Genomic DNA, 113,981 nt, shown 5'->3' on the forward strand with positions numbered 1-113,981 from the left:
CCGCCGCGGCGATCAGGACGCGATATAGTCGCGCATCGCGGCCGCCTCGGCCTCGATCTTGTCGATGCGATATTTGACGAGATCGCCGATCGACACGAATCCCACGAGTCGCCCTTCGTCGACCACTGGCAGGTGCCGAATCCGCTTCTGCGTCATCTGTGACAGCGCGCCGATTACCGCCATGCCCGAATCGCACGTCACCGGCGACTTGGTCATCACATCGTCGATCTTGCGGTCGAGCGCATCGGGGCCGTAGGAGGAAATCAGCCGCACCAGGTCGCGCTCGGAAAAAATGCCGACGATCATGTCGCCGTCGAGCACCGGAACCGCGCCGATGCGATGCTGCGCCAGCAGGTCGATCACCGCGCGCACGCTGTCGTCCTGCCGCGCCGAAATCACCGCGCCCGTACGCCCGTAGAGGATGGCTCCAATCGTCATTCCTGCCGCTCCCACCATATATCGTCGCGGCAAAGCCTATCATGATTCGCGCCAAAGCCGAAACGCCAGAGGCCCGCATGCCGTCATTCGGGCTTGGCCTCGGCGCGCGGTTGGTTCATGGGGGGGCATGGTCAAACATTCGCCCCTCGACGATGGCGACACGTCGAAAGTCGCCTGGGCGCGCTATCGCCGGCTGATGCGCGGCATGGCGATCGTCTCGCTGGTCGCCGTCGTCGGCGCGCTCGGCTGGCTGCGCTATACGATGGGCGACGCGCTGACGATTCACATGATGATCGCGACCGCCGCCGGCGTCGGCCTGTCGGTGATGCTCGGCGCGGCGCTGATGGGGCTGGTCTTTCTGTCGAGCGGCAGCGGGCACGACGAAGCGATCGACGATCCCTTCGCCGACGACCCGGACATGAAGAATGACCGATAGCCCGCGCGACCCGATCCTGCGGGTCGTGCCCCAACCGTCCGACATCAACAGCAACGGCCATATCTTCGGCGGCTGGGTGCTGTCGCAGATGGACATCGCGGGTGGCATCGTCGCGGCGCGCATCGCGCAGGGGCCGACCGCGACCGTCGCGATCGAGGCGATGGAATTCATCGCGCCGATCCTGCTTCGCGACCTCATCTCCGTCTATGCGCACCTCGAGCGGCGCGGCCGCACGTCGATGGGCATCCGGATCGAGGTAATCGCGACCCGCGGCCGCGACCAGCGCGAGGTCAAGGTGACCGAGGGGCTTTTCACTTTCGTCGCACTCGACGCGGATCACCGCCCGCGCCCGCTGCCACCGGTCTAGACCTTATTTAGCGCGATAATCGAGCGTCCGGCTGTCGTTGGCCGGCACGGTGACGATCCAGGTGGGCAGACCATCCTTACGCGGCAGTTTGCGGAGCCGCGAATCGACCACTTTCATGTCGTCGATGGCGAACCCGAGTTCGAGGACGACCGCAAAGGGGTTCGCGTTGGTCACGGTCACGCGATAATCTTCGCCTTGCTTGCCCGGCGCATGATGATTGTCGGCGGTGACGAGGACCTGGCGACTTTCGCCGATGACGAGGTTGACCGTCTCGCCAACCGCATGGTCGCGCATCGCGCCCTCGCCCGCGAGCAGTTCCTCGCCGAGCGCCGATTCGAACACCGCGACCTGTCCGCTCGGCAAGGGCACGCCGAGCTTGCCCGCCTCCTTGTTCTCCATCCGCAGCACGATCTGGGTACCTTCGTTTTTCGGTTCGCAGGTCGGACAGGTCCGCAGGCGATGGATGGTGCGGAACGGCACCTTGTCCTTCACCAGCAGCGCGACCTGCTTTTGCGCATTGGCCGCGACCGTCACCCGCATCGGCACGCGATAAAGCTTGAGATCGCCCATATCCTCGAGCTGCGCGGTGCTGAACGCGGTGATCGCCATCGGCGAATCCATCAGGCTTGCCTCGCGCCGCTGCGCGGTGACGACGATATCGTAACCCGCCATTGCGGCGGGCGCCGGCGGCGGAGAGGGCGGTGGCGGAGGCCGGATGCCGTTGCGCCCGCTGCCGGTCGGGAAGCAGGACAGGCGAAGCTGCGGTTGCGGCGGCGCCTCGACCAGCTCATCGAAATCCTGCTCGACATTCAGCGTCCCCGCAAGCGCCGACAGATCGGCATCGGCAAAGCTCTCGCCATTGCTGTTGGCGACGGTCAACCAGGCGAAGAGATCGAGCGTCTTCCCGTCGCCCGCGACGCGCGCGACATAATTGCTCGCCCAGTCGAAGCCCGTCGACAAATAGGTGAGCGTTACCGTCACGCGCTGCGCGGCCGGACTGCGCGTCGTCACTGACAGCGTCGGCTTTGCGGTCAGCCCCTTCGGCACCCTGTCGTAAAGGAGCATTTCGGGAAGGCCCGAACAGCGCAGCGCCTCATAGCCGGCGGCGGTTCGCAGCACGACGGCGCCGTCGGGACCCGAGCGGATGAAGGCATTCTCTTCGGTGACCTTGCCCGTCGCGCGATCGGTGCGGCGGAGGTGGACGCGATTGCCGAGCGATCCGTCGAGCAGGCTAGCGGGCGACAGCAGCGCCGCGTCGCGATTCTTCTGCACCACCCCGCCGGGCAGGCCTGTGACGATCGCCGATACCGCGACCATCCCTTCGGCCACGCCCTCGAAGCGCAGCAGCGATTCGCCCGCCGGCAGGTCGATCGTGCGCTGTTCGGAGATCAGCGCGAAGCCTGCGAGGCTGTCGAGGTCGATCTCGCCGCCTTCGCCGCGTCCGGGATCGCGGAACGCGCTGATCGAAACCAAATCGGGGGCGGTCGAAGTCACGACGCTCTGCGCCGCCGCGGGCGATGCGGACAGAAGCAGTAGCAAAGCAAGCGACCGGCGCATCGCGGCGCGGATCAATAGCGCGTTTCGAAGGTGGCGGTGATCGTCGTCTCGCCATTGGCAGGAACCGTCACGCGCCATCGCGTCCCGTCGCTGTCGAGTCGTTCGCTCTTCCGGCTTTCGGTGATGATGCGCGTGTCGTCCCAATACCAGTCTAGCCCACGCTGGACGAGGTCGATCGTCACCGGCTGCGGCCGCGCATTGGTGAGCAGATAGGACATCGACGAGCGCCAGATCGACGGCGACCGTCGTTCGCGCGATACGACGGTCGCCTTCACCTTGACGTCGAAGGCGTCGCCGGTCTTGAGGCCGAGTTCGCTGCCCATCGGCGTATGGCCGATCCGGCTTTCGCCGATGAACTGCGGGTCGCCGCGCATGTCGCGCTGGTAGAAACGCACCGTCCCGGCGGGCAGCGCGTCGCCCAACCCGCCTTGCGCGCTCGAACTGAACTTGATCACGCTCGCCGCGCTCTGCGGCTCGGTCATATTGTTGAAGCCAGCCACTGTATATTCGTAGATCTTCTGCGCCGGCACCTTCGCCACGTCGAGGAAGCTGACCTGCTTCGTCTGCGCGTTGGCGATCGTCGTGCGCTCGGCCAGCGGATAGAGATAATAGTCGCCCAGCTGTTCGCGCGGCGCGGTCTCGGTGCCCGCGCGGCGCAATTCGCCCGGCGCCACGGGCCGCGGACGATAGACGCCGCCACTGCTCGCCGCATTACCCGCCGACGGCGTGCCCGCGACGAGCAGGGTGCGCGCCCGGTCGAAGGTGGTGCCGGTGGTGTTGGTCAGCGTGACCCAGCCCTGGACGTCGATCGTCCCCGCCTTCTCGTCGTAGAGCGACACATAGTCGGCCGCCCAGCCGAGCCCGCCGGTCAGATAGGACAGCGTCGCCGGCCGCGTTCCGGTGCTCTTGCTCTCGACCGTGATCGACAGCGTCGGCTTGGCGCGCAGGTTCGGCGGAATCTTATCGAAGATCACCCGCACCGGCAGCCCGTCGTCGCGCAATATCTCGATGCGCGACCCGATCTCGAGCACGACGCCGCCGTTGACCGCGAGCACCTTCGCGCGCTCGCGCGTCTCGGCACCGGTCGCGGGATTGATGCGCAGCAGCGTCACCGTCTCGCCGACCGCCTTCTGCATCAGCGCGTTGGGCGACAGCAGGTCATAATCGAAATTCTGCTCGACGATCGCGGTGCCCGCGGCGCTGAACGACACCGTCTGCGGCCGGATCTGCGCCGACACGTCGGGAAATTCCTGCCGCGTCCGACCGGCGGGAAAGGAGATTTGCCGGATGTCCTGCACCAGCGACTGGCCGCCATTGTAGATGGTGACCGACAGGTCGCCCTGTGCATTGCCGGCGGCGGGGTCCTGCGCCGCGGCGGAAGCGGCGCCCAGCGCCAGGGTCAGACAGCAAAGGCTTGCCAAGGCTCGCATGAAAAACTCCCCCGAACGGTGGTCCGGGGGAGGCTATGGCATGTCGATGGCAAAAACCAGCGTCGAATCGCGGACTTATTCCGCCGCTTCGACCCCGGTGTCGCGCGCGGCGAGTGTCCGGCGCGTGCGCCGCGGCTTGGGCGCCGGCGCCTCTTCGGCGCTGTCCCCGGCGGGGGCATCGGCATTGCGTTCGCTGCGGCCGATCGCGGGTGGCAGTGCGGCGCTGTCGATTCCCGCTGTTTCGCGCGCATCCTCCTCACGCTCGCGCGTGCGGCGCGGGCCGCGGCGCGCGGTGCGCGGTGCGGGGGGCGCATCCTCGGGCGTCTCGCGCTCGGCGCTGCCCCCTTCCTTCGTTTCGGTACCGGCTTCGCTGCGATCCTGATCGCGTTCGCGACGGCCGCGGGCGCGCGGCTGGCGATTGCCGCGCCCATCCTCGTCGTCGCGGCGGTCGCGGTTGCCGCGCGTTTCGCCGTCCTGCTCGGTTTCGGTCCGCTCGCCATCGCTGTCGAGATCGCTCTCGTCATGGCCGTCGAAATCCTCGACCCCGCGTACTTCGCGATGGCGGTCGGGGCTGCGCTCCTGACCGCTCTGCGCCGCCCTTTCCTCCTGGCGGGCGCGGAAATCGCTGTGGACGCGGAAATAATGGTCGGCGAACTGCAGATAATATTCGGTCTGCACCCGGTCGCCCGAAAGCTGCGCGTCGCGCGCGAGATTCTTGTATTTCTCGATCATCTGGACGGCATTGCCGCGCGCCCGGCTGTCGATCCGGTTGGCCTGGTCGACGCCCCCGCGTCCGCCCGACTGCGACCGGTTGTTGCTGTTGTTGTTGCGGCCGCGACGGCGACCGCTCTGCCGGTTGTTCATGTTCAACTGAGACATCCTGTCGAAAGCTAATAAGCTATGCCAACCCCTTTTGGCCGGCGGCACCAAATCGGCGTGCCGCACCCGCGCTCGCTGCGCGGTTCTAGCCCTCTGTCGCCCGCGCCGGACCCATGGTCCCGCACCGGCATCGCAAGTGGGAAGCAGACCAGCCGGCCCGATGAAGGGACCCCGGTCGGGCCTGTGAGCCGCCCCCTACAGCGCTTTGCGGCGGAAACCAAGAAAATTCTTGTATGGGGGCGCTATCCGACGCGGGTCAGCAAAAGCGCCCGGTCGCGACCACCCAAATCCCGGCGGTACCGTACGGCAAATCCCGCCGCTTCGGCCAGTTCTGCCACCAACATATGCTGTGTGGACCCGATTTCAAGCACCGCCGCGCCGCCGGGGGCGAGATAGTCCGGCAGCATCGGAATGATCCGGCGATAATCGTCGAGCCCGTCCACCCCCGCGAACAGCGCGCTCGCCGGTTCGTATCGGACGACGTCGGGCATCAGCGCCTCGCCGTCGGCGATATAGGGCGGGTTGCACAGGATGAGGTCGAACGATCCCGCCATGCCCGCCATCCAGTCGCCGACGCGGAAGGCGGCGCGGGCCGCGAGCCCGAGGGCCTCCGCATTGGCGCGCGCCAAGGTCAGCACGGCCTCGCTCGCGTCGATCCCCAGTCCGGTCGCCGCTGGCCATTCGGCGAGCGCCGCCAGCAGCAGCGTCCCCGGCCCGGTGCCGAGGTCGAGGATATGATGCGGCGACCGTGCACCGAAGTGATCGAGCGCCGCCTCGATCAGCGTCTCGCTGTCCGGACGCGGGATCAGCGCACCGGGACCCACCGCGAGCCGGATCGTCCAGAAATCGCGATAGCCGACGATATAGGCGACGGGTTCGTGCGCCAACCGCCGCTCGACGAGCGTCGCGAACGCCTCCGGCACGGCGTAGCGGGAGGGATCGAGCAGCAGCGCCGCGCGCTCCACCCCCAGCGCATGCGCCATCAGCAGTTCGGCATCGAGGCGCGGGGTTTCGGACACGGCGGCGAGGCGGGTCGCGGCGGCGCGGAGAGCCAGCCCGACCTCACTCACGCCGAATTCCGTTCGTGTCGAGCGAAGTCGGGACACTCATCGAGACGATATCGAGCCGAGGGGTATCGCAACTTCGCTCGATACGAACGGATTCGGATCAGGCGGGGTGCTCCGAGGCTAATCACCCAGCCCCGCCAGCCGCTGCGCCTGATCCTCGGCGATCAGCGCATCGATCAGTTCGTCCATCTGTCCCTCCAGTATCTCGGGCAGGCGGTGGAGCGTCAGGTTGATGCGATGGTCGGTCACGCGCCCCTGCGGGAAATTATAAGTGCGGATGCGTTCGGACCGGTCGCCCGACCCGACCATTGACTTGCGCGCCGACGCCTCGGCGCTGTGCGCACGCGCACGTTCGAGGTCATAGAGCCGCGCGCGCAGCACCTGCATCGCCTTCGCGCGATTCTTGTGCTGGCTGCGCTGGTCCTGCTGGATCACGACGAGGCCGGTCGGGATATGGGTGATGCGGATCGCCGAATCGGTCGTGTTGACGTGCTGCCCGCCCGCGCCGGACGAGCGATAGATATCGACCTTCAGGTCCTTTTCGTCGATCGCGACGTCGACCTCTTCGGCCTCCGGCAGCACCGCGACGGTCGCGGCGCTGGTATGGATGCGCCCGCCGCTTTCGGTGACGGGAACGCGCTGGACGCGGTGAACGCCGCTCTCGAACTTGAGCTTCGCGAACACCCCCTGCCCCGTCACCGACGCGACGACTTCCTTGTAGCCGCCGACCTCGGCCTCGTTCGCCGAGATGATCTCGACCTTCCAGCCCTGCGCGTCGGCGTAGCGGCCGTACATGCGGAGCAGGTCCCCCGCGAACAGCGCCGCCTCGTCGCCGCCTGTCCCCGCGCGGATTTCGAGCATCGCCGCGCGCTCGTCGGCGACGTCCTTCGGCAGCAGCCTGACCGCAAGGTCGTGCTCGGCGGCCGGCAGCGCCTCCTTGACCGCGGCGATCTCCTCCTCGGCCATCGCCTTCATCTCGGCGTCGGACAGCATTTCATCAAGCGCCGCCAGCTCGCCGCGCAGCCGCACCACCTCGCGCGCCGCCGCCGCGACGGGCTCCAGCTCCGCGAACTCCTTCGAGGCCGCGACGAAATCGGCGGGCGTCATGTCGCCCGTCGCCATGCGCGCCTGGAGCGCGGCATGGCGCTCGATGATCGCGTCGATCTGCCTGGCCGAAACGTTCGCCATCACCCGATCGAACGAAACAGCGCTTCGGCGCGGGCGGCGGCCTCGCTGCCATCGGTCTTGGCGTTGGTGAAGGGAACGCCGTCGCGCAGGCTGATCGAAATCAGCGCGCGGGCGCCGACCTTCGCGGCCTTGTCGAAACGCTTGCGCGGCGAACCCGTCGCGACGATGTCCGCCGACACCCGATTGTCGCGCAGAAGGCGAAGTCCGCGCATCGCGAGATCGAACATCGCATCGTCCTCGACCGCGATCACCGCGTCGAGCCGCGTGTCGACGGCATTATCCGCGAGCAGCATCGCCAGTCGCTCAATACCCGCCGCCCAGCCGACCGCCGCGGTCGGCGGCCCGCCGAGCGCCTCGATCAATCCGTCATAGCGTCCGCCGCCCAGCACCGTGCCCTGCGCACCAAGCCGGTCGGTGACGAATTCGAACGCGGTGTGGCGATAATAGTCGAGCCCGCGCACCAGCCGCGCGTTGCGCTCCCACGCCACCCCGGCGGCGTCGAGCCCCGCGGTCACCGCGCCGAAGAAATCCTGCGCCGCCCCGGTCAGAAAGGCGTCGATGTCGGGCGCGCTGTCGGCAATGGGCCGGTCGCGCGGGTCCTTGCTGTCGAGGATGCGCAGCGGATTCTTGTCGAGCCGCGCGAGGCTGTCCTCGGACAGCTCGCCGCGATGGACGGTGAAATGCTCGACCAGCGCCGCACGCCACGCCTCGCGGCTTTCCGCGTCGCCGAGCGTGTTGAGCGTCAGCGTCACCCCCTCGGCGATCCCCAGTTCCTTCAGCAGCTGGTCGGCGAGGACGAGCAGTTCGGCGTCGGCAAGCGGGCTGTCGCTGCCGAGCACTTCGGCATCGAGCTGATGGAACTGCCGATAGCGGCCCTTCTGCGGCCGCTCGTAGCGGAACAGCGGACCGTGCGTTGCGACCTTCAGCGGCGCGAACTGCTGCCAGCCATTGGAGATATAGGCGCGCGCGATTCCGGCGGTGAATTCGGGGCGCAGCGTGATCGATTCGCCGCCGCGATCCTCGAAAGAATACATTTCCTTCGACACGACGTCGGTCGTTTCACCCAGGCTGCGCGCGAACACCGCGGTCGGTTCGATCACCGGCACCTCGACGCGCTTGAAGCCATAGAGGCGGCGCACGCGGTCGAAGGTATCGACGACATGCTGGAAACGGTCGGCGAAATCGCCGAGCATGTCCTGGGTGCCGCGCACCGGCTGCGGCGTCGGGATTTTCTTCGCGCGGTCCTTGCTCATGGCCGCGGCGTCTAATGGCTTTTCGTCGAAACGCAAAGGGTCCTCGCAGACCCCGCGCTGGACCTTCGCCGCTTTTCCCGGCAACAGGCTGACCATGAAAATGGCACCGTTCGTCGCAGCGGCCCTGCTGGCCGCTCCCTTCGCCCTCGCCTCCTCCTCCGCCGCCGAGGAGGCCAACAGCCGCCCGCAGCCGGTCGTCCAGCCGCATGTCGTGCCGCTGCCCGCCGACAAGGCCTATCCGGGGACGCTGCAGCTTCGCGTCGATGCGACCGACGTCGCGCGCGGAATCTTCCGCGTCCGCCAGACGATTCCGGTCGCGAAGAGCGGCAAGCTGACCCTCCTCTATCCGCAATGGCTGCCCGGCAAGCATGCGCCGCGCGGCGCGATCGCGGAGATCGCGGGGTTCCGGCCCAGCGCCGGCGGGACGCCGCTGACCTGGGTGCGCCAGCCGACCGACGTCTATGCCTTCGACATCGACATACCGGCGGGCACCAAGAGCATCGACGTTGCCTTCGACTTCCTGTCGCCGACGCGGCCGAGCGAGGGCCGCATCGTCGTCACGCCCGCGATGATGAACCTCCAGTGGGAACAGGTCAGCCTCTACCCGGCCGGCTATTTCACGCGCAACATCCCGGTGCAGCTCGAGGTGACGCTGCCCGAGGGCTGGACCGGTGCCGCGGCGCTCGACGGGCTGAAGGTTTCGGGCAACCGCTACAGCTATGCCCCCACCAGCTACGAGACACTGGTCGACAGCCCGATGTTCGCCGGCAAGTTCTTCCGCAAATGGGACCTCGGGCAGAATGTCACGCTGAACGTCGTCGCCGACGAGGCCAAATATCTGGAGGCGACCCCCGACCAGATCGCGCGCCACGCGGCGCTGGTCGCCGAGACGGTGGCGCTGTTCGGGACGAAGCATTTCGACCGCTACGAATTCCTTCTCGCGCTCACCGACGAGCTCGGCGGCATCGGCCTCGAACATCATCGCAGCAGCGAGAACAGCCGCGCCACCGACTATTTCACGCGCTGGGACGACAATGATTCGGAGCGCGGGCTGTTGCCGCACGAATTCACCCACAGCTGGAACGGCAAATACCGCCGCCCCGCCAAGCTGTGGACGCCCGATTTCCGGACCCCGATGCAGGGCAATCTGCTGTGGGTCTATGAGGGCCAGACGAGCTTCTGGGACCTCGTCCTTGCCGGCCGTTCAGGCATGCAAAGCAAGGATACGGTGCTTGGCGAATGGGCGACCAACGCCGCCTTCTTTGCCGCGCAGGCCGGCCGGGCGTGGCGATCGGTCGAGGACACGACGCTCGACCCGGTGATCGCCGGCCGCAAGCCGCGCCCCTTCCCCAGCGCGACGCGGACCGAGGATTATTACAACGAAGGCTCGCTCGTCTGGCTGGAAGCCGACATGATCATCCGGCAGGCGACGAACGATATGAAGAGCCTCGACGATTTCGCCAAAGCCTTCTTCGGCGGCCGGGGCGGAGACTGGGGCGAGGTCACCTATGATTTCGGCGACGTCGTCGCAGTGCTGAACACCATCCACCCCTATGACTGGAGCGAGTTCCTGCGCACCCGTCTCCAGACTCCAGGCCAGCCTGCGCCGACCGGCGGCATCGAAAGGGCGGGATACCGGCTCGTCTGGCGCGACGCCCCCAACGCCTATGACCGGGCGCGGATGGCGCGCGCCAAGACCGCCGACCTCACCCACTCGCTCGGCCTGGTGATCGACAAGGACGGCGTTGCCACCGGCATCCTGTGGGACGGCCCGGCCTTCCGTGCCGACATCGTCAACGGCACGAAGATTCTCGCGGTCGACGGCCTCGGCTACAGCCGCGAGCGGATAGAGGCCGCGATCCGCGCCGCCGCCGACGGCAGGACTCCGGTGCGTCTGCTGGTCGAGCGCGGCGGCCGCTATCGCACGATCGAGATCGCCTATCATGGCGGCCTGCGCTGGCCACACCTCGAAAAGACCGGCAGCGGGCCGGACTGGTTCGACCGGCTGCTCGCGGCGAAACGCGCGCTCTGATTTCCCTCCCGCTTGCGGGAGGAGTAAGCTCCCCCTCGACTTTGCGCGCCGTCAGGCGCTAAAGGCGCGCGCCATTTCAAAAAAGACCGAAGGATATTCTCTCCCATGCGTATCGACCTGATCCCGGCCGGCGACAATCCGCCCGACAGCCTGAATGTGCTGATCGAGGTGCCGATCGGCGGCGAGCCGGTGAAATATGAATTCGACAAGGCGTCGGGCGCGCTGTTCGTCGACCGCTTCCTGCACACACCGATGCGCTATCCCGCCAACTACGGTTTCATCCCGCACACGCTGGGCGAGGACGGCGATCCGCTCGACGCGCTCGTCGTCGCGCGCACCTCGGTCATCGCCGGCGCGGTGGTCAAGTGCCGCCCGATCGGCGTGCTTTTGATGGAAGACGACAAGGGCGGCGACGAAAAGCTGCTGTGCGTCCCGATCAACGCGACCTTTCCCTATTATGCCGAAGTGGCGAGCTATCGCTCGATGCCGCCGATCGTCATGCAGCAGATCGAGCATTTCTTCACCCACTACAAGGATCTCGAACCCGGCAAATGGGCCAAGCTCAACGGCTGGGGCGACGTCGACGAAGCCAAGCGGATCATCGTCGAGGGGATCGAGCGCGCCAGGCAGGCCGGCGTCTGAGCCGCAGCGGGCTACGCGCCCTATTCCGGCGCGTCGCCATCCGAAACGAAGCGTATGTCCTGGCGCGGATAGGGGATGCGGATTCCCGCTTCGCCGAACCGGTCCCATATGTCGAGGAACACGCTGCCCTGGATATTGCCCAGCCCCGCCTCGGGGTCCGATATCCAATAGCGCAACTCGTGCTCGACCGCGCGCTCGCCAAAGCCGATGATCCACACCACCGGTTCGGGATCGGACAGGATGCGCGGATTGGTCCGCGCCGCTTCGACCATCAACCGCTGCGCCAGCCGCAGGTCGCAGTCATAGGGAACCGGAACCCGCATCCGCACGCGCACGTCGCGGCTCGAATAGCTCCAATTCTCGACCGCCTGCGTCATCAGCAGCTCGTTCGGGATCAGGTGCTTCTTGCCGTCGCGGGTCACGACGCTGACCGCGCGCACCCCGATCTTCGCGACATAGCCGACATTGGGCACGCCGCCGAGCGTCGCGACGCCCATCGAGGCGGCATCCCCCACCACGATCACGTCGCCCGGCTTGATCGAACGGTCCATCAGCAGGATGATCCCGGCGATCAGGTTGCCGACGGTCTTCTGCAGGCCGAAGCCGATCGCCAGCCCCGCCGCACCCGAAAAGACCGCCAGCGCGGTCAGGTCGATGCCGAGCAGGTCGACCCCGAACAGCAGCGCCAGCGTGAACAGCGCGATCGCGATCAGCTTTTCGGCCAAGATTCGCTGCGTGTCGTCGATCTGCCGGTTGCGGCGCAGGACCCACTTGATCGCGCGCAGCACGACGCGCACCGCGACATAGAGCAGCACCGCGACGACCAGCGCCGCGAACAGCGAATAGAGCGACAGGCGATAGTCGCCGATGTCGAGCCCGATCGCCTTCATCGCCGCGATCACCTCCGCGACGCCGTGCCGGGCGCTCGCCGCGACGCTCATGCCGCGAGCGCCGCAAGGCCGCGTTCGAGGTCGGCGATCAGGTCGGCCGGGTCCTCGAGTCCGATCGACAGGCGCACCAGCGCATCGCGGTCGGTCCACGTCGTCGCGGTGCGAATGCCCGCCGGATCGCTCGGCACGATCAGGCTTTCGTAGCCGCCCCAGCTGAAGCCGATCCCGAAGCACGCCAGCGCATCGACGAAGCGCGCGCGCGCCGCGTCATCGGCATCCGCCAGCGTGAAGCCGAACAGCCCGCTCGTCCCCGAAAAGTCGCGCGCCCACAGCGCATGGCCCGGATCGCCGGGCAGCGCGGGGTGGAGCACTCGCCCGACTTCCGGCCGCTCGGCCAGCCAGCGCGCGACGGCGAGGCCGTTCTCCGCATGCCGCGCCAGCCGCACGTCGAGCGTCCGCAGGCCACGCAGCATCAGGGCGCAATCGTCGGGCGAAACCGAATGGCCGAGCTGATAGGTCGCCTTGCGCAGCCGCGGCCACAGCGTGGGCGTCGCGGTAAGCGAGCCCATCATCGCATCCGAATGGCCGCCGACATATTTGGTGAGGCTCATCATCGTCACGTCGACGCCGTGCGCCAGCGCCGGGAACAGCAGCGGCGTCGCCCAAGTGTTGTCGAGCATCGTCACGACGCCGCGCTCGCGCGCGACGGCCGTGATCGCGGGCACGTCCTGCACCTCGAAGGTCAGGCTGCCGGGCGATTCGAGGAAGATCAGCTTCGTCGCGGGCTCGATCAGCGCGGCGATGTCCTTGCCGATCAGCGGATCATAATAGGTCGTGCGCACGCCATAGCGCTTCAGCATATCGTCGCAGAACAGCCGCGTCGGTTCATAGGCGCTGTCGACCATCAGCAGGTGATCGCCGGGCGCGAGCAGCGCGAGCAGCCCGGCGGTGATCGCCGCGACGCCCGACGGGTAGAGCAAGGTTCCCTCGGCCCCCGGCTCGAAGTCGGTCAGCGCGTCGGCGAGCGCCCAGACGGTCGGCGTCCCCCGCCGGCCGTAATAGAGCTTGTCGTGCGTCGCATGGCCCCGCGCGCGGAGATCGGCAACCGAATCGTAGAGGATCGTCGAGGCGCGCCAGACCGGCGGATTGACGACCCCGCCGCCGAGCCGCGGGTCGCCGGTCCATTCGGGCCGCCGCCCGCCCTGCGCCAGTTTCGTCGCGGGGCGGAGATTGCTGTCGTCGCTCTTGCTCATCCGCGCCTTGTTAACCGAGCGGGGCGCAAAATCCAGTAGTCGGCACCTTCCGACCCGCGCGGCGGGCTTTCAAATTCTCAAACGAAGACACGAAGAGGGCAGCCCACGCGCGAACCATGCGCGCATGAACTGCCCTCTTCGTGTCTTCGTGTGAGTCAAAATGGCGCGGCCTCAGGCCGCGCCGGTCGCCTTCGGGGTTGCCGGGTCGGCGCCCCATTCGGTCCAGCTTCCGTCATAGACCGCGACATCCTCCTTGCCGAGCAGGTGCGCGCCGAAGGCGACGACGGTCGCGGTCATGCCGCTGCCGCAGGTCGTGACGAGCGGCTTGTCGAGATCGATTCCCGCGGCGTCGAAGGCCGCCTTCAGTTCGTCGCCCTGCTTCCAGGTGCCGTCGGCGTTGAAAAGCTGGCTGTGCGGCAGGCTGCGCGAGCCCGGGATGTGGCCCGGCGCCATGCCGGGGCGCGGATCGCGCTCTTCGCCGGTGAAGCGCGCCGCGGGGCGCGCGTCGACGACCTGTTCGGCGCCGCTGTCGACGTTCGCGAGCATCTGGTCCTTGCTGCGCACCGCCTTCGCATCGCGCCACACCGTGAAGTGGCGGTGGCGCAGCGTCTGCTTGCCCATTTCGAGCGGGCGCCCTTCGGCCTTCCACTTGGCGAGCCCGCCGTCGAGGAGCGCGACGTCGTGCGCGCCGAACAGCTTGAGCAGCCACCAGGCGCGCGCCGCGCTTTTCAGCGGGCTGTCGTCATAAAGCACGATGCGGCTGCCGTCGCCGAGGCCGAGCGACTGCATCCGGCTCGCGAACTTCTCGGGCGGCGGCGCCATATTCTCGACATCGCTGTGCGAATCGGCCAACTCTGTCAGGTCCATGAAGACCGCGCCGGGGATGTGACCCGCCTCATATTCCGCGCGCGCGTCGCGGTCGGTCCCCACCATGAATTTCGTCGCATCGACGACCCGCAGGTCCGATGCCCCCAGTTCGCGTTCCAGCCAGTCGGTTGACACCAAGGCGTCCATGTCATGCTCCTGTTACGACCCGACGGTGGAACCTGCGTTGTCCTGCCCCGCCCGCCGGCCATCCTGCTATGGCTCTTGTCTTTCCGGGGAAGTCGCCAGCCTATGCCCCCGCTTGCCCTTTTTCAAGCGCGCTGCCGCTCTGCCCCAGACGATGCTGCGCCGCAACAAAAATGATATCTACAGGCTCCGCCGCATCGCCGTCGCGCGGGCACCCGGCTGGCTGACGACATAGGTCGCGCGGTCGAGCGGAAGCGGCGCCAGACGGTCGCTTTCCTTCGGCCCCGTCTCGCGGCCGATCACGAAGCTGCCCGCGACCTGGCCGAACCCGTCGCCCGCCCCGTCCCAATGATAGGTGACGTCGAAGGCGGCCACCGGGACGAGCATCGGCTTGCCCGCCATCGGCAGCGGCTCGATCGTCGCGCGCGGCAGCACGACCTCGCCGTCGAGCCGCTCGCCCGCACCCGGCGCCAGCGCCATGTCGTCGCGCAGCACGCTGCCGCCGGCGCCGTCGAAGAAGCGCGCGAGCACCGGCTCGGTCATCGCCGATCCCTGGTTGAGCGCGATGCGAACCATCAGCCCGACGGCATCGACCGATCCCTGGTTCGTCAGGTTCAGCGAAAAGCCGAACAGGATCTGGTCGGGCGCGGCACGAATCGAGTGGATTTCCAGCGTCATGCCGATCACCGGCCGTCGTTCGGCCGCGGGCCGGGTGACGAGCGGCGACGGCGGGCGCGGGGCGCCCGGCTGGAAAGGCGCGGGCGGCGCGGCGGGGGCCGGAGGCGCCACGTCGGGCGTCGCCGGAACGGGCGGCGAAGGCGCGGGTGCCGGCGGCGGTGTCGGCAAGGACGCCAGAGTCTGCGGAGCGGCCGGCGGCGGCGCCGGGGTTTCCGGCGCCTCGAAAGGCGCGGCGCCCTCGGGAAGCGGACGGCGGCGCCAATACCAGATACCGGCGACCAGCGCGGCCAGTGCCGCCAGCAGCCACGCCCAGAGCGGCGTGTCCGGCGCGGAACCGGAAGGGAGCGCAGGCGGCGCCGCATCATCGGCCGCCGGACTGGGCATCTCCGCGGCGGGCGTGGATGCCGTCGGTTCCGGCCCGACGGGCAATGGCGATGCGTCGCCGGTCGGCGCGACGGGCACCGGTACGGGAGCTTGGCCGCCGGTCGGTGCAGACGACGCGGCGCGCGGCGCTACCTCGGCCGCGCGCGGCTCGGCGGGCGTGGTGCGGCGCGGGGTTTCGGGCGCGGCCGCGCCGCCGGTCGCTGGCAGCGTCGGCGCCACCCGCGGCGGCGCGGGACGCGGCGTCGGCGTCGGCGTCGGCGCAGGCGTGACGCGCTCGCCGGGGGCGATCGGCGGCAGGCCGTTGTTCGACGGCCCCTGCACCCCGGCCGCGCGGCCATCGTCGGCAGGCGGCAGACGGAAATCGACCGACGGCCCCGACGGAGCGGGTGACGACGGAGTCAGCGACGGCGCGGGATCGGGCGTCTCGGCCTGCTGCGCCGCGGTCGGGGCGGGCCCGCCCAGCCCCAGGGCGAGCGCCATCAACGGCAGCGCTGCTGCCTTGCGTCGCCGATCCAACCTGCTGCCCGTCATCGCCAAACCGTCCGTGACACCCGAATATCGTTCCCTGCCCCTCGATGCGGCGCGGTCGATCGCGAGCCATGGGGCCGGCGGTCCGCAAAGCGCTTCCGCGCGGGGCGTTGAGGCTCTAGACGAAAGCCATGACCGATTCCAGCCATCCCCCGCTCGCCCCCAAACATCTCGGCCAGCCCAGCCAACTGCCCGCCGCGCCGGAGGCGGCGGTACTCGACTACGTCCCTAATCCGCGCAGCGGCGAACTCTATCTGGTGCGCTTCGCGGCGCCCGAATTCACCTCGCTCTGCCCGGTCACCGGCCAGCCCGATTTCGCGCACCTGGTCATCGACTATGCGCCGGGCGAGACGATCGTCGAATCGAAGAGCCTCAAGCTGTTTCTCGCCAGCTTCCGCAACCATGCCGGCTTCCACGAGGATTGCACCGTCGGCATCGGGCGTCGCCTGTTCGACGAGATGCGCCCGCGCTGGCTGCGCATCGGCGGCTATTGGTATCCGCGCGGCGGCATCCCGATCGACGTCTTCTGGCAATCCGGCCCGCCGCCCGAGGGGCTGTGGCTCCCCGATCAAGGCGTCGCCCCCTATCGCGGGCGCGGCTGATCCGATATTTCAACAAAAAAGGTGGGATTTCATCTTCCCGTCGCACGACCCTTACATTATTGTCAGCGCATGACCGCTACCGCCCGCCCCCACGACCACGACATCACCGTCGGCCCCGACGCCATCGACTTCATGGGACACGTCAACAATGCCCATTATCTGAGCTGGGTGCAGGAAGCGGTGCTTGCCCACTGGCGCAAGATCGCACCGCCCGAGGCGGTGTCGCAGCATCTGTGGGTCGCGCTGAAGCACGAGATCACCTACCGCCGCCCCGCCTTCCTCGACGACCAGGTGATCGCGACGGTGATCCTCGAAAAGGTTCAGGGCGCGCGCGCCTTTTACGAAACGGTCATCCGGCGCGGCGAGGAAGTGCTGGCCGAAGTCAAGTCGAGCTGGTGCTGCATCGACGCCGAAACACTCCGTCCGGCGCGGCTGGCGAGCGAGGTGGTGGCGCGCTTCTTCCCGGGCGAAAAAAGCTAAGCTGCCCTTCCAACCTCCGTCATGCTGAACTCGTTTCAGCATCCATGGCCCAAGCCTCTCCTTCGACGCATCATCACCGGACGGGTCCGAGCATGGACCCTGAAACAAGTTGGCAATTATCCCCTTCCGACAGGTGAGCGTTCCCCGGCGAAAGCCGGGGTCCAGCTACGTGCGCCTGCCTCGCATGGACCCCGGCTTTCGCCGGGGATCACCAGCGTCCCTGTCTCAAGGGTATAAACGCCAAACAAGTTCAGGGTGACGAGCCATGGAGCTTGATCTGGCAGCCGAACCGGCCGCCCTTACCGTTCACGCCGCCTCGAACCGGATCGGCAGCCGCTTGAGCCCGCCGACGAACACCGACTCGACCCGCGCGGGTTCACCCGCGAGTTCGATTTTCTTCAGCCGCGGCAACAGTTCCTCCATCAGGATGCGCATCTCCATCCGCGCGAGATATTGGCCCAGGCAGACATGTGCGCCGAAGCCGAAGGCGATCTGCTGGTTCTTGCGGCGGTCGGGATCGAAAGTGAACGGGTCGTCGAACACCGCCTCGTCGCGGTTGGCGGAGACATAGTTGAGCATCAGCCAGTCGCCTTCGCGGATCGTCTGCCCGCCGACCTCGACATCCGCTTTCGCGCTGCGCATAAAATGCTGAACCGGGGTCGACCAGCGGATCGCCTCCTCGATCAGCCCGGCTTTCTCCGTTTCCGCGTCGCGAAAGCGTTCGAACAGCGCCGGATTCTTCGCCAATTCCATCATCGCCCCGGCTGTCGAGGCGCTGGTGGTGTCGTGTCCCGCGGTCGCGACGATCATATAATAGCCTGCCAGTTCGCGGTCGGGGATCGGCCCGCCGTCGATCGTCGCATTGGCGATCACCGTCGCGATGTCCTCGCGCGGGCTGGCGCGGCGGTCGGCGGTCAGTTCGCGGAAATAGGTCTCGAAATCGGCGATCACATAATGGAGCATCGCGATCGCCTGTTCGGCGCTGGTGATCGCCTCGCGGCTGCGATTGAGGTCGGGGTCGGTCGATCCGAACAATTGCTGCGTCAGCATCAGCATCCGCGGCTCGTCCTCGGGCGGCACGCCCAATATGTCCATGATGACGCGCAGCGGATAATGCGCGGCGACGTCGCGTGCGAAATCGCATTCCCCGTCGAAGGACAGCATATGATCGACCGCCTCGCGCGCCAGCTTGCGGACGCGGTCCTCGACGATGCGCAGATTCTTGGGCGCGAACCAGGCCTGCGTCAGCAGGCGGTATTTCATATGGTCGGGGGCGTCCATCTGAACCAGCGAGCGGATGAGATGGCCGTCATTGCCGGGCGTCGCCGCGCGCGCCAGCGCCTCGCCCTCGCGGTTGGTCAGCACCGTCTGGCGGACGCCGTTTGCAAAACGCTGCGGATCGCGGCTGATCGCCATGATGTCGGCGTGGCGCGTCACCAGCCAGAAGGGATCGTGATCGGGATTTTCCGCGACCGCGAGCGGCGCATGGGCCCGCGCCCACGCCAGTTGCTGATGCAGCCCGTCCCATTCGCCATAAGCGACGGGATCGACGACGGCGGCGGCTACCTCTCCAGGCAATATGGGTTTTGTCATGAAACCCAAGCTGCCTCATGTCGCGGGCGGTGTCGAGAGGGATGGAAACGACGGGTCTGCTTCTCTACTTGAACAGCCCGCCCAAAATCCCGCGCATCAGTTGCCCGCCGAACTTGCCCGCGACCTGGCGGCCAAGGCTGGTCGCGGCGGAGCGGGCGGCCGATTGCACCATCTTTTCCGTGAAGCTGGGTTTCGCCGCCTCGCGCGCCGCCGCCTTCTCCAGCCGCAGCCGTTCGCGCTCCTCGGCCGCCTTGCGCTTCGCCTCCTCCTTGGCGGCGAGCGCCGCCTGCTTGTCGGCCTCGGCCTGCGCCTTCGCCTCGATCGCGGCGGCCTGCGCCTGCTCGGCCTTGGCGGCGAGCAGTTCCTCGGCGCTCTCGCGGTTGACGACCGTGTCATATTTGCCCGCGACCGGAGAGATCGACTGAATGATCGCGCGCTCCTTGACCTCGAGCGGGCCAGCGCGCGAGCAGGGCGGCTTGATCAGCGTGCGCTCGACCGGCGATGGCGCGCCGTCGGCCATCAGCAACGACACCAGCGCCTCGCCGACTTTCAACTCGGTGATCTCGCGCGCAACGTCGACCTTGGGGTTGAGGCGGAAGGTGTCGGCGGCCGCCTTCACCGCTTTCTGATCGCGCGGGGTGAAGGCGCGCAGCGCGTGCTGGACGCGGTTGCCGAGTTGCCCCGCGACCGCTTCGGGCACGTCGATCGGGTTCTGGGTGACGAAATAGACGCCGATGCCCTTCGAGCGGATCAGGCGCACGACCTGCTCGATCTTGTCGACGAGCGCCTTGGGCGCGTCGTCGAACAGCAGGTGGGCTTCGTCGAAGAAGAAGACGAGCTTCGGCTTGTCGGGGTCGCCGACCTCGGGCAGCGTCTCGAACATCTCCGACAGCAGCCAGAGCAGGAAGGTCGCATAGAGCTTCGGGCTCGCCATCAGCTTGTCGGCGGCGAGAATGCTGACATAGCCGCGTCCCTGATCGTCGGTGCGAATCATGTCCTGAATGTCGAGCGCGGGCTCGCCGAAGAAATGACTGCCGCCCTGGCTTTCGAGCGTCAGCAGCTGGCGCTGGATCGTCCCGACCGTTGCCTTCGACACATTGCCGTATTTCGTCGTCAGTTCGTCGGCATTCTGCGCGCACCAGGCGAGCATCGCCTGCAGGTCGCCCATGTCGAGCAGCAGCAGATTCTGTTCGTCGGCGACGCGGAAGGCGATCGTCAGCACCCCCTCCTGCACCTCGTTGAGCCCCATCAGCCGTGCAAGCAGCAGCGGCCCCATTTCGGACACGGTGGTGCGCACCGGATGCCCCTGCTCGCCGAACAGGTCCCAGAAGATCACCGGATTGTCGCGATAGGCCCAGCCGCTGTCGCCGATCTCCGCCGCGCGCTTGGCGAAGGGTTCGTGCGTCTTTGCGGTCGGGCTGCCCGCCATCGCCATGCCCGACAGATCGCCCTTCACGTCGGCGACGAAGACGGGCACGCCGACGGCGGAGAAGCTCTCAGCGAGGCCTTGCAGCGTCACCGTCTTGCCGGTGCCGGTTGCGCCGGCGATCAGCCCGTGACGGTTGGCGCGCTTGAGCACGAGCGACTGGCGCGGCCCGTCGGGCGCTCCGCCGCCGCCGAGGCCGATATAGATTTCGGTCGCTTCGCTGCCGTCGCTCACTGTCTCTTCCTTCCCGTTGGACACCCTGCCGGGTCTAGAGCGGAGGCGGAAATCAGGCAATCGGCAAACCCGTTGGCGGTTCGGGCGACGATGACGAAGAAGGGGCAGGGGCGACCAGGACAGGAAATGTCCGGAATCCCCCCGCCTGAGGTTCCTCACCCCATGATGAAAGCGTTGAGCTTGTTACCGTCGGGGTCGCGGAAATAGCCGGCGTAGAAGCCTTCGCCGCGCGGTCCCGGCGGGCCTTCGCAGGTGCCGCCGTTGGCAAGCGCGATGGCGTGGAGACGCTGGACCTGCTCCGCGTCGCGTGCCTCCAGCGCGACCATCACGCCGTTGCCGACGGTCGCGGGGTTGCCGTCGAAAGGCCGGGTCAGGCCGATCCCGGCGGCGCCGCCTTCCTTGCCCCACGCGATGAAATTATCGAACTCCATCATCCGCGACACACCGAGTTCGGCCGCGATCGCATCATAAAAGGTCGCGGCCCTCGCCAAGTCGTTCGTGCCCAGCGTCACATATCCGATCATTCTGTCATCTCCCGATTCGCGATTATGAGAACATGATAGGAACATCGCGCGGCGAGCGCAAAGAAAAAGGGCGCCGGACCCGAGGATCGCGGCGCCCCTTTCGATGGCCGGACGAGCCGGTCAATTGCCCTTGAGGCGGATCGCGATGAAGGCGGAGGGACCGCCGCGACGCAGGACTTCGAGCAGCACCGCGTCGCGGCCTGCCTTCTTCGCATCGCTCAGCACCTTTGCCAGCGCCTCGCTCGACGTCACCGGCGTGCGGTTGGCGCTGACGATCACGTCGCCGCGGCGCAGCCCCTTGCGGCCGGCATCGCTGCTGCCCGCGGCGGCGACAATCACCAGCCCCTTGGTGCCGGCATCGACGCCGACCGCGCGCGCGATGTCGGAGGTCAGCGTCTGCACCGCGAGGCCGAGCGTATCCTGCACCGTCTGGTCGGCGGTCCCCTTGGGATCGTCGGGCAGCGCCTGATCGTCCTCGGGATCGAAATTGGCGCCGGCAAGCTCCGATTCGGGCGGGCGGGTGCCGACGACGGCGGTCAGGGTCATCGTCTTGCCCTCGCGCACCACCTCGATCGGGATACGCGTCCCCGGCTTGGTGTTGGCGACGATGTAGGACAGCGTCTGCTGCGGGGTCACATCCTTGCCGTTGACCTTGGTCACGACGTCGCCGCGCTTGAGCCCGGCCTTCGCCGCCGCACCGTCTTCCTCGACGCGCTGGACGAACTCGCCGCGATCCTTGGGCAGGCCGAGCGCCGAAGCGAGGTCCTCGTCGACCGGCGCGATGCCGATGCCGAGGTAGCCGCGCTCGATCTTCTCGCCCGAGCGCAGCGCGTTGATCACCGGGATCGCCGCTTCGGCGGGGATCGCGAAGTTGACGCCGATGTTCGCGCCCACCGGCGAGATCAGCATGTTGTTGATGCCGACGACATTGCCGTTGAGGTCGAACAGCGGGCCGCCCGAATTGCCGCGGTTGATCGCGGTGTCGGTCTGGATATAGCGGTCGTAGGCCCCGCCCTGACCCAGGTTGCGCTGGACCGCCGAGATGATGCCGGCGGTGACCGTCGAGCCGAGGCCGAGCGGATTGCCGATCGCGATCACCCAGTCGCCGACGCGCGCCGAACTGCCGTCTGCGAACTTGACGAAGGGCAGACCCGTCGCGTCGATCTTGAGCAAGGCGAGGTCGGATGCGACGTCGCGGCCGACGATCCGCGCCTTATATTCCTTCTGGTTGGTCAGCGTCACCGTGACCTGGTTGACTTCCTCGCCGCGCGGACCGCCGGAAATGACGTGGTTGTTGGTGACGATATAGCCATCGGTCGAGATCAGGAAGCCCGAGCCGCCCCCCTGCTGTTCCTGCGTGATCGGCTCGCGCGTGCCCGCGAAGGGATTGAGCCGGACGCCGAGCGTCACCTCCTGCTTGGTCGAGATGTTGACCACCGCGGGCTGCAACTGCTCGACGAGGTCGGCGAAGCTTTCGGGCGCGCCGGCGCGCGGAACGGCCTTGGCGATTTCGCTGCGCTCGTTCTGCGCAACCTGCGCGCCGACGGGCGACTGGGTGACCAGCGCCAGCGCCGTGCCGCCCACCAGCAAGGCCGAAGTGATGCCATAAACATATCGCACGATCGCAAATCCTCTTCTCTCACGAAAAACCCGTGGCCCCGGCGGCGGTTGTCTGCGACCGCGTGGCTGAACGGCAATTGAACATGAACGGCGGTTGCACATCCCGTTCATCGACCGTCCCGCCGCCGGGCAGCGAGTGTCAGCCCCCTCGGAACCGCTTCAGATATTCATTGTCGGGCGACAGGATCAAGGACGATCCGCCCTGGTTGTTCTCGCCCAGGAAGGTCTGCCGATAGCTTTGCATCGCCCGGTAGAAATCATAGAATTCGGGGTCCTTGCCGAAGCTGGCGGCATAGATGCGCGCCGCCTCGCCGTCGGCGTTGCCGCGGATGATCTGCGCTTCCTTCTCGCCCTCGGCGCGGATCGCGATCGCTTCCTGCTGCCGGGCCGACCGCATGCGGTTGTAGGCCGCGACCAGCGTCGCCCCTTCAGGCAGGTCGGCGCGCTTGATGCGGACGTCGATGATCTCGGCGCCGTACTTCTGCGCCTCGCGGTTGAGCGCGATCTGGATATTGTCCATCACTGCGCCACGCTCGGGCGACAGCAGCGTCGCGAAGGTCCGCTTGCCCAGTTCGTTGCGCAGCGACGAGCCGAGGATCGTCGCGAGCTGCTGCTGCAACCGTTCCTCGGAGCGGATCGCGGTGTACATGCGCACCGGGTTGGTGATGCGGAAGCGCGCGAAGGCATCGACCTGCAGCCGCTGCTGGTCGGTCGAGAGCACCTGCTGGCGCTCCATGTTCACGCCCAGTACGCGCTTGTCGATATACTGGATGCCGTCGATGAAGGGCACGCGCACGACGAGCCCGGCACCCGACCGGCCGAACTGCTCGCCGGACTTGTAGCGGTTCACGGTGCGCTCGATCTCGCCGAAGCGCAGGATCAGCGCCTGCTTGTCCTCGGGCACGATCGCGAGCGTCTGCGACAGCAGGACGAGGAAGGCGAGCAGCCCGACGAGCAGGCGGAGCGGGTTGCGCATCAGCGATTCGAACATCACTGGCCTCCCTTCGCGGGCGCCGCGGCCGCGTCGGCCTCGCTGCTGTTCAGGCGGCGCTGCACTTCGTTAAGCGGCAGATAGGGTGTCACCCCGCGCGCCTCGACGATCGTCTTGTCGACGTTCGACAAAATGCTCTCCATAGTTTCGTAATAGAGCCGCTTGCGGGTCACGCCCGGCGCGAGCCTGTACTGTTCGTAGATCTGGTCGAACGCCGCGGTGTCGCCGCGCGCGCGTTCGAGCACCTGCTGCTGATAGGCGCGCGAGCGGTTGATCGCCGATTCGCGCTCCTGCCGTGCCGCGGTGACCTCCTTGAACGCTTCGTCGACCTGGCTCGGCGGATCGGCCTGCCGGATTGCGATGCCCTGGATCGTCACCCCGGCGCGATACTGGTCGAGCAGGTCCTGCATCCGCCGCTGCACCTGCGCCTCGATCTCGACGCGGCCCGGGCCGATTGCCTGGACGAGGTCGAAATTGGCGACCGTCGCGCGCATCGAGCTTTCGGCCACCTCGCGGATCGTCCCGTCGGGGTCGGCGAGCTGGAAGAAATAGAGTTCGGGATCGCGCACCGACCAGCGGACCTCATAGGCGAGGTCGACAAGGCTCTGGTCGCGGGTCAGCACGAAATTCTCGTCGGTCGCGTTGGGCGAACCGATCGGCATGGTGCGGATCGCGCGCACGTCCTCCAGCCGAATCCGCTCGAGCGGCGGCGGCAGCGTCCATTTGACGCCCGGGCCGACCGTCCGCGAATAGCTGCCGAGCCGCGTGACGACGCCTTCCTTTTCGGGCGGCACGATATGCACCATCGACAGCAGCACCATGACCAGCACGACCGCGACGATCGCCCATTTCCAGCGCCGCGCCGCCATCGCGACGTCGAAGCCGCCGCCATCGCCGCCGCCGCCCGAGCCGCCACCGCCACCGAAGCCGCGTCCCTTGCGCAGCAGCTCGTCGAGCGCCGAGGGACCGCGCGGCTTGCGTCCGCGCAGCGGGTCGGTCGGGTCGGGCGTCACCCACGGATTGCGCGGGCCGGGCCGCTTGCCGTCGCCGCCGTCATCCTTGCCCCCCTTGGGGCCATTGCCCCAGGGACTGTTTGCCATCTGACTGATCTGATGGAAAAATTGCCGCACTCCCCCGGGGGCGCGGCCTTCCATGTTGCCATCGCTGCCATTGCTCATGCCTGCATTTATAGGGGCGGCGGGCGCGATTAACAGGGGGTGTCTGGATAAAATGGCTGGCAATCCGGCCCATCATGCCTATCTGCGCTGGACATGACCGACCCAGCCCCCGACATCGCCCGCCTGACCGCCACCGCCGCGGAGGCGTCGGCGGGGCGCACATCGGGCTTGCGGCTGCTCGACGACACGGGTCTGCTCGCGGTCGTCCTCGACGTCACCGGCCTTGCCACCGACGAGCGCCAGCCGCTCGAGGACAGGGTGCGCGCCGCGTTGCTGAACGAAGCGGGAGTGCGAGAGGTCCGCGTCGCGATGACCGCCGAAAAGAAGACGCTCACCATCATCGCGGTCGGCAGCGGCAAGGGCGGCGTCGGCAAGTCGACCCTCGCGGCCAATCTGGCGGTCGCACTGCGGCGGCTGGGGGTCAGGGTCGGGCTGGTCGATGCCGACATCCACGGCCCGTCGCTGCCCCGGCTGATGGACAGCGAGGATGCCAAGCCCGCGTCGCGCGGGTCGAAGCTGGTGCCGGTCGACAATGCCTATGGCGTGCCGATGCTGTCGACCGGGCAGATCGCCGCGCCGGGGCAGGCGATCGCGTGGCGCGGGCCGATGGCCGGGCGCGCGCTCGAACAGCTCATCGACGCGAGCTGGGGTGCGGTCGACACGCTGGTCGTCGACCTGCCCCCCGGCACCGGCGACGTTCAGCTGACCATGATCCAGAAGCACAAGCCGGCGGGCGCGGTGATCGTTTCGACCCCGCAGGACCTGGCGCTGATGGACGCGGCGCGCGCCGTGTCACTGTTCGAGCAGGTCGAGGTGCCGATCATCGGCCTCGTCGAGAATATGGCGGGCTATGTCTGCCCGCATTGCGGCGGGGTGAGCGACCCGTTCGGCAGCGGCGGCGCCGAGACGGCGGCGAAGGAGATGGGGCTCGACTTTCTGGGCCGGGTGCCGCTGGCGATGGGCATCCGCCTCGCGAGCGACGGCGGCGTTCCGCCCGCCGCCGGAACCGACCCGCAAGGCGAGCCGTTCCACGCGATAGCGGCGCGCGTCGCCGCATGGCTCGAAGCACGGAAAGGCCGCTAGATGGCGATCAACGACGAAGGCGAAATCCGCGAGTTGCTGAGCCGGCCGCGCCGTATCGCGGTGGTCGGCGCCTCCCCCAACCCGGCGCGCGCCTCGAACGAGGTGCTCGGCTTCCTCGTCCGCCAGGGGCATGACGTGATCGCGGTCAACCCCGGCCACGCGGGCGCGACGATCCACGGCGCGCCGGTCGTCGCGACGCTCGCCAATGTCGAACCGCCGGCCGAGATCGTCGACATCTTCCGCAACAGCGCCGAAGCCGGCGCCGCGGTCGACGAGGCGATCGTCCACGGCGCGAAGGCGGTGTGGATGCAGATCGGCGTGATCGACCATGACGCCGCGCGCCGCGCCGAGGCGGCGGGGCTGACCGTGGTCATGGATCGCTGCCCGAAGGTCGAGATTCCGCGGCTGGGACTGTTGAAATAGGAAGCCTGACAGGGGACTAGCCGACATGAAGCCGTTCTTTGCCGCCACGGCCGCCGCCGCGCTTGCGGCCTGCGCTACCTCGCCCGCGCAGGCGGACCCGCAGGATGCCTTCTTCGCCGCGCTCGCCGACCATTGCGGCAAGGCTTATGCCGGGCGCCTCGTCAGCGACCAGCAGGCCGACGCCGCGATGCGCGACAAGGCAATGATCGTTCATTTCCGCCGCTGCACCCCCGACCGGATCGAAATTCCGTTCCATATCGAGGGATTGGCCGAGGATGGCGGCTGGGACCGTTCGCGCACCTGGATCATCACCCGCACCGACGTCGGCCTGCGGCTGAAGCACGACCATCGCCACGCCGACGGATCGAAGGACGAGACGACGATGTACGGCGGCGATACCGCGACCCCCGGCACCGCGACGCGGCAGGAATTTCCCGTCGACGCCGAATCGATCGCGCTGTTCGGACGCACTGGAAGCCACGCGTCGACGACCAACGTCTGGGCCGTCGAGACCAGCGATTCGGGCTATGTCTATGAACTGCGGCGCGAGGGCCGCCTGTTCCGCGTCGCCTTCGACTATGACCGGCCGGTGCCCCCGCCCCCCGCGCCGTGGGGATGGCCGGAATAAAAGCCGCCCCGAAAGCCTTTGCCTCCCCGCCGCGCCCCGCTTATCAGCAGCGGCGATGGCGGGCATTCGCGACACGATCGACACGAAGGGGCGGCGCCTGCCGCCGGTCAGCCGCCGTTCGCTGCTGGTCGGCGCCACCGCGGCGGGCGGGCTGGCGCTCGCCTGGTCGGTGTGGCCGCGCGATTATCGCCCCAACCTGACCGCCGCGCCCGACGAGCATGTCTTCAACGCCTTCCTGAAGATCGGCGACGACGGGCATATCAGCGCGATCGTCCCGCAATGCGAGATGGGCCAGGGCGTCACCACGCTGCTGCCGCAGATCATGGCCGACGAACTGGGCGCCGACTGGCGCACGGTCGCAGTCGAGACCGCGCCGATCAACGCGCTCTACACCAACACGCTGGTCGTCGACGAGGATAGCGCCGCCTTCATGCCGCGCACCGGCGTCCCCGATTTCGTCGCCGACGTGCGCAGCTGGGCGCGGCGCGAATGGGCGGTGCGCCACGCGGTGATGCTGACCGCCAACAGCTCGTCGGTGCGCATGTTCGAAGCGCCGTGTCGCGACGCCGCGGCGCAGGCGCGCGCGCTGCTGATGATGGCCGCAGCGCGGCGCTGGGATGCCGACTGGCAGCAATGCGACACGCAGGACGGCTTCGTCACCCTCGGCGCCCGGAAACTGTCCTTTGGAGAGCTGGCCGCTGCCGCCGCCTTGCTCGAACTGCCTGCCGAGCCCGTTTATCGCGCGTCGAGCGCCGACCCGCTCTATGGCAAGGATCTCACCCGGCTCGACCTGCCGGCGAAGGTCGATGGGTCGGCCAATTACGCCGGCGACATCCGCCTGCCCGACATGGTCTATGCCGCGATCCGCCAGGGACCGTTCGGCGCGACGCGGCTGAAGCGCATCGACCGCAAGGCGGGGCTCGCCTCGCCCGGCGTGCTGTCGGTCGTCGAGCACGAGCGCTGGGTCGCCGCGGTCGCGCGCAACTGGTGGGCCGCGAACCGCGCGCTCGACCGCTTCGCCCCCGAGTTCGAAACCGGCGGAACCCCGATTTCCAGCGACGGCATCGACCGCGCGCTCGCCGCCGCGCTGAAGGGCGACGGCTCTCGCATCGCGCGCAAGGGCGACGTCGAGGACGCGATGGCGGGCCGCGAGCGGATCGCCGCCGACTATCTCGTCGCTCCGGCGCTCCACGCCCCGATCGAGACGCGCACCGCGACCGCCGCGCCTTCGGGCGACCGACTGCGCGTCTGGGTTGCGACGCAGGCGCCCGCGCAGTGCCGCGACGCGATCGCGCGCGCCACGGGTCTGTCCCCCGCCGCCGTGACATTGTTCCCGATGATGGCGGGCGGATCGTTCGACGCCTGCCTCGACCACAGCGTCGCGGTGCAGGCGGCGATCATCGCGCGGCAGGTGAAGCGTCCCGTCCAGCTCTGCTGGTCACGCGCCGAAGAGATCATGCGCGACATGCCGCGTGCGCCCGCGCGCGCGAAGATGACCGCGACGCTCAACGCGGCGGGCGGCATCGACGCGCTCGTCGCGCGGATCGCCGTGCCCTCCACGAATCACGAGGTCCGCGCCCGCCTGTTCGACGGCACGCCCGCCGACGTCGCGCAGCGCGACGCCGCGGGACGGGTCGACGCGGCGGCGGTCGAGGGTGCGGGCGGCGTCTATGCCATTCCGCATCGCGCAGTCGATCATTGCCCCGCCGACATCGGCCTGCCGACCGCACGCTGGCGCGGCAACGCCGACAGCTACACCGCCTTCTTCACCGAATGTTTCGTCGACGAGATGGCGGCGCGCGCCGGGGCCGACGCGTTGTCCTATCGCATGGCGATGCTGGGGCAGGCGCCGCTGCTCGCACGCTGCCTGCTCACCGCGACCAGCCTCGGCGGCTGGGAGGGCGGCCTCGCCGGCACCGCGCAGGGACTGGCCTGCCATTCGATGCGCGGCAGTCATATCGCGCTGATGGCGACCGCGCGCGCCAGCGACAAGGGCTTGCAGGTCGAACAACTCGTCGCGGTGGTCGATGCCGGGCGGTTGGTGAACCCCGCGATCGCGCGGCAGCAGGTGGAGGGCGGGCTGATCTTCGGCCTCGCCGCCGCGGTCGGCGCGACGACCGATTACGAAGGCGGCCTCGCCACAGCGCGCAAGCTGCACCAGATCGGCCTGCCGCGCCTGTCGCAGACGCCGCAGATCCTGATCGAGTTCATCGACAGCGACCGCGACCCCGGCGGGATCGGCGAGATCGGGGTGCCGGTCGTCGCCCCCGCAGTCGCCAACGCGATGTTCGCCGCGACGGGCCGCCGCATCCGTCGCCTGCCGCTGTCGGCGCATCCGCTGTGACGCCGCCGGCCGGCCATAGCGGCGCGCGCATCGGCGTGCTGCTCGTCAATCTCGGCACCCCCGACGCGCCCGAGCCGGGGGCGGTGCGCCGCTATCTGGCCGAATTCCTGTCCGACCGGCGCGTCGTCGAAATCCCGCCCATCCTGTGGCAGCCGATCCTGCGCGGCGCGGTGTTGACCACGCGGCCCGCGAAATCGGCGCGCGCCTATCGGCTGATATGGAGCGATGCGGGCTCGCCGCTCGCCGCGATCACGCGGGCACAGGCCGACGCGCTGCAGGCCGACCTCGGCCCGGCGGCGCGGGTCACTTACGCGATGCGCTATGGCGAGCCGGCGATCGGCCCGGCGATCGACGCGCTGATCGCCGCAGGGTGCGATCGCATCCTCGTCGCGCCGCTCTATCCCCAATATTGCGGCGCGACGACCGCGACCGCGGTCGATGCCGTCGGCGCGCATTTGGCGACGCTGCGCGCGCAGCCGAGCCTGCGTTTCCTGCCGCCCTACCCCGACGACCCCGCCTATATCGGCGCGCTGAAGGCATCGGTCGAAGCGGGGCTGGCGGCGCTCGACTTCGCGCCCGACGTGCTGCTCGCGAGCTTCCACGGCATGCCCGAGCGGACGCGCGCGCTCGGCGATCCCTATCACGACCAGTGCCAGACGACGGCGCGACTTCTGTCCGACGCGCTCGGCCGCCCGGTCGAGGTCGCCTTCCAGTCGCGCTTCGGCCGCGCCCGCTGGCTCGAACCCGCAACCGAGGCGACGCTCGCACGGCTGGGCGGCGAAGGCCGCAGCGTCGCGGTCTTCGCCCCCGGCTTCGCCGCCGACTGCCTCGAAACGCTGGAGGAACTGGCGATTCGCGGCAAGCAGACCTTCGAGCGCGCGGGCGGGCGCAATTTCGCCTATCTGCCCTGCCTCAACGCCGACGTGGCGGGCCTCGAAATGCTGACCGCGCTCGTCCGGCGCGAACTGGCCGGCTGGCTGCCAGGGTAAATGGCCGGTCGGGGAAAGCGCTTACCTCCTGTTTAACTCCTTCGCCTAAGCTGTCGCGGCCCCGCGGCCGGCCGGGCGTTTGATGTGGAGATGGGCCATGAGCGACCTGCAATCGGCGGCGCTGACGCTGGCCGGCGTCACGCTGGTCTTCCTGCTGATCCTGTTCCTGGTCCTGCGCGCGCGACGGCCGCAGACCGAGCCCGCGCCGCGTGCGCCGGCACCGCGCGAGCCGCGCGAGCGGCCGTTCGCGAAGCGGGGCCGGACCCGCGAGGACGAGCCGGCGATCGCGATGGCGCCGTCGCGCCTCGCGCGAATCAAATCGACGCACGCGACCGAAGCCGGCGAAGAAAGCGCGCCGCCCGATCATTTCGACGCGGCCGCGCTCGAAGCGCAGATCGCCGCGGTCGAGCAGCGCGCCGCCGACGCCTCAGCCGTCCCGCCGGAGACACCGATAGCCGACACGTCGGACGAGGCCGCGCTGGCAGCCGCCGGCGTCGTCGTGCGCCTCGTCCCGCAGGTCCCGCTGCGCGACGCGATCTCGACGAGCAGCCGCATCGGCGGCCGCCCGCGCCTGCCCGCGTCGCTCGACTGGCCGCGGATCGATAGCGTCGACGCCGTCTTCGTCGCGCAGATCGCCTGCGACGCGCTGCCCGCCGCGCTGTGGGGTGGGCTCGGACCGCGGCACGGCTCGCTCGCTTTCTTCCGCCATCCGGCCACGAGCGCGCCGCTCGTGCTGCACCTTGCCGAGGGCGGGCCGCCGCGCGATCCGCCGCACGGCGAGCCCTTTCCCGAATGGCCGGTCGACGTGATCGAGGCCGCACCGGGCGAATCGGAAAGCGAAGCAGCGGATACGCCGAAGGATTGGGTCGCCGCGCTGGGCGCGGAGGGCTATGACATCGCCGACCCGGCCTTCCACCCCTTCGATTGGCAGAGCATGTTGGCGATGGCCGACCTGCTCGAAGCGCGGCTCGGCGGGCTGGCAACCGACGCTGCCCTGCCCGCCGGCGCCAGCGACGAACTGGCCGAGGCGGCGCACACCAACCACGACGCCCGCGCGCGCGCCGAGGAGATCATCGCGATTATCCGCGACACGGCAGGCCGGCAGGATTTTTCCGCCGCCGATGCCAGCGCGGTGATGGCGGCGCTGCACGCGATCCGCTGGACGCACGTAACGCACGCGACCGATCCGGAGACGGGCGAGGCACGTGCCGACATCCTCACGCTGCCGCTGACCCGCCACAACGCGCGGGCCGATCTGTGGATCGGCGCCTATCTGCGGCAGGCGTTCGAACAGGCGCAGCGCGGCTGGTGCCGCGACCCCGGCCTTATGTCCGCCCCCGCGCGCGCCTTCTTCGAGCCGCTGTGGCGCGACCTGGCAGAGCGCGCCGCGCCGACGATGGGCGGTGGCGATCCGGGGCGGGAGCCGGGCATGCTGCGGCTGCTGACTTTGCCGGCGAACGGGCTGCTGCCGGGGCTTGCGGGCGGCGGCGCGGACCTTGTGCTGACCGTCGCCGGCGCCGAGTTTGCGGTCGGCGACGTCTCGCGCGTCCGCGCCGGCCGGCGCGTGCCCGAAACGATGCGCGATTGACGTTCCGGTCAACTTGCGACGCTCCCCGCCCCGTCCTAATCAAGGGGTAGAACATCTGTGGGAGAGCAACAGACATGACACGCGTCGCAATCGTCACCGGCGGCACCCGCGGCATCGGCGAAGCCATTTCGCTGAAGCTGCAGGGCATGGGCATCACCGTCGTCGCCAACTATGCCGGCAATGACGAAAAGGCGCGCGCCTTTACCGAGCGCACCGGGATAGCGGCCTATAAATGGGACGTCGGCGACCATCAGGCGTGCCTCGACGGCTGCGTGCGGGTCGCGGACGAGGTCGGGCCGATCGACATCGTCGTCAATAATGCCGGCATCACCCGCGACGGCACGCTCGCCCGCATGAGCTACGACGACTGGCACGACGTGATGCGCATCAACCTCGGCGGCTGCTTCAACATGGCGAAGGCGACCTTTCCCGGCATGGTCGAGCGCGGCTGGGGCCGCATCGTCAACATCGGGTCGATCAACGGCCAGGCGGGGCAATATGGCCAGGTCAACTATGCCGCCGCCAAATCGGGCATCCACGGCTTCACCAAGGCGCTGGCGCAGGAAGGCGCGAAGAAGGGCGTGACGGTCAACGCGATCGCGCCCGGCTACATCGACACCGACATGGTCGCCGCGGTGCCCGCGCCGGTGCTTGAGAAGATCGTCGCCAAGATCCCCGTCGGCCGCCTCGGCCAGGCCGACGAGATCGCGCGCGGCGTCGCCTTCCTGTGCAGCGAAGACGCCGGCTTCGTGACCGGATCGACGATGAGCATCAACGGCGGGCAGCACATGTATTGACGGCGGCAGGCGTGTAACGAAGGCGGTCGCGAAGCGAACGACGAGTTAGGCGCCGGTGCCGCAAAGCGGCAGCCGCCGGCTCGGCCAGCGGGGCGGTCGGCCCGAAGGCTGGCCGAACCCGTCTGACGTCACGGCGGCGGCTTTGCCGTCGCCGCGAGTGCCCGCCTTTCCGTCGGGCATCTCGACTTCGCCGGATGCGGACGGCAGATAGGTTGAATGGCCGACACCCCACCTTTCCACCCCCCCGTCAAGCGATCGGTGACCATCGCCGGTCATCCGACCTCGATCAGCCTCGAACCGATGTTCTGGGATGCGCTCGAGGCAGAGGCCCGGCGGCGGGCTCTGCCCGTCAACGCCCTCGTCGCGCGGATCGACGTCGAGCGGATGGAAGCGGACGACCCGCCGAACCTGACCTCGGCGATCCGTCAGTGGCTGTGGCGGGAAAGAGGCTGGTGAATTGGCCGCTCATGATTGGCCGGTGAGCAGCGCCCCCGCCACCGCAGCCCCGAATGCCGCACCGCTGTCGGGCGCGAAATTCAGGAAGAGTTGCGGTTCGATCAGTTCAAGTTCCATGATCGCGAGGCCGCCGCGGCCGTCGCCGATCATGTCGACGCGGGCATAGATGGTCGCAGCCGGCGCCGCCGCCAGCGCGCTTTCAGCCAGCGAACGCGCCGCCGCGCTCGCCGTCCATATCTCTTCGCGCCCGCCGAATTGCGGCTGGACGCGGAAATCGCCCGCCGCCGGGCGCTTGACGATCGCGTGGCTGTAGCGGCCGCCGAACAGGAAAAGCGAATATTCCCCCTCGGCAAGCACGCCGGGCATGAAGGGCTGAATCAGCCGCCGCTGCCCGCGCGCATCGGGCGGGACGGTGGCGTCCGCCGCCAGCCGGTGCGTGCCGTCTGACCCCGCCGACACCGGCGGCTTCACGACCAGCTCTTCGGCGCCGAGCGCCGCGCGCGCGGCGGCCAATGCGTCGTCGTCGAGCGCCGTGACCTCGATCGTCGGCACCACGGCGACACCCTTCGCGCCCAGTTCGGCGAGATAGGCCTTGTCGCTGTTCCAGCGCAGCACCAGCACCGGATTGACGACCCGCAGCCCCTCGGCTTCGAGCCGGTCGAGCAGCGCATACCAGCGGGCGGATGCGCGCGGATAGCCCCAGGCGAGCAGCGGCAGGATCAGGCCGAATCCCGAAAGATCGCCCGGATCGGTCCACACCCGCGGCTCGACCGCCAGCCCGGCGGCGGTCAGCGCCGCGGTCTTGCGCGCGAGCGCCGGATGCCAATGTTCGCCATAGTCGGCGGCCGGGACGAGGATCGCGACGCGCGGCTGATAGGGCATGACGACGTCCGCCGCTCCGTCATTGCGAGGAGCGAAGCGACGCGGCAATCCCGAGCGGGCCATAACCGCTCCGGATTGCTTCGCTCCGCTCGCAATGACGACGCGGGCCTGTCATCGACCTATCGCCCCAACAATCCGCGCGCCTGCCCGGCGATGTGCGAGAGCATGGCGCCGTTCGGGCTGGGAATCGTCCGCGCACGGTCGACGACGCTGCGGAACTGCGCGACGCGCGCCGCATGCTCGGCGAGCCATTTCGTCACCGCCGCGTCGAGATCGCCCTTCGGCAGCCCGGCGAGGAAGCCGAGGCGCATCTGCTGGAAATCGCGCGCGAGGCTGTTGACAAGCAGCCGCTCCCACGGATCGGCGGGGCTCATGTGCGCGGCGAGCGTCTGCGCCCAGTCGAGCCCCAGCGCCTCGCCCAGATGGGTAAAGGCGGTCGTCACCCCGACCTCGTCGTCGCCGCGCCGTTCGGCGAGGTCGACGATGCCGATCGCGCCGTCGGTCTTGAACAGGCGCACCACCGCGGCAGTCAGCGCCTCGGGCGCGCCGGCATCAAGCAACTGCTTGCTGAGCATGTCCCACTGGCGCCGGACCGATTCGCTGAGCAGCGTGTCGACCGTCATCGTCAGCCGGTCGACGCCGGGCTCCAGGCGCGCGACCACCGGTCCCGGCTGGGTGAGCGTCGGGCTGATCCGCAGCAGGTCCGCCATCTGCGAGGTCATCGCCGACGCAGCTTGGCTGAACAGCGACAGGCGGATCGATTCGTCGATCTTCGCAGTGTCGAGCGACGCCCAGATCTCGCGCACGTCGAGCAGACGCTCGACCGCGACGAAGGCCGCCGCGATGTCGCCGAGCGAGCGTCCCTCCTCCTCGACCAGTTCGAAGGGATGAACGACGCCCATGCGGTTGACGATGCGGTTGGCGAGCTTGGTCGCGATGATCTCACGCCGCAGCTGGTGCTCGGCGATCGCCTTGCCGAAATCGCGCTGCATCTCGGCCGGGAAGGCCGCCGCGAGATCGCCCGCTAGCGCCGGATCGTCGGGCAGGTCGCTCGCCTCAATCGCGTCCTGAAGCGCGAGCTTCGCGGTCGAGATCAGGATCGCGAGTTCGGGCCGGGTCAGCCCGCGCCCTTCCTGCGCGCGGCGAAGCAGTTCGTCGTTCGCGGCGAGCCCTTCGACCTTGCGGTCGAGCCGCCCCGACGCCTCGAACGTCTCCATGATTCGCACCAGCGACGGCACCGCGCCGGCACCGCCCTTTTCGGCGATCGACAGCGCAAGCGCCTGGAGCCGGTTGTCCTCGAGCACCAGCGCTGCGACATCGTCGGTCATGCGGACGAGCAGCGCGTCGCGATCGGCCTGCGCCAGCCGGCCCTCGGCCATCTCGCGGTTGAGCGCGATCTTGATGTTGACCTCGTTGTCCGAGCAGTCGACGCCGGCGCTGTTGTCCACGAAGTCGGCGTTGATCCGCCCGCCCCGCATCGCGAAGGCGATGCGCGCCGCCTGTGTCACGCCTAGGTTGGCGCCCTCGCCGACGACGCGGACGCGCAGGTCCTCCGCATCGACGCGCAGCGCATCGTTGGCGGGGTCGCCGACCTCGGCATTGTTCTGGCTCGCCGCCTTCAGATAGGTGCCGATGCCGCCGAACCACAGCAGGTCGACCGGCGCCTTGAGGATCGCGGAGATCAGCGCCGTCGGTTCGATCTCCGACACCGACAGGCCGAGCGCCGCCTGCACCTCGGGGGTCAGCGCGATGCTCTTCTGGCTGCGCGGGAAGACGCCGCCGCCCTTCGAGATCAGCTTGCGGTCATAATCGTCCCAACTCGACCGCGGCAGCCTGAACAGCCGCTCGCGCTCCTTCCAGCTTTTGGTCGGATCGGGATCGGGGTCGAGGAAGATGTGGCGATGGTCGAAGGCGGCGACCAGCTTGATCGCCTTCGACAGCAGCATGCCGTTGCCGAACACGTCGCCCGACATGTCGCCGCAGCCGACGACGCGCACCGTGTCGGTCTGCACATCAACGCCCATCTCGGCGAAATGGCGCTGGACCGAGACCCAGGCGCCGCGCGCGGTGATGCCCATGCCCTTGTGGTCATAGCCATGCGACCCGCCGCTCGCGAACGCGTCGCCCAACCAGAAGTCGCGCTCCATCGCCAGCGCATTGGCGACGTCGGAGAAGGTCGCGGTGCCCTTGTCGGCGGCGACGACGAAATAAGGGTCCTCGCCGTCGCGGATCACCACGTCCTTCGGATGCACGACCTTGCCGCCCACGAGATTGTCGGTGATCGACAGCAGCGAACGGATGAAGATGCGATAGCATTCCTTGCCTTCGGCGAACCAGGCATCGCGGTCCTCCGCCGGGTTGGGCAGCGCCTTCGGATAGAAGCCGCCCTTCGCGCCGGTCGGCACGATCACGGCGTTCTTGACGCGCTGCGCCTTCATCAGGCCGAGAATCTCGGTGCGGAAGTCGTCGCGCCGGTCGGACCAGCGCAGCCCGCCGCGCGCGACCGGGCCGGCGCGCAGATGGACGCCCTCGACGCGGGGGCTGTATACCCACACCTCGCGCCACGGCAGCGGCTTGGGCAGGCCGGGAACCTGCGCGCTGTCGATCTTGAACGCCAGCGCCTCGGCCGCCGCGGGGGCGAAGGCGTTGGTGCGCAGCGTCGCGCCGATCACCGCGTGGAACAGCCGCAGGATGCGGTCGTCGTCAATCGACTTGATGCCCGCGAAGCCCGCCCTGATCTGCGCATCGAGCGCCTCGGCGCGCGCCGCGTCGCGGCTCTTCGGATCGTGGAGCGCGCAGAACCGTTCGATCAGCGCCGCGGTCAGCGCGGGCGCGTGGCGCAGCGCCGCGACGACGGTGTCCATGCCATAGCTCGACCCGCCCTGGCGCAGATAGCGGAACCAGGCGCGCAGCCAGACGATCGCCTGCGGTTCGGTCTGCGTGACCAGCACCAGTTCGTTGAACGCGTCATTCTCCGCCCGGCCGTCGAGCACCGCGGCGATCGCGCCCTCGATCGTCTCGACATGCGGCAGCAACGCCAGTTCGTCGACATTGGCGGGAAGGCGCAGCGTGAAATCGTGGATGAAGGTCGGCTCGCCTTCCCCCTCCTCGTCGCCGCCCGAGCGGACGTGCAGTTCGGTCGGCAGTTCCTCGAGCACCTCGAAGCCGAAATGCTCGAGCGCCGGCACGACGTCGGACAGCGCCAGCGGGCCGGCGGCGCTATAGACCTTGAGCCGCAGGCGGTCGTCGCCGTCGAGGCTCTTCCTCGCGAGGCGGACGCTGCGCGGCCGGTCGGCATCGAGGTCGCGCAGGCGCAGGATATCGCGCGCCGCCTCTTCGGGGTCATAGAGGTTGCGGTAATTGGGCGGGAACAGCGGGGCGAAGCGCGCCGCGAGCGCCGCCGCGCGCCCGGCGTCGCCGTGCCGCGCGAGCGCCGCCTCGACCTCCGGCTGCCAGCCGCGCACCATCTGTTCGAGCTGGGCGTTGAGCGCCGCCGCATCGGGCACGACGCCGTCGCCGCGCAGGTCGAGCGTGTAGCGGAGCAGCGCCGCGCCGCCGTCTTCGAGCACCATCGTCCAGCCGATCACGCCGGCCTTCGCTTCGCGCGCGAGCAGCGATTCGACCGCGAGACGGCGGCCCGTCGACACCTCGTCGCGGGGCAGCCAGACGAAAGCGAACAGGTGGCGGCCGAGCGCGCTCTGCACCATCACGATCTTCGGGCGCGGCCGATCGGTGATCGACATCGAAGTGAGCACCAGTTCCTCGAGCGCGGAGCCGTCGAACGCGATCAGCAGGTCGTGCGGCAACGCGGTCAGCGCATGCGCGAGCGCCTTGCCGGCGTGCCCTGCGGGATCGAAGCCGAATTTCGTCATCAGCGCGTCGAGTTGCGCGCGCAGCATCGGCACCTTGGCGGGCGGGGTCGACAGCGCCTGGCTGGTCCACAGGCCGGCGTGGATCGACAGCCGCTCCGCCTTCTTGCCCTTATATTCGGGGACGATGACCAGATCGAGCAGCACGCGGCGATGCACTGACGACAGCCGGTTCGACTTGATCAGCAGCGGCGCATGGCCGGTGCCCGCCTTCGCCTTCGCATCGAACCACTGGAAGGCCGCGGCGAGCGCGTTGGCCGACACGAGCTGCGAACTGCCGCTTGCCGAAATGCCGAGCGGATCGTGGACCGCGCCGTCGCGCGTGCGCCATTCGTGGCCGAGCTGCGTCATCGCGCCGCCCTCGAACCAGCGCAGCAGTTCGGCGCCCTCGCCGTCGGCGCGCATCGCGGCATCGGCGAGCATCGCGGCGCGCATCGCCTTCCAGTCGGCGACTGCGGCACGCACGTCGGCGAGCGCCGCTTCGAGCCCGTCGATCAGGCGCCGGCGCGCGCGTGCGTCGCCGCGCTCCAGCTCCATGTAGATGACCGATTCGCGCGTCGCGCCCGCCTTGCCCGAATCGACCCCGGTCAGCTTGCCTTTCGCATCGCGGTCGACCGAGACGACGGGGTGGAGGATACGGTGGATGACCAGCCCCTGCGCCCCAACGATCTGCGAGGTCGAATCGACGAGGAAGGGCATGTCGTCGTTGACGACCGCGAGGCGCATCCGCCGGTCGATTCCGTCGGTCGCGATCGGTTCGATCAGCAGCGACGGCTTGCCGGGCGCGCGTTCGAGCGAGGCCCGCGCGACGAACTCGCCCGCCGCGGCAAGCGCCTTGGCGTCAAGGTCGTCCCCTTCGCCGGGGAGGGCGCTGCCGTGCAGCGCGGCTTGATAGGCTTTGGAAATTTTTGCAGGCGCCTGCGCCGCCGGCGCAATAGAGGCTTCCGGCGCTTCGGTATCGGTAAGAGGCATGATGGTGTCGTATCCCCGAGCCAAGGTTGGCAGGCCTCGCCGGGAACCGGCCGGTCCGCTCGATCCGATCCCTATGCGCCTCCGGCGCGCGCGGCTCAAGCCCTCCCCCGCCCTAGCGTAAAATAATTTCAAGCTTCGGTTTGTCTGTTACGCGAGGCGCGGTCGGCCAGCCTCCCGCACCCCCGTCAAATCCCAGCTTTCATCGAAGTTTCGCCGGCGGACGGAGCGGGCGTCAGGCGGCCGGAGCGATGGCGATCGCCTTCTTCGCAAGCCGCGCAACCAACGCCGGATCGTCGGCCGCCTTGGCGACGACGCCGATATGGCCGCCGGGCATCGTCCGCGCGATCAGCACGACGAACTCGGCATCGCCCGCATCATGCTCTAGCAGCACCGCGGGCGGCGCGGCGCGCAGCGCTTCGAGCCGCGCACCGCCGGCATCCGCCGTCTCGCGGCGCGGGCGGCGGCTGGCGCGCGCATCCTTGACCAGTCCCTTGAGCCCGCCCGGATAGCGGTCGAGATAGGCGGCAAGCGCGCCCCGCCCGACGCCCTCCTCGCGCGCATGTCCCAGCACACAGGCATATTCAGCGAGCCGCGTCTTGTCGTAGCCGGCGCCGAAGACGAGCTTGACCACCGGCGTCATCGGCGCGCGCAGCTGGGCCCGGATTCCGGCATCCTCGATCAGCGCGGCAAAAGCCTGCGGCTGCGTCTCGGCGGCCAGCGCGAAATCCCAGGCGCGCTCGACCGCCGCATAGAGCGCGTGGCGGCTGCGGCTGTCGGCGCTCTGCGCGCGCTCCGCGGTTTCGCGGGCAAGCGCCAGCCAATCGGCGAGTTCCGCCGTCTCGTCGAGCGCGGCGGGCGCGCTTTCGTCCGCGTCCCCAGCGCCGTCGAGCGTCAGCGGGCGGCGCGCACGAACGCTGGCGGCGGCATCGGGCGCCAGCGCCGCGAAGCCCGGCTCGGCCGCGTCGTCCATATGGCCCGAATCGGGACCGTCGGCCCAGACCGGCACCGGCGCGGTGAGCGGCGGCGCGCTGCGCAGCGCCTGTTCGACCGACAATTGCAGTTCCTCCGCCTGGTCGGCGGGCGCCGCTTCCTTCCAGTTGATCACGCCGAGGATGAAATCGATCGTGTCGTCGTCGGACGAGAAAGGCAGCAGGATGCCGCGATACATGATGGTGATGCCGCGGTCGTTGATGAACTCGGCCTCAAAGCCGATCGGGGCGCGGTTGGCGATGATCTGGAGATAATGGTCGGTCAGCCGCGACAGCAGCGACCGGCCGGGGATCTGGCTGATATACTGGACGTCCTCGTCGATTTCGGATTCGGCGCGCAGCCGCTCGCCCAGAAAGGCGACCGCCGGATTCTCGATTCCGGCAGTGAAATCGAGCAGCACCGCATGCGGCCCGAAATCGCCGACATTGTCGAGGTCGAGGTCCTCGGCCGACGGATAGGAACGGTCGCCGAGCAGCGAGGCCCAGTGGTTATAGGCCCGGACCTGCATCCGCCGCTCGTCGACCCCGACGGCCGGCGGCGCGTCGATGGCGCCGTCGTCCTGGTCATGGCTGCCCGAAAGCAGGCCGCGCATGCTGTCCATCATCTGTCCCCAGTCGCAATCATCGGCGGATTCATGCACCGGGACTGGTAAAAGCGGCGTAAACGATGCGCCGACGCCGTCAGGCGAGGCTGGTGTCGATCGGCAGGCCGGCCTTCAGCGTCAGCGTCACCGGCGTGCGCTCGGCAATGTCGGCGAGCCGCGCCTGCTGGTCGGCATCGAGGCCGACGATCGCCAGCCGGCGGTCGATGCGCCGTTCCTCCTGGCCGTGGAGGCGCAGCGAAACCTCGACCGATTCGAGCGGCCAGCCCTTACGGTCGGCGTACATGCGCAGCGTGATCGCGGTGCAGGCGCCGAGGCTGGCGAGCAACAGGTCATAGGGCGCGAAGCCCGCCCCCTGCCCGCCCAGCGCCGGCGGCTCGTCGGCGACAAGCGCGCGGCCGCCCACCTCTATCGCGGTGCGATAGCGGTCTCTGCCGATGCGTGCGATGCCCTGCGCCATGCGAGTCTCCCTGTCCGGTGAGCCCTCATGCTATCAGCCGGGTGTGGCCCCGATCAATGCGCAGCGTCCGGCCGAATACCGCCTTTCGCCGCCCGATCTCCCCCTCCCGCAAGCGGGAGGGGTCGGGGGTGGGCGACAACGCCGCAACGGCTCACCCCGCTGCGACAGAGCGGCGCACGCCAATCAATCACTTCCCTTTCCGTTCGTGTCGAGCAAAGTCGAGACACGAACGGAAGGATGCGGGAATATGGAGCGCCCACCGCTTCAGCGGCCGCGACGCCCGATGATTCCCCGAAAAGCCCCTATCCGACGAAAGCGCGCTCGATCACGAAATCGCCCGGCGCCGCGTTCGACCCTTCCCGGAATCCCAGCGCCTCGAAGCGCGCCTGGAGGTCGCGGATCATCGCCATGCTGCCGCACATCATGATGCGGTCGGTCGCCGGATCGAAATGCGGCGCGCCAGTCAGCGGATGGCCAAACAGGCGGCCGCTGTCGATCAGCGCGCCGATCCGCCCGGTCGACCGGAACGCCTCGCGCGTCACGGTGGGCAGATAGTGGAACTGCAGCAGCGCCTGGTCCTGCACCAGCGGGTCGCCGGCAAGCTGGCTCTCCAGTTCCTCGCGGAAGGCGAGGTCGCTGACCTGCCGCGCGCAATGGACGAGCAGTATTTCGTTGAAGCGTTCGTAGATGTCGGGGTCGCGCGCGAGGCTGAGGAAAGGCGCGAGGCCGGTGCCCGTCGACAGCAGGAACAGCCGCCGCCCCGGCAGCAGCGCGTCGGCGACCAGCGTCCCCGTCGGCTTGCGGCCGAGATAGAGCGGATCGCCCGGCGCGATCGCCTGAAGGCGCGAGGTGAGTGGCCCGTCGGGTACCTTGATCGACAGGAACTCGAGCTCGTCGGCATAGGCGGGGCTGGCGATCGAATAGGCGCGCAGCAGCGGCCGCCCCTCGCCCGGCAGGCCGAGCAGCACGAATTCGCCCGACCGGAAGCGGAAGCTCGGCGGGCGGGTGATCGAGAAGCTGAACAGATGATCGTTCCAGTGCCGCACGCGCAGCACCTCCTCCACGGTCAGCGAGGCGGAAGGCGCGAGTTTCGCGGCGGCGGCGATGCGATCGCTCATGTCGATGGTCCTGACAGGCTGGGAGAGGGCGTGGTGAGGTGCGAAAGGTCGAATCCGGCTGCTGCGAGTTGCGAGGCGGCGGCGTCGATCGCCGCGAGCGCGGGCGCAACGCTCGCCTCGTCGACCAGCAGGCCGAGCGTCGCGCGCGCCGTGTCCGTCCCGCCTGACGCCGCGTCGCTCCACAGGCGGAGCAGGATCGCCTCGACCTCGCCAATGCGCGCGCAGCCCATCGGCGCGAACGCCAGCCGGGTGCGCGAGCCGCTGACGAGCAGCGCGAAGGCGACGTGGACATCGGGCAGCGCGGCGAGCGCGCCGACGCCCGCGAAGCCGCGGTGCAGCGCGCGCGCCGGGCAGCATCCGCGCTCGATCGCCAGCGCCCACCCGCGCATCGCCCACAGCAGAAGGCGCCCGCCGTTGCAGAGGCTCTCCACGGGACGATCGACAAGCGCGTACATCTGTTCCTCCTGCGGCCGGGCGCAGGCCGGCGGTCGCGGATCGCCATACATACTATTGAGAGTCATTTGCAATTACAGATTGACCCGTCGCGCGATAATTGCGGCCGAACCGCCCATTGAAGCGCGATGCCATCGGTTGGACTCATTGCGAGCCCGGATCAGGTCTGGGTTTGCAATGACGAAGCGGGTCAATCCAAAGCCATCAGGCCTAGCATTCAGGTTCGCGTTCCGCGCTGCCTCTGGCCCGCGTCGAAAGGCTTTCCTGCATTATCGCGGCGCGCCAGCCTCCGCGCATGTATTTTTATCTATTTCGTGAAGGCAGGCGACTCCCCTCCCGCCTGCGGGAGGGGCAGTGAGGCTTGCGAACTTGTTCGCTAGCCGCAGCGGGGTGGGTCTCCGCACCACCACTGCTCTCCTTGGACCTCTCCCACATGCAGGAGGAGTGGTCGGAAGGACGCAGCGTGACCTTCATATACTTTGGAATAATATTGCGCGCTTCCCGAAGTCCCTGTCCCGCGAAGGCGGGAACCCGGAGCGTCGGGACGCCAACGCCGGCCCTTCATCATCCACCCGCCTCAATGGGAATCCTAATAGGCAGGCTCACCACCGCCCAGCACCGTTTCCGCCTGCGCGGTCAGCCAGGCCATCGCCGCGGCCCAGGGTTGATGACCGTGGCTGATCCGCGCCACGCCGAGCGCCGCCAGTTCGGCATGCGTCGGCCCGACGGACGAGCGGAGGATGTTGACCGGCAGCGGCGAGGCTTCGCAGATTGCACCGATGCACCCCGCGTCGGCGAGGAAGGGCACGAACAGCGACCCGGCGCCCGCGTCGGAATAGGCGCGCGCGCGTTCTAGCGTTGCGGCGACGAGCGCAGCGCCGTCCTTCCCGGCATCCCACCCGCGAAACACATCGCAGCGCGCGTTGACGAAAAGGCCGGTATCGGCGGCGGCGCGATAGCGTGCCTGCGCCGCTGCGATCGGCAGCAGTTCCGACGCGCCGGGCAGTCGATCCTCGATATTGACCCCTGCGGCGCCCGCCTCCCGCGCCCGGCTTATCGAGGCGCCGACCGCCGCCGGGTCGGCGCCGTAGCCCGATTCCATGTCGATCGTCACCGGGAGGTCGGTGACGTCGAGGATGCGGCGCAGATTTTCGAGGGCGTCATCGAGCGGAAAATCCTCTCCGTCGGCGCGGCCCTGCGCGCCCGCGACGCCATAGCTGCCCGTCGCGATCGCACGGGCGCCCGCCGCCGCGACCGCCTTCGCGCTGCCCGCATCCCAGATGTTGACGAGGATCAGCGGGTCGCCGGGAACGTGCAGCGCCCGGAATGCGGCGATCGCGCTCGATGATGTTGGAGTCATGGGATTTCCCTTTTCAGAAGTTCGCGCTTGATCGGCAGGCCATAGGCATAGCCGCCGAGCGAGCCGTCGCTGCGCACCACCCGGTGGCACGGGATCAGCACCGCAACATTGTTGGCGCCGTTGGCGCTTCCCGCCGCGCGCACCGCCTTCGGCTTGCCGACTGCGGCGGCGATGTCGGCATAGCTGCGCGTCTCGCCTGCCGGAATCTTTCGAAGCTCGCGCCACACCGCTTCCTGAAAGGCAGTGCCCTTCACGTCGATCGGGATATGGTCGAAGCCGGCCGCCGGCGTCTCGACCGCTTCGATCACCTGCGTCAGCAGCGCCGCGAAGGCCGCGTCGCCCTCGACGAGCGTCGCGGCGGGGAAGCGCTCCTCCAGCGCCTCACGTCCCTCGGCGAAGGACAGGCGGCACACGCCCTTCCCGGTCGCCGCGACGAGCATGTCGCCGAGACTGGTCGGCACCACCGCCCAGTGAATCGTCACGCCCTTGCCGCCGTTTACCCACGCCGAAGCCGTCATTCCCATGCGTCCCTCCATATTGTCATAGAATCGCGATGGCCCCGAAAAGCCGGCGTCGTAGATTGCGTCGGTCACCCGCGCGCCCTCGCTCAGCGCCGTCCGCGCGCGCTCCTCGCGCAGCGCGCGGGCATAGGCGGCGGGCGACAGGCCGGTGTGGCGGGTGAAGACGCGCTGGAAATGCGTCGGCGAATAGCCGGTGCGCGCGGCGAGATCGGCGAGCGCAAGCGGCTCCTCGCTGCCCTTGATCGCCGCGATCGCGGCAATCACCGCGCCCTCGTCGCGCGCAACGTCGTCGGGCAGGCAGCGCTTGCAGGGACGCAGCCCCGCCGCGCGCGCCGCCGCGCCATCGGCGAAGAAGCGGACGTTGGCGCGTGCCGGGTGCCGCGCTGCGCAACTCGGCCGGCAATAGATGCCCGTCGTCAGTACCCCGGTGACAAAGCGCCCGTCGAGTGCCCGGTCGCGGCGCTGCACCGCGGCCCAGCATTCGTCGTCGGTCATGGTCCCGGCGCTCATGTCGCGTCCCTTTCGATCCGCGCGGCGAAACAGCCGTATGCGGCATTATGCGCGTCGATATAGGCGGTCGCGTCGTCGGCGAACAGGGCGCGCAGTTCGTCGCACACCGGCAGCGGCGCATCGCGACAGGGAACCGCCAGCATCCCGGCGCGAGAAGAAATGGCATAGGTTATGAGGGTCATGGACCGTCCTCTCTTCGTGTCGCACCCGTCTGCCATGTGCCGCCGCGGCGCGCGTCCCGATGCTTGCGTTCAAAGCGCGTCTCACTAATCTGCCGCGCCATGACCCGCCTTCTCCCCCTGCTGCTCGCCTTTTTCGCCATCGTCCTGCCCGCGCGGGCCGCCGACGATATCAGCGCCGCCTCGCGCAGCGTCGTGCGCGTCGTCACCGTCGCGATGATGGAGGGCGAGGTGGTCGGCTTCGGCCACGGCAGCGGCATCGCGATCACCCCGACGCGCATCCTGACCAACGCGCATGTCGTCGAATCGGCGGTCCGCTATCCGAACAATGTCGCGCTCGGCGTCGTCCCGTCGGAGGGGCAGAAAAGCTATCCCGCCAGGCTGATCGCGATCGACACCGCGCGCGACCTCGCGCTGATCGAGATGGGCGAGGGCCGGCTGCCCGCCGCCGCCATCTATACCAGGCCGCTCGAATCGGGGACCGACGTCGTCGCGCTCGGCTATCCGGGCAACGTCGACCTCGCGACCGCGCGCAGCGCCGCCGACTATATTACCCCGCGCACGCCCGTACGCAGCGAAGGCAACATGTCGAACGTTCAGGCGGTCGACGGCATCGCGACGCTCGTCCACACCGCCAAGATCTCGCGCGGCAATTCGGGCGGCCCGCTCGTCGACGCCTGCGGGCGCGTCGTCGGGATCAACACCTTCATCACCCGCGCCGACGACGGCGATTCGCCCTTCGCCTTCGCCATCTCGGTGCGCGAGATCGCGCGCTTCCTCGCCGACGCCGGACAGCAATATACGAGCGTCGGCACCGCCTGCCTGTCGATGGCGGAGGCGACCGCGCGCGACCGGGCGGCGCTCGACGCCGAAACCCGCGCGGCGGCCGAGGCCGAGGCCGCGAAGACGGCGGCGGCGCGGCTCGACCGCGAACTGAAACAGGCGCGCGCCGAAGAAGCGGCGCTGGCGTCGCGCGAGAACCGCATCGCGCTGGCCGGGGTCCTGTTCGTCATCGGCGCGCTCGCCGCCGGAGCCGGGCTGCTCTTCTACAGCCAGAAGGCGATGCGCAACGCGAAGATCGCCGGCGGCGCGGGCGCGGTGCTGATGATCGGCGCCGCGATCCTGTTCGTGACGCGCCCCGACGCGCATGCCGAAATTGCTGGAGAAACGGAACAGGCGCCGGCGCCCGATGTCGCGCCGAAGCTGGCGCAGGGGAACTTCCTCTGCACGATCCAGCCCGACCGCAGCCGCATCACCGTATCGTCGACCATCGACGTGCCGGTCGAGATCGGCGGGGACGGCTGCATCAACCGGCGGACCCAATATGCGCAGGGCACCGACGGCCGCTGGCAGCGCATCCTCGTCCCGAACGAGGAGGCGACGGTGACGATCGCCTCGATCGACGACGGCGCCCACGAATATCGCGTCGAACGCTATCTGCTCGACGCCGAGACGATGGCGAAGGCGCGCGCGCTCCGCGCCGCGGCGGAGATCAAGGGCTGCGCCGCCGACCCGCAGGCGCTCGCCGCCTTCGCGACCCAGCAGGACGCGATCAAGGGCGCGCTGCCGCCGACGCCGAACGAGCGGCTCGTCTATCGCTGCCAGAAGGTCGCCGGTTCGGCGGCGGCCACACCTTGACGTGACCTGTTAAAAGACCTATTAACAGGTCATGGGAAAGCCGCTTCTCGCCGACTTCGGCATCAGCATCTCGGAACTCAAGAAGAATCCGTCCGCCGCCATCCGCGCCGCCGATGGCGCCCCCGTCGCGATCCTCAACCGCAACACGCCCGAAGCCTATCTGGTCCCCGCCGACGCGTGGGAAGCGATCCTCGATGCGCTCGACGACATCGAACTGGCGCGGATCGTCAGGGAGCGTCAGGGGCAGGAACGGATAAGGGTCAGCATTGACGACCTATAATCTCGATTTCTTCAAAGACGCCAAGAAGGAATGGGATCGGCTGGACAAGAGTGTCCGCGCCCAGTTTCGCAAAAAGCTGACCCAGCGGCTGGCAAATCCGCACATCCCATCCGCTCGCCTGTCCGGCATGGCCAATTGTTACAAGATCAAGCTGCGTTCGGCTGGATACCGGCTGATCTATCAAGTCGAGGATGAAACGATCACGGTGGTTGTCGTCGCCATCGGTAAGCGCGAACGGAACGAGGCCTATGAGGAGGCGAAGCGGCGGCTTTAGCCCCCGCACGCCCTGAACAGCATCAGCGTCCGCTCGCGCGCAAGCTCCGCGCTCGGTTCGTGATAATCCTTGCGGCGGTCGCTGTTGAAACCGTGTCCGGCCTCATAGACGAAGATCTGCGCAGTCGGATGCTCGCGAGTGATCAGCGCCTCCACGCCCTCCATCGGAATCCCCGCATCAAAGCGGCCGAAATGGGCGATGGCCGCGCATTGCGGCGCCTGGTCGGCGAACTGCGTCGGGACGAGGCTGCCGTAATAGCAGGAAGCCGCGGCGAGGTCGGGGCTGGTCTGCGCCATCCGCCACGCGACCGAGCCGCCATAACAATAGCCGGTTATGAAGACCGGACCCCCGGAACCATTGGCGCCCTTCAGCGCGTCGATGCAGGTCTGCGCGTCCTTCAGGCTCTGCTCGAACGGGTGGAGCTGTCGCGCCAGTTCGACCGCGCGTTCGAACTGCGGTCCAGAATAGTCGCTCTCGAACCCCGGATGCTCGCGGTCGAACAGCGCGGGCGCCAGCACCTCATAGCCGTCGGCGGCATATTCGTCACACAGCTCGCGGATATGGTCGGTGACGCCGAATATCTCCTGGATCAGGACGAGCCCGCCCCGGCGCTCGCCTTCGGGCTGCGCGTGATAGACGGCGATCTCGGCGCCATCGTCCATCGTCATGCGGATCATCTCGCCCATACACTTCCCTCTCTTCCGTTCGTCCCCGGACCTGATCCGGGGTTGTCGAAGGGCCGTTCTTCCTTGACCGGTGTTTGAAGAAAGAACGGCACTTCGACAAGCTCGGTGCGAACGGACGTAGCAGGGTGCTCGATTCCCCCCACCCTCGCCTTGCATTGCAGCAAAATCGTTGCTACGCGCGCCGCGACTTTGCAGCGGGGGCATTTTCGGATGCCGGAAACCCGCGCAGCCATCCCCCTCGGGATCGTTAAAGAAGGACTTTCGCGCGTGGAGAATTCCGGCGGCATTCAGGGCAACATCACGGCGGGCCTCGCGGGCCGCTATGCCAGCGCGCTGTTCGATCTGGCGCGCGAATCGGACGCCATCGACAGCGTCCGTCAGAGCCTGGCGACCCTCAAGGCCGGGCTCGCCGAATCGGCGGACCTCGCCGCGCTGACCCAGAGCCCGGTCGTCGGCCGCGCCGACGCCGCGAAGGCGGTCGCGGCGGTCGCGAAATCGCTGGGGCTGGATTCGCTGACCACCAAATTCCTGGGCGTGCTCGCCGAGAATCGTCGCCTCGCTGATCTGGGCGGGATGATCGACGCGTTCGACGCCATCGTCTCCGCGCATCGCGGCGAAGTGACCGCGAAGGTGACGAGCGCGCATCCGCTCAGCGCCGAGCAACTCAAGGCGCTCGCCGCCAACCTCAAGACCCGTGTCGGCCGCGACGTTCAGATCGCGACGACCGTCGACCCCGCCATCCTCGGCGGCCTCGTCGTCCAGCTGGGCAGCCAGCTGATCGACGGCAGCATCCGTACCCGTCTCAACAGTTTCGCCCAGGCGATGAAGGGCTGAAAGCCCGTACGCCAAATGCCCCGATGAAAGGCTGAATAATGGAAATCCGCGCCGCTGAAATCAGCAAGGTCATCAAGGACCAGATCGCCAATTTCGGGACCGACGCCACGGTCAGCGAAATCGGCCAGGTGCTCTCCGTCGGCGACGGCATCGCCCGCGTCCACGGCCTCGACAATGTCCAGGCCGGCGAGATGGTCGAATTCGCCAACGGCGTGAAGGGCATGGCGCTCAACCTCGAAGCCGATAACGTCGGCATCGTGATCTTCGGCTCGGACGCCGAGATCAAGGAAGGCGACACCGTCAAGCGCACCGGCACGATCGTCGACGTCCCCGTCGGCAAGGGCCTGCTCGGCCGCGTCGTCGACGGTCTCGGCAACCCGATCGACGGCAAGGGGCCGATCAAGGCCGACAAGCGCATGCGCGTCGAGGTCAAGGCGCCCGGCATCATCCCGCGCCAGTCGGTACACGAGCCGGTGCAGACCGGCCTCAAGGCGCTCGACGCGCTCGTTCCCGTCGGCCGCGGCCAGCGCGAACTGATCATCGGCGACCGTCAGACCGGCAAGACCGCCGTCGCCATCGACACCTTCATCAACCAGCGCGAAGTCAACAAGGGCGATGACGAGAGCAAGAAGCTCTATTGCATCTATGTCGCCGTCGGCCAGAAGCGCTCGACCGTCGCGCAGATCGTCCGCCAGCTCGAAGAGAATGGCGCGATGGAATATTCGATCGTTGTCGCCGCGACCGCGTCGGAGCCTGCGCCGCTGCAGTATCTCGCGCCCTACACCGGCGTGACGATGGGCGAATTCTTCCGCGACAACGGCATGCACGCCGTGATCGTCTATGACGACCTGTCCAAGCAGGCCGTCGCCTATCGCCAGATGTCGCTGCTGCTGCGCCGCCCGCCGGGCCGCGAAGCCTATCCCGGCGACGTCTTCTACCTGCACAGCCGCCTGCTCGAGCGCGCGGCGAAGATGAACGCCGACAACGGCTCGGGCTCGCTCACCGCGCTGCCGATCATCGAGACGCAGGCGGGCGACGTGTCGGCCTATATTCCGACCAACGTGATTTCGATCACCGACGGCCAGATCTTCCTCGAAACCAACCTCTTCTACCAGGGCATCCGCCCCGCCATCAACGTGGGTCTTTCGGTGAGCCGCGTCGGCTCGGCCGCACAGACCAAGGCGATGAAGAAGGTGTCGGGCTCGATCAAGCTCGAGCTCGCGCAGTATCGCGAGATGGAAGCCTTCGCGCAGTTCGGCTCGGACCTCGACGCCGCGACGCAGAAGCTGCTCAACCGCGGCGCGCGCCTGACGCAGCTGCTCAAGCAGCCGCAGTTCCACCCGATGCCGTTCGAGGAGCAGACCGCGTCGATCTTCGCCGGCACCAACGGCTATCTCGACACCGTCGCGGTGAACGACGTCACCCGTTACGAAGCGGCGATGCTCGCCTATCTGCGCAGCGACCATGCGGATGTCCTCAAGATGATCCGCGACACCAAGGACCTGGGCGACGACGCCAAGAAGGGCCTGGTCGCCGCGCTCGACGCCTTCGCCAAGATATTCGCTTAACCCTTAATCGTGCACCTCCGCGAAGGCGGAGGTCCATGGGTCCCCGCCTTCGCGGGGACACACAGAGAGAGGCTTGATGGCCAGTCTTAAGGAACTCAAAGGGCGGATCAACTCGGTCAAATCGACCCAGAAGATCACCAAGGCCAAGAAGATGGTCGCCGCCGCCAAGCTGCGCAAGGCGCAGGCCGCGGCCGAGGCCGCGCGTCCCTATGCCGAGCGGCTCGAAGGCGTCGTCGCGAGCCTCGCGTCGAAGGTCGGCGCCGCCGACGGCGCGCCGAAGCTGCTGTCGGGCACCGGCAAGAGCGACACCCACCTGCTGCTGGTGCTGAACAGCGACCGCGGCCTCGCGGGCGCGTTCAACAGCAACATCGTCAAGGCGGCGCGCGACAAGGCGCACGAGTTGCAGGCCGCGGGCAAGACGGTTCGCTTCTTCCTCGTCGGCCGCAAGGGCCGCCCGGTGATCAACCGCCTGTTCCCCGGCCAGATCATCGAGAATTACGAGACGACCGGCATCCGCGAGATCGGCTTCGAGCAGGCACGCGAGGTCGCGGAGAAGATCAGCGAATTGTTCGAGGCGGGCGCATTCGACGTCGCGCACCTCTTCTATTCGAAGTTCCGCTCGGCGCTGGTGCAGGAGGCGACCGGCCAGCAGCTCATCCCCGTCCCCGCCCCCGACGAAGCCCCGGCTTCGAGCGGCGCGGCGGTCGAATATGAGCCCGACGAGGAGGCGATCCTCGCCGACCTGCTGCCGCGCAACGTGACGATCCAGATCTTCAAGGGTCTGCTCGAAAACGCCGCGTCGGAACAGGGCGCGTCGATGACCGCGATGGACAATGCGACGCGCAACGCGGGCGACCTGATCAACAAGCTGACCATCCAGTATAACCGCAGCCGCCAGGCCGCGATCACCACCGAACTCGTCGAAATCATCTCCGGCGCCGAAGCGCTGTAAGCAGGAAGAAGCACATGGCCACCGCACCCGCCCCTGAAAAGAAGGCTCCCGCCAAGAAGGCCGCCGCGCCCAAGAAGCCGGCCGCGAGCAAGGCCGCCGCGCCGAAGAAGGCCGCGGCCGGCGCCGCGACCGGCCGCGTCGCGCAGGTGATCGGCGCCGTCGTCGACGTCCAGTTCGACGGCGCGCTGCCCGCGATTCTGAACGCGCTCGAAACCGACAACGGCGGCAATCGCCTGGTCCTCGAAGTCGCGCAGCACCTCGGCGAGAACACCGTCCGCACCATCGCGATGGACGCGACCGACGGCCTGACCCGCGGCCAGCCCGTCACCGACACCGGAGCGCAGATTTCGGTGCCCGTCGGCCCGCAGACGCTCGGCCGCATCCTCAACGTCATCGGCGATCCGATCGACGAACGCGGCCCCATCAACAGCGACATGACCGCGCCGATCCACGCCAAGGCCCCCGAATTCGTCGACCAGTCGACCGAGGCGGCGATCCTCGTCACCGGCATCAAGGTCATCGACCTGCTCGCGCCCTACGCGCGCGGCGGCAAGATCGGCCTGTTCGGCGGCGCCGGCGTCGGCAAGACCGTGCTCATTCAGGAACTGATCAACAACATCGCCAAGGGCCATGGCGGCGTGTCGGTGTTCGCGGGCGTCGGCGAACGCACCCGCGAAGGCAACGACCTTTACCATGAATTCCTCGACGCGGGCGTCATCGCCAAGGACGCCGACGGCAACCCGACCCCCGAGGGGTCGAAGGTGGCGCTGGTGTTCGGCCAGATGAACGAACCGCCGGGGGCGCGTGCCCGCGTTGCGCTGTCGGGTCTGACCATGGCCGAATATTTCCGCGACCAGGAAGGCCAGGACGTGCTCTTCTTCGTCGACAACATCTTCCGCTTCACGCAGGCGGGTTCGGAAGTGTCGGCGCTGCTCGGCCGTATTCCTTCGGCCGTGGGCTATCAGCCGACGCTGTCGACCGACATGGGCGCGCTGCAGGAACGCATCACCTCGACCACCAAGGGCTCGATCACCTCGGTACAGGCCATTTACGTTCCCGCGGACGACTTGACCGACCCCGCGCCGGCGACGTCGTTCGCCCACCTCGACGCGACGACCGTGCTGTCGCGCGCGATCTCGGAACTCGGCATCTATCCGGCGGTGGACCCGCTCGATTCGACCAGCCGCGTCCTCGAACCGCGCGTCGTCGGGCAGGAGCATTACGAGACCGCCCGCCGCGTTCAGGAAACGCTGCAGAAGTACAAGTCGCTGCAGGACATCATCGCGATCCTCGGCATGGACGAACTCAGCGAGGAAGATAAGCTGACCGTCGCCCGCGCCCGCAAGATCCAGCGCTTCCTGTCGCAGCCCTTCCACGTCGCCGAGGTGTTCACCAACATCCCCGGCAAGTTCGTGCAGATCGAGGACACGATCAAGTCGTTCAAGGCGGTCGTCGACGGCGAGTACGACCATCTGCCCGAAGCCGCCTTCTACATGGTCGGCGGCATCGAGGAAGCGGTCGCCAAGGCCGCCAAGCTGGCGGCGGAAGCAGCGTAATAGAAGCTCCCCTCCCGCAAGCGGGAGGGGGTAGGGGCGGGCCAGCGGCCTGCCCGGAACGAGCCCACCCCCGACCCCTCCCGCAAGCGGGAGGGGGGAGATTAGAGAATGGCCCTGAAGTTCGAACTCGTCACCCCCGCCCGCCTCGAACGGTCGAGCGACGTCCATATGGTCACCGTGCCGGGCAGCGAAGGCGACTTCTCGGTGCTCGAAGGCCATGCGCCCTTCATGACGACGCTGCGCAACGGTCCGCTGACCATCTATGCCAGCGCCGGTGCCGCGCCCGAGACGATCGAAGTCGAAGGCGGCTTCGCCGAAGTGAACGAGGCCGGTTTGACCGTGCTTGCCGAACGCATCGCGGGCTGACGCCGCGATATCGCGGATCAAAGGGGCCTTCGGGCCCCTTTTTATTGGCCGCTTCGGGGTGGAAAGCCGTCGCTTCCTGAAATAAGTCGGCAATGATCCCTTTTCGACAGCTAGAGCATCGAGCCTTAAATCTGACCCATCGTCCCGTTCGTGTCGAGCGAAGTCGAGACACTCATCAGCGTGGCGCAAGGCCGATGGGTGTCTCGACTGCGCTCGACACGAACGGATAAGGGGCCGTGCGGGTTTATGGTACGCCGCTCTAGCCGTTCCCCGGCGAAAGCCGGGGTCCACGAGGGGTAGCGCTGTATCATCTGGACCCCGGCTTTCGCCGGGGAACAGCGCCTTACTTGCCTGAAGGACATATGTGCCGAACAAGTTCGGGGTGACGAAAGATCGGATGGCGCCTCCGGGTCGAAAGCTCCCTTGGCTGCCGCCTGTCGGCACATAGGTCCACTCTCGCGCTTTTCTGCCATCCATCAGCGAGATGCGCGCCCTCAATCGTCCGGCCTCGCGCCAGTAGCGGATACGCTGCGGATAGCATCGCAAAGCGCATCGTCACCCTCCACCTACCTGTCGGGCTATTAGGAGATTATCAAAGTTTCCCTTTTATTCACCCTGCTTGATGGGGGGTCTGCTGGCGAAAGCCGCACTCACCCCGAACGAGAAGCAGGATGAAGTGATGAGTGCATTCGGACGTCGTCCCGGAACCGCTGGCCGCCCCGCCTTTGGCGTGGCGAAGCCGATGCAGACTGGGCCCGGCGTGCCCGGTGGAAGCCAGTTCCCGCCCATCGAGCCCGCGCCCGCCGCGCACGATCCGGCGCCCTCGCCCCTCAGCCCCGAGCTGGAGGCGATGGAGCGGCTGAACCAGCGCTCGTCGGCCGAGAATATGGAGCCCGAACGGGCGCAGGGGTTCGAGGCGAGCGTCCACAAGATCAAGGAACAGGTGCTGCCGCGCCTGCTCGAACGCGTCGATCCGGAGGCCGCGGCGACGCTGAGCAAGGACGAGCTGACCGAGGAATTCCGGCCGATCATCCTGGAAGTGCTGGCCGAGCTGCGCATCACGCTCAACCGCCGCGAACAATTCGCGCTCGAAAAGGTGCTCGTCGACGAACTGCTGGGCTTCGGCCCGCTCGAGGAATTGCTCGCCGACCCCGATATTTCCGACATCATGGTCAATGGGCCCTACCAGACCTATGTCGAACGCAAGGGCCAGCTCGTCATCGCGCCGATCCAGTTCCGCGACGAACAGCATCTGTTCCAGATCGCGCAGCGCATCTGCAACCAGGTCGGCCGTCGCGTCGACCAGACCACGCCGCTTGCCGACGCCCGCCTGAAGGACGGCAGCCGCGTCAACGTCATCGTCCCGCCGCTCAGCTTGCGCGGCACGGCCATTTCGATTCGTAAATTCTCGGCCAAGCCGATCACGCTCGACATGCTGTGCCAATGGGGCGCGATGAGCCAGAAGATGTGCACCGCGCTGAAGATCGCGGGCGCGAGCCGCTTCAACATCGTCATCTCGGGCGGCACCGGCTCGGGCAAGACGACGATGCTCAACGCGCTGTCGAAGATGATCGACCCCGGCGAGCGCGTGTTGACGATCGAGGACGCCGCCGAACTCCGGCTGCAGCAGCCGCACTGGCTGCCGCTCGAAACGCGCCCCGCGAACCTGGAAGGGAACGGCGCGATCCACATGGGCGACCTCGTCAAGAACGCCCTGCGTATGCGTCCCGACCGCATCATCATGGGTGAGGTTCGCGGCGCCGAATGTTTCGACCTGCTCGCCGCGATGAACACCGGCCACGACGGCTCGATGTGCACGCTCCACTCGAACAGCCCGCGCGAATGCCTCGGCCGTATGGAGAATATGGTGCTGATGGGCGACATCAAGATTCCGAAGGAGGCGATTTCCAAGCAGATCGCCGATTCGGTCGACCTGATTGTCCAGATCAAGCGCCTGCGCGACGGCTCGCGCCGTGTCACCAACGTCACCGAGGTGATCGGCATGGAGGGCGACGTCATCGTCACCCAGGAACTGTTCAAGTTCGAATATCTGGACGAGGACAAGGACGGCAAGATCGTCGGCGAATATCGCTCGATGGGCCTGCGCCCCTATACGCTGGAAAAGGCGCGCCAGTTCGGTTTCGACCAGCCCTATCTGGAAGCGTGCCTCTAGGGTTGCGCAGACTTGGCGGCTTGCCGCCTAGACCCCGATGACTTTGGATTGACCCACTTCGTCATTGCGAGCGGAGCGAAGCAATCCAGGGCGGTTTTCGCGACTCTGGATTGCCGCGCGGCTTCGCCGCTCGCAATGACGAGTCCGTCTCATGTCATCATGGCCTAGTCGAAGCTGGGGAGGGTATCGACGGCGCGCAAACACGCCACGCAGACACCCTCATCCAACTACGCCTAGCCGCTTTGCGGCAAGGGGAATCAGCCCTTGAGCGCGAACGCCGCTGCGAACAGCGCCACCGCGATGCTGGCGAGCGCGATGCCGCGCCACGGCATGAAGCCGACCCGGTCAACGTCATGCCGGTGCTTGCGGCGCCATTCGGCAATTTCGGCAATGCCGAACAGTACCACCGCCCCGATGCTGACCGACAGCATGGACACTTGCATCGACGCGCTTCCCTTCGCACTATGGACCTTCCCCAGCAGGATCGGCCCCACCGGCCCCTGCCAGCCGAAAGGTGCCGATATGCGTCATTTTCGTCCCGTTGCAATAGCCGCCCTGCTCGCCGCCTCGGCTGCTTGCAGCGCCCCATCGTCCAACGCGGCCGCGGGCGAGGCGGCAGCGCAGCCGTCGGATGCGATCGCGGCGGCGGTCGCGGCACCGACACGCACTGCGGCGAACCTGCCGCGCGACGCCTATCGCCACCCCGCCGAGACGCTGGCCTTCTTCGGCGTCACCGGCCGCGACACCGTCGTCGAGCTGTGGCCGGGCGGCGGCTGGTACACCGAAATCCTCGCGCCGCTCGCCAGGGCAGGCGGCGGCACGCTCTATGCCGCTGCGCCGTGGGAACGCGGCCTCAACAAGATCAAGGAGTGGCAGGGCGCACACCCCGACGTCTATGGCGCGGTCAGGCTCGCCGAATTTCCGGCGACCGGCGCGGGTCCGAAGGTACCCGACGGCAGCGCCGACGTCGTGCTGACCTTCCGCAACGTCCACAACTGGCGCTTCGGCGGCGCCGACAAGACCGCCGACGCGTTCAAGCAGATTTATGCGATGCTGAAACCCGGCGGCGTGCTGGGCGTCGTCGAGCATCGCCTGCCCGAGGAGATGGATTCGGCACGCGAGGAAAAGAGCGGCTACATGAAGCGCTCGTCGATCGTCGCCTTTGCCGAAGCCGCGGGCTTCCGCCTCGCCGGTGAGAGCGACATCAACGCCAACCCCAAGGACACGCACGATTATGAAAAGGGCGTGTGGACGCTGCCGCCGACGCTGACCGAGGGCGAGAAGGACAAGGACAAATATCTGGCGATCGGCGAATCGGACCGCATGACGCTGAAATTCGTGAAGCCCGCAAGCTGACCAAGCCGCTCGAAACCATCGACCCCGCGCTGCTGCTCAGCGCCTATGCGCAGGGCCTGTTCCCGATGGCCGACGGGGCGGACGATCCGTCAGTGCATTGGGTCGAGCCGCGGCTGCGCGCGATCCTGCCGCTCGACGGCTTCCATCTGTCGCACAGCTTGCGGAAGGTGATCGTCGCCGACCGCTTTCGAGTGACGACCGATACCGCCTTTCCAGCGATGATGGCGCTGTGCGCCGAGCCGGCACCCGACCGGCCGACGACGTGGATCAACCCGATCATCAAGGCGAGCTACGAACGGCTGTTCCGCCTTGGCCACGCGCACAGCGTCGAATGCTGGCTGGGCGACGCGCTGGTCGGCGGCCTCTATGGCGTGTCGCTGGGGCGCGCCTTCTTCGGCGAATCGATGGTCAGCCGCGTGCGCGACGCATCGAAGGTCGCGCTGGCGCATCTCGTCGCGCGGCTGAAGGCGGGCGGCTGGCAATTGCTCGACTGCCAGTTCATCACCCCGCACCTGGCGAGCCTCGGCGCGATCGAAATCCCGCAGGCCGCCTATCTCGCGCGGCTCTATTCGGTGTTGTCAGGGGTCGAGGGCGGAGCGGCGGGCGGGGTCGCCGGTGCAGGTGGCGGCGACGGCGGGGCGGGTGCAGCGGTCGTCCCTTCGCCGCCGTTCGTGGCGGGCGACTGGGGCGCGCTCGACGCCTTGGGCGCCGCATCCGACTTGGGAGCCGCCCGCGCGACCGGCTCGCCGCCGGGATATGTCATCGCGCAGCTTTTGACGTAGACGTCGAAGATCGGGTGCTGGATCACGTTGCGTTCGGGCCGCTCGCGGAAAATCCAGCCTGAAAAGACGCGATACCATTTGTCGTCGCGCTGATCCTGCACCGACAGCTGGACGAAGGCGCCGGTTTCGGGCGGGTCTTCCCACGGCGCGGTCTGCTCGCAGGCGCGCAGGCGGACGATCGCACGGCCCACGCGCGCCGAATCGCCCGGCTTCATCTCCAGCTCGCGGACCAGCCCGTTGCGCTTGTTGAGCAGGCCGAGCACCGCGACGCGTTCGGCCATCGGGGTCGCCCCCTCGATCCCGCCGACTTCCTGCGGCACGCTTTCGGAGCGCACCGCCTCGGCCTTGTCGACCTTTTTCGCCGGGCCGCGGTCGCAGGCGGCGAGCCCCGTCGCCGCGAGCAGCGCCGCAAGCGCGATCGGAAGCGGGCGCACCACCGCGCGGGTCACTCGGCGCCGGGGCGCCAGGCCTCATAGTCGCCGGTCGCGGCGGCGCGGCGCCCGCCGCGCTCGAGCGCGCCCGCTGGGCGATAGGCGCCGAGGCTGCCGGTCAGGTTCGGCGTCGGCTCGGCCTGCCACGGGCGCGGCGCGGGCAGCGCCTCCGACGGCAGTTCGTCGAGCGTGCCGTGCAGCCAGCCGTGCCATTCGGGGGGCACGCGGCTCGCGTCGTTCGATCCGTTGTAGATCACCCAGCGGCGATTCCCCTTGCGCGCGCGGTAATAGCGGTTGCCGAGGCTGTCCTCGCCGACCTTCTCGCCATTTTTCCAGCTGTTCAGCAGCGTGCCGACGGTCGCGCCGTCCCACCAGGTGAAAATCTTGCCGAGGATGCTCATGGCCGTGGCGTTTACAGGCAAGCCGCCGCGCTTCGCAAGCGCGAAAGGTCGGGAAGACCGAGAATCCGGTCCCCAATGAGGGTCAGAGCGTCAATTCTTCCACGTCACCGTGGCGGTCTCGTCGATCCCGAGCCGGGCGGCCGTTCCGCCCGCGAGTTCGAGTACCGCCGCGACGTCGCCGCCGCTGACCACCGGTTCGAGCGATTCGGGGATCGTGTTCTCGGCAATGCGGTCGATGCTGCCGTCGGCGCGGATGAAGATCATGTCGAGCGGGATCAGCGTGTTCTTCATCCAGAAGCTCGCCGGGCGCGGGGGAGTGAAGGGAAAGATCATGCCGCCGTCGGCGGGCAGGCTGGTACGGAACATCAGGCCGCGCGCCTGCTCCTCGGCGGTGCGCGCGACCTCGACCTGGAACTTGTGCTGCACGCCCATCATCGCGACGGTCAGCGGGACCGTCGCGCTCTGCGACTGGGCGTCCGAATCCTTGGCACAGGCCGTCACCGGCAGCGCCAGCACCAGGGCAAAAGCGGTCATCATCGCACGCATTCGGCAGTTCCTTTCGCCGGCCAATCGGGCTTTTCCTAATCGAGCGCCGCCTCGCCGTCCAGCGCCGCGAGTGCCGCATCGTCGCCGGGCGCAATCGCAAGGATGCGCCGCGCCAGCGCCGGCGCATGCCCCGCGCGGACGAAAGCCGCGACCTGCCGCTCGCGCTGCGCCGGATCGTCGGCCGCGCGCGTCGCAAAAGGGCCGAAGCGCCGCCGCCGCGCGAAACCGACCGCCGCCGCCATCGCGCGCTCCTCGGCCTCGGCGATCGCCTCGCCGCTGTCCTCGTCCGCGATGCCGTCGACGAAAAGCTGCGCCTTCACCCGCCGCACGCCCAACCCGCGGCGCGTCATCGCCCCCGCGCGCATCGCGGCATATTGGCGGTCATCGAGGAAGCGCAGCCGCTCCATCCGGTCGGCGACCGCATCGCACGCCGCCATGGCGTCGGCATCGCCCTGCCATTCGGATTCGCGGACCTTGCGGGCCAGATAGCGCGTCAATTTGGCGCGGCTCGTCGCGAATCGCGCGACATAGGCGAGCGCCAGTTCGTCGAGCCGGGCTGCGTCCAACGGCTTTTTCCGACGGTCGGATGGAACGCGGCTGTGCGACATATGCCATGTTTATGCCACAGTCGGGCCCGATTGAGAACGACCAGCGCCGCCATATCGGGCCGATAAGGCCCGAAAATGGGCGATTTGTTCGAACTGCAAGGGATCGCGCAGCCCCGTCATGGCCGAAAAAGATGACATGCTTGTTGCCGCGCGTCCCGCATCCCGGGACCTCGCACCCCCTATGACCCAAAAAAACAACGTCGCACCGAATGATACCGTCGCGCCGACCCCGACGCCCACCGAATGCGCGCAGCCGCGCCGTTTTTCGGATTTCGCCACCGTCGGCGAAGCGCTCGCCTATGCCGCCGCGGGCACGCGCGGGCTCAATTTCCACGATCCGCGCGGGCGCCTCGTGCGCGCCTACAGCTATCGCGAGCTGCGCGACGACGCGATCGCCACCGCCTATCGGCTGATCGCGGCGGGCGTCCAGCCCGGCGACCGCATCGCGCTGATCGCCGAGACCGGCGCCGAATTCGCCGCGCTGTTCTTCGGCACCATCCACGCCGGCGCCTGGCCGGTGCCGCTGCCGCTGCCCACCAGTTTCGGCGGCCGCGATTCCTATGTCGGCCAGCTCGTCGTCCAGCTCGAAAGCTGCGACCCCGCGCTGCTCTTCTTCCCGCCCGACATCGCCGCGATGGCGATCGAGGCGGCCAAGGCGAAGGGCGTGACGCCCGTCGACTGGGACGAATTCGCCGCGCGCCCGGCGCCGGTCGCCCCGCTGCCCGAACAGAAGAGCGACGAAACCTGCTACCTTCAATACAGCAGCGGCTCGACGCGATTCCCGCATGGCGTGGCGGTCACCCATGCCGCGCTGCTCAACAATCTCGCCGCGCATGCGCACGGCATGAAATTGCAGGACAGCGACCGCTGCGTGTCGTGGCTGCCCTGGTATCACGACATGGGGCTCGTCGGCTGCTTCCTGTCGCCGGTCGCCAACCAGGTGTCGGTCGATTATCTCAAGACCGAGGATTTCGCGCGCCGGCCGCTCGCCTGGCTCGACCTCATCAGCCGCAACGAGGGTACGACGCTCAGCTATTCGCCGACCTTCGGCTACGACATCTGCGCCCGCCGCATCTCCAGCCAGACCAATGTCGCCGACCGCTTCGACCTGTCGCGCTGGCGCGTCGCGGGCAACGGCGCCGACATGATCCGCCCCGACGTGATGCAGGCCTTCGTCGACGCCTTTGCCGAAGCGGGTTTCCAGGCCGGCGCCTTCCTGCCGAGCTATGGCCTCGCCGAGGCGACGCTCGCGGTCAGCATCATGCCGCCGGGCGAAGGGATCGTCGTCGAGTTGGTCGAGGAGACCGAACTGTCGGGCGCCGCGGGCAACGGCGACCGCCCGACCCGCTATCGCGCGATCGTCAATTGCGGCCGCGCGGTGCGCGACATGACGATCGAGGTGCGCGACGAGGAAGGCCATGTCCTGCCCGACCAGACGGTCGGCAAGGTGTGGTGCACCGGTCCGTCGCTGATGACCGGCTATTACCGCGATCCCGATGCGACCGCCGCCTGCATGCAGGACGGCTGGCTCGACACCGGCGACATGGGTTATCTGTCCGACGGCTACATCTATATCGTCGGCCGGGCCAAGGACATGATCATCATCAACGGCAAGAATCACTGGCCGCAGGATATCGAATGGGCGGTCGAGCAGCTGCCCGGCTTCAAGTCCGGCGACATCGCCGCCTTCGCGATCACCGCCCCCGGAGGCGAGGAAACGCCCGCCGTGCTCGTCCAGTGCCGCACCAGCGACGAGGCCGAGCGTGTCGCGCTGCGCGAGGCGATCCGCGACCGCGTCCGCGCGATCACCGGCATGAACTGCCTCGTCGAGCTGATCCCGCCGCGCACCCTGCCGCGCACCAGCTCGGGCAAGCTCAGCCGGTCGAAGGCGCGCGCGCAATATCTGGCGGGCGAGATTCAGCCCTTTGCCATCGCCGCCTGACGGCGGGCCCGTTCGGCGCCCGATTCGCTCCATCCCGACACGAAAGCGCCGGGACGGAGCGGGCGCAGTTACCTTCGGGTAACCCCGCCCCGCTACACAGGCGGCGTGAAAAGCCTGTTGACCGACCAGAATCCGGCCGATGACGTTTCCGTGCGCACCCTGTTGGGGCTGGGGGCGTCGCACCGGGACATCGCGCACCTTCGCCAGCTCCAGCTTGCGCCGCTTCGCGGCCGGGGCTCGCTGCGGCTGTGGATGGGCGTCGCGATGGCGCTGATCGCCGCCTTCACCATGGTGCCCCACGTCCGCTCGGTGATCGTCGCCGGCTGGCTCACCTGCGCGCTGAGCTTCAGCCTGTGGTCCTATCGTTCGTTCGCCACCCGGCCGCTGGGGGAAGCGCGGATCGCGGGGCCCGCCGAATTCGCGCTGTGCAACCGGCACGCCTTCTATTCGGCGCTGCTCTGGACAGTGCCTTTCTGGCTGCAGGGGCTGTCGCCCGGCACCGACCATGCGCTTGCGATGTGGGCCACCACCCTGCTGATGATGCTGACGCTGGCAATGATCGCGCACAGCCTTCCAACCGTGTGCATCCTCTATATCGCGCCGGTCAGCCTGTCGGCGGCCGTTGCGCTCGTCCGCGCCGGCGCGCCCCAGCTCGCCGTCGTCGCGGTCGCCGCGGGCCTGCTCCTAAGCTTCTTCTGCATTCGGTTCGCGCAGAACCATATCCGTTTCCGCCGCGCCGAAGAGGTGCTGCATGAAAAGAGCGAGACGGTCAGCCTGCTGCTGCGCGAATTCGAGGAAACCTCGGCCGACTGGCTGTGGCAGACCGACAGCAACCGCCGCCTCGTCCACGTCTCGCCGCGCCTCGCCTATGCGCTCGGCGCGGCGGCCGACGCGCTCGAGGGACAGCCGCTGGTCCAGGCGCTGTCGGGGGACGCGTGGGAGACGGGGAATTTCCCCCGCAGTCTGCACGATATGGCCGAGCGGATGAAACGGCGCGAAAGCTTTTCCAACCTGATCGTCCCGGTGACGATCGGCGGCAAGCCGCGCTGGTGGGAATTGTCGGCCTCTCCGCGCCTCGACGAGGCGGGCAAATTCCTCGGCTTTCGCGGCGTCGGATCGGACGTGACCGAACAGCGGGTTTCGGCCGAGCAGATCGCCAAGATGGCGCGCTTCGACAATCTGACAGGCCTGCCCAATCGCCTCAGCCTCAACGAGGCGCTGGCCCGCGCGCTCGACCAGGCGCAGAGCGCCCGGTCGCGCTGCGCGCTGCTGATGATCGACCTCGACCGCTTCAAGGCGGTGAACGATACGCTGGGACACCCCATCGGCGACAAGCTGCTCGCGCAGGTCGCGGCGCGGCTCAAGGGGATGATGGACCGCAGCATGACCTGCGGCCGCCTCGGCGGCGACGAATTCGCGGTGGTGCTTCACCAGGCCCCGTCCGCCGACGAGGCCGAGGAGATGGCGCGGCGGATCATCGCGACGCTCAGCCGCCCCTATGTCGTGGACAACCACCAGCTCTTCGTCGGTGCCAGCGTCGGCTATGCGATCGGCCCGCAGGACGGCGCGACGGTCGAGACGCTGACGCGCAACGCCGACCTCGCGCTCTACAAGTCGAAGGACAAGGGCGGCAACGTCGTCGCCGCCTATGTCGCCTCGCTCCACGCGCAGGCCGAAGAGCGGCGCGTGATGGAGCAGGAACTGCGCGGCGCACTCGATCGCGGGGAATTCGAACTCTATTACCAGCCCGTCGTCACCGCAGAGGACGGGACGCTGAACGGCTTCGAGGCGCTGATCCGCTGGACCAACCAGAAACTCGGCTCCGTCCCGCCCGGCCGTTTCATCCCGCTGGCCGAGGATTCGCGGCTGATCGCGCCGATCGGCGAATGGGTGCTGCGTACCGCGTGCCACGAGGCGATGCGCTGGCCCGCGAACCTGAAGGTCGCGATCAACGTGTCGGCTGAACAGCTCACCGACCCCAATTTCGCCTCGGTCGTCGTCTCGGCGCTCGCGCAGTCGGGACTGCCGCCGCACCGGCTAGAGATCGAGGTGACCGAAAGCGTCTTCCTGCGCGATGGCGGCGGCGCGGCGCAGCTTCTCGACCAGCTCATCGGGCTCGGCATCCGCCTCAGCCTCGACGATTTCGGCACCGGCTATTCGTCGCTCGGCTATCTTCGCAAGACGCAATTCTCGACGATCAAGGTCGATCGCAGCTTCGTCGTCGGCGCCGCAAAGGGCAGCATCGAATCGATCGCGATCATCCGTGCCGTCGTCGCGCTCGCCGACAGCCTGGGCATGTCGACCACCGCCGAGGGGGCGGAGACCGAGATCGAAGTCGACACGTTGCGCGCACTCGGCTGCAGCAACATCCAGGGCTATTATTACGGGCGCCCGATGCCCGCCGCCGACGTACTGACGCTGTTCCGCCCGCCCGAGAATCTGGCCACAGCCGCGGCGTGACGGGCCGTTCCGGCCGGGCTGGATCGGCGACGATCCGATGGCGTGCCGCGACGAATCGAAAGCCTTAACAAAAGGTTCCCCCACCCACCGCAGCAGTAGCGCGATTCGTCGCTAGGCGGTTGGTGGCGCCCGAAAGCTGCGGCAGGGACGCTGCAACGCTTGAAGACAAGCCAAATGGGGGTCGCCTTTCATGCTCCATCGCCGCTTTCTGGGTGCCGTCGCGCTGTGCACCTCGCTGATCGCCAGCGTCCCCGCGATCGCCGCCGACTATCTTCAGTGCGTCCCCTTCGCCCGCGCCGAATCGGGCGTCGAGATCCGCGGCAACGCCAAGACCTGGTGGTCGCAAGCGGCGGGCAGCTACGATCGCGGCCACGAACCCCGCAAGGGCGCGGTGATGGCCTTTGCCGGCACACGCGGCATGCCGTCGGGCCACGTCGCGGTGGTCAAGAAGGTCGTCAGCGACCGCGAAATCCTGATCGATCATGCCAACTGGTCGCCGATCAACGGCCGCCGCGGCCAGATCGAGCGCAACGTCCGTGTCATCGACGTCAGCGACGCCGGCGACTGGAGCATGGTCCGCGTCTGGTATGCGCCGATCGGCGACCTCGGGCTGCGCGCCAATCCGGTGCAGGGCTTCATCTATGCGGACGGCGCCGCCCAGCCCGAGCGCAAGGCGTTCGATACCCCGGTGTGGACGCAGAACGACTGGAAGCCCGGCAACGGCCTCGACATCGTCGCCGCCTCGCTCGGCGGCTGAGCCGGCCCTCCCCTGCGGGGAGGGGCTCGACTTATTCCTCGCCGCTCTCGTCGGCGTCATCCTCGAACCACGCTTCGACCTCGCCCGACAGCTTGATCGTCATCGGCTGGCCGAAACGGTCCTTCGATTTGCCCGCCGCGACGCGGATCCAGCTTTCGGAGATCGAATATTCCTCGACGTCGGTGCGTTCCTTGCCCTTGAAGCGGATGCCGATGCCGCGCTGCAGCACCTCCATGTCGAAATGCGGCGAGCGCGGGTTGGTCGACAGGCGGTCGGGGGGCGTATCGGTCATCGTCAATCTCCAGAAACTGCCGCGCGGCTAGGCGAGGATGGCCGGCAAATCAAGCATTGTCGCCAGAAATTGCCCCTATTCTGCGACGGGATAAAGCTCCCGTTCCTCGCGCGCCATGCGCCGCCGCAGCGCGGCGAGGATCGCCCGCGTCTCGCGGCGAAACCGCGGCCATTCGGCCGCGATTCGCCCGGTGGGCCACAGGCCGTCATAGCGCGCATATTCGTCGGCGAGGGTGCCGATCTCCGCCACGAAAAGCTGCGCCAGATCGGCAAGCGCGGGATCGCCGCTGTCGCGCAGGCGCGGATAGAGCGCCCAATCCTCGCATTTCAGGTGGCGGACCAGCGTATCGTGGAACAGGCCGCGCACCGCCTCGATCTCGGTCGGCCGCGGCGGTTCGGGCGCGGCTACCAGATCGAGCAGATAGTGCGACAAAGTGGCCAGCGCGGTATGCTCGTCCCGCAGGCGGCGCGTCTCCCCGGCGATATGCATGGGCCCCTCTTTTACCGAGCGGTCCCTCGCATTCGGCCCTAGACCGCCGCCGTGAAAAGACGGTTAACGCAAGCCTCGCCGGCCTGTCCTGCCGCCTATGCCGCTTCCTTCTTGCGCGCCGCCTTCTTGCGCTCGTGCGGGTCGAGGATCGCCTTGCGCAGGCGGATGTTCTTCGGCGTCACCTCGACCATCTCGTCGTCGTCGATATAAGCGATCGCCTGTTCGAGCGTCATCCGGCGCGGCGGTGTCAGGCGGATCGCGTCGTCCTTGCCCGTCGAGCGGAAGTTGGTGAGCTGCTTCGACTTCATCGGGTTGACCTCGAGGTCGTCGGGCTTCGCATTCTCGCCGATGATCATCCCCTCATAGAGCGCCTCGCCGGGCGAGACGAAGAGGATGCCGCGTTCTTCGAGCGGGCCGAGCGCATAGGCCACCGCCTCGCCCGCGCCGTTCGAGATCAGGACGCCGTTCTTGCGGCCCTCGATCGCGCCCTTGTAGGGGCCGTATCGGTCGAACAGGCGGTTCATGATGCCGGTGCCGCGCGTGTCGGACAGGAATTCGCCGTGATAGCCGATCAGGCCGCGCGACGGGCCGCTGAAGGTGATGCGCGTCTTGCCGCCGCCCGACGGACGCATGTCGGTCAGCTCGGCCTTGCGCACCTGCATCTTCTCGACCACCGTGCCGCTGTGCTCGTCGTCGACGTCGATGACCACGGTTTCATAGGGCTCGGTGCGCTGGCCGTTCTCGTCGGTCTGATACAGCACCCTCGGACGGCTGATGCCCAGTTCGAAACCCTCGCGGCGCATCGTCTCGATCAGGACGCCGAGCTGCAACTCGCCGCGCCCCGCGACCTCGAAGCTGTCCTTGTCGGCGCTTTCGGTGATGCGGATCGCGACGTTGGTCTCGGCCTCGCGCATCAGGCGATCGCGGATCATCCGGCTCGTCACCTTGCTGCCCTCGCGCCCCGCCATCGGCGAATCATTGACCGCGAAACGCATCGACAGCGTCGGCGGGTCGATCGGCTGCGCGGCGATCGGCTCGCTGACGCTCGGGTCGGCGATGGTGTTCGCGACGGTGGCGTTGGTGAGGCCCGCGATGGCGACGATGTCGCCCGCGCGGGCTTCCTCGACCGGCACGCGGTCGAGCCCGCGAAAGGCGAGCAGCTTCGACGCGCGGCCCGTCTCGATCACCTTGCCGTCGGCGTCGAGCGCATGGATCGGCTGGTTGACCTTGACCGTCCCCGACTGGACGCGCCCGGTGAGCACGCGGCCGATGAAATTGTCGCGATCGAGCAGCGTCGCGAGGAAACTGAACGGTCCGTCGGGGTCGAGGCCCGGCGCGGGAACATGGCCGACGATCGTTTCGAACAGCGGCTTGAAGTCGCCGTCGCGCGCATCGGGGTCCGGCGAGGCGAAGCCAGAGCGGCCCGAGGCATAGAGAATCGGGAAATCGAGCTGCTCGTCGCTCGCGTCGAGCGTCAGGAACAGCTCGAACACCTCGTCGAGCACTTCGGCGGGACGCGCGTCGCTGCGGTCGATCTTGTTGACGACGACGATTGGACGCAGGCCGAGCGCCAGCGCCTTGCCGGTGACGAACTTGGTCTGCGGCATCGGCCCTTCGGCCGCGTCGACGAGCAGGATGACACCATCGACCATCGACAGGATGCGCTCGACCTCGCCGCCGAAGTCGGCGTGGCCCGGCGTGTCGACGATGTTGATCCGCGTCGTGCCCGCACCCCCATTTTCTTCGCCCTCACCCCATTCGACCGAGGTGCATTTGGCGAGGATGGTGATCCCGCGTTCCTTTTCGAGATCGCCCGAATCCATCGCGCGCTCATCGACGCGCTGATTGTCGCGGAAGGTGCCCGACTGGCGGAAAAGCTGGTCGACAAGGGTTGTCTTGCCATGATCGACGTGCGCGATAATGGCGATATTACGCAATGACATCAGAAAATACCTTAACGGGGGCATGGCGGCGCTGCGCCGCACTTCGGCGGCGCGCCTAGCGAATTTGCTGCTGCGGCGCAACAAAATTGCCGATGTCACAGCATCGCGATCAGCCGCTCGACCTCCATCGCCGCCGCGCGGGCGGCGCGGACGAGGTTCGCGTGAAAGTCGCGGCTGCTTCCCTCGTCCGCCGTATCGGTGACAGCCTTGACCGCCGCCCACGGCTTGCCGAGCCGCGCGGCGACCTGCGCGACGGCGCCCACCTCCATATCGACGAGCGTCGCGCCAAGGCCGCGCACGAGCCCGGCCGCCACGTCGGGGCAGGCGATGAAGCTGTCGCCGCTCGCGATTCGCGCATGCGGCAGGCCCAGCCCGGGATCGGGCATGGCAGCGAAATGCGCCTCGCCCACCTCTCCCGCCGGCCATTCGCCCGCGCGATAGCGGTCGAAGCGGTCGGGACGCACCGTGCCGTAATCATGCTGCACCGCCTCGGCGAGCCAATAGGCGCGCCCCGCCTCGGCATCGAGCGCGCCGCAGGTCCCGCTCATCAGCAACAGGTCGGCGTCGCCGCCGAACAGGCCGGCGGCAAGCGCCGCATGGACCTTGCCGAGCCCACAGGTCGCAACGGCGAGGGCATGCCCCCGCACCGCAAGGCGGCGGATGGCGAAGCCATCGGCGGTGCGCACGCCCTCCCCGGGGAAAAGGGCGTCCGCCTCTTCGGGGAGCGCGGCGAGGATGAGGATGCGGGACATGGACGCCCTGTAGCGACGGCATCGTCGGATGGAAAAGGATTCGCGCAGGCGCGCGCAGGAAATCTCTGTCCTGCAAAACCGCGCGGCGCCAGCCTCTCCACTCGATGCCGAAAATCCCGCTCTCGCCGCGCCGCCTGTCCCCTCGCGCGCCCACGAGGCTGCGCTCGCCCGGCAACGGCCAAAGCTACAAAGGGCACCCGCGGCGCCGTCCCGGCGCGGAGCGCTGGGTCCTGTACCCGATTCATCTTCCAGCGGGGGGAGCGCCTGTTGACGAGTCTTGCCAATCCCCGCGCATCCCGCCATCGCCCCGATCATGCTCGCACGCATCTTCCCCGACCGCTTCGTCCCCGTCCTGCTCGCGACGATCCTGATCGCCAGCCTGCTGCCGGTGCGCGGCGAGGCGGTGCCCGTAGCGCAGGGCGTGTCGACCGCGGCGATCGTCCTGCTCTTCTTCCTCAACGGTGTGCGGCTGCCGCGCGACGAGGTGCTGCACGGCGTCCGCAACTGGAAGCTGCAGGGCGCTGGCCTCGCCTTCTGCTTCGGCGGCATGGCGCTGCTCGGCGTTGTCGCGCAGGCAGCGACCGCGCCCTTCCTGCCCGCGACCCTGGCGCTTGGCTTCCTCTTCCTAGGCATCCTGCCTTCGACCGTCCAGTCGGCAACCGCATCGAGCAGCATGGCGGGCGGCAATGTCGCGGCGAGCGTCGTCGCCGCCGCGCTGCTCAACCTGACCGGGGTCATCGCCTCCCCGCTCCTCTTCGCCGCGCTCGCGGGGAACGCGGGCGCGATCAGCGGCGCGGCGGCGCTGCGCATCGCCCTGATCCTGCTGCTGCCCTTCGTCGCGGGGCAGGCGGCGCAGCGCTGGCTGCGTCCCTGGGTGCTGCGGCATCGCGAACTGGCGACCTTCATGGATCGCACCTCGATCGCCATCGCGGTCTATGTCGCCTTTTCCGCGGCGGTGGTCGGCGGCATCTGGACCCGGCTCGACGGCCGCGAGATCGGCATCACCTTCGCCGCGGTTGCGGCGCTGCTCGCGCTGGCCTTTGCGGCCGCCTGGGCCCTGGGCGGGCTGCTGCGCCTGCGCCGGCCCGACCGCGTCACCCTGCTCTTCGCGGGCGCGCAGAAAAGCATCGCGGTGGGCGCGCCGCTCGCCGCGACGCTCTTTCCCCCGGCCATCGCGGGCGTGGTGCTGGTGCCGATCCTCGTCTATCATATGGCGCAGCTCATCCTCTCCGCGTGGATCGCGCCGTTCCTGAATCGGCCGCAAGAGGTGTGATGCTTGAACAACACAGTGCCGCGTGCCATATAGGCTTCGGCCCAGAGCCGACTTGAGGGCTGGAAGGAAGTGGAATGAGCGAAGACACCGCGACGGCGACCGCCACCGATGAACTGAAGCTGACGCCGCCCGAACCTGTCCCGGCCGTGTCGCCCGAAAAGGCCGCCGGGCTGGTGCCGCTGTCGACCGAGCAGAAATCGAAGCTGGAGGAACGCGTCGACAGCTTCATCGACGATCTCGTCGCGCAGGACGAGAATTCGCCCGAGTTCGGCAAGCGCATCGACCAGATCACCAACATGGGCCGCAAGGAGATGCTGGAGGCGGCGAGCCACAGCAACCGCTTCCTCGACCGCCCGGTCCGGGCGATGGACCGCGACACCGACATCGGCCAGAATCTGATCGAACTGCGCACCACCGTCGAACGGCTCGACCCGTCGGCGAACGGCAAGCTGCTGACCAAGCGCGGTTTCCTCGACAAGATCTTTGGCAGCAAGGTCAGCAATTATTTCGCGCAGTATCGCAGCGCCCAGACTCACATCAGCGGCATCCTGACCGCGCTCGCCAACGGCAAGGACGAGCTGCTGATGGACAATGCCGCCATCGACGTCGAACGCCGCAAGATGTGGGAATCGATGGGCAAGCTGGAGCAGATGGTCCACATCGCGAACACGCTCGACCAGCGGCTGGAGGCGAAGGCGAACGAACTCGACGGCAGCGACCCGGCCAAGGCGAAGATCCTGCGCGAAAATGCGCTCTTCTATGCCCGTCAGCGCACGCAGGACCTGCTGACCCAGATGGCGGTGACGGTGCAGGGCTATCTCGCGCTCGATCTCGTCAAGAAGAACAATGTCGAACTGGTGAAGGGGGTCGACCGCGCCAGCACGACCACCGTCGGGGCGCTCAAGACCGCGATCACCGTGGCGCAGGCGATGACCAACCAGAAGCTGGTGCTCGAACAGATCACCGCGCTCAACACGACGACCGCGAACATCATCGACGGCACGTCGAAGATGCTCAAGGACAACACCGCGCGCATCCACGAACAGGCGGCATCGAGCACGATCCCGATGGAGACGCTGAGCCGCGCCTTTCAGAACATCTACGACACGATGGACGCAATCGACACCTTCAAGCTGAAGGCGCTCGACACGATGAAGACGACGGTGACGGCGCTGGAAGGCGAGGTCGCCAAGTCGAAGGGCTATATCGCGCGCGCCGAGGGCGCGAGCCAGGCGCAGGCGAGCGTCGGCGGCGCCGACAGTCCGCTCGCGGCGCTCGAGGGCTGACGAGGCGGCGATGGCGATGAATGAGACCGATCAGACGATCATGCTCGGCAATGCCGCGATCGAGCGGTCGCGCGAACGCCGGCGGCCGATCGGCACCAAGAGCATGGCGCTGCGTCGCCAGCATCTGTTCCGGAAGATCGGCCGCATCTGCATGGCAGGCGGCGCGGTGCTGATCGCGGCGGCGCTGTTCGGCATGCTGATCCAGCCGCTCGGCTTTGCCGGGGTGATGGCGGTCACGCTGCTGCTGATCGGCGTCGCGATCCTGTTCGGCAAATGGCCGCCCTTCCCCGAACCGCGCCAGGCCGACCTGCCCAAGGCCGACCTCAAGCAGCTCGCGGGGCGTACCGAGATATGGCTGGAGGCGCAGCGCCCCGCGCTCCCCGCGCCGGCGCGCCAACTCGTCGACGGCATCGGCGTCCAGCTCGACCTGCTCGCGCCGCAGCTCCAGACGCTCGACCCCGCGACCCCGGCGGCCGGCAACATCCGCAAGCTCGTCGGCGAGGATCTGCCCGAGTTGGTCGCGGGCTATCAGCGCATCCCCGCCGGGCTGCGCGGCGAGGCGCACGCCGGCCGTACCCCCGACGAAACGCTGGTCGGCGGCCTCAGGATGCTCGAACGCGAGATCGGCGAGGCCGCGCGCAGTCTGGCCGCGGGCGAACTCGACAAGCTCGCGACGCGCGAGCGCTATCTCCAGCTCAAATATCATGGGCTGGAGGCGGAAGACGGGGGCGACGCGCCGACGTCCTGACCGGACCCCGGCGCCTTACAGGCGCTGCGAATGGTGTTCGCTGGGCTGCGCGATATCGCCGAGCGCCGCGCCGGCCGCAGGCGCCGCGCCGTTCGTCGCGAGGTCGCTGAGCGACACCACGCCGACCAGCCGCTTGTCGCGGTCGAGAACGGGCAGCCGGCGCACCTGCAGCGTGCCCATCGTGTGGAGCACCTTCTCGACCTCATCATCGGCGAAGCAATAGCGCACCTCGTCGCTCATCACTTCCTCGACGCCCGCGGAGGGGGCAAGCCCCATGCCAACGCCGCGAATGGCGATGTCGCGGTCGGTGACGATGCCGATCAGCTCATCCTTGTCGGCGACGGGAAGGAATCCCGAATCCATTTCCGCCATCAGTTGCGCCGCGGACTGGAGCGAATTGTCGAGCGACAGGACGCATATGTCCCGGCTCATGCAATCGGCGACCTTCATGTCTCTCTCCTTCGTGCCGCCCCCGGAACCAAAAATCACATCCTGCGCGCCGGCACGGACGCCGGCAGGATAGGAGCCGCCAGCGGCAAGCGGCCCAGCGGCGCCATCGTCTCGACAGGCTCGAACAGCGGCGCGACGCGCTCGACGGCGGAGGGGGCTTCGTTGAAATGGAGGTAGTTTGCGTTGAATGACGCGAGCGCCGCCAGCCCCTCGAAGTCGGAAAGCTCCAGCCGCAGCTGGCGAATCTCGACCCCGCAGCACCGGCGCAGTTCCTGAATCGTGCGGTTGACATGAACCTGGGTCAGGCCGGTCGCCTCCGCGATCTGCCACTGGGTGAGCAGGAAATCGCACGCGCCGGCATTCGGCGGCGCCTTGCCGCGCTGGCGGACATACAGCTCGCACAGCAGGTGCGCGACGCGCTCCTGCGCGTTGCGCTGCCCGATGCTGATCATCCATTCGCGCTGGATCGCGCCGGCGACAAGCTCGCTCCAGCAGAATATCTGCGAAAGGCTGGGGCAGCGGTGCAGCAGGTCGCACGCCTCAGCGCGCCCGATCTCCGCCACACACAGGCGGCGGACCGCGGCGAGCGAATGATCGCTGCGGCTGACGGTGAACAGGTCGAGGTCGCAAAGCTGGCCGGGCAGATAGAGCGCCAGTATCTGGCGCCGGCCATCGGGAAGCTGCTTGTATTTCTGCGCCCACCCGTCGAGCACGACATGCAGCGCCCGCGGCCGTTCGCCCTCGCGGATCAGATCGGCGCCCTTGCCATGGTCGCGGGCGTTGCGCGCCAGGCAGGCCTCCCACGCGATGCGTTCGCGCGGCGTCAGCAGACTGTCGAGAATTTCGCGGAAAGGCATGGAATGGTACCTCGGAACCGGTCCGGATGATGAACCCCCGATGTACGGGGGTCCCTCACCCATGTTAGCCGGGCGCTCGCTTCGTCGCGATTCGCGCCCGGCCCGTTCGACGATTCCGTCCCCGCTCGCCGCGAAGGACAAGATCGCGGCGCTACTGCGCGGGTGTCTTGTCCACAGGCGCGGCCGGCGGCGGTGCTGCGGGGGTCGACGGGGCGGTGCCCGTCGCCGCGGCGTTGCGGGCCGGAACGTCGATGCCGCGCAGCATCGAGAGATGCCCGTCGACCACCGTCGCGGTCGCCTGCGCGAAATCGCGCAGCGCATCCTGCGTTCCGCTGTCGGCATAGCCGTTGAGTTCGGCAAGCGCCGCCTCGTGCGCCCGCATCTGCTGTTCCTTGTAGAGGCTGTCGAAATCGTCGGCGGTTGCCGCCCGCAGCGCGGCAAGGTCGGTGCGATGCTGGGCGTTGGGCGACGCGTCCACCGTCAGCCCCTGTGTCGTCGCGGCGGCCTTCAGCTTGGCGCTCGATGCGGTGTGGTCGGTGACCATCTTCGCCGCGAAATCGCGAAGCGCCTTCGACTTCGCCTTGCTCTGCGCGATCTTGGCGGATTCGATTTCGAACTGGTCGCTGGCGGCGATGCGGTTGGCGAAGGTCTGAGGATCGACCGCCGCGATGCTTCCTTCGGTCGGGGTCATCTCTCCGTCGGGCATGGCGCCGCTGTCGTCCTGCCGCGCCTTGTCCGGGCTACCGCAGGCAGCAAGAAGCGCAAGGGGCGCGAGGGCCGCAAGCCCGGTCATGCGTGAATAGGCCATGTTGAGTCTCCCATGTCTGATGCAGGCTCGACGCGGCGCGGCCCGGCAGAGTTCCTGTCGAAGATTATTTTTATTTTTCATAAACTTGATTCAAATTATAAGAATGGGGGCGGCTTTTTTTGGCGCCGCCGGCAACCCTCTGGATCGTCCCGCTTTTTGCATGGAGCGCCCGCGCCCCACCCGTTCGGCGGACAGCGAAACGCGCCGCGTCGCGCGCGGAACCTCGTCCTGGTCGAGCGGTTGTCGGGGAAGAGAGGAAGGAGAGCGATCATGCCCCGCGGCGACAAATCGAGCTATACCGGCAAGCAGAAACGCAAGGCCGAGCATATCGAGGAAGGTTATGAGAAGCGCGGCGTCGGCCATGCCGAGGCCGAGCGCCGCGCCTGGGCGACGGTGAACAAGGAATCGGGCGGCGGCAAGAAATCGGGGTCGGGCCGCGGCAAGAAGGAAAGCCACGCTTCATCGCGCAAGGGCGGCCACAAGGGCGGGTCGAGCCAGAGCGCGGAGAAGCGATCGGCGGCCGCGAAAAAGGGTTGGGAAACGCGCCGCCGCCGCGCCGGAGGCTAACCTCCGCGATGGCGACCGCAAGGACTGGCCCGATACCTATCCCTTCGGGCTGTGATCTTTCGGGTCCGGCTGCAAGCGGGGCGCGCCCGAACGGACAAGTGGCTCAGATTTCTTCGTCATGCTGAACTCGTTTGGCGTTTATACCCCTGAGACAGGGACGCTGGTGATCCCCGGCGAAAGCCGGGGTCCATGCGAGGCAGCGCTGTGCCATCTGGACCCCGGCTTTCGCCGGGGAACAGCTACCTGTCCGAAAAGGATAATTGCCAAACAAGTTCAGGGTGACGAAAGGGGAGGAATCAGGGTGGCGGAAGGGAGAAACCGCGCCGAAACCCGAATCCCCACAGGCCCTAGGTTTCGTTTACATTCAGGATTTCCATTGGCGCAGGATTGTGATTCAAGCTGCTGGCTGTTTGGAGGTCGGCATGGATGGATCGACAGGAAGTAAGCGACGCGCTTTGGGAGCGGATTGAACCTCATTTGCCGGGCAAGGCAGGCGATCCTGGCCGGACGGGCCGAGACAATCGGCTGTTTGTCGAGGCGGTCTTGTGGCTGGCGCGGTCGGGAGCGCATTGGCGCGTTCTGCCGAAGGAGTTCGGGCGCTGGCACACGGTGTATCAGCGGTTCAACCGCTGGTGCCGCAATGGGGTCTGGGAACGGCTTTTTGCGGCGCTGAGCGATGATGCCGACTTCGAGTACATCCTCGTCGACAGCACCATCGTGCGGGCGCATCAGCATAGTGCCGGTGCCCCAAAAAAGCGATCGATCCGAAGATCGGTTTGAAGCTCACGCGCTGGGCCGATCAAAAGGCGGCCTGAGCACCAAAATCCATGCTGCTACCGACGCTTTGGGTAACCCGATCCGCTTCCTCCTGACAGGCGGAGAGCGCAACGACATCACCCAGATCGAAGGCCTGCTCGACGGATTGCAGGCCAGACATGTTCTCGCGGACAAGGGATATGACGGGCAGCGCGCCATGGACGCCATCGCCGCCAGCGGCGCAAAACCAGTCGTCCCGCGGCGCCGAACAACCGCGCAATGGCGCAGCTTCGACTCCCATCTCTACAAAGAACGTAATCTCATCGAACGCTTCTTCAACAAGATCAAACACTTCCGACGCATCGCAACCCGATACGACAAGCTCGCCAGAAACTACGCTGGCTTCCTCAATCTCGTCGCAGCCATCAAATGTGCCGCGTGAATGTAAACGTCGCCTAGACTCTGATGACTTTGGATTGTCCCCCTTCGTCATTGCGACCCCGGACCTGATCCGGGGGAAGCAATCCAGAGCGGTTACCGCACACTCTGGATTGCCGCGCGGCTTCGCCGCTCGCAATGACGATCCCATTCGATGGCATCAGTCTAAAGCAGCAGGTCGAGCAGGTCGTCGAGCGAGGCGGTGGCGAAGCCGATGGCGCTGTCCGAAATCCCGTAGGGGATGAACAGTTCGTCGCCGACGCGCATCGCGCCGCAGGTGTAGACGACATTCGGGACATAGCCCTCGCGGTCGCTTTCCGCCGCGGTCAGGATCGGACAGGCGGTGCGGCCGATCACCCGCGACGGATCGTCGCGGTCGAGCAGCGCGGCGCCCAGGCTGTATTTGCGCATCGCGCCGACGCCGTGGGTCAGCAGAAGCCACCCCTCGTCGCACTCGATCGGACTGCCGCAATTGCCCATCTGGACGAATTCCCACGGGAATTCGGGGCTGAGCAGCAGTTCGCCCTCGTCGTCCCAGTGCGTCAGGCTGTCGGACGACAGCAGGGTGACATTCTTGCCGTCCTGCCGCCCGACCATCAGGTAGCGGCCGCCGATCTTGCGCGGGAAGAGCGCCATGCCCTTGTTGCGCGCGGCGCGGCCGGTGAAGGGTTCGAGGCAGAAGCTCGCGAAATCGGTCGTGCGCAGCATTTCCGACCGGATCGCCCGACCCGAATAGGCGGTGTAGGTGCCGATATATTCGCGTCGGCCGTCGTCGTGGGTGAAGGAAACGAGGCGCAGATCCTCCAGCCCGTTGCGCTGCGCCTCGGTCACGGGAAACAGCACGCTGTTCGATATGGCGCTGTCGGGCTGGCGGTGCACGGTCACCGCCCCGTCCGCCTCCATCCGGTGGCGGTCGTCGACCACCGCGGCCATCGCCGGCCCCGATTGCGGCCACAGCCGGAAATCGCCGCCCGGCCCGATCATGCCCTCGCGAAAGGCGATCGAGCTGATATGCCCCTCGCCCACCGCGCGCAGCGACATCAGGAAGCGCTGCTGGCCGCCGCTCAGCCCGCTCTGGTCGGGATGGGGCACGACGCTGGGGTTCATCAGCGCCGCGGCGGCATAGCTGTATTCGTGGCAGAAATAGGCGCCGATCAGCCGCTGCTTGACCGGCGACACCGACGCCCGGGCCAGCCGCACGTCCTCCGCGATCTCGGCAAAACGCTGGTCGAAGATGCGCCCGATCTGCCAGTGGCGTTCCGAAAAATCCTGCCAGACGATATCCAGCTCGGCCTCCGCCTGATCGTCGTCGAGCGTCAATATGTCGCTGACGAGCTGCGCGGCGCGCGAGGGTTCGGACACGCTTGCCTGCCAGGCGAGGTGAAAGGGCCGAAGCACGACCCGCGAAGGGTCCGCGTTCAGCTTTTCATCGAGGATATGTAACGGCGATTGATCAGGTCTGCATATCAGCATGCGTGAAGCCGGCGTCCTTCCTGGCACCCCCCGGCCAGACTAGGGCGTCCATCGCATGATAGGCAAGGTGAAAAGCCAGCGTCGATTCGGCCCCGGCATTCGTGTTGACGCCGCGCGGGGTCAGTCCGTCGCAGCAGCGGCCGGTCTCGATGCTCGCCAGCGCTTCGCCGCGGTCGTTGGCGCCGAAGAACCAGCGCCACGCGGCGTCGGCATGGCGGCGCCAGCGCGTGTCGCGGCTGATCGCCAGCGCCGCGCCGCAGGCTTCGATCGACGCCCAGGCTTCGAGCGGCTGCTGGTCGAAGGGCAGCGCCTGGTAGAGGCGGCCGAAGCCGTCGGAGCCGACCGGGCGGAAATGGCCGGCGGTCGCCGTCTGCCGGTCGCAGAGCCACGCCAGCGTGGCCAGCCCCGCCTGCTGCCACGCCGCGACGCCGAGCGTGCGCCCGGCGCGCAGCAGCGCCTCGCACAGGCGGGCGTTGTCATAGGTCAGCGTCGGCTCGAACCAGTTCCATCCCTCGGTGCCCCAGCGGGACCGCAATTGCTCGAGGAAGGCGGCGCCGCACCCCAGTATCTCCCCCGCCAGCGCATCGGAGGGGAAGCGCGCGAGCAGTTCGTCGGCGCCGAGCATCGCGAAGGCGACCGCGCGCGGGCTTTCGACGCTGGCCGCGCTCTGCGCGGCGCGGTCGAACCATTCGCGCGCCCAGCGCGCAAGGTCGTTCGAGGGCGAATGCGCGGCGCAATGGCCGAGCGCCCAGATCGCGCGGCCGTTGCTGTCCGCCGACCCGCGATCCTCCAGCCAGCGCCGGTCGTATCCCATGAAGTTGCGGAAGGCCCGCAGCTCCGGGTTCCAGCCATGCTGGATGAAGGAGGCGAAGCGGAAGGCCCGCTCCTCATAGGCCTGCACCGTGTCGAAGCGCACGCGGTCGGCGAGCATCAGCGCGCGCGCATTGTCGTCGATGCAATAGCCGTGGTCGCGGTCGGCGACCGGGCCGTGGCCGTGCTGGAGGATGCCGACGTCGTCGCACATCGACCACACGCCCGACAGCGACGGGGCCGTCCGCGGCGTCGAAAGCAGGCGCGGCGGCATGGCGATCACCTGGTCGAGCAGCGCGGCGCTCTGGCGGACGATCTGCGGCCAGGCGGTGCGCCGGCCGCGCTCATAGGCCCGCATCTGGAGCGCGTGCCGCTCTTCGGGCGAGGCGAGCAGCGCGAGGACGGCATCGGCGATCGCGGTGCTGTCGCCCTGCGCGACGAGCACGCCGACGTCGTTCGCCAGCAGTTCGCGCGCGTGGATGAAGGGCGTCGACACCACCGCGCGGCCCAGCGCCACCGCATAGGAAAGCGTCCCCGACGTGACCTGCGCAAGGTTGGGATAGGGGGCGAGATAGATGTCGCACAGCTCGATCTGGTCGAGCAGGTCCTCGGCATCGAGGAAGCGATTGTCCCAGGCGATATGGTCGCCGACGCCCAGCGTCGCGGCAAGATGTTCGAGGCTTTCGCGATAGGCCTCACCCTCGGCGGCGATCAGGTTGGGATGGGTCGCGCCGACGATGCGATAGAGGATGTCGGGGTGCCGTTCGGCGATGGCCGGCAGCGCGCGGATCGCGGTTTCGAGCCCCTTGCCCGGCCCAAGCAGCCCGAAGGTCGAAAGGATCGGGCGATCGCCGATGCCGAGCCGGTCGCGCAGCGGCGACCGCGCGGAGAAGGGGCGCACCGGCGTGCCATGTTCGATCAGCGCGACCTTGCCGGGCGGCGCGCCATAGACGTCGATCAGCGTCTGGCGACCGTGCTCGCTCATCACCATCAGCCGCGAGCCCCTTGCGACGAGCGCGTCCATCACCCGGCGCTGATCGGCATCGGGCGCGGCAAGCACCGTATGCAGCGTGACGACGAGGGGCGCCGCGAGCCGCTCGACCAGTTCGAGCACCATCGCGCCGGCCCGGCCGCCGAAGATGCCGAATTCATGCTGCAGCCAGACGGCGTCGGCGCCGCTGCGGTTGATGGCGGCGGCGGCGGCGGCATAGGATTCGGGATCGTCGGCGTCGATCGCCGCCACGACGTCGGCATCGTCCGGCTGTTCGGGATCGGCGCGCATCGCATAGACGTCGATGCCGATTTCGGGATGCTCGCGCCGCAGATGATCGTGAACGTCGGCGGTATAGGTCGCGATCCCGCAACGCCGCGGCCGGAAACAGCCGATCAGCGCGATGCGGCGGGTGCGGGGATGCGTCCACGAGGCAGGCGTTTCGGCGATGGCGTGATCGTCGTCGAGCAAGCGAGCGAAGAAGCTGTCCTCGGCATCATATTTCATGGCAGGCCTTCCGTCCGTTCCCCCGATTGAAACCGTCTCCCCCCGCAAGCAACAAAGAGCCGCCGTCCTTCCGCATTCGTCGGACGGCGGTCCCGTCATGGCAACGCCCGGCCGGTCGACAGGTTGCGCGCCGCCAGCCGCGGACGCGTCCGGTTTCCTGATCCAGGTTATGAAAGCGGCGGCGCGGGCCGCCGGATCAGCGCCGGGCGCCCGGGGGCGGGCGCACCGCCATCGGCACATAGGCGAGGACGAACAGCAGGAAGGCCGCGCTCCACAACCCGCCCGCGATGCGGATCGCGAGCATGTAATCGATCGGCAGCAACGGCGCCGCCACGCGCAGCAGCGCCCCCAGATGAACGAGAATATAGATGCCGACGGTGAGCCGGTCGGCCTCCAGCGGCCGGCCGGTGTGGCCGCGCGTCGCGCGCGTCATCACCGCCAGCGTCATCGCCGCCATCGCGCCGGCGCCGAGCGCGTGGATCGCGCTGGATACCGGGATGAACGGGTGGATGATCGCGCAGCCGAGCAGCACCAGCCCGAGCGGCAGCCAAGCGTAGGACAGGTGAAGGACGAAGACCAGCGCGTCGTCCCGCGCCTTCAGGCCGGCCCAGCGGGAGAGCCGGGCGGCCTGAAGGGCTCCTGCGACCAGCAGAAGGGCTGCGGAAACGATGCTGTCGGGTCGGGTGCTCCACAGCGCGAGCGCAAGCGCCGTTGCCCCGATCACCGCCGTGTCGAAGCGGTTGGCCATTGTCGGCAGCCGATCGGTCCGGCCCTGCCGCATCAGCCAGTTGCGGGTGAAGGCCGGGGTGATCCGGCCGCCGATGATCGAGATCAGCAGCAGGATCAGCGCGAAGCCGGTCCGCATCCCCAGCGCCGGATCGGCGAGCATCCCCATCGCCCCGGCATGATCGAGCGCGGAAGCGGCGGCGAACAGGAGCAGGATGAGCAGGATCGGCTTGTTGCGGTTGCCCGACGCGACGATTTCCCGCGTCGCATAGGCGAGCAGAACGGCCAGGAAGCCGACGTCGAGCGCGACGCCGACCAGTGGCGGCACCGTCGCGGAAAAGAGGATCGCGAGCCGCGCCGCGAGCCACAGGCCGACGACCGCGGCGACGCGCCATCCGGTCACCGTCGGCCGCCCGGTCCAGTTGGGGATGGCGGCGCTGAGGAAACCGGCGATGATCGCGCTCAGATAGCCGAACAGCATTTCATGCTGATGCCAGGCGAGCGGTTCCATCGCGGTGGGCAAGACCCAGCGGCCGCCCAGCGCGCCGACCCACAGGGTGACGACGATGACCGCCCACAGCGCGCCCGCCCCGAAGAACAGGCGGTAGGCGCCACGCAGCCAGAGCGGCGAGCCTGCGCCGCTCCGCGCCCCGCCAGTGGCCGCCGCGATCGTCATGCCCGCGCGCCCCGGCGCGCCAGGCCGAGGATCACGACCTGCCACGCGACGGCGATCGCGCCGACGATGAACACCACGTCGCCGAAGGTGCGGATCCAGCGCAGCGTTTCGAGGAAGCCCTGCTGCAGGAATTCATCGCTGCGCGCGTACCACATGCCGGTGGTCACGCTCGCCTCGAACTGGAACAGGCCGACCGGCAGCAGGCTGGTGAAGATCATCAGCACCAGCCCTGCGTTGAGCCCCCAGAAACCGACGCGCATCAGCCGCTCGTTGAACGCGATCTCCGGCCGGATGTAGCGCAGCACCAGCAGCGTGAAGCCGAGGGCGAGGAAGCCGTAGACCCCGAACAGCGCCGCATGGGCGTGAACCGCGGTGGTGTTGAGCCCCTGGAGATAGAAGAGCGCGACCGGCGTGTTGATCATGAAGCCGAACACCCCGGCGCCGAGCATGTTCCAGAAGGCGACCGCGACGAAGCACATCAGCGGCCAGCGCAGCGCGCGCATCCACGGCGCGCGGTCGCGCAGGCTCCAATGTTCCCACGCCTCGTAACCGAGCACGATCAGCGGCACGACCTCGAGCGCGCTGAACGCCGCGCCGACCGCCATGACGGGAGTCGTCGTTCCCGAGAAATAGAGGTGGTGGAAGGTGCCCGGCACGCCGCCGACCATGAACAGCGAGGCGGAGGCGAGGCTGGCGGCGGTCGCGATCCGTTTCGACACCAGTCCCATCGACGCGAAGATGAAAGCGATGGCGGCGGTGGCGAACACTTCGAAAATGCCCTCCACCCACAGGTGAACGACCCACCAGCGCCAATATTCCATGATCGTGATGTGGGTGCGCTCGCCATAGAAGAGGCCGGTCCCATAGAAGAGGCCGATCGCGATCGTCGAAACGGTGAGCAGCGCGAGCAGGCTCTTGTCGCCTTCGTGGCGGCGCAGCGCCGGCAGCATGCAGCGCAGCATCAGCACCAGCCAGAAGAGCAGGCCCGCGAACAGCGCGAGTTGCCAGACGCGGCCGAGGTCGAGGAATTCATAGCCCTGATGCCCGAGCCAGAAACCGAGCCCGTCGGGCATCGTCTGGGCGATCGACAGGTAATTGCCGACGAACGACCCGACGACGACGAGGATCAGCGCCCAGAACAGCAGGTCGACCCCCAGCTTCTGATATTTGGGATCGCTGCCGTGGATGACCGGCGCGAGGAACAGCCCGGCGGCGAGGAAGGCCGTCGCGATCCACAGCACCGCGCTTTGCACGTGCCAGGTCCGGGTCAGCGCATAGGGGAACCACTGCGACACATCCACGCCGTAGAAGCTCTGCCCCTCGATCGTGTAGTGCGCGGTGAAGCCGCCGATGAACACCTGGAAGATGAACAGCGCCAGCACCACGAATAGATATTTGCCGAGCGCGCGCTGCGACGGGGTAAGCGCCGCGAGCGTCAGCGGGTCTTTGTCCGCGGCGACGAGCGGCGTGTCGTCGTGGCGGCGCAGGAAGGCCCAGCCCCAGATCAGCGCGCCCACGCCCGCGATCAGGATCACGACGCAGGCGAGCGACCAGAGGATATTCTCCGGCGTCGGCTGGTTGCCGATCAGCGGTTCGGGCGGCCAGTTGTTGGTATAGGTGGCGACCGTCCCCGGCCGCTCGGTCGATGCGGCCCAGGCGGTCCAGAAGAAGAAGTCGGTCAGCGCCGCACGCTTCGCCGCGTCGGGCAGCGTCGCTTCCTTCATCGCGTAATTGTCGCGCATCTCGCGCAGCGCCGGGTCGTTTCCGTACAGCCGGTCATAATGGTCGGCGGTCTGGTCGATCGCGCGGGCGCGCAGGTCCGACACGGTGACGACGCCCGTCGCCGGATCGAGCGTGTTGCGGCGATATTCCTCCTTCAGCCAATGGGTCAGCGCCGCCTTCTGCGCGATGTCGAGCGCGTCGAACGCCTTGCCATAGCTTTCCTGCGCCGCGAGGCTCAGCCACGCGGTCAGTTCGCGGTGCAACCAGTCGGCCGACCAGTCGGGCGCCTGATAGGCGCCATGCCCCCAGATCGAGCCGAGCTGCATTCCGCCGGTGCTCTGCCACGCGGCCTGCCCCGCCATGATGTCGTCGCGGGTCATCAGCACCTCGCCCGAGGCGGTCGTCACCCGTTCGGGAATCGGCGGTGCCTTGCGATAGACCTCTACCCCGGAAATCCCCAGGATCGCGAACGTCACCGTCAGGACCGCGATCAACGTCCACCAAAGCTTGCGATATTCGCCCACGAGAGCCCCCGTCTATATGAAAAGCATGTGCGTCAGGCGGCCCCGTCGGGCGCCTGACGTTTGTCGGATTCGTCGAACAGGATCGTCAGCAGCAGCGAGCTGTCCGCCACCGCCTCGACCGCGTGCCGCGCGCCGGGTTCGAGGAACAGCCAGTCGCCGGTACGCAGTTCGGCCGGCGAGCCGCCCTCGAAGCGCACATGCCCCGCGATGCAGTAAAGCGTCATCGACCCGGCGACCTGATGCGGGGCGATCGACTCGCCGGCCCGCACGACCAGATGGACCGCCTCGAACGACGCATTCCTGGCGAGCGCCGCGGTCCGTGTCGCCGGATCGTCGAGCGTGCCCAGGCGCGCCACTTCGCCCGATCGGCAATGATGGAGCGCCATGTCAGGCCTCCCCCGCGGACGGCGAATCGCCGCGCCGCGCAAGGCAGAGGCCGCGTCCGACGCCCCGCAGCGCCGCGACGCACCAGCGCCGCACCGCTCCTGCCCCGCGCGCGCCTTCGCGTGCGCCGCGCCGGGCATCGAGCGGCCCGGGGCCGGTTACTTCACCACATTCGGGACAGAGCATCGCCCATCCTCCATCCGCGCGACCCGGACCGCCGGACGCGCATTCGACTATGAGAGACGATAGCAGAGTTCGGGGCAATGGGTTTGCGCTGGATCAAACTGTCCGGCGGTTTGCGGGATCGAGCCGGAACGGGCGCCGGAGCGCGGCGTCGTCTGGACGGGACGCCTTAATCCTCGTCGCCCTCGGCCAAGCGGCGGATCGCTTCGAGGTCGTGGATGGTCAGGCGCTGGCCGCGGCTTTCCAGAAGCCCCGCCTTTTCCCAGGCCGCGACGGTCCGGCTGGCGGTATGCAGCGTGGTCCCCGCGAATTCGGCAAGGTCCTTGCGGCGCAGCGGTATCTCGATCGTCGTGCCGCGCGACCCGTCGCGCCCCGACTGGGCGGCGAGCCGCAGGACGGCCTGGGCGATGCGCTGTTCTGCGCGCCAGGTGGTCAGTTCGCGGACGCGTTCCTGAAGCTGCGCCATGCGTTCGCCGAGCGCCCGGATCAGGTTGATCGCGATCGCCGGATAGCGGGTCATCAGATCGAGGAGTTGCGGTTCGGACCATGTCAGCACCGTCGATGGCTCGACGGCGACGGCATCGGCGGGGAAGCGGTGATCGGTGAACAGCGGCACCGTGCCGAACATCTCGCCGGGCGCGATGAAGCGGACGATCGCCTGTCCGCCGTCGGCGCCGCCCTGCACGATGCGGACGCTGCCCGACGCCAGCGCATAGGCGCGCGACACCGGGTCGCCCTGCCGGAAGATGACCGCGTCCTTCTCCACCCGCGCCGTGCGCATCGCGGCGCGGACCGGCTCGAGCGCCTCGGCCGGCAGCGAGGCGAACAGCTCGAGCGCGCCGATCCGGTCGAGCGACACTGCGGGCTCCATGTCCATCCCCTGCCTTACTCTCTCACGCATCACGTCACCGCAGCGGCCGGCCCGATGCGCCCGCGATTTGCGCTGGCACAAAGCCGACGCCGCCGACACCGCTTATATGCAATCCATTCGCAACAGCAATCATATGCTCTGCGCCGACGCATGGCGCCGGCCGATCGTTCGACACCGGAAAGGATCCGCCAATGCTCCGCCGCCTTCCGCTTCTCGCCGCCGCCGCGTCGCTCGCGATACCGGGGTCCGCGTCGGCGCAATCGACGCGACTCGATCTCGACCGATTGACCTATGCCGTCGTTCACGGCGCCGCGCAGCAGGCGGTGCTCGCGACCGACGCCGACGGCCGGCCGCTCAGCTTCCTGCTGCGGATCGACAAGGGGAAGATGCTGCCGCCGCACGGCGCGACCGGACCGGTGCGCCTGCTGACGGTGCTGTCGGGCACGCTGTCCTGGGGCGACGGAGCCAGTCTCGACAAGGCAACCGAGCGCCGCTTCGGCCCGGGCAGCGTGATCGTCATCCCCGCGGAGGGCGGCGAGCATTGGGCCGCGGCCCGCGACGGCGACGTGCTGCTTCAGGTCGTGCTGGTGCGGGACGGGGCGCTGTCGCCCGCGGCGGCGGCGCAGGTGGCGCGATGACCGGCATCGACGATCTCGCGCTCGCCCGCGCGCTCCATGTCCTGGGCGTCGTCGTCTGGATCGGCGGCGTGTCGATGGCGACCACCGTCGCGCTGCCCGCGGTGCGGCGCGGCACGTTCGGCGAAGACCGCGTCGCGGCGTTCCACGCCTTCGAGGGCCGCTTCGTATGGCAGGCGCGCGCGGCGGTGCTGCTGGTCGGGCTCACCGGCTTCTACATGATCGAACGCCTCGACCTGTGGGACCGCTTCGCCGAAGCCCGCTTCTGGTGGATGCACGCGATGGTGATCGTCTGGTCGCTGTTCGCGCTGCTGCTGTTCGTCGGCGAGCCGTTCGTGCTGCACCGCTATTTCCCGGCATGGGCACGGCGCGACCCGCAGCGCGCCTTCACCGCGCTGCACCGCGTGCACGTGGTGCTGCTGGTGCTCGCGATGGCGACGATCCTGGGGGCCGTGGCGGGAAGCCACGGATGGCTTCCCTTCTGATCCGGCGTCAGGCGGCGACGGCGGCCTGCGGGGCGGCCCGGCGGACGCCTTCGTCGACATGGTCCGCGAACTGCGCGAAATTGTCGATGAACTGCTGCACCAGCAACTGCGCCGTGCGGTCATAGGCGGCCTTGTCGACCCAGGCTTCGCGCGGGTCGAGGATCGCGCTGTCGACGCCCGCCACCGCGACCGGATATTCGAAACCGAAGTTCGGGTCCCGGCGGAATTCGGCGTCGTTCAGGCTGCCGTCGAGCGCGGCGTTGAGCAGCGCGCGCGTCGCCTTGATCGGCATGCGCTTGATGCCGTCCATCGTCGCCATGCCGCCGGTCCAGCCGGTGTTGACGAGCCAGCATCTGACGCCGCCCTTCGCGATGCGGTCCTTGAGTAGATTGCCGTAGACGCTCGGGTGGCGCGGCATGAAGGGGGCGCCGAAGCAGGTCGAGAAGGTTGCCTCGGGCTCGGTCACGCCGATCTCCGTGCCGGCGACCTTGGCGGTGTAACCCGACAGGAAATGATACATCGCCTGGTCGGGGGTCAGCCGCGCGATCGGCGGCAGCACGCCGAAGGCATCGGCGGTGAGGAAGATCACCGTCTTCGGCACCGGCCCCATGTTCGCGTCCGACGCGTTCGGGATGAAGTCGATCGGATAGGCGCCGCGGGTGTTTTCCGCGAGGCTGTTGTCGTCAAGGTCGAGCGCGCGCGTTTCGGGGTCGATCACGACATTTTCGAGCACGGTGCCGAAGCGCCGCGTCGTCGCATAGATTTCGGGTTCGGCCTCTTCGGACAGGCGGATCATCTTGGCATAGCAGCCGCCCTCGAAATTGAAGACCGCGGTGTCGGACCAGCCATGCTCGTCATCGCCGATCAGCGTGCGCGACGCATCGGCCGACAGCGTCGTCTTGCCGGTACCCGACAGGCCGAAGAAGACCGCGGTGTCGCCGTCGGGGCCGATGTTCGCCGAACAATGCATCGGCATCACGCCCTGCGCGGGGAGCAGATAGTTGAGGATGCCGAACACCGACTTCTTCATCTCGCCGGCGTAGGCGGTGCCGCCGATCAGCACGAGCTTCTCCGCGAAATTGACCGCGACCACCGTCTCGCTCCGCGTCCCGTGCTTCGCCGGGTCGGCGCGGAAGCTGGGCAGGTCGATGACGGTATAGTCGGTCTGGAACGCCGCCAGCTCGTCGGCGGTCGGGCGGCAAAGCAGGGTGCGGATGAACTGGCTGTGCCACGCATATTCGGTGAGCACCTGCACGCCGACGCGATATTCGGGCTGCGAGCCGCCGAACAGCTGCTGGCGATAGAGGCGGCCGGACGCGGCGAGATGCGCGAGGAAATCGGCCTTCAGCGCCGCGAAATGATCGGGCGTCATCGCGACGTTGGTCTTGCCCCACCAGATGGTGTCGCGGGTTTCGTCGTCCTGGACGATGAACTTGTCCTTGGCGCTGCGCCCGGTGTGCTTGCCGGTGGCGACGACGAGCGGGCCGTCCTTGGCCAGCAGGCCTTCGCCATGGCGGACGGCATCCTCGACGAGCCGGGCCGTGCCCCAATTGTCGGCGACGTCCGCTTTCGTTTCGACGGTCGCATCGCCGATCGCAATCCTGGTCATCTATCTTCGCCTTTCCCTGGCGCTGCGGCCCGCCTGGTTCGCGATGCGCGGCCTGCCGAGCAGAAGGGCTGGCCCGCATGCGTCATGGGTGCCGACGTGACGCCGATTCCGTAGATATCCAGTCGCGTTAGCGAGGATGACGGGGCAGGTCAAAAGATTAAAGGGTGAATCGCGGCCGGGCCGTGCGCGGTTGTCGATGGCCGCCGGATCGGCTAGTTCGCCTGCGGGGCGCCCAGCCATTGGAAAGAGCATGACGGCAACCATCGCGCTGGTCGACGACGACCGCAACATCCTGCAATCCCTGTCGATCGCGCTCCAGGCCGAAGGCTTTGCGACGCGCGTCTATTCGGACGGCGAGGCGGCGCTGAAGCCGCTGATCGACAATCCCCCCGACCTCGCCGTCTTCGACGTCAAGATGCCGCGCATGGACGGGCTCGAACTGCTGCGCCGGCTGCGCGAGAAAAGCCAGCTTCCGGTCATCTTCCTGACCAGCAAGGACGACGAGATCGACGAGGCGCTGGGTCTGGCGATGGGCGCCGACGATTATATCGCCAAGCCCTTTTCGCAGCGGCTGGTGATCGCGCGCATCCGCGCGATCCTGCGCCGCGTCGAACTCAACCGGAGCAGCGCCGGCGCCGACGACGAGCCGGTCGCCGAACCCATTTCGCGCGGGCGGCTGACGATGGACCCGGCGCGTCACAAGGTGAGCTGGGACGGGCGCGACGTGACGCTGACCGTCACCGAATTCCTGATCCTGGAAACGCTCGCCAGCCGCCCCGGGATCGTCCGCAGCCGCAACCAGCTGATGGACGCGGCCTATCAGGACGATGTCTATATCGACGACCGCACGATCGACAGTCACATCAAGCGCCTGCGCCGCAAGTTCCGCGAGGTCGATTCCGAATTCGACGCGATCGAAACCCTCTATGGCGCGGGTTACCGCTTCTCCGACGATGCTTAGGGCGATGCGCAGGTCGGAGGAGGCATCCGCAGCCGAGCAGGAAGAGGCGCCGCTCGTCTGGTCGGCGCGCTGGTCGCTGACGACGCGCATCCTGGCGGTCAACATCCTGGCGGTCGCGCTGCTTGCCGGCGGCTTCTTCTATCTCGACACCTATCGCACCCGGCTGGTCGACACGCGCATCGCGGTGATGGAGGACCAGCTCGCGATGCTCGACAGCGCGCTCGAGGCGGCGCGCCCCGACCAGCGCCAGCGGCTGATCGGCGAATTCACCCGTGCGACCGAATCGCGGCTGCGCTTCTACGATGCCGCGGGGCGCAAGGTCGACGACAGCTTCGCGCACGCCCCGCCGACCTATACGCTGCGCGACCCCGAACTGCAGCCGTGGAAACGCGACGCCGCGCGCGCGATGGACCGCGGCATCGACTGGATCGTCGGCGCGCCGACCTATCCCGATTTCGAGGAGCCGCTGGACGATCGCGCCGCTGCGTGGCCCGAGGTGGTGGAAGCGCTGCGCAGCGGAGTGGAAGCGACGCGGTTCCGCTATGCGCCCGAACGCACGCCGCTGCTCAGCGCGACGCGCGTCGTCGACCTCGAAACGCCCGAGGTGATGCTGATGACGCTCAACGCGCGCGACATCACGCGCACCGTGCGCGCCGAACGCTTCCGCCTCGCGGTGGTGATGGCGATGGTGCTGGTCGCATCGGTGCTGCTGTCGCTGTTCCTGGCGCGCACGATCGTCCGCCCGCTGCGCAGGCTGGCGCGCGCGGCGGTGCGCGTCCGCCTCGGCCGCGCGCGCGAGGTCGTCGTCCCCCGCCTGCCGAGCCGCCGCGACGAGATCGGCACCCTTGCCCGCGCGCTGAGCGACATGACGCAGGCGCTGCGCGAACGCATCGACGCGGGCGAGCATTTCGCCGCCGACGTAACGCACGAGCTCAAGAATCCGATCGCCTCGGTCCGCTCGGCGATCGAGGGGCTGGGCCGCGTCCGGACCGACGAACAGCGCGCGCAGCTGCTCGCCATCGCCGACGAGGATGTGCGCCGACTCGACCGGCTCGTCACCGACATCAGCGACGCGAGCCGCATCGACGCGCAGCTTTCGCGCACCCATTTCGAGCCGATCGACATCGGGCTGATGATCGAATCGATGCTCGCGGGCCGCGCCGCGCGCGCCGAGCAGGGGGCGGACGGACAGAAGGCGAACGGGCCGCGCATCGCCTTCGCGCGCCCACGCCGCGGCACGACGATGGTGATGGGCGACGGACACCGGATCGAACGCGCGATCGACAATGTCATCGACAATGCGATCAGCTTCTCGCCGCCGGACGGTCTCGTCTGCATCGCCGCGACGCGGCTGGGCGACGAGGTGCATGTGCGCGTCGACGACGACGGTCCCGGCATCGATCCGGCGCAGCGCGAGGCGATCTTCCGCCGCTTTCACAGCGAGCGCCCCGATGGCGAGGCCTTCGGCCGCCACAGCGGGCTGGGTCTCGCCATCGCGCGCACGATCATCGAGGGTCACAGCGGCACCATCGCCGCGCGAGACCGCGAGGACGGCCGGCGCGGCGCGAGCCTGCTGATCACCCTGCCGGCCGGCGACGGAAACGAAACGGTCGCCTGAGTCCGGCGGCATTCACCAATCTTCCCTCCCGCAAGCGGGAGGGGCAGCGAGGCCTGCGAACTTGTTCGTTATAATCTGTGGGGATTCGGGTTTCGGCACGGTTTTTCCCTTCCGTCACGCTGAACTTGTCTGGCAATGATCCCTTTTCGACAAGTCACTGTTCCCCGGCGAAAGCCGGGGTCCATGCGAGGCAGCGCTGTGCCATCTGGACCCCGGCTTTCGCCGGGGAACGGCGCCTGACTTGCCTGAAGGACATATGTGCCAACTTGTTTCAGAGCCTGCCCCGGACCCGATCCGGTGGTCCATGGTCTGCCCTCGCCTGAAAGGCGGCGCAAAGGGCAACGTCCGGTCATGGATGCTGAAACGAGTTCAGCATGACGAACGGATGAGGCGGTGCGCCGAACGCCGAATCCCCAAGGACCATAAAGCCTGATGCCATGCGTTGGAATCGTCATTGCGGGGAGCGAAGCGACGCGGCAATCCAGAGTTGGCGCAAACCCGCTACCCGCCGGTTTGCCGCCCTTGCTACCCTACCCCGCCGCAGCTAAGCCTAGGCGATGCTTTCGAGCCGGACCGTGCCAGAGATCGTCAACATCCATGCGAGCTGCGTCGCCGCCGGGCGCCGCGGCATCCTGCTGCTCGGCCCGTCCGGGCTGGGCAAGTCCGACCTCGCGCTACGGCTGATCGACCGGGGCGCGCGGCTGGTCGCCGACGATCGCTGCGACGTCTGGCGCCAGGACGGCGCGCTGTGGTGCCGGCCGCCCGAGGCGCTGGAGGGCAAGCTGGAGGTGCGCGGGATCGGCATCGTCGAACAGCCCTTCGCCGCGCCGGTGCCGCTCGCGCTCGCGGTACGGCTGGCCGACCGCTACGACCGCATGCCCAACCCGGGCGAGGTCGAGACGGTCGCGGGCCATCCGCTGCCCGCCCTGCGGCTTTCGGCCTTCGAGGCGTCGGCACCGATCAAGGTCATGCTCGCGCTCGACCGCCTGGCGACCCCGGCATGACCGCCCCGGCCGAACCGCGCCTGCTGCTCGTCACCGGCCTCGCGGGCGCCGGCAAGTCGACCGCGCTCAAGGTGCTCGAGGACCTCGGTTGGGAGGTGGTCGACAATCTGCCGCTGTCGCTGCTCGAACCGCTGATCGATGCGCCGGTCAAGCGCAGCGAGGCGCACCGGCCGCTCGCGGTCGGCATCGACAGCCGCAGCCGCGGCTTCCGCCCCTCGCTGCTCGTCCGTCATATCAAGGACCTGCGCGCCGCGGGCGGGCGCGACATCCAGACGCTGTTCCTCGACTGCGCGGGCGCCGAACTTGAACGCCGCTTTTCCGAGACGCGCCGCCGCCATCCGCTCGCCGAGGATCGCCCCGCCGCCGACGGCATCGCGCGCGAGCGCGAGATGATGGAATCGCTGCGTCGCTGGGCCGAGCATGTCGTCGACACGACCAATTATTCGAGCAACGACCTGCAGGAAGAGATCCGCCACCGGTTCGGTGACGACGGCGACAACGAACCGGCGCTCAACATATTGAGCTTCGGCTTCGCGCGCGGCCTGCCGCGCAACGCCGATCTCGTCTTCGATATGCGCTATCTGCGCAATCCGCACTGGGACCCGGCGCTGCGCCCCGGCACCGGGCTCGACCCCGCGGTCGCCGCCTATGTCGCCGCCGACCCCGCCTATGAGGCGACGGTGTCGCAGATCGAGACGCTGCTGCTGACGCTGCTGCCGCGCTACCGCGCCGAGGGGAAGAGCTATGTCACCATCGCCTTCGGCTGCACCGGCGGGCGCCACCGGTCGGTCCATGTCGCCGAACGCGTCGCCGGGACGCTGCAGGCCGCGGGCCACCTTCCGACCGTCACCCACCGCAACCTTGACTCCGCCCCGCAAGATGGGCTTGAGGGCAAGCCCCCGCCCGCATCTCCCGCATCCGGCGGACAAGCATAAGGGTCGTCGATTTCATGCCCACCGATAAAGCGCTGCCGCTGCTTGGTATGGTCCTCGTCACGCATGGCCGGCTCGCCGAGGAAATGGTGACGGCGATGGAGCATGTCGTCGGCCCGCAGCGCGCGATCGCGACCGTGTGCATCGGCCCCAACGACAATATGGAAATGCGGCGCAAGGAAATCGCCGAGGCGATCCGCAAGGTCGACGAGGGACGCGGCGTCATCATGCTGACCGACCTGTTCGGGGGCACGCCGTCGAACCTCGCGATCAGCCTGCTCGAACAGGGGCGGACCGAGGTGATCGCGGGGGTCAACCTGCCGATGCTGATCCGGCTCGAAAGCGCGCGCAAGGCGATGGACCTGCGCGCCGCGGTGATCGCGGCGAAGGAAGCCGGCCAGAAATATATCTCCGTCGCGTCGGAAATGCTGGGAGTGGGGCCATGAGCGAAGCGTCGGAGACCGTCGAGATCACCAACCAGCGCGGGCTCCACGCGCGCGCCAGCGCCAAGTTCGTCACCTTCGTCAGCCGCCTGCCCGAAACCGTGACGGTCGAGGTCGAAAAAGGCGGATCGCGCGTCAACGGCACATCGATCATGGGGCTGATGATGCTCGGCGCGGCGAAAGGCGACAGCATCACCATCCACACTAGCGGCGATGGCGCCGACACCGCGCTGCTCAAGCTGGTCGGCCTCGTCAAGGACAGCTTCGGCGAGGATTGACGGGCGCCATTCCGCATTCCCGTTCGTGTCGAGCGAATATAAAAGTTTGCGTGCCCTGAGGCATGATTATCTTAGCTTGCAAAGCCGAGTGCTCCCGCGCAGGCGGGAGTCCAGAAGCGGGGAGAGTCAAGGTCGGTGCCACATCACTCTGGGTCCCCGCCTACGCGGGGACACGACATGGTTTATCCAAACATTATCACGCTCTAAGGGACGTCCATCGTTGACCACTCGCCGTTCCCGCATCGAAAGTCTCTCCAACCCGCTGGTCAAGCGGATGCGGCTGCTGCGCGAGAAACGGCACCGCCGCGCCGAAGGCCTCTTCCTCGCCGAAGGGCTGCGGATCGCGACCGAGGCGCGCGAGGCGGGGGTGCTGCCGCAGTGGCTGTTCCTCGCCGACGAAGGCGCCGCCGGGCATCCGCTGGCGAAGGCGCTGGTCGAGGCGACGCTGGCGGCGGGCGGCGAGGTGATCGACACGACGCCCGCGATCCTTTCCAAACTCTCCGGCAAGGACAATCCGCAGACCGTCGTCGGCATCTATGCCGAGCCGCAGACCGCACTGGCCGACATCGACCGCGACGCCGCGCCGATCTGGCTGGTCGCCGAGCGGCTGCGCGACCCCGGCAACCTCGGCACGATGCTGCGCACCGGCGATGCGGTCGGGGCGGGCGGGCTGATCCTGCTCGACGACAGCACCGATCCCTGGTCGGTGGAAGCGGTGCGCGCGAGCATGGGGGCGATCTTCACCCAGCGGCTGGTGCAGGCGCGCTGGGACGAATTCCTGCCCTGGCTGCGCGCCGGCCGCGGCGAGCTGGTCGCGACCTGGCTGGGCGACGACAGCAAGGATTATCAGGCGGTGCGCTATGCCGCGCCGACCTTCCTGCTGATCGGCAACGAATCGCAGGGGCTACCGCCCGCCTATGCCGCCGCCGCCGACGTGCGCGTGAAGATGCCGATGCTGGGCAAGGCCGACAGCCTGAACGCCGCGGTCGCCGCGGCGGTGATGGCCTATGAGGTGCTGAACCAGCGGCGAAGATGAACGGCGCTTGGCCGGATCGTTCAGAAAAGCGCCAGTCCCATGCAACTAGACGCCCGCCTTTCCGTTCGAGTCGAGCGGAACCGGGGCGCGTGCCGAACAGGACGCGGACTATCCCGGCTCCACCCGACACGAACGCGTTCCTGGAGACGACCATGACGAAAACGCTGCCCCTGCTCGCCCTTTCCCTCGCCCTCTCCGCCTGCGCGTCCACCGGGACGCCGCAGGCGCCCGGCGATGCGCCGCCGCCCGCCGGCGCCTATATGGCGGTCGGCACCGAGCCCGGCTGGACGCTGGAGATCACCCCCGAAAGGCTGAACTATGCCGGCGATTACGGCGATACGAATATCGTCGTGCCGAACCCCGGCGCGCGCGCGTCGTCGGGCGGCGAACGCTATGTCACGCCACGCCTGACGGTCGACGTCGCCCACGCCGCGTGCAGCGACGGGATGAGCGACCGGCGCTATCGCGACACGGTGACGGTGACCGCCGACGGCAAGACGGTGAAGGGCTGCGGCGGCGCGATCCTGCCGCCGGGCGAACTGGCCGGCACCCACTGGACCTTCGTGTCGATCGGCGGCGTCGCGATCGCCGGCGACCGGCCGGCCGAGCTGCAATTCGACGGTGACCGGATGAGCGGCAGCGCCGGCTGCAACCGCTTCGGCGGCAGCTATTCGGTCAAGGACGGAATGCTGACCGCGGGGCGACTCGCGGCAACGCTGATGGCCTGCCCCGGCCCCGCGATGGAACAGGAACGCGGCTTCTTCGCCCTGATGGAGGCGCCGGTGCGCGTCGATTTCCCGGCGGACGGCACGATGGTGCTGACCGGCAGGGACGGCAAGACGGCCGTGCTCAAGCGGGCGATATAGAACCGCGGGCGTAAAATCCGAACCATCGCCCCGTTGGCGAGCGGGGATCGGGGATCGGGGGAGCGATGCCGGTCGGGCATGCGCCTCCAAGCCGACATGCCGCCTACGCAGCAATGGCGACTCATTCGCCCGCGTCGTTCACCGCGTTCGGCGCTGCCGCCAGCTTGGCGAGCGGGCGCGCGGCCTGTTCGGCGACCGGCAGCGTCGGGATTTCCTTGCCGCCGGTCTCGATATCGAGCGCCTCGAAACGCTTCGCCTGCGTCAGCACCTGCGATTCGAAGCTGCCGACGAAGGCGTTGTAGGCGCCCGTCGCCTGGTCGAGATTCTTGCCGACCCGCGCGATATGCCCGCCCATCGTCGCCATGCGCGCGTACAGTTCCTTGCCGAGCGCCGCGATCTCGCGCGCCTGTCCCGCGAGCTTTTCCTGCCGCCACACCGCGGCGACGGTGCGCGCGATCGCGATCAGGTTGGTCGGGGTCGCGAGCAGCACCTTGCGCTCGAACGCATAGTCCCACAGCCCCGTATCCTGGTCGAGCGCGGCGGCGAGGAAATGCTCGCCGGGGACGAACATCACGACATAGTCGGGCGTGTCGTCGAACTGGTTCCAATAGGCCTTGGCGCCGAGCGCGTTGACATGCGCCTTCATCGCCGCGGCGTGCGCCGCCAGATGCGCCGTCTTTTCCCCCTCATCGACCGCGCCGAACGCGTCCTGATAGGCGTTGAGCGACACCTTGGCGTCGATGACCAGATTCTGCCCGCCCGGCACCCGCACCACCACGTCGGGGCGCAGCCGCCCGCCCTCGCCGTCGGCGACGCTGACCTCGGTCTGGAAATCGGCATGTTCGGAAAGACCGCAGCTTTCGAGGACATTGCGAAGCTGCTGCTCGCCCCAGCGGCCGCGCGCCTTGGGCGCGTTGCGCAGCGCGTTGACCAGCTTCGCCGCCTCGCTCGACACGCGCTCGTTCTGCGCGCGCATCGATTCGATCTGCCCCTGCAGGATGCCGAAGGCGCTCTGCCGGTCGGCCTCGACCTTCGTCACCGCCCGCTCATATTTTTCGAGCCGCTCGTGGACGGGCGACAGCAGCGCCTTCAGATTCTGCCCCGCGCTTTCCTCGCTCTGCCGGAAGCGCGCCTCGGCGCGTTCGAGGAACGCCTTCTGCGCCTCGCCGAGCATCGCCTGCCCAACCTCGCGGAACTGCGCGGTAAGTGCCGCCTGCGCCTCGCGAAGCTGGGCGATCTGCGCGTCATGCGCGGCATCGCGCGCCTTCTGCTCGGCGAGCAGCGCCGACAATTGCAGGTCGGCGGCCTTGCGCGCGTCGGCCTCTGCGGCAAGGTCGGTCACGGCGATCTTGAACCGCTCGGCCAACCCGTCACGCTCGGCCCGCAGCGCCCCCGCCTGCCGCCCGGCAAACAACCAGCCGATCAGAGCGCCTAGGACGAGCGCGACAAGAGCGGCGATCAGCGAGAGCATATCCATGCACGGAACATAGAATGAACGCTGCGCCTTTGGCCAGAGGTTTCGGCGGCAGCCGGCTCCGATCAACGCATCGGCCCGAACGGCAGCACCGCCCGACAGGCCTCCACCCGCGCCGCACCGCCGATCGGCACGCTCGGCGGGCGCGAGAGCCCATATCCCGTCGGCCCTCCCAAAAAAGCTGGGCCGATGCTTGCCCGGGAGCAAGGAGGCATCGACCCAAGGTTTCCCCCAGTGGTGGGTGGAGAGGACGTCAGAATTTCTTTGCGATGCTGAACCCGATGACGCGCGGATCGAGCGTGAAGACGTTGGTCGTCAGGCCCGTATCGTCCGAGTTCAGGAAGGCGTCGGTGATCGGCGACTTGTTGAAGACATTCTTCACATAAGCTTCGAACGTCAGATCCTCGGGCCCATCGACGCGCAGCGAAATGTTGACGTTAGACCAACTTTTCAGGCGATCATAAGGGTCGAGATTATAGACGCGGTGCCAGCTTTTGGCCTGCCAATAAGCGTCGCCCCGAAGGGTCGCACTCCAGTCGGCATCGAAGTCGATCGTATATTGAGCGCCGATGTTGGCCGTCCAGCGGGGTGCGTTGGGCAATTCGTTGCCGCTCAAGTCGGCCCGGAGACCAGCGCCGCCATTCAGTTCGGGATAGTTGGCGGGATCATATTCGGTGCCGCCAAAGGCAGGGTCCGTGATGACCGGAGGAAAGAATCCGGCGATCAGGCCCCTGACGCCGCCGCACAGGCCATAATATTGCATAAGACCGGAACGCGCGCGCGCCCATTCCGCTGCGACATGAGTCGGAACGACACAGTTGGACGGCAATTGCATCCACGGCTTGACCAAAGTGTAATCGGGATTGCCTTGCGTGCGGTTCATGATGTCGATCGAGCTCTCACCTTTGCCGATCTTTGTGCGGAGATAGCCAAGATTGGCATTGATCCGCAGATTCCGCGTCGGCGCGAACACCGTCTCGAATTCCAGACCCCATACCTTGGCGTCGAAATTCTCGTTTACAGCCGTACGGTCCCGAATTTGCGAAACCTGATAATCTTTATAGTCGTATAGGAATGCCGTAGCGTTGAATGTCAGCGCGCCATTTAGCAACGTATTCTTGGCACCTATTTCAAAAGAGTTCACGAATTCTGGATTAAATGTCGAATCATATTCTACGGAATTAAGAGTCAATACAGGATACATACCCGTATAAAAATCGAGAACTAGTGGATTAACGCCGTCAGCCAAAGCGTTAGCTAGAAACTCTTCCCCAGTTGCGAAGCCGGGGCTCGGCGGGTTTGCTCCGCCCCCTTTGTAACCACGGGAATAAAAGGCGTAGAGCATGGTATCGTCAGTGAAACCTAGTTCCGGTTTCCAGTCGAGGCCTATCCTGCCCGTCCACTCGCGCCAAGTCTGTTTGATGGGTGCGAGTTCCGGATAGCCAGAGGAGACCGTTCCACCTGCCCACATCGACCTTGCCAGCAAGGCCTGCGAAGGAACCGGCGTGAATGTTTTGCGGTCATCCGTGTAGCGAAAACCGGCTGTCAGCTTCAGATCGTCGCGGATATTCCAATAGGCCTCGCCAAAAATCGCTGAAGATGCAAGCCTATAGGGATTCTTGGATCGAAAGTAATTGTGGCCATTCCCATCAATGCTATCAACAGGATTTGGATCAACATAAGGACAAGTCGCTAGCGGATCGGATGGTGAAACCGCGGGGCCGCCTATCGTATTGGATCCGGGGCACACGGCTGGATCCCACGGAGTTGCAAGGTCCGGGATCGAGAAAAACCCTGGCCCCCAAGCCAATGCCGTCAACACATTGTACATGACATAATAGTCATCTACAGTCTTAAAATGGGTATAGTTGACGCCTGCGCTAAAGTTAAAAGGCCCATTAAATGATGACTGTAGGCGAAGTTCCTGACTGAACTGCTTTGATTTTGCTTGGCTTATATCAAAACCGGCCACCTTGTCAGTACATCCCACCTGCGGATCGCAGAATATTCCTCCCGGAGCCAAGTCACGATATTGACTTGGCTCCCCAGTATGCTGAATTAAATTTGACGTATTTGTGAAGACGGGAAAACTATTAAATCTATTGTAATCCTGAAATGAATAAGTTTTATCTTCATTGTACGCCGTCTGGGAAGTGAAGGTCAGAGCGGGCGTGAAGTCAATGTCAAAGTTGAACTGGAGAAGATCGGCCTTTGCACGGTAGCGAGGATCACGGATCGAGTTGATCACGCGCAGGTCACGATTCTGCATAAGCCCACCGTACGGATCAACCGGTTGGATGATGGCCTGTAATCCTCCGCTCTGTTCGGCATTCAAAAATCCAAGGCCGGTTCCAGCATCCTTCAGGCCCACCGCACCTAGAATGAAGCCGTACGATAAACCATTGGGCGTCCCAAAGGCGGCGTCATCAAAGAGGCTGCCGGGCTTACATCCCTGACCGAACAAGGCACGACGGATTTCCACGCCCGTATACACATTCACATTGTCGGCCAGATCGACGCCGCCGACATGCGTCGGTCCATCGTCGCGATGGCAAAGCTGCTTGCCGGTGCGGGACCGATTGTCATCCTCGTTGAAGCGTTCCCAGATCAGATTGGCCCGGAACCAGGGCTCCGGTTCAAATGCGAGCGATGCGCGGCCTGTCCACAAATCGCGGCCGTTTATGCGGTTCTTCGTGGTGTCGTTATAGTCGAAGCCGTCGCGCGTCGTCATCGACCCGGCAAGGCGCAGCGCGAGCACGTCGCCGACCAGCGGGACGTTCAGGGTCGCATTCAGGCGCTTGGTATCGTAGTTGCCGACCTCGCCCTTGATCGACCCTTCGAACACACCCATTTTCGGACGGCGCGGGATCAGGTTGATGACGCCGCTGGTCGCATTGCGACCGTAGAGCGTACCTTGCGGTCCGCGCAGCACCTCGACCCGCTCGACGTCCAGATATTCCTGCTCGAACAGGCGATTGTGGATCAGCGTCGTATTGTTGAACGCCACGGCAACGCCGGGGTCAGTCGTCGCCGACACCGCCTTGGTCCCGACGCCGCGGATCGAGAAATTATAGCCCGTGAAATTATTCTTCGAGAAGGTGACGTTGGGGATCGCTTTCAGCAGGTCGAAGCCGCCTTCGATCTTCTGTTCCTCGAGTGCCTTTTCGCTGAACGCGGAAATGGCGATCGGAACGTCCTGAACCGCCTCCTTGCGCTTTTGCGCGGTGACGACGATTTCCTCGGGCCGGAAGCCTTCGGCGCTGTTGTTTTCCGCCGCGGCCCGAGCGATCACATACACACCCTCGGCATTGCGATGCGCGCTCATCCCGCTGCCGCGCAACAACGCCGTCAGGGCGGCATCGACCGAATAGCTACCCTTCAAGGCTGGGCTGCGCTTGCCGCGCAGCGCGGCGCCATCGAAGACAACCTGAATGCCGCTGGCCTGCGCCAAGGCGCGCAATGCGCCGCCAAGGTCCTGCGCCGGGATGTCGAACGCGACGGCCTGTTGCGCAAAGGCGGGCGCCGGAAGGGCGGAAACGACGATAGCGGCGGTGGCAAGCCCGGACAGCAGGTGCGGCCTGAAAGACATGAGATACTCCCCCAAGTTACGAGGGGTCGATTCACGCCCCCCTGTAAAATGAGACGCACGGCCGCCGGATTTGCGCCCCTCTATTTTTCCGGTGCGGCCCTTGCCGCGCTATCGAGCCGGATACTGCCGCCCTCGGCGCGGGCCGAAACCGGGAAGATCGCGGTCACGCCGCTGATGAAGCCGCGGGTGTCGCCTGCGTCGAACACGCCGTTGACCGGATAGCCGCCCGCCGTCGCGTCGCCGACGACGATCGGCGTGTCGGCGTAGCGATTCACGCGCTCGACCGCGCGCGCCAGCGGTTCGTCGATGAAGGTCAGCCGTCCGCCCTCCCACGACAGCGACCGAACGGCGTCGGCGGGAGCGATGCTCGCCGCGCCCGACGACAGAATCAGGGTCAGTTCCTGCCCCGGCCTGAGCCGCGATCCCGCGTCGGTACGTCCGCCGATGCGCTCTGGCGCCCGCGCCTGACCCGCGGGATGCGCCAGCACCGCGACATGGCCCTCGTAGAGCAGGACGCGCATCTGGTCTCGCAGCAGTTCGACGCTGAATGCCGTGCCGGTCGCGACCACCGTCTTTTGCCCGGCGGTGACGGTGAAGGGACGCAGCGGGTCTTTCGCCACGTCGAATTTCGCGCGCCCGCGTTCGAGGACGAGCGTGCGCCTGTCGCCCGAATAGGCGACCGTGACCCGGCTCGACGCGTCGAGCGACACGCGCGACCCGTCGTCGAGCCGAACGACGCGCCGCTCGCCGATGCCGGTGGCATAGACGTCGGGGCCGCTCGCCAGATACCATGCGCCGCTGATCACCATCAGCACCAGAACCGCCGCAAGGGCGAGAACGCGCTGTCGGCTTCTGCGCCAGCCAGATCGCGGATCGCCCGCGCCGCGCGCGGCTTCCATCGTCGTCAGCGCCTTGGCGCGGAGCGAGAGGAAGCCCGGCATCTCGGCGATGGCGTCGGTGCCTTTCCAGACCGTTACCATCTCGTCGAACGCCTCGCGGTGACGCGGATCCGCGCGGAGCCATGCATCGAACTCGTCGCGCTCGCTTTCGCTCAGGGCGCGATCGGCGATGCGCCAGCACCATTCGGCAGCCTGCTCCTCATGGGCGAGCGGCATGTCGTCGTCTGCCGAATGGATCATGGCCTTCCCCCTACCCGGCGAGCGAGAAAGACCAGCGCGCGAGAAATATGCTTTTCGACTGTCCGCACATTATAGGCGAAATTGTCGGCAATCGTCTGCTTGTCCATATTCTCGACGCGGTAGAGGATGAAAATCTGCTGGGTCGGCTCGGGCAGCGCCTGGATCGCCGCCCACAGCTTGCCGATGGTTTCGCGCGCGGCGGCGATGCGGTGCGGGTCGAGGGGATCGACCTCGCCCGCATCATCCTGCTCGACGGACTGGCGGTAGGCATTGCGCACGCGGTCGCGGCGCGAGCGGTCGCGCAGCAGGTTCGTCGCGATGCGAAAGATGAACGCCTCGGTGGAATCGAAATGGTCTGTCTGCGTCTGGGCCAGGCGGATGAACACTTCCTGCGTCATGTCTTCGGCCTCGGCATGGCTCGATATTCTCCGCGAGAAAAACGCGACAAGGGCCGGCCGGAACTTCCGGCTCAAGCGTTCCAGATCAGAGGCAGCTTCCGCAGCCATCCGCTAATTCTTCCTCCCCTGTCTATATGACGCATGGGTGGGAAGTTGGCGCCCCGAAAAATCGGGACGCGGCGCACACCGTCTTTCCTCCCGTCCATTTGCCTCTATGGTGGCGCCATGCTGGACGAGGGACGACCGCTGACCGACGCAGAACGCACGATGGCGCAGGGCATGTTCGGCGATGCGCTCGATCTCGACGCCGTTCGCATCGTCCATCGGAAATGGTGGCCGTTCCAGCCGCGCCGGATCACGATGGCCCCGCGCGGCCGCATCCATTTCCACCCGAAGGGACCGGGCTATTGCGACTGTTTCGCCCATGCCACGCTCGGCTGGCAGGGGCATCTGATCCACGAACTGGTTCACGTCTGGCAGTTCCAGCACGGCATGAACCTCGTCCTGCGCCGACACCCATTCTGCCGGTACAGCTACACCATCAAGCCCGGCTGGAAACTGGAGCGCTACGGGATCGAGCAGCAGGCGGAAATCGTCCGCCACACCTTCCTGCTTCGCCACAAGCTCGTCGTTCCCGGCGCACCGCCGCTCGCAACGCTCGAAAGCATCCTGCCGTTCGGCACCGCCTGATCCGGGCCGGCCCTTCGGCGAAACGGAAGGCGGCCGGGACTACTTCTTCGCGGCGCCTTCGCCCGCATCATGGTCCATGCCGTCATGGTTCGCCGCGCCGGCATCGGGTGCCGGCTTGATCGGCATGTCGAACAGGATGCGGTCGTTGTTGTTGTTGGTGAAGACGAAGGCCATCGGCAGCTTGCCCGCGCGCACCGCGGCGCCGTTGATGTGCCAGATCATCAGATGCTTGCCGCCGGGCTTGAATTCGAGCTTGCCCTTGGCGGGCACCGCGGCGCTCGCGAGCGGCTTCATCGTCACCACGCCGTTCTCGCGCACGCTTTCGTGCATCTCGACGCGCTGCGCGAGGTCGGCGGTCACCGCGACCAGTTCGACCGGCTGCGGCCCGCCCTCGACGGTGAAATAGCCGACCGCGGGCCGATCGGGGGTCGCGCCCATCTGGATATAGCCGGAGACGACATTGAGCTGCGGACCGGCGCCAAGATTTTCCTGGCACCCCCCGATGGCGAAGGTGGCGGCGGCAAGCGCGGCGATGGCAAGGGCTTTCATGATGTGCGGACTCCCGAAAAGCTGCAATTTCCTGTCCCAGATACGCTCTGGAAACCCTTGTGCCAAGGATCAGCGCACCTATATCGCGCCCATCAGACGAACATCAGGCGTGCCGCATCAGGGCGCCGAAGAAGCAACAAGGACGTTGAGATTATGGCCAAAGTGATCGGGATCGACCTCGGCACCACGAACAGCTGTGTCGCGGTCATGGAGGGCGGCAAGCCCAAGGTTATCGAAAATGTCGAAGGCACGCGCACGACGCCGTCGATCGTCGCCTTCGCCAAGGACGGCGAGCGGCTGATCGGCCAGCCGGCGAAGCGCCAGGCCGTCACCAATCCCGAAAACACGATTTTCGCGGTGAAGCGCCTGATCGGCCGCCGTTTCGACGACCCCATGACCAAGAAGGACATGGAACTCGTTCCCTACAACATCGTCAAGGGCGCGAACGGCGACGCCTGGGTCCGCGCGGGCGGCGAGGATTATTCGCCGTCGCAGATTTCGGCCTTCATCCTTCAGAAGATGAAGGAAACCGCCGAATCCTATCTCGGCGAGAAGGTCGAGCAGGCGGTGATCACCGTCCCGGCCTATTTCAACGACGCGCAGCGGCAGGCGACCAAGGATGCCGGTAAGATCGCCGGTCTCGAAGTGCTGCGTATCATCAACGAGCCAACCGCGGCCGCGCTCGCTTACGGGCTCGACAAGTCGGAGAACAAGACGATCGCGGTCTATGACCTCGGCGGCGGCACCTTCGACATTTCGGTGCTCGAAGTCGGCGATGGCGTGTTCGAGGTGAAGTCGACCAACGGCGACACCTTCCTCGGCGGCGAGGATTTCGACTCGAAGATCGTCGAATATCTGGCCGACGGCTTCAAGAAGGACGAAGGCATCGACCTGCGCGGCGACAAGCTGGCGCTCCAGCGGCTCAAGGAAGCCGCCGAAAAGGCGAAGATCGAACTGTCGTCGGCGCAGTCGACCGAGGTCAACCTGCCCTTCATCACCGCCGATGCCAACGGGCCGAAGCACCTCGTCAAGACGATCACCCGCGCCGACCTCGAAAAGCTGGTCGAAGAGCTGATCAAGCGGACGCTCGAACCGTGCAAGAAGGCGATCAAGGACGCCGGCGTCAGCGCGAGCGACATCGACGAGGTCGTGCTGGTCGGCGGCATGACCCGCATGCCGCGCGTGCGCGAAGTGGTGAAGGACTTCTTCGGCAAGGAACCGCACACCGGCGTCAACCCCGACGAGGTGGTCGCGATCGGCGCCGCGATCCAGGCAGGCGTTCTGCAGGGCGACGTCAAGGACGTGCTGCTGCTCGACGTGACGCCGCTGTCGCTGGGCATCGAGACGCTGGGCGGCGTGTTCACGCGCATGATCGACCGCAACACCACCATCCCGACCAAGAAGTCGCAGGTCTATTCGACCGCCGACGACAATCAGTCGGCGGTGACGATCCGCGTCTTCCAGGGCGAGCGCGAGATGGCGGCCGACAACAAGATGCTCGGCCAGTTCGATCTCGTCGGCATCCCGCCGGCGCCGCGCGGCGTGCCGCAGATCGAGGTGACCTTCGACATCGACGCCAACGGCATCGTCAACGTCTCGGCGAAGGACAAGGGCACCGGCAAGGAACAGCAGATCAAGATCCAGGCCAGCGGCGGCCTGTCGGATGCCGACATCGACCAGATGGTCAAGGACGCCGAACAGTTCGCCGAAGAGGACAAGAAGCGTCGCGAGGCGGCCGAGGCGAAGAACAACGCCGAAAGCCTGATCCACACGACCGAGCGCCAGCTCGAAGAGCATGGCGACAAGGTCGATGCGGGGCTGAAGTCCGAGATCGAGGCCGCGGTCGCCGAAGCCAAGACGGCGGTCGAGGGCGGCGATGCCGCCGCGATGACCGAAAAGGCGCAGGCGCTCGCGCAGGTCGCGATGAAGCTGGGCCAGGCGATCTACGAGAAGGAACAGCAGACCGCGGCGTCGCCCGGCGCCGAGGCCGGCCCGGATACGGACGGCGCCAAGGCCGACGAGGATGTCGTCGACGCCGAATTCTCGGAAGTCGAGGACGACAAGAAGTAAGGAATGGGCTTCACCCGTCATGCCGGCGAAGGCCGGCATCGCTCCCGGCAAGGCTCCGCCGAACCGATAGCGGCCCCGGCCTTCGCCGGGGCGACGGGTTGAAGTAAGGGGCTTTGCAGCATGTCGCTCGACATCGATTATTATGAACTGCTCGAATGCGAGCGGACCGCCGACGATGCGACGCTCAAGGCGAGTTATCGCAAGCTGGCGATGAAATATCACCCCGACCGCAATCCGGGGTGCCAGGACAGCGAAGCGCGCTTCAAGGCGATCAACGAAGCCTATGAGGTGCTGAAGGACCCGCAAAAGCGCGCGGCCTACGATCGTTTCGGCAAGAGCATGCCGCAGGGCGGCTTCGGCGGCCATGCCGATTTCGGCGACATCGGCGACATCTTCGAATCGATCTTCGGTTCGGCCTTCGGCGGCGGCGGGCGGCAGCAGCGCGGCCCGGCGCGCGGCGCCGATCTGCGCTACGACATGGAAATCAGGCTCGAGGACGCCTTTTCGGGCTGCGTGCGCGAGATTCAGGTCGATGTCGCGGCGCGCTGCGATGCGTGCGACGGATCGGGCGCCCGGCCCGGCACCTCGACCCATCGCTGCACGACGTGCGGCGGCCACGGCAAGGTGCGCGCGCAGCAGGGCTTCTTCATGGTCGAGCGCACCTGCCCGCATTGCCAGGGATCGGGCGAGGTCATCACCGATCCGTGCGACCAGTGCCATGGCGAGGGCCGCGTCGACCGGCGCAAGACGCTGACCGTCAACGTCCCCGCCGGGGTCGACGAAGGGACGCGCATCCGCCTGTCGGGCGAGGGCGAGTCGGGTGCGCGCGGCGCGGCGCCGGGCGACCTCTACATCTTCCTCCACATCGCGCGGCACCGGCTGTTCGAACGCGAGGGGACGACGCTGTTCACGCGCGCGCCGATCAGCTTCACCACGGCGGCGCTCGGCGGCTGCATCACTATCCCCGGCCTCGACGGCCGCAAGCACGACATCACCATTCCCGCCGGCATCCAGTCGGGCAAGCAGTTGCGTCAGCGCGGCGCCGGCATGCCCGTGCTCAACGGCCGCGGCAACGGCGACCTCGTCATCCAGATCGACGTCGAGACGCCGACGAAGCTCAACGCGAAGCAGAAGGAACTGCTCGAAGCCTTTCGCGAGACCGAGACCGGCGACGAATGCCCCGCGAGCCAGGGCTTCTTCGGCCGCATCAAGGAAATGTGGGACGACCTGACCGAATGATCATCCTGTCCCTTCCTCTTGCGGAAGGGCTCAGATGGCTCCGATCTCTCCCCGTATCTCGTCGACCAGCGCCTGCACCCGCGGCAACCGGCCGTCCTCCTCGTCGAGTATCGCGTGGAAGGCGCGGCGCTTGATCGCCGCCAGTTCCTCGCTCGTCAGCGCGCCGTCGCCGGTCACGCTCGACGCCACGATGTCGATCAGGCGGTCGGCGCCGTGGAGCCGCCCCCACAGATAGTCGTTCTCGCGGTAGGCGCGGCTGAAGAAGGCGCCGAAGCTGTTGAACTCGATCCCCTTTAGCATCGCTGCCGCACCGCCGGGACGGATCGCGGTCGCGTCGGAGGGCGAGATGCGGTCGATCTTGATCGGGTCGAATTCGTCGAATCCCTCGCCCTGCAGCAGCGGCAGCGTCGCGATGTCGAAAAAGGGATAGCCGAGATAGGCGAGCAGCATCGTCCGCCGGTCGTCCTTGGGCAGCGCCGCGAGCGCCGCGGCGATCAGCTCGTCGGTCTCGGCATCGACGTCGACGAGGTCGCGCCGGTCGCCGATCGCGTCGATCCATTCCCCCATCCCGGCATCCTCGGCGACGTCGAGGTCGGCGAGCCAGTTGTCACCTTCGCGCTCCAGATAGAGGCCGAGCGCGGCGAAGATCGCCTCGTGCATCGCCTCGCACGCCGGGTCGGGCGCGTCGCGCGTCGCCTCGATCGCGTCAAGCTCGCGCGCGAGGAAGCGCAGCCGTCGGATGCGAAAGCCGAGGTCGTGGATGCGGAAGAAGGCGATGGCGTCGCCGCTCGCCCCCGCGCCGCGCTTGCCCGAGATGCGGTCGAGCCCGCGCCGCCGCACCTCCTCCCACAGCGCTTCGCGCCGCCGCGCGCGGTGGATCGCGCCTTCGGAGGGCGCCAACCGCTCGACCAGCGCCACCAGTTCCTCGACCACCGCCGACAGCTTGAGGTGGCCGTAGGGCGCGAAAGCGAAGCCCGCGCGCGCCGCCGCTTCGGTCTGCGCCTTGGCGCGCCACTTGCCGAGGCGCGCCGGGGTCGGGCTGTCGAGGAAGAAGGTGGTGCCGAACAGCGCCGCCACCTGTTCCTCGACCTCGACCTTCATCGCGTCGACGATATGCTGCATGCGGCGGATGCGCCGCGACATGCTCTCGATCACCTCGACATTGTCGCGGATCGGCTGTTCGCGCGGGATTTCGGAAAGCGAGCCCAGGATCGTCGTCAGAAAGCCCGGCAGCCGCTTTTCGGCGCCCTCGACCGGCTCGCCGTGCCGGCCGAAGCGGATCGAACGATAATCGGGCTTGGGGTCGATATAGACGAAGCGCCTGTCGATCTCGCGCCGCGCCGGCCGCTGCTTGAGCGCGGCGATGGCCGGGCGGAAGGGCGCGTTGGCGAGCACCGATCCGTCGATCAGCACCCGATCGGCGGGATCGGCTTCGCTGCCGGCGGGAAGCTGCACCTTGATGAAAGCGTCGCGGTGCGGCCAGTCGATGCCGCGCTGGGCAAGGACGCCGTCGAGTTCGCGCAGCGTGAAGGGCGGAAAGGCGCCGGGAAAGCTGGCGGTCGCCCGCGCCGCCGCGGCAAGGCCCGGAACATCGTCGAGCCGCTTGCCCATGCGCCCGTCCTGCCGGAAATGCATCACCAGCCGATGCTCCTGCTCGGTAACGCGCGGCGGGCTGTTGAGCGCCAGCGGCATGCTGTGCCCCGCGAAATCGGTGGCCGAGACGAACAGGTCGACCGGCTGCCCCGCCGGAACCAGCGTCGGGCCGCGCGGCGCCTTGTCCATCGCGTCGAACGCGTCAAGCAGCAGGTTGGAGAAGATCGCGCCGCCAAAGGGCGGTTCGAACCAGCGCGCGCGCACGAAGCGCGACAGCTTCGCGCGCACCTCGTCCTGCGCGCTCCCGCCCACGGTGCGGTCGATCACATTGCCGCGCCGCTTCATCGCCCAGCCGGCGATCGGCACCGCCCAGAATTTGGTCGCGGCGGACAGCGGCCGCGCGTCGGGGTCGAGCAGGCGATCGACATCGGCATCGTCGAGCCACAATTCGGTCAGCGGATCGAGCGACAGGCCCTCGGCGAGCGCGCGCGCCAGGAAAACGCCGTTGATCCCCCCCGCGCTGGCCCCCGCGACGATGTCGGCGAGCACGCGCAGCCGCACCCCGCTCTTCTCCTGGATCGCGGCGAGCAGCTCGCGATAGACGACGCCCGACCCGGCGGCGTCGGTGCCGTCGTGAAAGGCGCGCGACGCCGCGGCGAGGCGCCATATCTCCTTGGTGATCCCGTGCATATAGACGGCAAGGCTGATGCCGCCATAGCAGATCAGGGCGAAACGCAGTTCCTTCTCGCGCATGGCGGCGGTGATAGCGCGCTTTGCGCACTGTGGCGAATTTTCCACACCGGGTCCGAAAGCGAACCGAAGCGGCACCGATCCTGCTTTGCCCTTGCGTCTGCGAATGGCTCGCATTAGCAGCGCATCCGGAACAGGAGCCAAGAATGAATCGCAGATATTTCGCCGCAGCGCTGGCCTGCACCGCGCTTTCGTCGCCCGCCCATGCCCAAAGTGCCGCAGCGCCCGACAGCGCCGACGCCGACGAGGCCATCATCGTCACCGCGGCGCGCACCGTCCTGCCGCCCAACGCGCTGCCGCTGACGATCGACCTGATCGACAAGCAGGCGCTGGAGCAGCAGATCGCGATTTCGGGGTCGATCGCCGACGCGGTGGCGACGCTGACCCCCAGCTTCTCCCCCACCCGGCAGAAATTGTCGGGCGCCGGCGAAACGCTGCGCGGGCGCGCGCCGCTCTATGCGATCAACGGCATTCCGCAGTCGAACCCGCTGCGCGACGGCAGCCGCGACGGCTTCACGATCGACGGCTTCTTCATCGACCGGGTCGAGGTCATCTACGGCTCGAACGCGTTGCAGGGGATCGGCGGCACCGGCGGCATCGTCAACCAGGTGACGGTGGGCGCGCCGAAGGCCGACGGCGTGTCCGGCCGCTTCCTGCTCCAGGGCACCGCCGACGACGAATTTTCGGGCGCCGGCATGGGCGGCAAGGCGGCCGGGCTCGTCCAGTACAAGGCGGGACGCTTCGACGCCACGGTCGGTGCCGCCTATGAAATCCGCGGCATCTTTCGCGACGGCGAGGGACGTCCGGTCGGCATCAACCTGACGCAGGGCGAAACGATGGATTCGAAGACGCTCTCGCTCTTCGGCCGCTTCGGCTATGCCGTCACCGACACGATGCGGCTCGACCTGATCGCCAGCCGCTATGAGATGAAGGGCGACGGCGACTATGCGCCGGTCGCGGGCAACAAAGCGGGGGGCATCCCCACCACCCAGACGCGCGGAACGCCGCCGGGCGTTCCCGCCGCAAGCCGGACCGAAAGCGTCGCGCTGTCGCTGACCGACCCGCAACTGGGCGGCGGCAATTTCGTCAGCCAGCTGTTCTGGAACCGCACCCGCGACACGTTCGGCGGCGAACCCAATCCGATCGCCAGCTTTCAGGACCCGGTGATCGCGCCCGTCGGCACGCTGTTCGACCAGTCGCAGAACCGCAGCCGCAAGGTCGGCGCCAAAATCAGCTATGAACGCGCGGTTCCGGGTTTCGAGGCACTGACGCTGATCGCGGGCTTCGACGCGCTGTGGGACGAAAGCGAGCAGCGGCTGATCGCCACGAATCGCGCATGGGTGCCACCGACCAGGTTCCGCAGCTTCGCGCCCTTCGGCCAGGCGAACCTCAAATTGTTCGACGGCATCGTCCGTCTGGCCGGCGGCGCGCGCTATGAGGATGTGAAGATCAGCATTGCCGATTATCACACGCTCGCCGCCAACACCTTCGTCGCGTGCCCCACGCCCCCGGCGGTGCCGACCGGACCTTGCGGTCCCTCGACCTATGGCGGCGTCGACGTCGGGGGCGGCAGCCCGAGCTTCGACGACGTTCTGGTCAACGGCGGCCTGATCGTCGAGCCGACGCCGGGCATCCGAGCCTATGCCAGCTATGCCGAGGGCTATACCGTCCCCGACGTCGGCCGCATCACCCGCGCGGTGAGCAGGACAGGGGTCGATATCGACAATTATCTCGATATCGCGCCGATCGTCTCGAACAACCGCGAGATCGGGGTCGAGGTGAAGCGCGGACCGCTCGACGCGACCGCGACCTATTTCTGGTCGACGAGCACCAAGGGGCAGCTTCTGATCGCGCGTCCCGACGGCATTTTCGACGTCGTGCGCCAGCGCGTCGAGATCGAGGGGCTCGAACTCAACCTGGCAGTGCGGATGCCGATCGACGGGCTCACGCTGTCGGCGGGCTATGCGCATATCGAAGGCCGGTTCGATAATGACGGCGACGGGGCGGTCGACACCGACCTCGACGGCGCCAACATCTCGCCCGACCGGCTCAACCTTGCCGCCGCCTATGCGAAGGGCCCGCTGTCCGCGCGCGTCCAGACGCAATTCTATCTCGCGCGCACCTTCCGGGGGCCGGGCCGCGACGCGCGCAACGATTTCGAGGGCTATAATCTGACCGACGCCATCCTGCGCTATCAGACCCGGCTCGGCGGCATCAGCCTTGCGGTGCAGAATCTGTTCGACCGGCAATATATCAGCTATGCGAGCGACACCCAGCGACCGACGGACAATTTCTTCAACTTCGCCGGCCGCGGACGTACCTTCACGCTCGGCTGGGATTATCGTTTCTAGGCATGGCCCACCGATGATGAAACTGCTCGACACGCTGCACCGCTGGACCGGCGGCCTGATCGGCCTCGTGCTGGCGCTGCTCGGCCTGTCGGGCACCATCCTGCTGCACAAATATGCGTGGATCGGCGTCGCGCATGCCGGCGATCCGCTGCGTACCGACCTTGCGAGCACCGTCGCCGCGACCGAGCGGATCATGGCGCTGCCGCAGGCGCCGCAGGGCATCATCTATGCCAGCGACGGCTTCGGGTTGCACCAGGCGCGCTTCGGCGACGGCGCCGGCCTCTACGCCGACCAGACGGGGCGAGTCGCTACGCAGTGGGCGAGCCAGTGGGAGCGGCCCGAGCTGTGGATCTTCGATTTCCACCATCATCTGTTCACCGGCGACACCGGCGAATGGGTGATCGGCACCGCGGGGCTGTGCGGCCTGTTCTTCATCCTCTCGGGCGTCATCCTGTGGTGGCGCACGCGCCGCACCTTCCGCTTCCGGCTGTGGCCGAAACGGATGAGCCGGCCGGCGATCGTCATGCACCACCGCGACCTCGGCATCGTCGTCGCACCGTTGCTGCTGCTGTCGGTCGTCACCGGCACGATGATGATCTTTCAGCCTTTCGCAATGGCGATGATTGCGCCTTTCGGCTCGCCCGCCGAAGCCGCCAGGGCGATGAAGCCGCCGAAATACCAGGGCGGCCCCCTAGCCGCCAGGCCCGATTACGCGGCAATGCTGGGCGAGGCGCGCCGCCGCTTCCCCGATGCCGAGTTCCGCATCCTCAGCCTGCCCGCGAAGGACGGCGGCCCGATCATGCTGCGGATGCGCCAGCAGGCCGAATGGTTGCCCAACGGCCGCTCGACCCTGTGGTTCGACGCTGCGACGGGCAAGCTGCTCGGCGCGCGCGACGCGCTCGCGATGCCCGCGGGCGCGCAGGCGTTCAACAAGGCCTATCCGATCCATTCGGGCAAGGTCGGCGGCCTTTTGTGGCGGCTCGTCCTGACGATCTCGGGCCTGTCGATGACGATGCTGGGAAGCCTCGCGGTCTGGACCTTCTGGTTCCGGCGCTCGAAGCCGGCGAAACCGCGGGTGAAGGAAGCGGCGTTAGCCGCTTTCCAAAACGCCGCGCGTTAAATCTGGATCACCGCTGTTTTCGTTCGTGCTGACCCCGGATCAAGTCCGGGGGAAGCACTGTTCTTCTTGCGGCGCCAAAGAGAAAGAACGGCCCTTCGACAAGCTCAGGGCGAACGGTGCAGATCATGGTTCGCCGCTCCAGGATTCGCGCAGAGGCGCAGAGATTTCGGTTCACGCGGAGCCGCGTCCGCTTTCCTATTTTACCGGCCGCCCTATATCCTCCCCACAGATGACCCGCGCCCGCGTCCTCCTTCTCACTGCCGCCCTCGGGCCGCTCGACTATCGCGTGCCGCAGGGCACCGAGGCGCCGCTCGGCAGCGTCGTCGTCGCGCCGCTCGGGCCGCGGCGCATGGGCGGCGCGGTATGGGAAGATGCGAGCTTCGGCGCGCCCGATCCGGTCGGCGACAACCGGTTGCGCAACCTGTACGAGGTCGTGCCGGTGCCGCCGGTCCCCGCGCCGCTGCGCCGCCTCGTCGAATGGACGAGCGACTATTATCTCGCCCCGCCGGGCGCGGTGCTGCGGATGGTGCTGCCCGGCGCCGCTTTTGCTGACGCGCGCCGCCCGATCGTCGAATATCGCGCGACGGGCGCGCTTCCGCCGCGGATGACGCCGCAGCGGACGGTGGCGCTCGAGAAGATCGGCGGCCGGCAGGGCACCGTGCGCGAGCTGGCGGCGCTTGCCGAGGTCAGCGACGGAGTGATCCGCGGCCTCGTCCAGGCGGGCGCGCTCGAAGCGGTGAGCGTGTCGGCCGACGCCCCCTATCCCGAGCCCGACCCCGCCTTCGCACCGCCCGCCCTCTCCGCCGAGCAGGCCGCCGCCGCCGGCGAGCTTCGCGACGCCGTCGCCGCCGCACGGTTCGAGACGCTGCTGCTCGACGGCGTCACGGGATCAGGCAAGACCGAAGTCTATATGGAGGCGATTGCCGCCGCGGTCGAAGCGGGCGGGCAGGCGCTCGTCCTGTTGCCCGAGATCGCCCTGACCGAGCCGATGCTGACGCGCTTCGCCGCGCGCTTCGGCTGCGAGCCGGTCGCATGGCATTCGGGGCTGCGTTCGACCGAGCGCCGCCGCGCCTGGCACGCGATCGCGCGCGGCGACGCGAAGATCGTCGTCGGCGCCCGGTCGGCGCTGTTCCTGCCCTATGCCCGGCTGGGCCTGATCGTCGTCGACGAGGCGCACGAAACGAGCTTCAAGCAGGAGGACGGCGTCCATTATCACGCGCGCGACGTCGCGGTGATGCGCGGGGCGTTCGAAAAGCTGCCGGTGGTCCTCGCCAGCGCGACCCCCGCGCTCGAAAGCCTCGCGCAGGTCGAGGCGGGACGCTATCGCCACATCGTCCTGCCCGCGCGCTATGGCGGCGCGACTTTGCCCGACCTCGCGGCGATCGACATGCGGATCGATCCGCCCGACCGCGGCCGCTGGCTGGCGCCGCCGCTCGTCGACGCGCTGGCCGACCGGTTGCAGAAGGGCGAGCAGAGCCTGCTGTTCCTCAACCGGCGGGGCTTCGCGCCGCTGACGCTCTGCCGCACCTGCGGTCATCGCATCCAGTGCCCGAACTGCACCGCGTGGATGGTCGAGCACCGGCTCGTCCATCGCCTCGCCTGCCATCACTGCGGCCATGTCATGCCACCGCCGCGCCTGTGCCCCGAGTGCGAGGACGAGGACAGCCTCGTCGCCTGCGGCCCCGGCGTCGAGCGGATCGCCGACGAGGTCGCCGAACGCTTTCCCGAAGCGCGCACCGCCATCGTCACCAGCGACACCCTATGGTCGCCCGCCAAGGCGGCCGAGTTCGTCGACGCGGTCGAGGGCGGTCTCGTCGACATCATCATCGGCACCCAGCTCGTCACCAAGGGCTATCATTTCCCGAACCTGACGCTGGTCGGGGTGGTCGATGCCGACCTCGGCCTCGACGGCGGCGACCTGCGCGCGTCGGAACGCACCTTCCAGCAGATCGCGCAGGTCGCCGGACGCGCCGGGCGCGGGGTGAAGCCGGGCGAGGTGCTGATCCAAACGCGCGTCCCCGACGCCCCGGTGATGGCGGCGCTGGTCGCGAACGACCGCGAGGGCTTCTACGCCGCGGAGGCCGCCGCGCGGCGGCAGGCGGGGGCACCCCCCTATGGCCGCTTCGCCGCGCTCGTCATCTCGTCGGAGGAGATGGAGGTGGCGCGCGGCGTCGCGCAGCGGCTGGGGGAGAAGGCACCGGTCGCTGACGGTCTCGCCATCTATGGCCCCGCCCCCGCGCCGCTCGCGATGCTGCGCGGACGGCACCGCTTCCGCCTGCTGCTGCACGCCCCGCGCAGCTTCGACCTGCAGGGCGCGATCCGCGACTGGGTCGGACGCATCGACTGGCCCGCCAAGGCGCGCCTCGCGATCGACATAGACCCCTACAGCTTCGTCTGACGACCGATCGGGGCATTGGAATCGCGGGCCGTAGTTGCTAGCCCTCGGCTTCAGGACATCTGTTCGAGGAGCGGGCGAGTGAAATTGCAGGGCTGGGTACGCGCGATCGGCGTCGGAACGGCATTGGCGGCGATGGCGATCGGTGCCAGCGCGCGCGCCGAATGGTGGCAGGCTGAAACCGCGCATTTCATCGTCTATTCCGAAAGCAAGAAGGACGACGCCGAACAGTTCGCGCGCCTGCTCGAACGCTACGACAATGCGCTGCGCTATCTTCAGGGCTATCCGATTCCGGGGCCCGACATGGGCGAGGCGAACAAGGTGAAAGTGTTCCGCAGCGGCGACATCGACGACATCGCCTATGTCGCCGGAGCGCCGGGGTCGGGCATCGCGGGTTTCTATATCCCGCGCGCCGGCTCGACCGTCGCCTTCGTCCCCGCGCGCGAAAAGCGCCGCGACATGAGCAGCGTCCGGCGCAGCAGCAGCGGCCCGACCCTCGACACCGAACAGGTGCTGTTCCACGAATATACGCACCATTTCATGCTGACCAATTTCAGCACCGCCTATCCCGCCTGGTATTCGGAAGGGTTCGCCGAGCTGTACAGCACGGTCGAGTTCCGCGACGACGGCAGCTTCGTCGGCGGGCTGGTGCCGCAGGCGCGCGGCGCCGCGCTCAAGCAATTGCCCGACGTGCGATTGTCCCGCCTGTTCGACCAC

At 67.7% G+C, this 113,981-nt stretch carries 101 protein-coding genes and 1 pseudogene (1 of these 102 cut by a window edge); 50 read left to right on the forward strand and 52 right to left on the reverse strand.

The features are described 5' to 3' along the window. Window positions 1-12: 12 nt before the first annotated feature. Complete coding sequence (locus SGRAN_RS18715) at window positions 13-438, reverse strand: CBS domain-containing protein (RefSeq protein ID WP_067110775.1); 426 nt, start codon at window positions 436-438, stop codon at window positions 13-15. A gap of 127 nt (window positions 439-565) precedes the next feature. Between SGRAN_RS18715 and SGRAN_RS18720 the strand changes: the two genes are divergently transcribed. Continuing rightward, window positions 566-874 (forward strand): hypothetical protein, encoded by a 309-nt coding sequence (locus SGRAN_RS18720; RefSeq protein ID WP_067110772.1) that lies wholly within the window; start codon window positions 566-568, stop codon window positions 872-874. Next, a complete protein-coding gene (locus SGRAN_RS18725; protein WP_067110769.1) occupies window positions 864-1,241 on the forward strand; it encodes an acyl-CoA thioesterase in 378 nt (125 codons plus the stop codon). Before SGRAN_RS18720 ends, SGRAN_RS18725 begins: the two co-directional genes overlap by 11 nt. A gap of 3 nt (window positions 1,242-1,244) precedes the next feature. On the opposite strand, the gene SGRAN_RS18730 is transcribed toward SGRAN_RS18725, so the two are convergent. The 6 genes from SGRAN_RS18730 to hisS all read right to left on the reverse strand — a co-directional run bounded on the left by SGRAN_RS18730 (window position 1,245) and on the right by hisS (window position 8,615). Continuing rightward, window positions 1,245-2,735 carry a DUF4139 domain-containing protein gene (locus tag SGRAN_RS18730; RefSeq protein WP_234002486.1) on the reverse strand — a complete coding sequence of 497 codons (1,491 nt, stop codon included), beginning with the start codon at window positions 2,733-2,735 and terminating at the stop codon, window positions 1,245-1,247. A 74-nt stretch (window positions 2,736-2,809) separates the two neighbouring features. Continuing rightward, window positions 2,810-4,228: a DUF4139 domain-containing protein gene (locus tag SGRAN_RS18735; RefSeq protein WP_067186120.1), complete on the reverse strand. Its 1,419-nt coding sequence runs from the start codon at window positions 4,226-4,228 to the stop codon at window positions 2,810-2,812. A gap of 75 nt (window positions 4,229-4,303) precedes the next feature. Continuing rightward, window positions 4,304-5,092, reverse strand: coding sequence for a DUF4167 domain-containing protein (locus SGRAN_RS18740; RefSeq protein WP_076077013.1), 789 nt, complete (start codon window positions 5,090-5,092; stop codon window positions 4,304-4,306). Window positions 5,093-5,349: 257 nt separating this feature from the next. After that, window positions 5,350-6,177 carry a peptide chain release factor N(5)-glutamine methyltransferase gene (gene prmC / locus SGRAN_RS18745; RefSeq protein ID WP_067186123.1) on the reverse strand — a complete coding sequence of 276 codons (828 nt, stop codon included), beginning with the start codon at window positions 6,175-6,177 and terminating at the stop codon, window positions 5,350-5,352. Between the two features lie 117 nt (window positions 6,178-6,294). Continuing rightward, complete coding sequence (prfA, locus tag SGRAN_RS18750; RefSeq protein ID WP_067110760.1) at window positions 6,295-7,362, reverse strand: peptide chain release factor 1; 1,068 nt, start codon at window positions 7,360-7,362, stop codon at window positions 6,295-6,297. Continuing rightward, on the reverse strand, window positions 7,362-8,615 hold the full coding sequence (gene hisS, locus SGRAN_RS18755) for a histidine--tRNA ligase (protein ID WP_067187181.1): 1,254 nt from the start codon (window positions 8,613-8,615) through the stop codon (window positions 7,362-7,364). Before hisS ends, prfA begins: the two co-directional genes overlap by 1 nt. Before the next feature lie 94 nt (window positions 8,616-8,709). Here hisS and SGRAN_RS18760 point away from each other — a divergent pair, with 94 nt between their 5' ends. Together SGRAN_RS18760 and ppa are read left to right on the forward strand one after the other, a co-directional pair. Beyond that, on the forward strand, window positions 8,710-10,647 hold the full coding sequence (locus SGRAN_RS18760) for a M61 family metallopeptidase (protein WP_067186125.1): 1,938 nt from the start codon (window positions 8,710-8,712) through the stop codon (window positions 10,645-10,647). A 105-nt stretch (window positions 10,648-10,752) separates the two neighbouring features. Beyond that, entirely contained in the window at window positions 10,753-11,289 is a 537-nt protein-coding gene (ppa, locus tag SGRAN_RS18765) for an inorganic diphosphatase (RefSeq protein ID WP_067110754.1), read from the forward strand. Window positions 11,290-11,309: 20 nt separating this feature from the next. On the opposite strand, the gene SGRAN_RS18770 is transcribed toward ppa, so the two are convergent. From SGRAN_RS18770 to SGRAN_RS18785, 4 genes are all read right to left on the reverse strand, one after another. Beyond that, window positions 11,310-12,230 carry a mechanosensitive ion channel family protein gene (locus SGRAN_RS18770; protein WP_067186127.1) on the reverse strand — a complete coding sequence of 307 codons (921 nt, stop codon included), beginning with the start codon at window positions 12,228-12,230 and terminating at the stop codon, window positions 11,310-11,312. Next, the gene (gene metC, locus SGRAN_RS18775) at window positions 12,227-13,432 is read right to left on the reverse strand and encodes a cystathionine beta-lyase (RefSeq protein WP_067186129.1); all 1,206 of its coding nucleotides are present in this window, start codon (window positions 13,430-13,432) and stop codon (window positions 12,227-12,229) included. Before metC ends, SGRAN_RS18770 begins: the two co-directional genes overlap by 4 nt. A 171-nt stretch (window positions 13,433-13,603) precedes the next feature. Further along, window positions 13,604-14,446, reverse strand: a complete 843-nt coding sequence (gene sseA / locus SGRAN_RS18780) for a 3-mercaptopyruvate sulfurtransferase (RefSeq protein ID WP_067110746.1) — start codon at window positions 14,444-14,446, stop codon at window positions 13,604-13,606. Window positions 14,447-14,623: 177 nt separating this feature from the next. Then, complete coding sequence (locus SGRAN_RS18785) at window positions 14,624-15,985, reverse strand: hypothetical protein (protein WP_067186131.1); 1,362 nt, start codon at window positions 15,983-15,985, stop codon at window positions 14,624-14,626. Window positions 15,986-16,164: 179 nt separating this feature from the next. On the opposite strand from SGRAN_RS18785, the gene queF reads away from it, so the two are divergent. After that, a complete protein-coding gene (gene queF / locus SGRAN_RS18790) occupies window positions 16,165-16,635 on the forward strand; it encodes a preQ(1) synthase (RefSeq protein WP_067110738.1) in 471 nt (156 codons plus the stop codon). A 69-nt stretch (window positions 16,636-16,704) separates the two neighbouring features. Beyond that, entirely contained in the window at window positions 16,705-17,115 is a 411-nt protein-coding gene (locus SGRAN_RS18795; protein ID WP_067110736.1) for an acyl-CoA thioesterase, read from the forward strand. 306 nt (window positions 17,116-17,421) lie between these two features. Here SGRAN_RS18795 and SGRAN_RS18800 read toward each other — a convergent pair whose 3' ends face one another. The 6 genes from SGRAN_RS18800 to hflK form a co-directional block, all read right to left on the reverse strand. After that, the gene (locus tag SGRAN_RS18800) at window positions 17,422-18,708 is read right to left on the reverse strand and encodes a cytochrome P450 (protein WP_067187182.1); all 1,287 of its coding nucleotides are present in this window, start codon (window positions 18,706-18,708) and stop codon (window positions 17,422-17,424) included. A gap of 64 nt (window positions 18,709-18,772) precedes the next feature. Continuing rightward, window positions 18,773-20,368: a helicase HerA-like domain-containing protein gene (locus tag SGRAN_RS18805; protein WP_067186133.1), complete on the reverse strand. Its 1,596-nt coding sequence runs from the start codon at window positions 20,366-20,368 to the stop codon at window positions 18,773-18,775. A 155-nt stretch (window positions 20,369-20,523) separates the two neighbouring features. Continuing rightward, window positions 20,524-20,892: a VOC family protein gene (locus SGRAN_RS18810; protein WP_067186135.1), complete on the reverse strand. Its 369-nt coding sequence runs from the start codon at window positions 20,890-20,892 to the stop codon at window positions 20,524-20,526. A gap of 120 nt (window positions 20,893-21,012) precedes the next feature. Continuing rightward, on the reverse strand, window positions 21,013-22,512 hold the full coding sequence (locus SGRAN_RS18815) for a trypsin-like peptidase domain-containing protein (RefSeq protein WP_067110941.1): 1,500 nt from the start codon (window positions 22,510-22,512) through the stop codon (window positions 21,013-21,015). Window positions 22,513-22,651: 139 nt separating this feature from the next. Beyond that, window positions 22,652-23,503, reverse strand: a complete 852-nt coding sequence (gene hflC / locus SGRAN_RS18820) for a protease modulator HflC (RefSeq protein WP_067110943.1) — start codon at window positions 23,501-23,503, stop codon at window positions 22,652-22,654. Then, window positions 23,503-24,603, reverse strand: coding sequence for a protease modulator HflK (gene hflK, locus SGRAN_RS18825; protein WP_311880123.1), 1,101 nt, complete (start codon window positions 24,601-24,603; stop codon window positions 23,503-23,505). Before hflK ends, hflC begins: the two co-directional genes overlap by 1 nt. 171 nt (window positions 24,604-24,774) lie before the next feature. Between hflK and SGRAN_RS18830 the strand changes: the two genes are divergently transcribed. From SGRAN_RS18830 to SGRAN_RS18865, 8 genes are all read left to right on the forward strand, one after another. After that, a complete protein-coding gene (locus tag SGRAN_RS18830; RefSeq protein WP_067186137.1) occupies window positions 24,775-25,764 on the forward strand; it encodes an Mrp/NBP35 family ATP-binding protein in 990 nt (329 codons plus the stop codon). Beyond that, window positions 25,765-26,187 carry a CoA-binding protein gene (locus SGRAN_RS18835; RefSeq protein ID WP_067110954.1) on the forward strand — a complete coding sequence of 141 codons (423 nt, stop codon included), beginning with the start codon at window positions 25,765-25,767 and terminating at the stop codon, window positions 26,185-26,187. It begins immediately after the preceding gene. A 25-nt stretch (window positions 26,188-26,212) separates the two neighbouring features. Continuing rightward, complete coding sequence (locus tag SGRAN_RS18840; protein WP_067186138.1) at window positions 26,213-26,815, forward strand: hypothetical protein; 603 nt, start codon at window positions 26,213-26,215, stop codon at window positions 26,813-26,815. Between the two features lie 55 nt (window positions 26,816-26,870). After that, window positions 26,871-29,159: a xanthine dehydrogenase family protein molybdopterin-binding subunit gene (locus SGRAN_RS18845; RefSeq protein ID WP_067186140.1), complete on the forward strand. Its 2,289-nt coding sequence runs from the start codon at window positions 26,871-26,873 to the stop codon at window positions 29,157-29,159. Continuing rightward, complete coding sequence (gene hemH, locus SGRAN_RS22395; RefSeq protein ID WP_067186142.1) at window positions 29,156-30,148, forward strand: ferrochelatase; 993 nt, start codon at window positions 29,156-29,158, stop codon at window positions 30,146-30,148. Before SGRAN_RS18845 ends, hemH begins: the two co-directional genes overlap by 4 nt. Before the next feature lie 97 nt (window positions 30,149-30,245). After that, the gene (locus tag SGRAN_RS18855) at window positions 30,246-31,736 is read left to right on the forward strand and encodes a DUF1963 domain-containing protein (RefSeq protein WP_067186146.1); all 1,491 of its coding nucleotides are present in this window, start codon (window positions 30,246-30,248) and stop codon (window positions 31,734-31,736) included. Window positions 31,737-31,810: 74 nt separating this feature from the next. Beyond that, a complete protein-coding gene (gene phbB / locus SGRAN_RS18860; protein WP_067110968.1) occupies window positions 31,811-32,533 on the forward strand; it encodes an acetoacetyl-CoA reductase in 723 nt (240 codons plus the stop codon). 216 nt (window positions 32,534-32,749) lie between these two features. Then, window positions 32,750-32,989 carry a ribbon-helix-helix domain-containing protein gene (locus SGRAN_RS18865; RefSeq protein WP_067110971.1) on the forward strand — a complete coding sequence of 80 codons (240 nt, stop codon included), beginning with the start codon at window positions 32,750-32,752 and terminating at the stop codon, window positions 32,987-32,989. Between the two features lie 9 nt (window positions 32,990-32,998). Here the strand turns inward: SGRAN_RS18865 and SGRAN_RS18870 are convergent, their stop codons facing one another. The 9 genes from SGRAN_RS18870 to SGRAN_RS23200 all read right to left on the reverse strand — a co-directional run bounded on the left by SGRAN_RS18870 (window position 32,999) and on the right by SGRAN_RS23200 (window position 44,907). Next, complete coding sequence (locus SGRAN_RS18870) at window positions 32,999-33,871, reverse strand: ATP-grasp domain-containing protein (protein WP_067186148.1); 873 nt, start codon at window positions 33,869-33,871, stop codon at window positions 32,999-33,001. A gap of 119 nt (window positions 33,872-33,990) precedes the next feature. Beyond that, window positions 33,991-38,712, reverse strand: a complete 4,722-nt coding sequence (locus SGRAN_RS18875) for an NAD-glutamate dehydrogenase (RefSeq protein ID WP_082737357.1) — start codon at window positions 38,710-38,712, stop codon at window positions 33,991-33,993. Between the two features lie 232 nt (window positions 38,713-38,944). Beyond that, a complete protein-coding gene (locus tag SGRAN_RS18880; protein ID WP_067110978.1) occupies window positions 38,945-40,303 on the reverse strand; it encodes a PAS domain-containing protein in 1,359 nt (452 codons plus the stop codon). A 79-nt stretch (window positions 40,304-40,382) separates the two neighbouring features. Then, window positions 40,383-40,763 carry an OsmC family protein gene (locus SGRAN_RS18885; protein ID WP_067110979.1) on the reverse strand — a complete coding sequence of 127 codons (381 nt, stop codon included), beginning with the start codon at window positions 40,761-40,763 and terminating at the stop codon, window positions 40,383-40,385. Window positions 40,764-41,065: 302 nt separating this feature from the next. Next, window positions 41,066-41,881, reverse strand: a complete 816-nt coding sequence (locus tag SGRAN_RS18890) for a ferredoxin--NADP reductase (RefSeq protein ID WP_067186150.1) — start codon at window positions 41,879-41,881, stop codon at window positions 41,066-41,068. Next, on the reverse strand, window positions 41,878-42,336 hold the full coding sequence (locus SGRAN_RS18895) for a hypothetical protein (RefSeq protein ID WP_148650925.1): 459 nt from the start codon (window positions 42,334-42,336) through the stop codon (window positions 41,878-41,880). The genes SGRAN_RS18890 and SGRAN_RS18895 overlap by 4 nt, the downstream gene beginning before the upstream one ends. 587 nt (window positions 42,337-42,923) lie before the next feature. Continuing rightward, window positions 42,924-43,694 (reverse strand): isocitrate lyase/PEP mutase family protein, encoded by a 771-nt coding sequence (locus SGRAN_RS18900; RefSeq protein WP_067186152.1) that lies wholly within the window; start codon window positions 43,692-43,694, stop codon window positions 42,924-42,926. Continuing rightward, window positions 43,691-44,725 (reverse strand): bifunctional DNA-binding transcriptional regulator/O6-methylguanine-DNA methyltransferase Ada, encoded by a 1,035-nt coding sequence (ada, locus tag SGRAN_RS18905; RefSeq protein WP_067112978.1) that lies wholly within the window; start codon window positions 44,723-44,725, stop codon window positions 43,691-43,693. The genes SGRAN_RS18900 and ada overlap by 4 nt, the downstream gene beginning before the upstream one ends. Further along, the gene (locus SGRAN_RS23200) at window positions 44,722-44,907 is read right to left on the reverse strand and encodes a DUF1203 domain-containing protein (RefSeq protein WP_067186154.1); all 186 of its coding nucleotides are present in this window, start codon (window positions 44,905-44,907) and stop codon (window positions 44,722-44,724) included. The genes ada and SGRAN_RS23200 overlap by 4 nt, the downstream gene beginning before the upstream one ends. A 99-nt stretch (window positions 44,908-45,006) precedes the next feature. Between SGRAN_RS23200 and SGRAN_RS18915 the strand changes: the two genes are divergently transcribed. Genes SGRAN_RS18915 through SGRAN_RS18925 form a run of 3 tightly spaced genes read left to right on the forward strand, consistent with a single transcriptional unit; the run spans window position 45,007 to window position 47,096 of the window. Further along, window positions 45,007-46,542, forward strand: coding sequence for a S1C family serine protease (locus SGRAN_RS18915; RefSeq protein ID WP_067186156.1), 1,536 nt, complete (start codon window positions 45,007-45,009; stop codon window positions 46,540-46,542). Window positions 46,543-46,573: 31 nt separating this feature from the next. Continuing rightward, window positions 46,574-46,822, forward strand: coding sequence for a type II toxin-antitoxin system Phd/YefM family antitoxin (locus SGRAN_RS18920; RefSeq protein WP_067112971.1), 249 nt, complete (start codon window positions 46,574-46,576; stop codon window positions 46,820-46,822). Then, window positions 46,809-47,096, forward strand: coding sequence for a type II toxin-antitoxin system RelE family toxin (locus tag SGRAN_RS18925; protein ID WP_067186158.1), 288 nt, complete (start codon window positions 46,809-46,811; stop codon window positions 47,094-47,096). Before SGRAN_RS18920 ends, SGRAN_RS18925 begins: the two co-directional genes overlap by 14 nt. Here SGRAN_RS18925 and SGRAN_RS18930 read toward each other — a convergent pair. Then, window positions 47,093-47,782: a dienelactone hydrolase family protein gene (locus SGRAN_RS18930; protein WP_067186160.1), complete on the reverse strand. Its 690-nt coding sequence runs from the start codon at window positions 47,780-47,782 to the stop codon at window positions 47,093-47,095. The genes SGRAN_RS18925 and SGRAN_RS18930 overlap by 4 nt on opposite strands. Before the next feature lie 267 nt (window positions 47,783-48,049). Here SGRAN_RS18930 and SGRAN_RS18935 point away from each other — a divergent pair, with 267 nt between their 5' ends. From SGRAN_RS18935 to SGRAN_RS18960, 6 genes are all read left to right on the forward strand, one after another. Then, complete coding sequence (locus tag SGRAN_RS18935; protein WP_067186162.1) at window positions 48,050-48,616, forward strand: F0F1 ATP synthase subunit delta; 567 nt, start codon at window positions 48,050-48,052, stop codon at window positions 48,614-48,616. A 38-nt stretch (window positions 48,617-48,654) separates the two neighbouring features. Next, window positions 48,655-50,184 (forward strand): F0F1 ATP synthase subunit alpha, encoded by a 1,530-nt coding sequence (atpA, locus tag SGRAN_RS18940; RefSeq protein WP_067186164.1) that lies wholly within the window; start codon window positions 48,655-48,657, stop codon window positions 50,182-50,184. A 76-nt stretch (window positions 50,185-50,260) separates the two neighbouring features. Next, the gene (locus tag SGRAN_RS18945) at window positions 50,261-51,136 is read left to right on the forward strand and encodes a F0F1 ATP synthase subunit gamma (RefSeq protein ID WP_067112953.1); all 876 of its coding nucleotides are present in this window, start codon (window positions 50,261-50,263) and stop codon (window positions 51,134-51,136) included. Window positions 51,137-51,150: 14 nt separating this feature from the next. Next, on the forward strand, window positions 51,151-52,692 hold the full coding sequence (gene atpD / locus SGRAN_RS18950) for a F0F1 ATP synthase subunit beta (protein ID WP_082737358.1): 1,542 nt from the start codon (window positions 51,151-51,153) through the stop codon (window positions 52,690-52,692). 108 nt (window positions 52,693-52,800) lie between these two features. Then, window positions 52,801-53,058 carry an ATP synthase F1 subunit epsilon gene (locus tag SGRAN_RS18955; RefSeq protein WP_067112951.1) on the forward strand — a complete coding sequence of 86 codons (258 nt, stop codon included), beginning with the start codon at window positions 52,801-52,803 and terminating at the stop codon, window positions 53,056-53,058. Window positions 53,059-53,737: 679 nt separating this feature from the next. Next, entirely contained in the window at window positions 53,738-55,231 is a 1,494-nt protein-coding gene (locus tag SGRAN_RS18960; RefSeq protein ID WP_067113816.1) for a CpaF family protein, read from the forward strand. A 257-nt stretch (window positions 55,232-55,488) separates the two neighbouring features. Here SGRAN_RS18960 and SGRAN_RS18965 read toward each other — a convergent pair whose 3' ends face one another. Continuing rightward, window positions 55,489-55,674, reverse strand: coding sequence for a hypothetical protein (locus SGRAN_RS18965; RefSeq protein WP_148650926.1), 186 nt, complete (start codon window positions 55,672-55,674; stop codon window positions 55,489-55,491). Between the two features lie 79 nt (window positions 55,675-55,753). Between SGRAN_RS18965 and SGRAN_RS18970 the strand changes: the two genes are divergently transcribed. Together SGRAN_RS18970 and aat are read left to right on the forward strand one after the other, a co-directional pair. Continuing rightward, window positions 55,754-56,587 carry a class I SAM-dependent methyltransferase gene (locus tag SGRAN_RS18970; RefSeq protein ID WP_067186168.1) on the forward strand — a complete coding sequence of 278 codons (834 nt, stop codon included), beginning with the start codon at window positions 55,754-55,756 and terminating at the stop codon, window positions 56,585-56,587. Beyond that, window positions 56,584-57,369 (forward strand): leucyl/phenylalanyl-tRNA--protein transferase, encoded by a 786-nt coding sequence (gene aat / locus SGRAN_RS18975; protein ID WP_082737480.1) that lies wholly within the window; start codon window positions 56,584-56,586, stop codon window positions 57,367-57,369. The genes SGRAN_RS18970 and aat overlap by 4 nt, the downstream gene beginning before the upstream one ends. A gap of 44 nt (window positions 57,370-57,413) precedes the next feature. Here the strand turns inward: aat and SGRAN_RS23080 are convergent. The 4 genes and pseudogenes from SGRAN_RS23080 to SGRAN_RS18990 form a co-directional block, all read right to left on the reverse strand. Next, window positions 57,414-57,650 (reverse strand): annotated as a pseudogene (locus tag SGRAN_RS23080) (DUF2155 domain-containing protein); the annotation flags it as partial. Between the two features lie 164 nt (window positions 57,651-57,814). Then, window positions 57,815-58,201 carry an NADH:ubiquinone oxidoreductase subunit NDUFA12 gene (locus SGRAN_RS18980; RefSeq protein WP_067111910.1) on the reverse strand — a complete coding sequence of 129 codons (387 nt, stop codon included), beginning with the start codon at window positions 58,199-58,201 and terminating at the stop codon, window positions 57,815-57,817. Between the two features lie 90 nt (window positions 58,202-58,291). Then, window positions 58,292-58,738, reverse strand: a complete 447-nt coding sequence (locus tag SGRAN_RS18985; protein WP_082737481.1) for a DUF192 domain-containing protein — start codon at window positions 58,736-58,738, stop codon at window positions 58,292-58,294. A gap of 44 nt (window positions 58,739-58,782) precedes the next feature. Continuing rightward, the gene (locus SGRAN_RS18990) at window positions 58,783-59,313 is read right to left on the reverse strand and encodes a regulatory protein RecX (protein ID WP_234002490.1); all 531 of its coding nucleotides are present in this window, start codon (window positions 59,311-59,313) and stop codon (window positions 58,783-58,785) included. Window positions 59,314-59,536: 223 nt separating this feature from the next. Here SGRAN_RS18990 and SGRAN_RS18995 point away from each other — a divergent pair, with 223 nt between their 5' ends. From SGRAN_RS18995 to SGRAN_RS19005, 3 genes are all read left to right on the forward strand, one after another. Further along, a complete protein-coding gene (locus tag SGRAN_RS18995; RefSeq protein ID WP_067186173.1) occupies window positions 59,537-61,297 on the forward strand; it encodes a fatty acyl-AMP ligase in 1,761 nt (586 codons plus the stop codon). Window positions 61,298-61,402: 105 nt separating this feature from the next. Next, complete coding sequence (locus SGRAN_RS19000; RefSeq protein ID WP_067186174.1) at window positions 61,403-63,757, forward strand: putative bifunctional diguanylate cyclase/phosphodiesterase; 2,355 nt, start codon at window positions 61,403-61,405, stop codon at window positions 63,755-63,757. Window positions 63,758-63,947: 190 nt separating this feature from the next. Next, complete coding sequence (locus SGRAN_RS19005; RefSeq protein ID WP_067186177.1) at window positions 63,948-64,514, forward strand: CHAP domain-containing protein; 567 nt, start codon at window positions 63,948-63,950, stop codon at window positions 64,512-64,514. 31 nt (window positions 64,515-64,545) lie between these two features. Here SGRAN_RS19005 and SGRAN_RS19010 read toward each other — a convergent pair whose 3' ends face one another. From SGRAN_RS19010 to SGRAN_RS19025, 4 genes are all read right to left on the reverse strand, one after another. After that, entirely contained in the window at window positions 64,546-64,806 is a 261-nt protein-coding gene (locus SGRAN_RS19010; protein WP_067186179.1) for a DUF3297 family protein, read from the reverse strand. A gap of 75 nt (window positions 64,807-64,881) precedes the next feature. Further along, complete coding sequence (locus SGRAN_RS19015) at window positions 64,882-65,295, reverse strand: hemerythrin domain-containing protein (RefSeq protein ID WP_067186181.1); 414 nt, start codon at window positions 65,293-65,295, stop codon at window positions 64,882-64,884. A 95-nt stretch (window positions 65,296-65,390) separates the two neighbouring features. After that, complete coding sequence (typA, locus tag SGRAN_RS19020) at window positions 65,391-67,238, reverse strand: translational GTPase TypA (protein WP_067186182.1); 1,848 nt, start codon at window positions 67,236-67,238, stop codon at window positions 65,391-65,393. Window positions 67,239-67,333: 95 nt separating this feature from the next. Continuing rightward, the gene (locus SGRAN_RS19025; RefSeq protein WP_067111889.1) at window positions 67,334-67,990 is read right to left on the reverse strand and encodes a 5'-methylthioadenosine/S-adenosylhomocysteine nucleosidase family protein; all 657 of its coding nucleotides are present in this window, start codon (window positions 67,988-67,990) and stop codon (window positions 67,334-67,336) included. Window positions 67,991-68,303: 313 nt separating this feature from the next. On the opposite strand from SGRAN_RS19025, the gene SGRAN_RS19030 reads away from it, so the two are divergent. From SGRAN_RS19030 to SGRAN_RS19040, 3 genes are all read left to right on the forward strand, one after another. After that, the gene (locus tag SGRAN_RS19030) at window positions 68,304-69,263 is read left to right on the forward strand and encodes a bile acid:sodium symporter family protein (RefSeq protein ID WP_067186184.1); all 960 of its coding nucleotides are present in this window, start codon (window positions 68,304-68,306) and stop codon (window positions 69,261-69,263) included. A 74-nt stretch (window positions 69,264-69,337) separates the two neighbouring features. Continuing rightward, window positions 69,338-70,549, forward strand: a complete 1,212-nt coding sequence (locus SGRAN_RS19035) for a toxic anion resistance protein (protein WP_067111886.1) — start codon at window positions 69,338-69,340, stop codon at window positions 70,547-70,549. Window positions 70,550-70,559: 10 nt separating this feature from the next. After that, window positions 70,560-71,297 (forward strand): hypothetical protein, encoded by a 738-nt coding sequence (locus tag SGRAN_RS19040; RefSeq protein WP_067186186.1) that lies wholly within the window; start codon window positions 70,560-70,562, stop codon window positions 71,295-71,297. Between the two features lie 15 nt (window positions 71,298-71,312). Here SGRAN_RS19040 and SGRAN_RS19045 read toward each other — a convergent pair whose 3' ends face one another. The 3 genes from SGRAN_RS19045 to SGRAN_RS19055 form a co-directional block, all read right to left on the reverse strand. After that, window positions 71,313-71,747 (reverse strand): CBS domain-containing protein, encoded by a 435-nt coding sequence (locus SGRAN_RS19045; protein WP_067186188.1) that lies wholly within the window; start codon window positions 71,745-71,747, stop codon window positions 71,313-71,315. A 35-nt stretch (window positions 71,748-71,782) separates the two neighbouring features. Beyond that, on the reverse strand, window positions 71,783-72,604 hold the full coding sequence (locus SGRAN_RS19050; RefSeq protein WP_067186189.1) for a Crp/Fnr family transcriptional regulator: 822 nt from the start codon (window positions 72,602-72,604) through the stop codon (window positions 71,783-71,785). A 151-nt stretch (window positions 72,605-72,755) separates the two neighbouring features. After that, the gene (locus SGRAN_RS19055) at window positions 72,756-73,412 is read right to left on the reverse strand and encodes a DUF4142 domain-containing protein (protein WP_067111874.1); all 657 of its coding nucleotides are present in this window, start codon (window positions 73,410-73,412) and stop codon (window positions 72,756-72,758) included. 270 nt (window positions 73,413-73,682) lie between these two features. Here SGRAN_RS19055 and SGRAN_RS19060 point away from each other — a divergent pair, with 270 nt between their 5' ends. Both SGRAN_RS19060 and SGRAN_RS19070 read left to right on the forward strand, forming a co-directional pair. Beyond that, a complete protein-coding gene (locus tag SGRAN_RS19060; protein ID WP_067186191.1) occupies window positions 73,683-73,979 on the forward strand; it encodes a plasmid stabilization protein in 297 nt (98 codons plus the stop codon). Window positions 73,980-74,405: 426 nt separating this feature from the next. Then, window positions 74,406-75,177 (forward strand): IS5 family transposase gene (locus SGRAN_RS19070; RefSeq protein ID WP_404950381.1). Its coding sequence is split into 2 segments (ribosomal slippage): window positions 74,406-74,756 and window positions 74,758-75,177, totalling 771 coding nucleotides; the frame shifts between segments, so codons are not numbered across the junction. Window positions 75,178-75,338: 161 nt separating this feature from the next. Here SGRAN_RS19070 and SGRAN_RS19075 read toward each other — a convergent pair. The 6 genes from SGRAN_RS19075 to SGRAN_RS19105 form a co-directional block, all read right to left on the reverse strand. Then, window positions 75,339-76,535 carry a glycoside hydrolase family 130 protein gene (locus SGRAN_RS19075; RefSeq protein WP_404950382.1) on the reverse strand — a complete coding sequence of 399 codons (1,197 nt, stop codon included), beginning with the start codon at window positions 76,533-76,535 and terminating at the stop codon, window positions 75,339-75,341. Window positions 76,536-76,626: 91 nt separating this feature from the next. Then, window positions 76,627-78,954, reverse strand: a complete 2,328-nt coding sequence (locus SGRAN_RS19080; RefSeq protein WP_067186197.1) for a glycosyltransferase family 4 protein — start codon at window positions 78,952-78,954, stop codon at window positions 76,627-76,629. A gap of 196 nt (window positions 78,955-79,150) precedes the next feature. Then, window positions 79,151-80,356 carry an NnrS family protein gene (locus SGRAN_RS19085; protein WP_082737361.1) on the reverse strand — a complete coding sequence of 402 codons (1,206 nt, stop codon included), beginning with the start codon at window positions 80,354-80,356 and terminating at the stop codon, window positions 79,151-79,153. Further along, window positions 80,353-82,602 carry a nitric-oxide reductase large subunit gene (locus SGRAN_RS19090; protein WP_067186199.1) on the reverse strand — a complete coding sequence of 750 codons (2,250 nt, stop codon included), beginning with the start codon at window positions 82,600-82,602 and terminating at the stop codon, window positions 80,353-80,355. The genes SGRAN_RS19085 and SGRAN_RS19090 overlap by 4 nt, the downstream gene beginning before the upstream one ends. Before the next feature lie 32 nt (window positions 82,603-82,634). Further along, window positions 82,635-82,988: a cupin domain-containing protein gene (locus tag SGRAN_RS19095; RefSeq protein WP_067186200.1), complete on the reverse strand. Its 354-nt coding sequence runs from the start codon at window positions 82,986-82,988 to the stop codon at window positions 82,635-82,637. 350 nt (window positions 82,989-83,338) lie between these two features. Further along, entirely contained in the window at window positions 83,339-84,040 is a 702-nt protein-coding gene (locus SGRAN_RS19105; RefSeq protein WP_237233572.1) for a Crp/Fnr family transcriptional regulator, read from the reverse strand. Window positions 84,041-84,231: 191 nt separating this feature from the next. Between SGRAN_RS19105 and SGRAN_RS19110 the strand changes: the two genes are divergently transcribed. Both SGRAN_RS19110 and SGRAN_RS19115 read left to right on the forward strand, forming a co-directional pair. Beyond that, entirely contained in the window at window positions 84,232-84,678 is a 447-nt protein-coding gene (locus SGRAN_RS19110) for a cupin domain-containing protein (RefSeq protein WP_067186204.1), read from the forward strand. Then, a complete protein-coding gene (locus tag SGRAN_RS19115; protein ID WP_311880154.1) occupies window positions 84,675-85,160 on the forward strand; it encodes a hypothetical protein in 486 nt (161 codons plus the stop codon). Before SGRAN_RS19110 ends, SGRAN_RS19115 begins: the two co-directional genes overlap by 4 nt. Window positions 85,161-85,167: 7 nt before the next feature. On the opposite strand, the gene SGRAN_RS19120 is transcribed toward SGRAN_RS19115, so the two are convergent. Beyond that, complete coding sequence (locus SGRAN_RS19120) at window positions 85,168-86,769, reverse strand: phosphoenolpyruvate carboxykinase (protein WP_067186205.1); 1,602 nt, start codon at window positions 86,767-86,769, stop codon at window positions 85,168-85,170. Between the two features lie 250 nt (window positions 86,770-87,019). Here SGRAN_RS19120 and SGRAN_RS19125 point away from each other — a divergent pair, with 250 nt between their 5' ends. The 8 genes from SGRAN_RS19125 (at window position 87,020) to SGRAN_RS19160 (ending at window position 93,907) form a co-directional block, all read left to right on the forward strand. Further along, window positions 87,020-87,730, forward strand: coding sequence for a response regulator transcription factor (locus tag SGRAN_RS19125; protein WP_067112304.1), 711 nt, complete (start codon window positions 87,020-87,022; stop codon window positions 87,728-87,730). Between the two features lie 4 nt (window positions 87,731-87,734). After that, entirely contained in the window at window positions 87,735-89,348 is a 1,614-nt protein-coding gene (locus SGRAN_RS19130; RefSeq protein ID WP_067112302.1) for a sensor histidine kinase, read from the forward strand. Between the two features lie 557 nt (window positions 89,349-89,905). After that, window positions 89,906-90,352 (forward strand): HPr kinase/phosphorylase, encoded by a 447-nt coding sequence (locus SGRAN_RS19135; RefSeq protein ID WP_067186207.1) that lies wholly within the window; start codon window positions 89,906-89,908, stop codon window positions 90,350-90,352. Continuing rightward, window positions 90,349-91,287, forward strand: a complete 939-nt coding sequence (gene rapZ, locus SGRAN_RS19140; protein WP_067186209.1) for an RNase adapter RapZ — start codon at window positions 90,349-90,351, stop codon at window positions 91,285-91,287. The genes SGRAN_RS19135 and rapZ overlap by 4 nt, the downstream gene beginning before the upstream one ends. A 38-nt stretch (window positions 91,288-91,325) precedes the next feature. Continuing rightward, a complete protein-coding gene (locus SGRAN_RS19145; RefSeq protein ID WP_067187185.1) occupies window positions 91,326-91,730 on the forward strand; it encodes a PTS sugar transporter subunit IIA in 405 nt (134 codons plus the stop codon). Continuing rightward, window positions 91,727-92,005 (forward strand): HPr family phosphocarrier protein, encoded by a 279-nt coding sequence (locus SGRAN_RS19150; protein WP_067108681.1) that lies wholly within the window; start codon window positions 91,727-91,729, stop codon window positions 92,003-92,005. Before SGRAN_RS19145 ends, SGRAN_RS19150 begins: the two co-directional genes overlap by 4 nt. A gap of 220 nt (window positions 92,006-92,225) precedes the next feature. Beyond that, entirely contained in the window at window positions 92,226-93,041 is an 816-nt protein-coding gene (locus SGRAN_RS19155; protein WP_404950384.1) for a TrmH family RNA methyltransferase, read from the forward strand. A 152-nt stretch (window positions 93,042-93,193) separates the two neighbouring features. Beyond that, window positions 93,194-93,907, forward strand: a complete 714-nt coding sequence (locus tag SGRAN_RS19160) for an META domain-containing protein (protein ID WP_067186212.1) — start codon at window positions 93,194-93,196, stop codon at window positions 93,905-93,907. A 121-nt stretch (window positions 93,908-94,028) separates the two neighbouring features. On the opposite strand, the gene SGRAN_RS19165 is transcribed toward SGRAN_RS19160, so the two are convergent. The 4 genes from SGRAN_RS19165 to SGRAN_RS19180 form a co-directional block, all read right to left on the reverse strand. Then, complete coding sequence (locus SGRAN_RS19165; protein WP_067186214.1) at window positions 94,029-95,384, reverse strand: DNA recombination protein RmuC; 1,356 nt, start codon at window positions 95,382-95,384, stop codon at window positions 94,029-94,031. Between the two features lie 250 nt (window positions 95,385-95,634). After that, complete coding sequence (locus SGRAN_RS19170) at window positions 95,635-98,970, reverse strand: TonB-dependent receptor domain-containing protein (RefSeq protein WP_076077110.1); 3,336 nt, start codon at window positions 98,968-98,970, stop codon at window positions 95,635-95,637. An 80-nt stretch (window positions 98,971-99,050) separates the two neighbouring features. Continuing rightward, window positions 99,051-100,109 (reverse strand): FecR family protein, encoded by a 1,059-nt coding sequence (locus tag SGRAN_RS19175; protein WP_067108671.1) that lies wholly within the window; start codon window positions 100,107-100,109, stop codon window positions 99,051-99,053. Next, entirely contained in the window at window positions 100,106-100,615 is a 510-nt protein-coding gene (locus tag SGRAN_RS19180) for an RNA polymerase sigma factor (RefSeq protein WP_067186216.1), read from the reverse strand. The genes SGRAN_RS19175 and SGRAN_RS19180 overlap by 4 nt, the downstream gene beginning before the upstream one ends. Window positions 100,616-100,732: 117 nt before the next feature. On the opposite strand from SGRAN_RS19180, the gene SGRAN_RS19185 reads away from it, so the two are divergent. Next, window positions 100,733-101,197: a vgr related protein gene (locus SGRAN_RS19185; protein WP_067186218.1), complete on the forward strand. Its 465-nt coding sequence runs from the start codon at window positions 100,733-100,735 to the stop codon at window positions 101,195-101,197. 39 nt (window positions 101,198-101,236) lie between these two features. On the opposite strand, the gene SGRAN_RS19190 is transcribed toward SGRAN_RS19185, so the two are convergent. Further along, entirely contained in the window at window positions 101,237-101,746 is a 510-nt protein-coding gene (locus tag SGRAN_RS19190; protein ID WP_067186220.1) for a copper chaperone PCu(A)C, read from the reverse strand. A 153-nt stretch (window positions 101,747-101,899) separates the two neighbouring features. On the opposite strand from SGRAN_RS19190, the gene dnaK reads away from it, so the two are divergent. Beyond that, window positions 101,900-103,816: a molecular chaperone DnaK gene (gene dnaK / locus SGRAN_RS19195; protein WP_067186222.1), complete on the forward strand. Its 1,917-nt coding sequence runs from the start codon at window positions 101,900-101,902 to the stop codon at window positions 103,814-103,816. Window positions 103,817-103,936: 120 nt separating this feature from the next. Continuing rightward, window positions 103,937-105,055 (forward strand): molecular chaperone DnaJ, encoded by a 1,119-nt coding sequence (gene dnaJ / locus SGRAN_RS19200; RefSeq protein ID WP_067108657.1) that lies wholly within the window; start codon window positions 103,937-103,939, stop codon window positions 105,053-105,055. Between the two features lie 30 nt (window positions 105,056-105,085). On the opposite strand, the gene SGRAN_RS19205 is transcribed toward dnaJ, so the two are convergent. After that, a complete protein-coding gene (locus tag SGRAN_RS19205; RefSeq protein WP_067186224.1) occupies window positions 105,086-107,401 on the reverse strand; it encodes a patatin-like protein in 2,316 nt (771 codons plus the stop codon). 143 nt (window positions 107,402-107,544) lie between these two features. Between SGRAN_RS19205 and SGRAN_RS19210 the strand changes: the two genes are divergently transcribed. From SGRAN_RS19210 to SGRAN_RS19225, 4 genes are all read left to right on the forward strand, one after another. After that, a complete protein-coding gene (locus tag SGRAN_RS19210) occupies window positions 107,545-109,749 on the forward strand; it encodes a TonB-dependent receptor (RefSeq protein WP_067186226.1) in 2,205 nt (734 codons plus the stop codon). Between the two features lie 16 nt (window positions 109,750-109,765). Then, window positions 109,766-110,869, forward strand: a complete 1,104-nt coding sequence (locus SGRAN_RS19215; RefSeq protein WP_067187186.1) for a PepSY-associated TM helix domain-containing protein — start codon at window positions 109,766-109,768, stop codon at window positions 110,867-110,869. Window positions 110,870-111,098: 229 nt separating this feature from the next. Beyond that, on the forward strand, window positions 111,099-113,267 hold the full coding sequence (locus SGRAN_RS19220; protein WP_067186228.1) for a primosomal protein N': 2,169 nt from the start codon (window positions 111,099-111,101) through the stop codon (window positions 113,265-113,267). Window positions 113,268-113,345: 78 nt separating this feature from the next. Next, on the forward strand, window positions 113,346-113,981 hold the 5' end (the start) of the coding sequence (locus tag SGRAN_RS19225; protein WP_067186230.1) for a tetratricopeptide repeat protein. It continues 960 nt past the right edge of the window; the window shows 636 of its 1,596 coding nt (coding positions 1-636); its start codon is at window positions 113,346-113,348; its stop codon lies off the right edge, out of view.

This window comes from Sphingopyxis granuli (assembly GCF_001559015.1).
GTDB classification, from domain to species: Bacteria; Pseudomonadota; Alphaproteobacteria; order Sphingomonadales; family Sphingomonadaceae; genus Sphingopyxis; species Sphingopyxis granuli.

Bases quoted from the DNA above. Each gene is read 5' to 3' on its own strand.
- SGRAN_RS18715 (WP_067110775.1), bottom strand. From the start codon at position 438: ATGACGATTGGAGCCATCCTCTACGGGCGTACGGGCGCGGTGATTTCG.
- SGRAN_RS18720 (WP_067110772.1), top strand. From the start codon at position 566: ATGGTCAAACATTCGCCCCTCGACGATGGCGACACGTCGAAAGTCGCC.
- SGRAN_RS18725 (WP_067110769.1), top strand. From the start codon at position 864: ATGACCGATAGCCCGCGCGACCCGATCCTGCGGGTCGTGCCCCAACCG.
- SGRAN_RS18735 (WP_067186120.1), bottom strand. From the start codon at position 4,228: ATGCGAGCCTTGGCAAGCCTTTGCTGTCTGACCCTGGCGCTGGGCGCC.
- SGRAN_RS18740 (WP_076077013.1), bottom strand. From the start codon at position 5,092: ATGAACAACCGGCAGAGCGGTCGCCGTCGCGGCCGCAACAACAACAGC.
- prfA (WP_067110760.1), bottom strand. From the start codon at position 7,362: ATGGCGAACGTTTCGGCCAGGCAGATCGACGCGATCATCGAGCGCCAT.
- hisS (WP_067187181.1), bottom strand. From the start codon at position 8,615: ATGAGCAAGGACCGCGCGAAGAAAATCCCGACGCCGCAGCCGGTGCGC.
- SGRAN_RS18760 (WP_067186125.1), top strand. From the start codon at position 8,710: ATGAAAATGGCACCGTTCGTCGCAGCGGCCCTGCTGGCCGCTCCCTTC.
- ppa (WP_067110754.1), top strand. From the start codon at position 10,753: ATGCGTATCGACCTGATCCCGGCCGGCGACAATCCGCCCGACAGCCTG.
- SGRAN_RS18770 (WP_067186127.1), bottom strand. From the start codon at position 12,230: ATGAGCGTCGCGGCGAGCGCCCGGCACGGCGTCGCGGAGGTGATCGCG.
- metC (WP_067186129.1), bottom strand. From the start codon at position 13,432: ATGAGCAAGAGCGACGACAGCAATCTCCGCCCCGCGACGAAACTGGCG.
- sseA (WP_067110746.1), bottom strand. From the start codon at position 14,446: ATGGACGCCTTGGTGTCAACCGACTGGCTGGAACGCGAACTGGGGGCA.
- SGRAN_RS18785 (WP_067186131.1), bottom strand. From the start codon at position 15,985: ATGGCGCTCGCCCTGGGGCTGGGCGGGCCCGCCCCGACCGCGGCGCAG.
- queF (WP_067110738.1), top strand. From the start codon at position 16,165: ATGACCGATTCCAGCCATCCCCCGCTCGCCCCCAAACATCTCGGCCAG.
- SGRAN_RS18795 (WP_067110736.1), top strand. From the start codon at position 16,705: ATGACCGCTACCGCCCGCCCCCACGACCACGACATCACCGTCGGCCCC.
- SGRAN_RS18800 (WP_067187182.1), bottom strand. From the start codon at position 18,708: ATGACAAAACCCATATTGCCTGGAGAGGTAGCCGCCGCCGTCGTCGAT.
- SGRAN_RS18810 (WP_067186135.1), bottom strand. From the start codon at position 20,892: ATGATCGGATATGTGACGCTGGGCACGAACGACTTGGCGAGGGCCGCG.
- hflC (WP_067110943.1), bottom strand. From the start codon at position 23,503: ATGTTCGAATCGCTGATGCGCAACCCGCTCCGCCTGCTCGTCGGGCTG.
- hflK (WP_311880123.1), bottom strand. From the start codon at position 24,603: ATGGCAAACAGTCCCTGGGGCAATGGCCCCAAGGGGGGCAAGGATGAC.
- SGRAN_RS18830 (WP_067186137.1), top strand. From the start codon at position 24,775: ATGACCGACCCAGCCCCCGACATCGCCCGCCTGACCGCCACCGCCGCG.
- SGRAN_RS18835 (WP_067110954.1), top strand. From the start codon at position 25,765: ATGGCGATCAACGACGAAGGCGAAATCCGCGAGTTGCTGAGCCGGCCG.
- SGRAN_RS18840 (WP_067186138.1), top strand. From the start codon at position 26,213: ATGAAGCCGTTCTTTGCCGCCACGGCCGCCGCCGCGCTTGCGGCCTGC.
- SGRAN_RS18845 (WP_067186140.1), top strand. From the start codon at position 26,871: ATGGCGGGCATTCGCGACACGATCGACACGAAGGGGCGGCGCCTGCCG.
- SGRAN_RS18855 (WP_067186146.1), top strand. From the start codon at position 30,246: ATGAGCGACCTGCAATCGGCGGCGCTGACGCTGGCCGGCGTCACGCTG.
- phbB (WP_067110968.1), top strand. From the start codon at position 31,811: ATGACACGCGTCGCAATCGTCACCGGCGGCACCCGCGGCATCGGCGAA.
- SGRAN_RS18865 (WP_067110971.1), top strand. From the start codon at position 32,750: ATGGCCGACACCCCACCTTTCCACCCCCCCGTCAAGCGATCGGTGACC.
- SGRAN_RS18870 (WP_067186148.1), bottom strand. From the start codon at position 33,871: ATGCCCTATCAGCCGCGCGTCGCGATCCTCGTCCCGGCCGCCGACTAT.
- SGRAN_RS18875 (WP_082737357.1), bottom strand. From the start codon at position 38,712: ATGCCTCTTACCGATACCGAAGCGCCGGAAGCCTCTATTGCGCCGGCG.
- SGRAN_RS18880 (WP_067110978.1), bottom strand. From the start codon at position 40,303: ATGGACAGCATGCGCGGCCTGCTTTCGGGCAGCCATGACCAGGACGAC.
- SGRAN_RS18885 (WP_067110979.1), bottom strand. From the start codon at position 40,763: ATGGCGCAGGGCATCGCACGCATCGGCAGAGACCGCTATCGCACCGCG.
- SGRAN_RS18890 (WP_067186150.1), bottom strand. From the start codon at position 41,881: ATGAGCGATCGCATCGCCGCCGCCGCGAAACTCGCGCCTTCCGCCTCG.
- SGRAN_RS18895 (WP_148650925.1), bottom strand. From the start codon at position 42,336: ATGTACGCGCTTGTCGATCGTCCCGTGGAGAGCCTCTGCAACGGCGGG.
- SGRAN_RS18900 (WP_067186152.1), bottom strand. From the start codon at position 43,694: ATGACTCCAACATCATCGAGCGCGATCGCCGCATTCCGGGCGCTGCAC.
- ada (WP_067112978.1), bottom strand. From the start codon at position 44,725: ATGAGCGCCGGGACCATGACCGACGACGAATGCTGGGCCGCGGTGCAG.
- SGRAN_RS23200 (WP_067186154.1), bottom strand. From the start codon at position 44,907: ATGACCCTCATAACCTATGCCATTTCTTCTCGCGCCGGGATGCTGGCG.
- SGRAN_RS18915 (WP_067186156.1), top strand. From the start codon at position 45,007: ATGACCCGCCTTCTCCCCCTGCTGCTCGCCTTTTTCGCCATCGTCCTG.
- SGRAN_RS18920 (WP_067112971.1), top strand. From the start codon at position 46,574: ATGGGAAAGCCGCTTCTCGCCGACTTCGGCATCAGCATCTCGGAACTC.
- SGRAN_RS18930 (WP_067186160.1), bottom strand. From the start codon at position 47,782: ATGGGCGAGATGATCCGCATGACGATGGACGATGGCGCCGAGATCGCC.
- atpA (WP_067186164.1), top strand. From the start codon at position 48,655: ATGGAAATCCGCGCCGCTGAAATCAGCAAGGTCATCAAGGACCAGATC.
- SGRAN_RS18945 (WP_067112953.1), top strand. From the start codon at position 50,261: ATGGCCAGTCTTAAGGAACTCAAAGGGCGGATCAACTCGGTCAAATCG.
- atpD (WP_082737358.1), top strand. From the start codon at position 51,151: ATGGCCACCGCACCCGCCCCTGAAAAGAAGGCTCCCGCCAAGAAGGCC.
- SGRAN_RS18955 (WP_067112951.1), top strand. From the start codon at position 52,801: ATGGCCCTGAAGTTCGAACTCGTCACCCCCGCCCGCCTCGAACGGTCG.
- SGRAN_RS18960 (WP_067113816.1), top strand. From the start codon at position 53,738: ATGAGTGCATTCGGACGTCGTCCCGGAACCGCTGGCCGCCCCGCCTTT.
- SGRAN_RS18965 (WP_148650926.1), bottom strand. From the start codon at position 55,674: ATGCAAGTGTCCATGCTGTCGGTCAGCATCGGGGCGGTGGTACTGTTC.
- SGRAN_RS18970 (WP_067186168.1), top strand. From the start codon at position 55,754: ATGCGTCATTTTCGTCCCGTTGCAATAGCCGCCCTGCTCGCCGCCTCG.
- SGRAN_RS18980 (WP_067111910.1), bottom strand. From the start codon at position 58,201: ATGAGCATCCTCGGCAAGATTTTCACCTGGTGGGACGGCGCGACCGTC.
- SGRAN_RS18985 (WP_082737481.1), bottom strand. From the start codon at position 58,738: ATGATGACCGCTTTTGCCCTGGTGCTGGCGCTGCCGGTGACGGCCTGT.
- SGRAN_RS18995 (WP_067186173.1), top strand. From the start codon at position 59,537: ATGACCCAAAAAAACAACGTCGCACCGAATGATACCGTCGCGCCGACC.
- SGRAN_RS19005 (WP_067186177.1), top strand. From the start codon at position 63,948: ATGCTCCATCGCCGCTTTCTGGGTGCCGTCGCGCTGTGCACCTCGCTG.
- SGRAN_RS19010 (WP_067186179.1), bottom strand. From the start codon at position 64,806: ATGACCGATACGCCCCCCGACCGCCTGTCGACCAACCCGCGCTCGCCG.
- SGRAN_RS19015 (WP_067186181.1), bottom strand. From the start codon at position 65,295: ATGCATATCGCCGGGGAGACGCGCCGCCTGCGGGACGAGCATACCGCG.
- typA (WP_067186182.1), bottom strand. From the start codon at position 67,238: ATGTCATTGCGTAATATCGCCATTATCGCGCACGTCGATCATGGCAAG.
- SGRAN_RS19025 (WP_067111889.1), bottom strand. From the start codon at position 67,990: ATGTCCCGCATCCTCATCCTCGCCGCGCTCCCCGAAGAGGCGGACGCC.
- SGRAN_RS19030 (WP_067186184.1), top strand. From the start codon at position 68,304: ATGCTCGCACGCATCTTCCCCGACCGCTTCGTCCCCGTCCTGCTCGCG.
- SGRAN_RS19035 (WP_067111886.1), top strand. From the start codon at position 69,338: ATGAGCGAAGACACCGCGACGGCGACCGCCACCGATGAACTGAAGCTG.
- SGRAN_RS19040 (WP_067186186.1), top strand. From the start codon at position 70,560: ATGGCGATGAATGAGACCGATCAGACGATCATGCTCGGCAATGCCGCG.
- SGRAN_RS19045 (WP_067186188.1), bottom strand. From the start codon at position 71,747: ATGAAGGTCGCCGATTGCATGAGCCGGGACATATGCGTCCTGTCGCTC.
- SGRAN_RS19050 (WP_067186189.1), bottom strand. From the start codon at position 72,604: ATGCCTTTCCGCGAAATTCTCGACAGTCTGCTGACGCCGCGCGAACGC.
- SGRAN_RS19055 (WP_067111874.1), bottom strand. From the start codon at position 73,412: ATGGCCTATTCACGCATGACCGGGCTTGCGGCCCTCGCGCCCCTTGCG.
- SGRAN_RS19060 (WP_067186191.1), top strand. From the start codon at position 73,683: ATGCCCCGCGGCGACAAATCGAGCTATACCGGCAAGCAGAAACGCAAG.
- SGRAN_RS19080 (WP_067186197.1), bottom strand. From the start codon at position 78,954: ATGAAATATGATGCCGAGGACAGCTTCTTCGCTCGCTTGCTCGACGAC.
- SGRAN_RS19085 (WP_082737361.1), bottom strand. From the start codon at position 80,356: ATGACGATCGCGGCGGCCACTGGCGGGGCGCGGAGCGGCGCAGGCTCG.
- SGRAN_RS19095 (WP_067186200.1), bottom strand. From the start codon at position 82,988: ATGGCGCTCCATCATTGCCGATCGGGCGAAGTGGCGCGCCTGGGCACG.
- SGRAN_RS19105 (WP_237233572.1), bottom strand. From the start codon at position 84,040: ATGGAGCCCGCAGTGTCGCTCGACCGGATCGGCGCGCTCGAGCTGTTC.
- SGRAN_RS19110 (WP_067186204.1), top strand. From the start codon at position 84,232: ATGCTCCGCCGCCTTCCGCTTCTCGCCGCCGCCGCGTCGCTCGCGATA.
- SGRAN_RS19115 (WP_311880154.1), top strand. From the start codon at position 84,675: ATGACCGGCATCGACGATCTCGCGCTCGCCCGCGCGCTCCATGTCCTG.
- SGRAN_RS19120 (WP_067186205.1), bottom strand. From the start codon at position 86,769: ATGACCAGGATTGCGATCGGCGATGCGACCGTCGAAACGAAAGCGGAC.
- SGRAN_RS19125 (WP_067112304.1), top strand. From the start codon at position 87,020: ATGACGGCAACCATCGCGCTGGTCGACGACGACCGCAACATCCTGCAA.
- SGRAN_RS19130 (WP_067112302.1), top strand. From the start codon at position 87,735: ATGCGCAGGTCGGAGGAGGCATCCGCAGCCGAGCAGGAAGAGGCGCCG.
- SGRAN_RS19135 (WP_067186207.1), top strand. From the start codon at position 89,906: ATGCTTTCGAGCCGGACCGTGCCAGAGATCGTCAACATCCATGCGAGC.
- rapZ (WP_067186209.1), top strand. From the start codon at position 90,349: ATGACCGCCCCGGCCGAACCGCGCCTGCTGCTCGTCACCGGCCTCGCG.
- SGRAN_RS19150 (WP_067108681.1), top strand. From the start codon at position 91,727: ATGAGCGAAGCGTCGGAGACCGTCGAGATCACCAACCAGCGCGGGCTC.
- SGRAN_RS19160 (WP_067186212.1), top strand. From the start codon at position 93,194: ATGACGAAAACGCTGCCCCTGCTCGCCCTTTCCCTCGCCCTCTCCGCC.
- SGRAN_RS19165 (WP_067186214.1), bottom strand. From the start codon at position 95,384: ATGGATATGCTCTCGCTGATCGCCGCTCTTGTCGCGCTCGTCCTAGGC.
- SGRAN_RS19170 (WP_076077110.1), bottom strand. From the start codon at position 98,970: ATGTCTTTCAGGCCGCACCTGCTGTCCGGGCTTGCCACCGCCGCTATC.
- SGRAN_RS19175 (WP_067108671.1), bottom strand. From the start codon at position 100,109: ATGATCCATTCGGCAGACGACGACATGCCGCTCGCCCATGAGGAGCAG.
- SGRAN_RS19180 (WP_067186216.1), bottom strand. From the start codon at position 100,615: ATGGCTGCGGAAGCTGCCTCTGATCTGGAACGCTTGAGCCGGAAGTTC.
- SGRAN_RS19185 (WP_067186218.1), top strand. From the start codon at position 100,733: ATGCTGGACGAGGGACGACCGCTGACCGACGCAGAACGCACGATGGCG.
- SGRAN_RS19190 (WP_067186220.1), bottom strand. From the start codon at position 101,746: ATGAAAGCCCTTGCCATCGCCGCGCTTGCCGCCGCCACCTTCGCCATC.
- dnaK (WP_067186222.1), top strand. From the start codon at position 101,900: ATGGCCAAAGTGATCGGGATCGACCTCGGCACCACGAACAGCTGTGTC.
- dnaJ (WP_067108657.1), top strand. From the start codon at position 103,937: ATGTCGCTCGACATCGATTATTATGAACTGCTCGAATGCGAGCGGACC.
- SGRAN_RS19205 (WP_067186224.1), bottom strand. From the start codon at position 107,401: ATGCGCGAGAAGGAACTGCGTTTCGCCCTGATCTGCTATGGCGGCATC.
- SGRAN_RS19210 (WP_067186226.1), top strand. From the start codon at position 107,545: ATGAATCGCAGATATTTCGCCGCAGCGCTGGCCTGCACCGCGCTTTCG.
- SGRAN_RS19215 (WP_067187186.1), top strand. From the start codon at position 109,766: ATGAAACTGCTCGACACGCTGCACCGCTGGACCGGCGGCCTGATCGGC.
- SGRAN_RS19220 (WP_067186228.1), top strand. From the start codon at position 111,099: ATGACCCGCGCCCGCGTCCTCCTTCTCACTGCCGCCCTCGGGCCGCTC.